Source organism: Enterobacter sp. SA187, from assembly GCF_001888805.2.
Taxonomy (GTDB): domain Bacteria; phylum Pseudomonadota; class Gammaproteobacteria; order Enterobacterales; family Enterobacteriaceae; genus Enterobacter_D.
Genome location: NZ_CP019113.1, coordinates 3673484 through 3786006, shown reverse-complemented (window position 1 = coordinate 3786006; position 112523 = coordinate 3673484). Strand labels below are relative to the sequence as shown.

General features: G+C 55.4%; 121 protein-coding genes and 4 tRNA genes (1 of these 125 cut by a window edge). 74 read left to right on the top strand and 51 right to left on the bottom strand.

What is annotated here, in order from left to right; all coding sequences use genetic code 11:
* A protein-coding gene (gene mtfA / locus BMF08_RS18245) for a DgsA anti-repressor MtfA (RefSeq protein ID WP_072568943.1) crosses the window boundary here: on the bottom strand, positions 1–285 show its beginning. It extends 513 nt beyond the left edge of the window; the window shows 285 of its 798 coding nt (coding positions 1–285); its start codon is at positions 283–285; its stop codon lies off the left edge, out of view.
* 93 nt (positions 286–378) lie between these two features.
* Between mtfA and BMF08_RS18240 the strand changes: the two genes are divergently transcribed.
* Positions 379–468: transfer RNA gene (locus BMF08_RS18240), tRNA-Ser, on the top strand.
* A gap of 174 nt (positions 469–642) precedes the next feature.
* Here the strand turns inward: BMF08_RS18240 and ompC are convergent.
* Positions 643–1806 (bottom strand): porin OmpC, encoded by a 1164-nt coding sequence (gene ompC / locus BMF08_RS18235; RefSeq protein WP_072568942.1) that lies wholly within the window; start codon positions 1804–1806, stop codon positions 643–645.
* Positions 1807–2326: 520 nt separating this feature from the next.
* Between ompC and BMF08_RS18230 the strand changes: the two genes are divergently transcribed.
* A complete protein-coding gene (locus BMF08_RS18230; RefSeq protein WP_072568941.1) occupies positions 2327–2797 on the top strand; it encodes a very short patch repair endonuclease in 471 nt (156 codons plus the stop codon).
* Here the strand turns inward: BMF08_RS18230 and yedA are convergent.
* The gene (yedA, locus tag BMF08_RS18225) at positions 2787–3698 is read right to left on the bottom strand and encodes a drug/metabolite exporter YedA (RefSeq protein ID WP_072568940.1); all 912 of its coding nucleotides are present in this window, start codon (positions 3696–3698) and stop codon (positions 2787–2789) included. The genes BMF08_RS18230 and yedA overlap by 11 nt on opposite strands.
* A gap of 179 nt (positions 3699–3877) precedes the next feature.
* Between yedA and BMF08_RS18220 the strand changes: the two genes are divergently transcribed.
* Together BMF08_RS18220 and dgcQ are read left to right on the top strand one after the other, a co-directional pair.
* Positions 3878–4789 (top strand): DUF808 family protein, encoded by a 912-nt coding sequence (locus tag BMF08_RS18220; RefSeq protein WP_072568939.1) that lies wholly within the window; start codon positions 3878–3880, stop codon positions 4787–4789.
* Between the two features lie 66 nt (positions 4790–4855).
* Positions 4856–6526, top strand: a complete 1671-nt coding sequence (gene dgcQ / locus BMF08_RS18215) for a cellulose biosynthesis regulator diguanylate cyclase DgcQ (protein ID WP_234007191.1) — start codon at positions 4856–4858, stop codon at positions 6524–6526.
* Here the strand turns inward: dgcQ and BMF08_RS18210 are convergent.
* Both BMF08_RS18210 and BMF08_RS18205 read right to left on the bottom strand, forming a co-directional pair.
* Positions 6505–7320 carry a mannosyl-3-phosphoglycerate phosphatase-related protein gene (locus tag BMF08_RS18210; protein ID WP_072568937.1) on the bottom strand — a complete coding sequence of 272 codons (816 nt, stop codon included), beginning with the start codon at positions 7318–7320 and terminating at the stop codon, positions 6505–6507. The two genes, dgcQ and BMF08_RS18210, sit on opposite strands and share 22 nt — an antisense overlap.
* A gap of 313 nt (positions 7321–7633) precedes the next feature.
* The gene (locus tag BMF08_RS18205) at positions 7634–7858 is read right to left on the bottom strand and encodes a YodD family protein (RefSeq protein WP_072568936.1); all 225 of its coding nucleotides are present in this window, start codon (positions 7856–7858) and stop codon (positions 7634–7636) included.
* Between the two features lie 128 nt (positions 7859–7986).
* On the opposite strand from BMF08_RS18205, the gene dsrB reads away from it, so the two are divergent.
* Positions 7987–8178 carry a protein DsrB gene (gene dsrB, locus BMF08_RS18200; protein ID WP_199775934.1) on the top strand — a complete coding sequence of 64 codons (192 nt, stop codon included), beginning with the start codon at positions 7987–7989 and terminating at the stop codon, positions 8176–8178.
* 37 nt (positions 8179–8215) lie between these two features.
* Here dsrB and rcsA read toward each other — a convergent pair whose 3' ends face one another.
* The 14 genes from rcsA to fliF all read right to left on the bottom strand — a co-directional run bounded on the left by rcsA (position 8216) and on the right by fliF (position 19790).
* Positions 8216–8839: a transcriptional regulator RcsA gene (gene rcsA, locus BMF08_RS18195; protein WP_072568934.1), complete on the bottom strand. Its 624-nt coding sequence runs from the start codon at positions 8837–8839 to the stop codon at positions 8216–8218.
* A gap of 284 nt (positions 8840–9123) precedes the next feature.
* A complete protein-coding gene (gene fliR, locus BMF08_RS18190; RefSeq protein ID WP_072568933.1) occupies positions 9124–9918 on the bottom strand; it encodes a flagellar biosynthetic protein FliR in 795 nt (264 codons plus the stop codon).
* Between the two features lie 8 nt (positions 9919–9926).
* Positions 9927–10196 (bottom strand): flagellar biosynthesis protein FliQ, encoded by a 270-nt coding sequence (fliQ, locus tag BMF08_RS18185; RefSeq protein WP_072568932.1) that lies wholly within the window; start codon positions 10194–10196, stop codon positions 9927–9929.
* 11 nt (positions 10197–10207) lie between these two features.
* On the bottom strand, positions 10208–10945 hold the full coding sequence (fliP, locus tag BMF08_RS18180; RefSeq protein ID WP_072568931.1) for a flagellar type III secretion system pore protein FliP: 738 nt from the start codon (positions 10943–10945) through the stop codon (positions 10208–10210).
* Positions 10945–11319 carry a flagellar biosynthetic protein FliO gene (fliO, locus tag BMF08_RS18175; RefSeq protein ID WP_072568930.1) on the bottom strand — a complete coding sequence of 125 codons (375 nt, stop codon included), beginning with the start codon at positions 11317–11319 and terminating at the stop codon, positions 10945–10947. The genes fliP and fliO overlap by 1 nt, the downstream gene beginning before the upstream one ends.
* Before the next feature lie 2 nt (positions 11320–11321).
* Entirely contained in the window at positions 11322–11738 is a 417-nt protein-coding gene (gene fliN, locus BMF08_RS18170; RefSeq protein WP_072568929.1) for a flagellar motor switch protein FliN, read from the bottom strand.
* A complete protein-coding gene (gene fliM, locus BMF08_RS18165) occupies positions 11735–12739 on the bottom strand; it encodes a flagellar motor switch protein FliM (RefSeq protein ID WP_072568928.1) in 1005 nt (334 codons plus the stop codon). Before fliM ends, fliN begins: the two co-directional genes overlap by 4 nt.
* A 4-nt stretch (positions 12740–12743) precedes the next feature.
* Positions 12744–13214 (bottom strand): flagellar basal body-associated protein FliL, encoded by a 471-nt coding sequence (fliL, locus tag BMF08_RS18160; protein WP_072568927.1) that lies wholly within the window; start codon positions 13212–13214, stop codon positions 12744–12746.
* Between the two features lie 105 nt (positions 13215–13319).
* Entirely contained in the window at positions 13320–14582 is a 1263-nt protein-coding gene (gene fliK / locus BMF08_RS18155; protein ID WP_072568926.1) for a flagellar hook length control protein FliK, read from the bottom strand.
* The gene (gene fliJ, locus BMF08_RS18150) at positions 14579–15022 is read right to left on the bottom strand and encodes a flagellar export protein FliJ (RefSeq protein ID WP_072568925.1); all 444 of its coding nucleotides are present in this window, start codon (positions 15020–15022) and stop codon (positions 14579–14581) included. Before fliJ ends, fliK begins: the two co-directional genes overlap by 4 nt.
* A gap of 18 nt (positions 15023–15040) precedes the next feature.
* Entirely contained in the window at positions 15041–16411 is a 1371-nt protein-coding gene (gene fliI / locus BMF08_RS18145; protein WP_072568924.1) for a flagellar protein export ATPase FliI, read from the bottom strand.
* Entirely contained in the window at positions 16411–17124 is a 714-nt protein-coding gene (gene fliH, locus BMF08_RS18140) for a flagellar assembly protein FliH (protein WP_072568923.1), read from the bottom strand. Before fliH ends, fliI begins: the two co-directional genes overlap by 1 nt.
* Positions 17117–18112, bottom strand: coding sequence for a flagellar motor switch protein FliG (gene fliG / locus BMF08_RS18135; RefSeq protein WP_072568922.1), 996 nt, complete (start codon positions 18110–18112; stop codon positions 17117–17119). The genes fliH and fliG overlap by 8 nt, the downstream gene beginning before the upstream one ends.
* Positions 18105–19790, bottom strand: coding sequence for a flagellar basal-body MS-ring/collar protein FliF (fliF, locus tag BMF08_RS18130; RefSeq protein ID WP_072568921.1), 1686 nt, complete (start codon positions 19788–19790; stop codon positions 18105–18107). Before fliF ends, fliG begins: the two co-directional genes overlap by 8 nt.
* A gap of 227 nt (positions 19791–20017) precedes the next feature.
* Between fliF and fliE the strand changes: the two genes are divergently transcribed.
* The 3 genes from fliE (at position 20018) to BMF08_RS18115 (ending at position 22048) form a co-directional block, all read left to right on the top strand.
* Positions 20018–20329 (top strand): flagellar hook-basal body complex protein FliE, encoded by a 312-nt coding sequence (fliE, locus tag BMF08_RS18125; RefSeq protein ID WP_072569474.1) that lies wholly within the window; start codon positions 20018–20020, stop codon positions 20327–20329.
* A gap of 149 nt (positions 20330–20478) precedes the next feature.
* Entirely contained in the window at positions 20479–20796 is a 318-nt protein-coding gene (locus tag BMF08_RS18120) for a helix-turn-helix domain-containing protein (RefSeq protein ID WP_072568920.1), read from the top strand.
* Positions 20789–22048 carry a type II toxin-antitoxin system HipA family toxin gene (locus tag BMF08_RS18115; RefSeq protein ID WP_072568919.1) on the top strand — a complete coding sequence of 420 codons (1260 nt, stop codon included), beginning with the start codon at positions 20789–20791 and terminating at the stop codon, positions 22046–22048. The genes BMF08_RS18120 and BMF08_RS18115 overlap by 8 nt, the downstream gene beginning before the upstream one ends.
* A gap of 39 nt (positions 22049–22087) precedes the next feature.
* On the opposite strand, the gene yedF is transcribed toward BMF08_RS18115, so the two are convergent.
* Both yedF and yedE read right to left on the bottom strand, forming a co-directional pair.
* A complete protein-coding gene (yedF, locus tag BMF08_RS18110) occupies positions 22088–22321 on the bottom strand; it encodes a sulfurtransferase-like selenium metabolism protein YedF (RefSeq protein ID WP_072568918.1) in 234 nt (77 codons plus the stop codon).
* Positions 22318–23523: a selenium metabolism membrane protein YedE/FdhT gene (gene yedE, locus BMF08_RS18105; protein WP_072568917.1), complete on the bottom strand. Its 1206-nt coding sequence runs from the start codon at positions 23521–23523 to the stop codon at positions 22318–22320. The genes yedF and yedE overlap by 4 nt, the downstream gene beginning before the upstream one ends.
* A gap of 187 nt (positions 23524–23710) precedes the next feature.
* Between yedE and yedD the strand changes: the two genes are divergently transcribed.
* A complete protein-coding gene (gene yedD, locus BMF08_RS18100) occupies positions 23711–24124 on the top strand; it encodes a lipoprotein YedD (protein WP_072568916.1) in 414 nt (137 codons plus the stop codon).
* A 41-nt stretch (positions 24125–24165) separates the two neighbouring features.
* Here the strand turns inward: yedD and amyA are convergent, their stop codons facing one another.
* From amyA to fliD, 4 genes are all read right to left on the bottom strand, one after another.
* On the bottom strand, positions 24166–25653 hold the full coding sequence (gene amyA / locus BMF08_RS18095; RefSeq protein WP_072568915.1) for an alpha-amylase: 1488 nt from the start codon (positions 25651–25653) through the stop codon (positions 24166–24168).
* Positions 25654–25755: 102 nt separating this feature from the next.
* Positions 25756–26115: a flagella biosynthesis regulatory protein FliT gene (fliT, locus tag BMF08_RS18090; protein WP_072568914.1), complete on the bottom strand. Its 360-nt coding sequence runs from the start codon at positions 26113–26115 to the stop codon at positions 25756–25758.
* On the bottom strand, positions 26115–26525 hold the full coding sequence (fliS, locus tag BMF08_RS18085; RefSeq protein ID WP_072568913.1) for a flagellar export chaperone FliS: 411 nt from the start codon (positions 26523–26525) through the stop codon (positions 26115–26117). Before fliS ends, fliT begins: the two co-directional genes overlap by 1 nt.
* A gap of 20 nt (positions 26526–26545) precedes the next feature.
* Entirely contained in the window at positions 26546–27958 is a 1413-nt protein-coding gene (gene fliD / locus BMF08_RS18080; protein ID WP_072568912.1) for a flagellar filament capping protein FliD, read from the bottom strand.
* Between the two features lie 242 nt (positions 27959–28200).
* On the opposite strand from fliD, the gene BMF08_RS18075 reads away from it, so the two are divergent.
* The 15 genes from BMF08_RS18075 (at position 28201) to sdiA (ending at position 45349) form a co-directional block, all read left to right on the top strand.
* Positions 28201–29136 (top strand): flagellin N-terminal helical domain-containing protein, encoded by a 936-nt coding sequence (locus BMF08_RS18075; RefSeq protein ID WP_072568911.1) that lies wholly within the window; start codon positions 28201–28203, stop codon positions 29134–29136.
* Between the two features lie 192 nt (positions 29137–29328).
* Positions 29329–30264 carry a flagellin N-terminal helical domain-containing protein gene (locus BMF08_RS18070; RefSeq protein WP_072568910.1) on the top strand — a complete coding sequence of 312 codons (936 nt, stop codon included), beginning with the start codon at positions 29329–29331 and terminating at the stop codon, positions 30262–30264.
* A 164-nt stretch (positions 30265–30428) separates the two neighbouring features.
* Complete coding sequence (locus BMF08_RS18065; RefSeq protein ID WP_072568909.1) at positions 30429–33950, top strand: glycosyltransferase; 3522 nt, start codon at positions 30429–30431, stop codon at positions 33948–33950.
* 157 nt (positions 33951–34107) lie between these two features.
* Positions 34108–35253: a DegT/DnrJ/EryC1/StrS family aminotransferase gene (locus BMF08_RS18060; protein WP_072568908.1), complete on the top strand. Its 1146-nt coding sequence runs from the start codon at positions 34108–34110 to the stop codon at positions 35251–35253.
* Positions 35254–35266: 13 nt separating this feature from the next.
* On the top strand, positions 35267–35959 hold the full coding sequence (locus tag BMF08_RS18055; protein WP_072568907.1) for a WbqC family protein: 693 nt from the start codon (positions 35267–35269) through the stop codon (positions 35957–35959).
* 8 nt (positions 35960–35967) lie between these two features.
* The gene (locus tag BMF08_RS18050; protein WP_072568906.1) at positions 35968–36954 is read left to right on the top strand and encodes a hypothetical protein; all 987 of its coding nucleotides are present in this window, start codon (positions 35968–35970) and stop codon (positions 36952–36954) included.
* Positions 36955–36960: 6 nt separating this feature from the next.
* On the top strand, positions 36961–38238 hold the full coding sequence (locus BMF08_RS18045) for an ATP-grasp domain-containing protein (protein ID WP_072568905.1): 1278 nt from the start codon (positions 36961–36963) through the stop codon (positions 38236–38238).
* Positions 38239–38255: 17 nt separating this feature from the next.
* A complete protein-coding gene (locus BMF08_RS18040; RefSeq protein ID WP_083580934.1) occupies positions 38256–39320 on the top strand; it encodes an FkbM family methyltransferase in 1065 nt (354 codons plus the stop codon).
* Positions 39321–39602: 282 nt separating this feature from the next.
* A complete protein-coding gene (locus BMF08_RS18035) occupies positions 39603–40322 on the top strand; it encodes an RNA polymerase sigma factor FliA (RefSeq protein ID WP_072568903.1) in 720 nt (239 codons plus the stop codon).
* 56 nt (positions 40323–40378) lie between these two features.
* Entirely contained in the window at positions 40379–40930 is a 552-nt protein-coding gene (gene fliZ / locus BMF08_RS18030; protein ID WP_072568902.1) for a flagella biosynthesis regulatory protein FliZ, read from the top strand.
* Positions 40931–41016: 86 nt separating this feature from the next.
* Complete coding sequence (gene tcyJ / locus BMF08_RS18025) at positions 41017–41817, top strand: cystine ABC transporter substrate-binding protein (protein WP_072569473.1); 801 nt, start codon at positions 41017–41019, stop codon at positions 41815–41817.
* A 106-nt stretch (positions 41818–41923) separates the two neighbouring features.
* Positions 41924–42910 (top strand): D-cysteine desulfhydrase, encoded by a 987-nt coding sequence (dcyD, locus tag BMF08_RS18020; RefSeq protein ID WP_072568901.1) that lies wholly within the window; start codon positions 41924–41926, stop codon positions 42908–42910.
* Positions 42911–42931: 21 nt separating this feature from the next.
* Positions 42932–43600, top strand: coding sequence for a cystine ABC transporter permease (gene tcyL / locus BMF08_RS18015; RefSeq protein ID WP_072568900.1), 669 nt, complete (start codon positions 42932–42934; stop codon positions 43598–43600).
* Positions 43597–44349 (top strand): L-cystine ABC transporter ATP-binding protein TcyN, encoded by a 753-nt coding sequence (gene tcyN / locus BMF08_RS18010; RefSeq protein ID WP_072568899.1) that lies wholly within the window; start codon positions 43597–43599, stop codon positions 44347–44349. The genes tcyL and tcyN overlap by 4 nt, the downstream gene beginning before the upstream one ends.
* Positions 44350–44626: 277 nt before the next feature.
* The gene (gene sdiA, locus BMF08_RS18005) at positions 44627–45349 is read left to right on the top strand and encodes a transcriptional regulator SdiA (protein WP_072568898.1); all 723 of its coding nucleotides are present in this window, start codon (positions 44627–44629) and stop codon (positions 45347–45349) included.
* A 70-nt stretch (positions 45350–45419) separates the two neighbouring features.
* On the opposite strand, the gene BMF08_RS18000 is transcribed toward sdiA, so the two are convergent.
* Both BMF08_RS18000 and BMF08_RS21500 read right to left on the bottom strand, forming a co-directional pair.
* Positions 45420–45644, bottom strand: coding sequence for a DUF2594 family protein (locus BMF08_RS18000; RefSeq protein ID WP_072568897.1), 225 nt, complete (start codon positions 45642–45644; stop codon positions 45420–45422).
* Positions 45604–45711, bottom strand: a complete 108-nt coding sequence (locus tag BMF08_RS21500) for a hypothetical protein (protein ID WP_442778367.1) — start codon at positions 45709–45711, stop codon at positions 45604–45606. Before BMF08_RS21500 ends, BMF08_RS18000 begins: the two co-directional genes overlap by 41 nt.
* 389 nt (positions 45712–46100) lie before the next feature.
* Between BMF08_RS21500 and uvrY the strand changes: the two genes are divergently transcribed.
* The 6 genes from uvrY to BMF08_RS17970 all read left to right on the top strand — a co-directional run bounded on the left by uvrY (position 46101) and on the right by BMF08_RS17970 (position 49642).
* On the top strand, positions 46101–46757 hold the full coding sequence (gene uvrY, locus BMF08_RS17995; protein WP_072568896.1) for a UvrY/SirA/GacA family response regulator transcription factor: 657 nt from the start codon (positions 46101–46103) through the stop codon (positions 46755–46757).
* Positions 46754–48586 (top strand): excinuclease ABC subunit UvrC, encoded by a 1833-nt coding sequence (uvrC, locus tag BMF08_RS17990; protein ID WP_072568895.1) that lies wholly within the window; start codon positions 46754–46756, stop codon positions 48584–48586. Before uvrY ends, uvrC begins: the two co-directional genes overlap by 4 nt.
* A gap of 57 nt (positions 48587–48643) precedes the next feature.
* Positions 48644–49192 (top strand): CDP-diacylglycerol--glycerol-3-phosphate 3-phosphatidyltransferase, encoded by a 549-nt coding sequence (gene pgsA, locus BMF08_RS17985; RefSeq protein ID WP_072568894.1) that lies wholly within the window; start codon positions 48644–48646, stop codon positions 49190–49192.
* A 150-nt stretch (positions 49193–49342) separates the two neighbouring features.
* Positions 49343–49418, top strand: a tRNA-Gly gene (locus BMF08_RS17980).
* A 52-nt stretch (positions 49419–49470) separates the two neighbouring features.
* Positions 49471–49544 (top strand) — tRNA-Cys (locus BMF08_RS17975).
* A gap of 12 nt (positions 49545–49556) precedes the next feature.
* A tRNA-Leu gene (locus BMF08_RS17970) sits at positions 49557–49642 on the top strand.
* Between the two features lie 113 nt (positions 49643–49755).
* On the opposite strand, the gene BMF08_RS17965 is transcribed toward BMF08_RS17970, so the two are convergent.
* From BMF08_RS17965 to BMF08_RS17960, 3 genes are all read right to left on the bottom strand, one after another.
* Entirely contained in the window at positions 49756–50412 is a 657-nt protein-coding gene (locus BMF08_RS17965) for a LysE family translocator (protein ID WP_234007190.1), read from the bottom strand.
* A gap of 76 nt (positions 50413–50488) precedes the next feature.
* Positions 50489–50707, bottom strand: a complete 219-nt coding sequence (locus BMF08_RS21495; protein WP_199775933.1) for a helix-turn-helix transcriptional regulator — start codon at positions 50705–50707, stop codon at positions 50489–50491.
* A gap of 22 nt (positions 50708–50729) precedes the next feature.
* Complete coding sequence (locus BMF08_RS17960; protein WP_199775932.1) at positions 50730–51320, bottom strand: AraC family ligand binding domain-containing protein; 591 nt, start codon at positions 51318–51320, stop codon at positions 50730–50732.
* Positions 51321–51474: 154 nt separating this feature from the next.
* Here BMF08_RS17960 and BMF08_RS17955 point away from each other — a divergent pair, with 154 nt between their 5' ends.
* Complete coding sequence (locus BMF08_RS17955) at positions 51475–52140, top strand: YecA/YgfB family protein (protein ID WP_072568892.1); 666 nt, start codon at positions 51475–51477, stop codon at positions 52138–52140.
* A gap of 61 nt (positions 52141–52201) precedes the next feature.
* Here the strand turns inward: BMF08_RS17955 and tyrP are convergent, their stop codons facing one another.
* From tyrP to yecR, 3 genes are all read right to left on the bottom strand, one after another.
* On the bottom strand, positions 52202–53413 hold the full coding sequence (tyrP, locus tag BMF08_RS17950; RefSeq protein ID WP_072569471.1) for a tyrosine transporter TyrP: 1212 nt from the start codon (positions 53411–53413) through the stop codon (positions 52202–52204).
* Positions 53414–53559: 146 nt separating this feature from the next.
* Entirely contained in the window at positions 53560–54057 is a 498-nt protein-coding gene (ftnA, locus tag BMF08_RS17945) for a non-heme ferritin (RefSeq protein WP_072568891.1), read from the bottom strand.
* Positions 54058–54256: 199 nt separating this feature from the next.
* On the bottom strand, positions 54257–54592 hold the full coding sequence (gene yecR / locus BMF08_RS17940) for a YecR family lipoprotein (RefSeq protein WP_072569470.1): 336 nt from the start codon (positions 54590–54592) through the stop codon (positions 54257–54259).
* Positions 54593–54840: 248 nt separating this feature from the next.
* Between yecR and BMF08_RS17935 the strand changes: the two genes are divergently transcribed.
* The gene (locus BMF08_RS17935) at positions 54841–55479 is read left to right on the top strand and encodes an RpiB/LacA/LacB family sugar-phosphate isomerase (protein WP_072568890.1); all 639 of its coding nucleotides are present in this window, start codon (positions 54841–54843) and stop codon (positions 55477–55479) included.
* A 33-nt stretch (positions 55480–55512) separates the two neighbouring features.
* On the opposite strand, the gene BMF08_RS17930 is transcribed toward BMF08_RS17935, so the two are convergent.
* Positions 55513–56934, bottom strand: coding sequence for an MFS transporter (locus tag BMF08_RS17930; protein ID WP_072568889.1), 1422 nt, complete (start codon positions 56932–56934; stop codon positions 55513–55515).
* Positions 56935–57148: 214 nt separating this feature from the next.
* Here BMF08_RS17930 and azuC point away from each other — a divergent pair, with 214 nt between their 5' ends.
* A complete protein-coding gene (azuC, locus tag BMF08_RS17925; protein ID WP_088218881.1) occupies positions 57149–57232 on the top strand; it encodes a stress response protein AzuC in 84 nt (27 codons plus the stop codon).
* A gap of 117 nt (positions 57233–57349) precedes the next feature.
* Positions 57350–57601 carry a DUF2766 family protein gene (locus BMF08_RS17920; protein WP_072568888.1) on the top strand — a complete coding sequence of 84 codons (252 nt, stop codon included), beginning with the start codon at positions 57350–57352 and terminating at the stop codon, positions 57599–57601.
* Between the two features lie 100 nt (positions 57602–57701).
* On the opposite strand, the gene BMF08_RS17915 is transcribed toward BMF08_RS17920, so the two are convergent.
* Both BMF08_RS17915 and BMF08_RS17910 read right to left on the bottom strand, forming a co-directional pair.
* A complete protein-coding gene (locus tag BMF08_RS17915; protein ID WP_072568887.1) occupies positions 57702–59045 on the bottom strand; it encodes an anaerobic C4-dicarboxylate transporter in 1344 nt (447 codons plus the stop codon).
* Positions 59046–59226: 181 nt separating this feature from the next.
* A complete protein-coding gene (locus BMF08_RS17910; protein WP_072568886.1) occupies positions 59227–59730 on the bottom strand; it encodes a non-heme ferritin-like protein in 504 nt (167 codons plus the stop codon).
* Between the two features lie 199 nt (positions 59731–59929).
* On the opposite strand from BMF08_RS17910, the gene BMF08_RS17905 reads away from it, so the two are divergent.
* The 28 genes from BMF08_RS17905 to bglB all read left to right on the top strand — a co-directional run bounded on the left by BMF08_RS17905 (position 59930) and on the right by bglB (position 91954).
* A complete protein-coding gene (locus BMF08_RS17905; RefSeq protein ID WP_072568885.1) occupies positions 59930–60487 on the top strand; it encodes a DJ-1/PfpI family protein in 558 nt (185 codons plus the stop codon).
* Positions 60488–60806: 319 nt separating this feature from the next.
* Positions 60807–61796: an arabinose ABC transporter substrate-binding protein gene (locus BMF08_RS17895; protein WP_072568883.1), complete on the top strand. Its 990-nt coding sequence runs from the start codon at positions 60807–60809 to the stop codon at positions 61794–61796.
* 74 nt (positions 61797–61870) lie between these two features.
* Positions 61871–63385, top strand: a complete 1515-nt coding sequence (araG, locus tag BMF08_RS17890) for an L-arabinose ABC transporter ATP-binding protein AraG (RefSeq protein ID WP_072568882.1) — start codon at positions 61871–61873, stop codon at positions 63383–63385.
* A 14-nt stretch (positions 63386–63399) separates the two neighbouring features.
* Positions 63400–64380, top strand: a complete 981-nt coding sequence (araH, locus tag BMF08_RS17885) for an L-arabinose ABC transporter permease AraH (protein WP_072568881.1) — start codon at positions 63400–63402, stop codon at positions 64378–64380.
* Positions 64381–64542: 162 nt separating this feature from the next.
* A complete protein-coding gene (gene otsB, locus BMF08_RS17880) occupies positions 64543–65352 on the top strand; it encodes a trehalose-phosphatase (RefSeq protein ID WP_072568880.1) in 810 nt (269 codons plus the stop codon).
* The gene (gene otsA / locus BMF08_RS17875; RefSeq protein WP_072568879.1) at positions 65327–66751 is read left to right on the top strand and encodes an alpha,alpha-trehalose-phosphate synthase; all 1425 of its coding nucleotides are present in this window, start codon (positions 65327–65329) and stop codon (positions 66749–66751) included. Before otsB ends, otsA begins: the two co-directional genes overlap by 26 nt.
* 832 nt (positions 66752–67583) lie before the next feature.
* On the top strand, positions 67584–67937 hold the full coding sequence (gene flhD, locus BMF08_RS17870; protein ID WP_199775931.1) for a flagellar transcriptional regulator FlhD: 354 nt from the start codon (positions 67584–67586) through the stop codon (positions 67935–67937).
* A gap of 3 nt (positions 67938–67940) precedes the next feature.
* Complete coding sequence (gene flhC, locus BMF08_RS17865) at positions 67941–68519, top strand: flagellar transcriptional regulator FlhC (protein WP_072568877.1); 579 nt, start codon at positions 67941–67943, stop codon at positions 68517–68519.
* Between the two features lie 122 nt (positions 68520–68641).
* Positions 68642–69529 carry a flagellar motor stator protein MotA gene (gene motA / locus BMF08_RS17860; RefSeq protein WP_072568876.1) on the top strand — a complete coding sequence of 296 codons (888 nt, stop codon included), beginning with the start codon at positions 68642–68644 and terminating at the stop codon, positions 69527–69529.
* Positions 69526–70455 (top strand): flagellar motor protein MotB, encoded by a 930-nt coding sequence (gene motB, locus BMF08_RS17855; RefSeq protein WP_072568875.1) that lies wholly within the window; start codon positions 69526–69528, stop codon positions 70453–70455. The genes motA and motB overlap by 4 nt, the downstream gene beginning before the upstream one ends.
* Positions 70456–70459: 4 nt before the next feature.
* Complete coding sequence (gene cheA / locus BMF08_RS17850) at positions 70460–72493, top strand: chemotaxis protein CheA (protein WP_072568874.1); 2034 nt, start codon at positions 70460–70462, stop codon at positions 72491–72493.
* Between the two features lie 21 nt (positions 72494–72514).
* The gene (cheW, locus tag BMF08_RS17845; RefSeq protein ID WP_072568873.1) at positions 72515–73018 is read left to right on the top strand and encodes a chemotaxis protein CheW; all 504 of its coding nucleotides are present in this window, start codon (positions 72515–72517) and stop codon (positions 73016–73018) included.
* Positions 73019–73495: 477 nt separating this feature from the next.
* Positions 73496–74065, top strand: a complete 570-nt coding sequence (locus BMF08_RS17840; protein ID WP_072568872.1) for a Csu type fimbrial protein — start codon at positions 73496–73498, stop codon at positions 74063–74065.
* A gap of 95 nt (positions 74066–74160) precedes the next feature.
* Positions 74161–74631, top strand: a complete 471-nt coding sequence (locus tag BMF08_RS17835; RefSeq protein ID WP_099458770.1) for a Csu type fimbrial protein — start codon at positions 74161–74163, stop codon at positions 74629–74631.
* A gap of 15 nt (positions 74632–74646) precedes the next feature.
* Positions 74647–75405 carry a fimbrial biogenesis chaperone gene (locus BMF08_RS17830; protein WP_072568870.1) on the top strand — a complete coding sequence of 253 codons (759 nt, stop codon included), beginning with the start codon at positions 74647–74649 and terminating at the stop codon, positions 75403–75405.
* Positions 75381–77774, top strand: a complete 2394-nt coding sequence (locus tag BMF08_RS17825; protein WP_072568869.1) for a fimbria/pilus outer membrane usher protein — start codon at positions 75381–75383, stop codon at positions 77772–77774. Before BMF08_RS17830 ends, BMF08_RS17825 begins: the two co-directional genes overlap by 25 nt.
* The gene (locus tag BMF08_RS17820) at positions 77774–78742 is read left to right on the top strand and encodes a Csu type fimbrial protein (RefSeq protein WP_072568868.1); all 969 of its coding nucleotides are present in this window, start codon (positions 77774–77776) and stop codon (positions 78740–78742) included. The genes BMF08_RS17825 and BMF08_RS17820 overlap by 1 nt, the downstream gene beginning before the upstream one ends.
* Positions 78743–78834: 92 nt before the next feature.
* The gene (tar, locus tag BMF08_RS17815; RefSeq protein WP_072568867.1) at positions 78835–80496 is read left to right on the top strand and encodes a methyl-accepting chemotaxis protein II; all 1662 of its coding nucleotides are present in this window, start codon (positions 78835–78837) and stop codon (positions 80494–80496) included.
* A 39-nt stretch (positions 80497–80535) separates the two neighbouring features.
* Positions 80536–82134: a methyl-accepting chemotaxis protein IV gene (tap, locus tag BMF08_RS17810; protein WP_072568866.1), complete on the top strand. Its 1599-nt coding sequence runs from the start codon at positions 80536–80538 to the stop codon at positions 82132–82134.
* 19 nt (positions 82135–82153) lie between these two features.
* Positions 82154–83020 carry a protein-glutamate O-methyltransferase CheR gene (cheR, locus tag BMF08_RS17805; RefSeq protein ID WP_072568865.1) on the top strand — a complete coding sequence of 289 codons (867 nt, stop codon included), beginning with the start codon at positions 82154–82156 and terminating at the stop codon, positions 83018–83020.
* The gene (gene cheB / locus BMF08_RS17800; protein WP_072568864.1) at positions 83017–84066 is read left to right on the top strand and encodes a protein-glutamate methylesterase/protein glutamine deamidase; all 1050 of its coding nucleotides are present in this window, start codon (positions 83017–83019) and stop codon (positions 84064–84066) included. The genes cheR and cheB overlap by 4 nt, the downstream gene beginning before the upstream one ends.
* Positions 84067–84082: 16 nt before the next feature.
* Positions 84083–84472 (top strand): chemotaxis response regulator CheY, encoded by a 390-nt coding sequence (gene cheY, locus BMF08_RS17795; RefSeq protein WP_072568863.1) that lies wholly within the window; start codon positions 84083–84085, stop codon positions 84470–84472.
* Between the two features lie 13 nt (positions 84473–84485).
* The gene (cheZ, locus tag BMF08_RS17790; RefSeq protein WP_072568862.1) at positions 84486–85130 is read left to right on the top strand and encodes a protein phosphatase CheZ; all 645 of its coding nucleotides are present in this window, start codon (positions 84486–84488) and stop codon (positions 85128–85130) included.
* Positions 85131–85342: 212 nt separating this feature from the next.
* Positions 85343–86491 (top strand): flagellar biosynthesis protein FlhB, encoded by a 1149-nt coding sequence (flhB, locus tag BMF08_RS17785; RefSeq protein ID WP_199775930.1) that lies wholly within the window; start codon positions 85343–85345, stop codon positions 86489–86491.
* Positions 86484–88562 (top strand): flagellar biosynthesis protein FlhA, encoded by a 2079-nt coding sequence (gene flhA / locus BMF08_RS17780; RefSeq protein ID WP_072568860.1) that lies wholly within the window; start codon positions 86484–86486, stop codon positions 88560–88562. The genes flhB and flhA overlap by 8 nt, the downstream gene beginning before the upstream one ends.
* Positions 88562–88954: a flagellar protein FlhE gene (flhE, locus tag BMF08_RS17775; RefSeq protein WP_072568859.1), complete on the top strand. Its 393-nt coding sequence runs from the start codon at positions 88562–88564 to the stop codon at positions 88952–88954. Before flhA ends, flhE begins: the two co-directional genes overlap by 1 nt.
* A gap of 273 nt (positions 88955–89227) precedes the next feature.
* Positions 89228–90814, top strand: a complete 1587-nt coding sequence (locus BMF08_RS17770; protein ID WP_072568858.1) for an MFS transporter — start codon at positions 89228–89230, stop codon at positions 90812–90814.
* On the top strand, positions 90815–91954 hold the full coding sequence (gene bglB, locus BMF08_RS17765) for a beta-galactosidase BglB (RefSeq protein WP_072568857.1): 1140 nt from the start codon (positions 90815–90817) through the stop codon (positions 91952–91954). It abuts the gene before it with no gap.
* A gap of 102 nt (positions 91955–92056) precedes the next feature.
* On the opposite strand, the gene argS is transcribed toward bglB, so the two are convergent.
* Positions 92057–93790: an arginine--tRNA ligase gene (gene argS / locus BMF08_RS17760; RefSeq protein WP_072568856.1), complete on the bottom strand. Its 1734-nt coding sequence runs from the start codon at positions 93788–93790 to the stop codon at positions 92057–92059.
* Positions 93791–94035: 245 nt separating this feature from the next.
* Between argS and BMF08_RS17755 the strand changes: the two genes are divergently transcribed.
* Together BMF08_RS17755 and cutC are read left to right on the top strand one after the other, a co-directional pair.
* Positions 94036–94596: a VOC family protein gene (locus BMF08_RS17755; RefSeq protein WP_072568855.1), complete on the top strand. Its 561-nt coding sequence runs from the start codon at positions 94036–94038 to the stop codon at positions 94594–94596.
* A gap of 23 nt (positions 94597–94619) precedes the next feature.
* On the top strand, positions 94620–95366 hold the full coding sequence (gene cutC, locus BMF08_RS17750; protein WP_072568854.1) for a copper homeostasis protein CutC: 747 nt from the start codon (positions 94620–94622) through the stop codon (positions 95364–95366).
* A gap of 273 nt (positions 95367–95639) precedes the next feature.
* Here cutC and cmoB read toward each other — a convergent pair whose 3' ends face one another.
* From cmoB to BMF08_RS17680, 14 genes are all read right to left on the bottom strand, one after another.
* Entirely contained in the window at positions 95640–96611 is a 972-nt protein-coding gene (gene cmoB, locus BMF08_RS17745) for a tRNA 5-methoxyuridine(34)/uridine 5-oxyacetic acid(34) synthase CmoB (RefSeq protein WP_072568853.1), read from the bottom strand.
* Positions 96608–97351, bottom strand: a complete 744-nt coding sequence (gene cmoA, locus BMF08_RS17740; protein WP_072568852.1) for a carboxy-S-adenosyl-L-methionine synthase CmoA — start codon at positions 97349–97351, stop codon at positions 96608–96610. The genes cmoB and cmoA overlap by 4 nt, the downstream gene beginning before the upstream one ends.
* A 40-nt stretch (positions 97352–97391) precedes the next feature.
* On the bottom strand, positions 97392–97787 hold the full coding sequence (locus BMF08_RS17735) for an MAPEG family protein (RefSeq protein WP_072568851.1): 396 nt from the start codon (positions 97785–97787) through the stop codon (positions 97392–97394).
* A 54-nt stretch (positions 97788–97841) separates the two neighbouring features.
* Complete coding sequence (locus BMF08_RS17730; protein WP_072568850.1) at positions 97842–98615, bottom strand: DUF72 domain-containing protein; 774 nt, start codon at positions 98613–98615, stop codon at positions 97842–97844.
* A complete protein-coding gene (locus BMF08_RS17725) occupies positions 98594–99907 on the bottom strand; it encodes a tyrosine-type recombinase/integrase (protein WP_072568849.1) in 1314 nt (437 codons plus the stop codon). The genes BMF08_RS17730 and BMF08_RS17725 overlap by 22 nt, the downstream gene beginning before the upstream one ends.
* Before the next feature lie 55 nt (positions 99908–99962).
* The gene (locus BMF08_RS17720) at positions 99963–100199 is read right to left on the bottom strand and encodes an excisionase family protein (RefSeq protein WP_072568848.1); all 237 of its coding nucleotides are present in this window, start codon (positions 100197–100199) and stop codon (positions 99963–99965) included.
* Positions 100200–100240: 41 nt separating this feature from the next.
* Entirely contained in the window at positions 100241–100804 is a 564-nt protein-coding gene (locus tag BMF08_RS17715) for a 3'-5' exonuclease (RefSeq protein WP_072568847.1), read from the bottom strand.
* Positions 100801–101646 carry a hypothetical protein gene (locus BMF08_RS17710; protein WP_072568846.1) on the bottom strand — a complete coding sequence of 282 codons (846 nt, stop codon included), beginning with the start codon at positions 101644–101646 and terminating at the stop codon, positions 100801–100803. The genes BMF08_RS17715 and BMF08_RS17710 overlap by 4 nt, the downstream gene beginning before the upstream one ends.
* A 3-nt stretch (positions 101647–101649) precedes the next feature.
* Positions 101650–101880 (bottom strand): hypothetical protein, encoded by a 231-nt coding sequence (locus BMF08_RS17705; protein ID WP_072568845.1) that lies wholly within the window; start codon positions 101878–101880, stop codon positions 101650–101652.
* 2 nt (positions 101881–101882) lie between these two features.
* Entirely contained in the window at positions 101883–102509 is a 627-nt protein-coding gene (locus tag BMF08_RS17700; protein WP_072568844.1) for a hypothetical protein, read from the bottom strand.
* A 156-nt stretch (positions 102510–102665) separates the two neighbouring features.
* Entirely contained in the window at positions 102666–103175 is a 510-nt protein-coding gene (locus tag BMF08_RS17695; protein ID WP_072568843.1) for a hypothetical protein, read from the bottom strand.
* The gene (locus BMF08_RS17690) at positions 103172–103702 is read right to left on the bottom strand and encodes a hypothetical protein (protein WP_072568842.1); all 531 of its coding nucleotides are present in this window, start codon (positions 103700–103702) and stop codon (positions 103172–103174) included. Before BMF08_RS17690 ends, BMF08_RS17695 begins: the two co-directional genes overlap by 4 nt.
* 93 nt (positions 103703–103795) lie before the next feature.
* Positions 103796–104725 (bottom strand): recombination-associated protein RdgC, encoded by a 930-nt coding sequence (gene rdgC / locus BMF08_RS17685; RefSeq protein WP_072568841.1) that lies wholly within the window; start codon positions 104723–104725, stop codon positions 103796–103798.
* Positions 104726–105352: 627 nt separating this feature from the next.
* Positions 105353–106027 (bottom strand): LexA family protein, encoded by a 675-nt coding sequence (locus tag BMF08_RS17680; RefSeq protein WP_072569468.1) that lies wholly within the window; start codon positions 106025–106027, stop codon positions 105353–105355.
* Positions 106028–106115: 88 nt separating this feature from the next.
* Here BMF08_RS17680 and BMF08_RS17675 point away from each other — a divergent pair, with 88 nt between their 5' ends.
* From BMF08_RS17675 to BMF08_RS17630, 10 genes are all read left to right on the top strand, one after another.
* Positions 106116–106316: a YdaS family helix-turn-helix protein gene (locus BMF08_RS17675; RefSeq protein WP_072568840.1), complete on the top strand. Its 201-nt coding sequence runs from the start codon at positions 106116–106118 to the stop codon at positions 106314–106316.
* Between the two features lie 44 nt (positions 106317–106360).
* A complete protein-coding gene (locus BMF08_RS17670) occupies positions 106361–106930 on the top strand; it encodes a YmfL family putative regulatory protein (protein ID WP_072569469.1) in 570 nt (189 codons plus the stop codon).
* Positions 106931–107074: 144 nt separating this feature from the next.
* Positions 107075–107284 (top strand): DUF4222 domain-containing protein, encoded by a 210-nt coding sequence (locus BMF08_RS17665; protein ID WP_072568839.1) that lies wholly within the window; start codon positions 107075–107077, stop codon positions 107282–107284.
* Positions 107247–108026 (top strand): helix-turn-helix domain-containing protein, encoded by a 780-nt coding sequence (locus BMF08_RS17660; RefSeq protein ID WP_072568838.1) that lies wholly within the window; start codon positions 107247–107249, stop codon positions 108024–108026. Before BMF08_RS17665 ends, BMF08_RS17660 begins: the two co-directional genes overlap by 38 nt.
* 2 nt (positions 108027–108028) lie before the next feature.
* On the top strand, positions 108029–109252 hold the full coding sequence (locus BMF08_RS17655; RefSeq protein ID WP_072569467.1) for a phage N-6-adenine-methyltransferase: 1224 nt from the start codon (positions 108029–108031) through the stop codon (positions 109250–109252).
* Entirely contained in the window at positions 109249–109569 is a 321-nt protein-coding gene (locus tag BMF08_RS17650; protein WP_072568837.1) for a LexA family transcriptional regulator, read from the top strand. Before BMF08_RS17655 ends, BMF08_RS17650 begins: the two co-directional genes overlap by 4 nt.
* Positions 109566–109958 carry a RusA family crossover junction endodeoxyribonuclease gene (locus tag BMF08_RS17645; protein ID WP_072568836.1) on the top strand — a complete coding sequence of 131 codons (393 nt, stop codon included), beginning with the start codon at positions 109566–109568 and terminating at the stop codon, positions 109956–109958. Before BMF08_RS17650 ends, BMF08_RS17645 begins: the two co-directional genes overlap by 4 nt.
* 12 nt (positions 109959–109970) lie before the next feature.
* Positions 109971–110660: a phage antirepressor KilAC domain-containing protein gene (locus BMF08_RS17640; protein ID WP_072568835.1), complete on the top strand. Its 690-nt coding sequence runs from the start codon at positions 109971–109973 to the stop codon at positions 110658–110660.
* Positions 110657–111646 (top strand): DUF968 domain-containing protein, encoded by a 990-nt coding sequence (locus BMF08_RS17635; protein ID WP_072568834.1) that lies wholly within the window; start codon positions 110657–110659, stop codon positions 111644–111646. Before BMF08_RS17640 ends, BMF08_RS17635 begins: the two co-directional genes overlap by 4 nt.
* Before the next feature lie 17 nt (positions 111647–111663).
* The gene (locus BMF08_RS17630) at positions 111664–112422 is read left to right on the top strand and encodes an antitermination protein (protein ID WP_072568833.1); all 759 of its coding nucleotides are present in this window, start codon (positions 111664–111666) and stop codon (positions 112420–112422) included.
* The last annotated feature ends 101 nt before the right edge of the window (positions 112423–112523 follow it).

Below are 112523 nucleotides of genomic sequence, written 5' to 3'. Positions count from 1 at the left end.
CGCAGGATAGATCAGCACTTCGTGAAAACCGTCGAGCCATTCGATGCCCAGTTCCAGCACCGGTAAGCAGAAGAGCAGGGCGATACGACAGCTTTTCAGCTCATCCAGCTCCAGCCCCTGCAGCGCGACCAGGCGTTTTTGCTGCAAAAAGCGATCGGCAAGCTGAACCAGCCGGTTTTGTTCCTCCGGGGTCAGAGTCGATAACATCGGGACGGCAAGCGCATTTTCCCAGGGGAGCGCCAGAGTCCGTGCCGTTTCATTTGCTTTCCAGGGCCATTTAATCATCGCTTTGCTCGCAAACTCGTCACTTGAACACAATTGCAGGGACAGGGTCTGTTAAAATGCCAAAGAACCTGGCATGATGGCAACCATCAGAACGGAGAGATGCCGGAGCGGCTGAACGGACCAGTCTCGAAAACTGGAGTAGGGGCAACTCTACCGGGGGTTCAAATCCCCCTCTCTCCGCCATTATTCAATCACTTATCCCGTTTCGTTTCAGTGACCGACGTCCCGTTGAGAAAATCCTTTATTCCTGCTGAACCCGGATAGTAGTCTCCCCGCACCTATCTTGCTACCGCTTTATTCTCAAATTGCGGCCATAAAAAAAGCCCGCACAGGGGCGGGCTTTAGCACAAGCGGTTATCAGAACTGGTAAGTCAGACCAACGCCGACTACGTCATCAGTGGCGATGCCGTTATCTTTGTAGAAGCTGTCATCTTCATCCAGCATGTTGATTTTGTAATCAACATAGGTGGACATGTTTTTGTTGAAGTAGTAGGTTGCGCCCACTTCGATGTAGTTCACCAGATCCTGGTCGACATAGTCAGTACCGTGTTTGGTGCTGTTACCGCCAAGGTCGTTACCTTTGGAGTAAACCCACGCCAGGGACGGACGCAGACCGAAGTCGAACTGGTACTGGGCCACCGCTTCAAAATTCTGCGTGTGGTTTGCGATACCCTCATCACCGTAAGGGGTCATGTTGTGGGTTTCAGCGTACATCATCGCCAGATATACATTATAAGCATCGTACTTCAGGCCAAAGGTCCAGGCGTCTGCTTTATCGCCGCCAGCAGCTTTGCTGTAACGATCGTTCACTCCACCCGCCGCAACCTGTTCGTTAGTACGGTCAGAAGTCGCATAGGCCGCGCCCAGGCTCAGGCCTTCCAGCGCGCCCTGGAAGTTATAGGATGAAGACAGACCAAAGCCGTCGCCGTTCTGGAAGCGCACGTCGTCATGACCGTTTTTAGTGCCTTCCTGATCTTCGTTCGTGTTACTACCTTCGTTATTACCCTGGTACTGCAGCGCAAAGTTCAGGCCTTCAACCGCACCGAAGAAATCAGTGTTGCGGTAGGTGGCTACGCCGTTCGCACGGCCAACCATAAAGTTGTCGGTCCAGGTGTAGGAATCACCACCGAATACCGGCAGCATATCGGTCCAGGCTTCAACGTCGTACACCACGCCGTAGTTACGGCCATAGTCGAAGGAGCCAAAATCGCTGGCGCGCAGACCGGCGAATGCCAGCTTAGCGAAGGTGTTGTCGCTGCCTTCAGTGTCGCTTGCCATGGTTTTCAGCAGCACCTGGCCATAACCGCTCAGGCCGCTGTTGATCTGGGTTTCGCCTTTGAAGCCCAGCTCCATGATGGTTTCATCGCCATCATCGCCCGGGTTATCAGAGAACGTATGACGGGCATCGACTTTACCGTACAGGTCCAGTTTATTACCGTCTTTGTTATAAATTTCAGCTGCGTTAGCCGCGCCAGCCATTAACAGGGCGGGCACAATAATTGCCAGTACTTTTCTTTTCATTATTTAATCCCTTCGCATCATATGAATAATAATCTATATGAATATATGTGATTTGAGGTTAAATCACAGTCCCGATACTATTCTATAAAGTTCATATTTTTTTAAAGGAAAGGTGTAAGTAAATCATATTATATATTGCAATTTGTTTCTTAATTTCCTGGTATTTATCGCATCAATATCAATGGGTTGCAATCATAATCGCCAATTATGTAATTGCGGTTTTATTAATTATTAGCGTATTTTATGTTGCTGGTATTCATGGATTTTATTGATTGGTGAGTTAGTATTTATATAATGTATGATTAACGCCTTGGGCAAAAAAAAAGCCAGCCCAAACAGGCTGGCGACATCAAGGCATTAGCATGATAACGAAATGAAGGAATATAAAAAGTCATGCAGGTTAATAACGGCGAAATAATGACATAAACAGGAGCCGGCCCGCAACGGCAATTTGCTTTTAAAGAGTTGCGCCGCTCTGACTGCTACACTGGCGTTATAGCCGACAATAAAGGAGAGGGCGATGGCGGATGTGCATGACAAAGCAACGCGCAGTAAAAATATGCGTGCCATCGGCACGCATGACACGGCCATTGAACAGCGGCTGGCCGCATTACTCACCGACCTCGGGCTGGCGTTTCACGTGCAGGACGCCACGCTGCCTGGCCGCCCGGATTTTGTGATTGATGATTACCACTGCGTCGTCTTCACCCACGGCTGTTTCTGGCATCACCATAACTGTTATCTGTTTAAAGTCCCGGCGACGCGTACCGATTTCTGGCTGGCGAAGATCGGCCAGAACGTTGCGCGCGACAGGCGCGATCTGACGCAGCTGCGCGCGGACGGCTGGCGGGTACTGGTGGTGTGGGAGTGCGCCCTGCGCGGGCGGCAGAAGCTGAGCGATGAAAGGTTAAGCGTGCGGCTGGAGGAGTGGATCTGCGGCGGCGGCGAGGCCGCGCAGATCGATACGCAGGGAATACAGACTATTTCCTGATCTCACAGGAGGCCACCACCGGCCGGGCAGGGAACAGGTATTTCCCGAGGGTGACCAGCACCACCGCAAGAATAATAATCCCCAGCGCCAGCCACTCTACCGGCGACAGCACTTCACCGGCAAAAGTGGTGCCGAGCAGCACCGCCACCACCGGATTCACATAGGCGTAGCTGGTGGCCACCGCCGGGGTGGTATTGCGGATAAGGTACATATAGGCGCTGATGGCGATAATCGAGCCAAAAATGGCCAGATAACCCACCGCGACAAAGCCTGACAGCGTCGGCAGAGCGGTCAGCGTCTCCCCGCTACAGAAAGACGCCGCCAGCAGCACAACACCCGCCGCCAGCATTTCAATCGCCCCCGCCATCATGCCGACCGGCAGTTCAATGCGCGACCCATAAACCGAGCCGAATGCCCAGCTCAGGGAGCCGATCAGGATCATGACCGCGCCCAGCGGATTCCCGCTCAGGTTGCCGCCGCTGTTTAGCAGCACAATGCCGCACAGGCCAATGGCAATGCCAAGCCACTCCAGTTTGCGGGTCCGGATACCAAAAAAATGGCTGAAGCAGAGCGTGAACAGCGGCACCGTCGCCACCACCACCGCGGCGATCCCCGACGGCACGTTCTGGTGCTCGGCCACCGTGACCATGCCATTGCCCACCGCCAGAAGTAACACGCCGATCAGCGCGGCGTTGAGCAACGGGCGCAGCGGCGGCAGTCGATGCCCGCGGATCAGCAGGAAGGTCATCAGCAGCACGCCCGCCGTCAGAAAGCGGACGCCCGCCATCATCAGCGGCGGCCAGCTTTCGACCCCGACGCGAATAACAAAGTAGGTGGAACCCCAGATAATATAAAGCGCGAAAAGAGAACCAATAAGCGGTAAAAGCTGCCTGAAACGCATACGCCCTCACGGCGGAACAGTAAGAAGGCTTACAGTAAACGACAAAAGTAGTTAGCTGGCGAGTCATTTACTCGTCGGGGGAATGTTAATTTTTTGTTGACTTTACGCCGGGCATTTCGCGCCGGGCGTTTATGCTCCATACTCATTGTTATATCAACAAAAAAGAGAAGGAATGTATTTTGGCGGGAAGTAGTTTATTAACCTTACTGGACGATATTGCCACCTTACTGGATGACATTTCGGTGATGGGCAAACTGGCGGCGAAAAAAACGGCGGGCGTGCTCGGGGATGATTTGTCGCTCAATGCCCAGCAGGTGTCCGGCGTGCGCGCTAACCGCGAGCTGCCGGTGGTGTGGAGCGTGGCGAAAGGATCGCTGCTCAATAAAGTGATCCTTGTGCCGCTGGCGTTGCTCATCAGCGCCTTTATTCCGTGGGCGATCACGCCGCTGCTGATGGTGGGCGGGGCATTTTTATGTTTTGAAGGTGTTGAAAAGGTACTGCATACTCTGCATGCCCGTAAGCACAAAGAGACGCCGGAAGCGCGACAGCAGCGTCTGGCGGCTATTGCCGCCCAGGATCCGAAAACCTTTGAGCGCGATAAAATTAAAGGGGCGGTGCGTACCGACTTTATTCTGTCGGCAGAAATCGTCGCCATCACGCTGGGCATTGTGGCCGATGCGCCGCTGCTGAATCAGGTTCTGGTGCTGTCGGGTATCGCGCTGGTGGTCACCATCGGCGTTTACGGCCTCGTCGGAGTGATCGTTAAACTGGATGATGTGGGTTACTGGCTGGCGGAGAAACCCGGTGCTGTGGCAAGATCTGTCGGCAAGGGCCTGCTGGTGGTTGCCCCCTGGCTGATGAAGGCGCTCTCCATCATCGGTACGCTGGCGATGTTTCTGGTGGGGGGCGGGATCGTGGTGCACGGTATCGCCCCGCTGCACCATGCCATTGAACACGCGGCTGCCGCGCACGGCGCGGTGGTGCAGGCAACCTTACCTATGCTGGCAAATCTAGTGCTGGGCTTTGTGATTGGCCTGGCCGTTGTGGCGGTGGTAAAAGCTGTCGCACGGTTACGCGGTGCGGCGCATTAATCTTCTCCTGCCCGGCGCTGCCGGGCAGATTTACCGGCACAACTTATGACATTCAGGAAACTCGTAGTGCTGTTAAAAAAGTTGCGCCACTCTTTTGATCCCGCGCGGATCGTTAACCTCTGTTTTGCTTTCGTGCTGATTAGCTCAACCTTGCTCACCTGGCGCGAGGCCGTGGTGCTGGAAGATGCCTATGCCGCCAGCCAGCAGACCACTCTGGATAAAGCCGCCTCTGCGCTGGATCGACAGTTGCAGACCGGCGTGAATCTGCTGCTGTTCTATCGCAACAGTATGCAGACCGCGATGCAAACCCCGCTCGCTTTTGATGTCCTCAACAATGTTCAACATGATTTTTCCACCGTCCGCCAGCAGCCGTTCTGGCAGATTGATGTAGACGCCCGGCGTACGCTGGCGCTGAACGGCGTGGGCGATGACTTTGTCCGCCGCCATCCGCTGCTGAGCCGCGATATTCCCGCCCTGAATTATGAAATGACTGCCGCGCTGGAAATGGGCTATATGATGCGCCTCTCTTCGGTTTATCCGGTGGCGCCGGAACGCGCGATGTACGTCTCCCGCGCGGGCTATTTTCTTTCAACCAGCGCTCCGCCAGGCACCGATGATATCGTTACCCGCTACCAGAGGATCATTAATTCGTCCTGGTTCAGCGGTCAGTCGCAACATAATAATCACGAACGCAATGTGCGCTGGTTTGCCCATACCGGCCATAAGGGCGCTTACGTCACCGCCAGCATTCCGCTCGACCATCAGGATTACTGGTACGGCACCATTGCGCTACAGTTCCCGGTGGTCCTGCTTAAGAAGCAACTGGAAGACTCCCTTACCGATGAAGACCAGGGCGAGTATCAGCTCTATGACAGCGAGTTCAGGTTAATCACCGCCTCGACGAATAACGATGCCGCGCCGGAAGCGTTCAGCGAGGCAGATCGGCATGAGCTGCTACAGGCAGTCGCCCATGAGACCACCGGTAATCTGCATCTCGGCAGCCAGTTTGTCAGCTGGCAAAACCTCCGCCATTTCGACGGTGTACTGATCCGTATTCACTCCCTGAGCGCCGGTCTGGATGGCGATTTTGGCACCATCAGCATTGTGATTGCGCTGCTCTGGCTGCTGTTCACCACCATGGTGCTGCTGTCATGGATGGTGATCCGCCGGATGGTTCGCAATATGTACCAGATGCAAAACTCCCTGCGATGGCAGGCCTGGCACGATCCCCTGACGCGCCTGAGCAACCGCGGTGGGCTGTTTGAGCAGGCGAAAAAACTCACCGCGCAAAGCCAGCAAACCGGCGAGCCGTTATCGGTGATCCAGATTGACCTCGACCATTTTAAACAGGTCAATGACCGTCACGGACACCAGGCGGGCGATCGGGTGCTGGCGCACGTGGCGCGGCTGATAGAAAACACGCTGGGATCCACTGATGCGGCGGGACGCGTGGGCGGAGAAGAGTTCTGCGTGATTTTGCCGGACAGCACGCTGGCGCAGGCGAAGGCCCTGGCTGAACGTATCCGGGCGCGCATCGCCGCGAAAGAGATCCTGCTGCCGAAAGGCCGTACCTTAAGGATGACCGCGTCGCTGGGTGTCAGCAGCGGCGTGGCCGATGAGATGACCAATTTTGAGATGTTGCAGTCCATCGCCGATAACCGGCTTTACCGTGCCAAGCGCAGCGGGCGCAATCAGGTATGCGCCAGCGATGAAGATCAGGAATCGCCAAGCCAGTGATCCAGCCCTTCACGCCAGCCTGCCGGGCCTTTTAACGTCGTGCGATACACGCGGTCTGGATCGTCATTAGCGAGCGTGACGCCGTCGCGGTTAAGGCCTTTCACCACTACCGCAAAATCGACGTTATCCAGTAAAGGAGCGTCGTTGGGGCCATCGCCAAGCCCGATAGTGGTGTGGGGATGACCAACGCGCTGGCGGTACTGACTGGTCAGCCAGTTTACGGCCTGGTCTTTACCGCCGCGCTGATCCAGCACATGCCAGTAGCGCGCCCCCTGCATAAAACGCAGCCCGAGGCCTTCCAGGGCGCTGCGGAAGGCGTTCATGCGTTCATCACTGTCGCGCCAGATTAACGTCTCAGAAGCCTCGTGCAGCCGCGCCAGGCCCGCCTGGGTAGGCGTCAGGCCGGTAACCTCCGCCAGTACCCGGTCTTCCAGTTCACTGAACAGGGTAAATTTGAAGCCATGCTGCTCGCGTAACCGAATCAGAACCTGTACCACCTCGTCATGGGACGCACCGTTAATCAGTCGCGGGTAATCGGCGTGATCCTGCCAGTGCGTATCCAGATGGATCACCGCGCCGTTCTCGGCAATAAAAGGTAGATCCTGTAAGCCAAGACTTTTCTGCAACGCCATCATTTCGGCGGCGGTTTTGCTGCTGCATAAAATGACCGGGATCTGCTGCTGTCCAAGGCGGCTCAGCCATTCGGCGGCGGGCTGCCAGTCCCAGGTATGGCTGTCCAGCAGAGTGCCATCGAGGTCGGTGAAAATCAGTAGCGGGTCGTGAAGGGCTGGCATAAAAGCGGCTCCTGTAGTCAGAATAAAATGGCGCAGAGCTAAGAAAATTCTTAAATACTGTGAAGGTTTGTAAGGCTTTTTGTCAGAGGTGCAACGCTGCAAGTCTTCTGCCGCGCGACCTTGCCAATTATAACCTTTATGAATTCTATGTTAGTGAATTATTACCATTGTAAATATATCCTTGTCAGCTATATCAATAGTAGATACAGTCTCTCCCGCATCAGATTTCCTGGTGTAACGAATTTTCAAGTGCTTCTTGCAATCGCAAGCTTTAACCCGGCCTCCCCAGGCCGGGTTTTTTTATATCCTGATGTCAGCGGTTCAGTTCTGATGCGCTAAAATCACGAATATCCAGCTCAAATGCCTCCGCCAGCTCCCGCCACGTATGATAATCGCGCCCGTCAACGCTCACCCGTTGTCCGTCATCGCTGTCTATACGATGAATATTGCTTTCGCTGATTTCATTGATGGCGGCCAGCAGAGCGTCAACGTTGATTTCACCTTCGCCAGAAGGTTTAGTGCCGTGATCGCCTTTCATTGCCGTTACCTCTTTCGCCCCGACAGCCTAAGTATAGACGGTGGAGAAAAGCAGCAATAAGGCAGATGAACACTGTCAGAACAGCGGATTTGATCTACACTGGCAAAAATGCATTCAGGAGGATGAAAATGAAGGTAAACGATAAGGTTACGGTGAAAACGGACGGGGGTCCTCGCCGTCCGGGAGTGGTTCTGGCCATCGAGCCGTTCAGTGAGGGCACCATGTATCTGGTATCCCTTGAGGACTACCCGTTAGGCATCTGGTTCTTTAATGAACTCGGGCATCCGGACGGGATATTTGTTGAGAAGCAGGAACAGTAAACCCTCCGGCGGGGGAGGGGAGCGCCCGCTTACCCTCTCACCGCATGTTAACGAAAATACCGTTGGTCACATTATCGGTGAGACGCACCACGTGATAGATCACTTGCTTATTATGCGTTTTTATTTTTCTTTTAATATTACCCTTATGTGATGATACCGTTTTCGCTTTAATATTCATTTGATCTGATATTTGAATGGTTCCCTGCCCGGACATCCACATTTTCAGCATACTGGATTCAGTACGGCTTAAAGAGAGTGTAGGGAGATTAATGGAACCCGTGCCCTTTGACTCCGTATTCAGACAACCACCGAGGATGTCGTCCAGAGATTCAGGCTTAATCGATTTTGAACTAATTAATAAGTTTTTGCGTACCAGCAGGTATTCATCAAAGTGGATATTAGCAATTGCCATAAACACGATAAACATTGTTTTCGGATACTGATTAATGATTTGCTTAATTTGCAGGCTCAGTTCCTGGTCATGAATAAAGCAGTCTTCATTAATAAATACCACTGCGGGTTTTAGCGCCTCGCAGGCAGATCCAAGCTCATCCACTGTCTGTACATCATTGATTTCTCGCTTTTTTACTCCCCGGCTTGTCAGGTATCCGGTTAATCCCAACCTGGTATAACTGCATAAATCCATAATAATCGTTGACATGGCATACCCTCACTCAATGCGTAACGATAATTCACCCCTGCCTGAATGCTGTACGATCAGCCAACCGGATGAAAATAATCTAAAAAGCGTTTGAGCAACACAAGACTTTCAGGCGAACTTACTATCCCGTAAAGTTACGTATAATTTGCCAGGAATCATCTTAAAGTAAAGTAAATGTTTAGTTATGTGAAGAGGGTAAAAACAAATAAGCCGCGCCAGTTATATCCTGGTAGATGTGCCTGCAATAAATTTTTAGGAATAACCTCAGGAAAACTGCACTAACGTTATGGATTAGTATTTTGCGGCAGCTCGCCAACAATATCCGCCAGCAGATTGAAGATTTCGCTGAATAAATGTTCGCAGAAGGGCGCGATAAGGGGCATCAGTAAAGCCATCAGCAGAATGCCGACGCTGAGCGTGATGGGAAAACCAATAGAGAAAACAGAAAGCTGCGGCGCCATACGGTTCAGCAGGCCAAGGGACATATTGAGCGTCAGCAGCATGGTGATAACCGGCAGCGCCAGCATCAGACCATTGATAAAAATGAGGCCGCCAGCCCGTGCCAGCGCAAGAAACGCGTTGGTATTAATGGGGTTGTTGCCCACCGGCAGCGTATGGAAGGTATCCACCAGCATCGAAATCAGCCACAGATGACCGTCAAAGGTCAGAAACAGCAGCAGCGCCAGCAGATCCATAAAGCGCGCCAGCACCGGCATATTCAGGTTGCTGGCGGGATCAAAGAAGGTGGCGAAGGACAGACCCATTTGCAGGCCGATAAGCTCCCCTGCGGTGCGGATAGCGGCAAACGCGAACTGCATGGTAAAACCGAGCGCAATGCCGATTAAAATCTGCTGTAGCGCCAGCCATAGGGCATTGGCGGAGAAGATGGTGACGTCGTTCGCGGGCAGCGAGGGGGCGATCACAAAGGTGATCACCAGCCCCAGGCCCAGCTTAACGCGCTTGGGCACAGTGCGTTCGCTCAGAATAGGGGCTGTTGAGATCAGCGCCAGCACGCGCAGCAGCGGCCAGAAATACATACTTAGCCAGTGCAGCCACTGGTCGCTGGTGACGTGCAGCATCTCAGGCGTTATCCGATGATGTACGGGATGTTATTAAACAGACCGCGCATATAGTCGAGCAGTAAATTCAGCATCCACGGCCCGGCCACCACGATAGCCACCACCACCGCGATGATTTTTGGAATGAACGACAGCGTCATTTCGTTAATCTGCGTTGCCGCCTGCAAAATGCTGATCACAAGACCGGTAACCAGCGAAACCAGCAGCAGCGGCGCAGCCAGGGCAAGGGCGATTTTCATCGCCTCGGTGCCCATCATCATGACCGATTCAGGCGTCATAGTGCCATTCCTTAACTGTAGAAGCTCTGGGCCAGCGATCCCACCAGCAGCTGCCAGCCGTCAACCAGCACGAACAGCATCAGCTTGAAGGGTAACGCAATGGTCGCCGGGGGCACCATCATCATGCCGAGCGCCATCAGGACGCTGGCAATAACCAGATCGATAATCAAAAACGGAATGAAAATGGTAAAGCCGATCTGGAAAGCGGTTTTCAGTTCACTGGTGACATAAGCCGGCAACAGAATACGCATCGGCACCGCTTCCGGGCCCTGTAACGGGCCGGTATTCCCCAGCCGGGCAAACAGGGCCAGATCCGCTTCGCGGGTCTGCCGCATCATAAATTCTTTTAACGGCTGCGCGCCTTTTTCCAGCGCCACGTCGACGGAGATTTTGCTCTCGGAAAACGGCTGGTACGCCTCGGTATAAATCTTGTCGATCACCGGGGACATAATGAAAAAGGTCAGAAACAGCGCCAGACCCAGCAACACCTGGTTTGGCGGCGCGGAGGGCGTACCCAGCGCGTTACGCAGCAGGCCGAACACAATGATGATGCGCGTAAAGCTGGTCATCATCAGCAGAATGGCAGGCAGGAAGGTGAGCGAGGTGATAAACACCAGCGTCTGCACCGGCAGCGACCAGCTCTGGCCGCCACCGGCAAGCGGCTGGCTGATCAGACCCGGCAGCTGGGCAAACGCAGAGGGCGCAATCAGCATTAAGCCAGCCAGCGCAAGGGATAACAAAGGGCGCATCAGGATCTCCCGGAACGCTTGAGCAAATTCTTCAACACGGCCTGGAAATCCGGGGTGTTCTCTTTCAGACCTTCCGGCTCCGGCTGGGCGGGCGGCAGGGTGTGCAACAGGGAAATGTTTGACGCGGTAATACCCAGCACCAGACGGGCGTCTTCCACGTCGACGATCACCACGCGCTCGCGCGGGCCGACCGTGGTGCTGGCGCTGACCTTCAGGCCGCGCGCGCTGGCGGTTTTACCGGCAAAGCCCACGCGTTTCGCCACCCATGCCGCCACCAGGATCAGGGCAATAATGCCCAGCAGTGCGCCGCTGACCTGTAGCAGCGGCGAACCGGGTACGGCAGAAGGATGGGCAACGGTTGCCTGGGTTTTCATACTCAGCGGCTCAGGCGACGCATACGCTCAGACGGGGTAATGATGTCGGTAATACGCACGCCGTATTTATCCGCCACCACCACAACTTCGCCCTGTGCGATCAGATAACCGTTGATCAGAATATCCAGCGGCTCACCGGCCAGACCTTCCAGCGCCACCACGGAACCCTGCGTCAGACGCAGCAGCTCTTTGATGGTCATGCGGGTACGGCCCAGCTCCACGGTCAGCTTGACCGGAATATCCATAATCAGATCGATGTCCTGCAGTGTGCCGCTGACATCGCCGCCGCCAAACTGCTGGAACACCGCATCAGCGGAGCTTTTGCTGCTGGTGGTGGTTTTCTGTTCGTTTAACGCATCAGCCCAGATATCGTCCATTGCTTCGTTGTTTTCATCGGACGGATTGTTCATGTCACTCATTTGGGCTGTTCCTCATTCAGCGAATTCAAGATCGGGTTGATCAAATGCTCTACACGCAGGGCGTACTGGCCGTTAATCGTGCCGTACTGGCTGGTGAGCACAGGCACACCGTCCACATGGGCAATGATGCGATCGGGTTTTTCGATCGGCAACACGTCACCGGGTTGCAGTTTCAGGATCTGCGACAGACGCAGGGGTACATCGCCGAAGTTTGCGATCAGCTCCAGCTCAGAGTGCTGAACCTGACGTACCAGGTTATCGCGCCAGTTCTGGTCCTCGTTGCGGGAGTTCTCCAGCGGCGGGTTAACCAGGGTTTCACGCAGCGGCTCAATCATGCTGAAGGGCAGACAGATATTAAACTCGCCCGTCAGGTTACCGATTTCCACGTGGAAAGGGGTATTGACGACAATATCGTTCGGCGACGTGGTGATGTTGGTAAATTTAACCTGCATCTCCGAACGCACATATTCCACGTCCAGCGGGTGGATCGCTTTCCATGCATCGCTGTAGCCTTCCAGCGCCAGCTTCAGCATGCGGTTGATCACGCGCTGCTCGGTATGGGTAAATTCACGGCCTTCCACTTTCGTCGGGAAGCGGCCATCGCCACCAAACAGGTTATCCACGGCGATAAACACCAGGCTTGGGGAAAACACAAACAGCCCGGTGCCGCGTAACGGTTTCAGGTGGATCAGGTTAAGGTTTGTCGGTACCGGCAGGTTACGCGCAAACTCGTGATACGGCTGAATACGGATCGCGCCGACGGTAATATCCGGGCTACGACGTAACAGGTTAAACAGCCCCATACGGAACTGACGCGCAAAACGTTCGTTAATGATCTCCAGCGCCTGTAAACGCTCTCGCACCACGCGACGCTGAGTGTTGGGATCATAAGGGCGAATTTCGCTCTCAAAACCCTCACCGGGTTTTGGAGCATCGTTACTATCGCTGTCGCCGTTGAGCAGCGCATCGATTTCAGCCTGAGAGAGAATACTGTCGCCCATGTCTTTACCGCAAAATGAAAGCTGTATAAAGAACGTCAGTCACTTCCTGCTTCGGTTGCCCGGCGACTAACGGCGAAGAGAGCGTATCTTTAATCGCGTCCACGAGTTTCTGCTTGCCTTCTGCGGTCGCCAGTTGTGACGCATCCTGGCGCGAGAAAAGTAACAGTAAGCGGCTACGCACTTCCGGAAGATATTCGCTCAAACGGGTACGGGTCGCGTCATCTTTCAGACGCAGGGTGATCCCCACGTACAACACCCGATCGGCGTCGCCCAGGTTCACGGTAAAGGTATCGAGAGCAAAGAAGACCGGTGCCGGAGGCGGCGGTAATTCTGCTTTTACGCTGGCGTCTGCCGGATGCTGTTGCATACGCCAGTAGCTGTATCCAGCGGTGGCGCACGCAGCGAGGGTGATTAACACCAACAGCGGGATCCAGATCCCACGCTTACTTTTTTTGGGAATGGCGGAGTCAGTCATCTGTTACAAGCTTCCTGTTTCGGTACTGCTGATAGAGTGATTATCCCGTGTCTGCCGTCCGTCAAAGGGTGGAAAAGACGGAGATAATCACGCTACCTTTTGCGTTTAGGCAAAGATGTCTACCGAACCCGTGCCGCGCGCGGCGGATTGCAGGCTGGCAGGCACCACCAGAGCGTCATCATCTTCAGCGCCGAAATCACCGCGATTGCTGCCGCGGGACGCCTGCTGTTGGGAAGACGATTGCTGCTGACCGGTAAAGCTTTCGCTGCTGATGCTGCTCTGACCCAGCTGAATGCCGCTTTCCGCAAGGCTGGTGCGCAGCGTCGGCAATGCAGCTTCCAGCGCCGCGCGCACATGGCTGTGCGGCGACATCATCTGAATCTGAGCCTGGTTATCATCCAGCTTCAGGTTGATCTGCACCTGGCCCAGATCTTCCGGATGCAGACGCAGTTCAGCGCTCTGTTTGCCCTGACGGGTAAAGAGCGTGATGTTCTGGCTGATGGTCTGCTGCCACTCGCTGCTGCCGAGCGGCGCGCTGATCACCGGAGCGGCAACCGGCAGGCTGGCCTGCGCTGGCGCGGCGGTGCTGACGGCCGGAGCAGCGCTGACCGTAGTATTCACGGCATGGATCGCCGCCTGCGCATCGGCTTTGGCGGCGTTAGCGGCTACCGGGGCGGCGGCTTGCTGCGCGCTGTCAGCGCCTGGCAATTGTGCGTTCAGCGCCGCGCCCGCGTCTTTATGGGAGGGTTGACCGGCTGCGGCATCCGCCGTGTCGGTTAACGCGTTGCCACGGGGATCGGCGGCGGCCAGGTTCAGCGTGCGGCTGCCGGCAGTGGTCGTCACGGCGGCGGAAGCGGCGGTGCCGGTTGTGGTAACAGGTGCGGCGGCCTGGGCATTTTGCTGATGAGGCAGCATCGCCAGCAGTGCGCTAAGGCTGGCGATCTCTTCTTCGCTAAGATCCGCCGTCTCTATGTCGTCGGCTTTCACGGTTTTATTGAGCAGCGCCAGGCTGTCGGATTTCAGGCCGCTGGTCAGCAGCGGCGTCACGCCCTGCGCCTGCGAGGCGTCTTCTGTCAGCGCCTCTTCCTGCACCGTCTGACGCGCCAGAATATCCGCAAGCTTAGCCGCCGGAGTGCGCAGATCCGCCTCGCCGGTGTCCTTACTCAGCAAACCTTTCTGAAGCGTCGCGCCCGCTGACTGTAAATCAGCCAGCGACAGTGACGCGCCTTCACCCTCAACCGGCGTGCCGGAAATTGCGCCGGTCAGCAGCGCCATAAAATCCTGCGCGCCAGTGTCCGCTTTCCCGGTCATCAGCCCGGAAGTCGGGGCTTCTGCATCGGTCATTACCAGTTTTGGCAAAGAGATCATTCAATTTTCCTCAATGATGCGCGCTGCGCAAACTCGTCCATTTTTTTCTGGTCAAGCCGGTTTTCCGCCAGCAATGCTGAAGCGGATTGCCGATCCTGTAAGGTTTGCCACGCCTGCAACCGCTGTTTTTTTTCACGCCAGCAGGTTAACGCCTGATCCACTTTATTGGCCCACTGCGTCAGCTGGAGACGGTGCTGTTCGATGGCTTTTTCTAATGTCGAAATAAACTGCTGGTAGTTCTGCCAGCGCTGACTGCCGATGCCCTGGGTCATGTCAACGTTGAGGTTATTACGGTACTCGTTCTGGTAATCCATCAGCATGTTGAGCTGCTCTTCCGCCTGCTGGCAGGCGCGACGCATATCCCCGAGGGTAATGGCGGCGTCCTCGACTTCTTTTTCTGCCAGATCCTTTAGCGTCGCTAATGCGCTATGTTGCGTCATAAAGGAACCTCACGTTGCTTATGCTGACGGGAAAATCAGATCCAGCGCCTGAATCGAATCTTCCCAGCCGGCACGTTCAAAAATGCCCTGTTGCAGGAAAGCTTCAAGCTGCGGCCACAGGGCGATGGCTTTATCCAGCATCGGATCGCTGCCGCGCGCATAGGCCCCCACGCTGACCAGATCGCGGTTACGCTGGAAGCTCGACAGTAACTGTTTAAAGGTGCGCACTTTGGCGTAATGCTGTTCAGAAATCAGCGCGGTCATGGCACGGCTGATGGAGGCTTCAATATCAATGGCCGGATAGTGGCCCGCTTCCGCCAGACGGCGCGACAGCACGATATGGCCGTCAAGGATGGCGCGCGCCGAGTCGGCGATCGGATCCTGCTGATCGTCGCCCTCGGTCAATACGGTATAAAAGGCCGTGACCGAGCCGCCGCCGTGGATGCCGTTACCCGCGCGTTCCACCAGCGCCGGAAGTTTGGCAAACACCGACGGCGGATAGCCTTTGGTGGCGGGCGGCTCGCCAATCGCCAGCGCGATCTCACGCTGCGCCATGGCGTAACGGGTCAGGGAATCCATAATCAGCAGCACATGCTGACCGCGATCGCGGAAATCTTCCGCAATGCGCGTGGCATAGGCTGCCCCCTGCATACGCAAAAGGGGAGAGACGTCAGCGGGGGCGGCGATCACTACCGAACGCGCACGACCGTCGGCACCGAGAATGTTCTCGATAAAATCTTTCACTTCGCGACCACGTTCGCCGATAAGCCCGACGACGATCACATCGGCCTGGGTATAACGGGCCATCATGCCGAGCAGCACGGATTTACCCACGCCGGAACCGGCAAACAGCCCCATACGCTGACCACGGCCCACGGTTAACAGGGCGTTGATCGGGCGCACGCCGGTATCCAGTACGTGTTCAATAGCGGTACGTTGCAGCGGGTTGAACGGCTGGGTGATCAGCGCGCCGGTTTCGGTGGTGTCCGGGGCGGGCAGACCGTCAAGCGGTTTACCGCTGCCGTCCAGCACGCGCCCGAGCAGCGCCGGGCCGAGGGGTAACTGTTTACCACTGTGCAGGCCATCGCCGCTGGCGTTACGCGCATACACGCGGGCGCCGGGCAGGATGCCTTCAACTTCTTCCAGCGGCATCAGGAACAGGCGCTGGCCGTTAAAACCGACCACTTCGCTTTCCACTTCGCGGGTTTCGTTCCCGTCCTGACGCTCAATAATGCAGGTCGCGCCCAGCGGCAGTTGCAGGCCGGTGGCTTCCAGCACCAGACCGGTGGCGCGGGTCAGACGACCATAACGGCGCACGCCAGGCAGTTGCGCCATTTTGCTTTCAAAATTATCCAGCGTGTTCAGCCAGCGGGTCAGGCGTGCGGTCATCAGACAACTCCCGGCGCCGCAAGGCGGCACAGTTCCTGCCAGCGCGTCGCCACGCTGGCATCCAGATCGCCCTCATCGGCAGAGACTTTGCAGCCGCCAGGGTGCAGGGTCGGATCGGCGCGCAAACGCCAGCCGTGCAGGTTGAGCGTGGCGCCCAGCATCTCTTCAACACGCTGTAAATCATCCGGGTGCACGCGCAGCTGTGGTTTACCGCTGAACAGCGGCTCCTGCTGCAACAGCGTCTGGATCTGTTTGATCAGCGCGTTGTTATCCACACAGGCGGTCTGGCCGATCACCTGACGCGCGGCTTCCAGCGCCATCTGCATCAGACGGGAGGCGATCACACTGTCGAGCGCATCAAGGGTGTACTGGAATTCGCTGACCAGTTGCTGCATGCGGGCATGCAGCGGGGCCTGTTGCTGATGGGCCTGCGCCAGTCCCTGCTCCTGGCCCTGGGCGAGGCCTTCTTTATAACCTTGTTCCTGACCGATCTTGCGGCCTTCTGCCAGACCGGCGTTATATCCCTGCTCATGGGCCTGCATCTGCATCTGCGCCAGCTGTTGCTGACGTTTCTGCTCCTCGGAGATCTCTTCTTCGACGACGTCCTCGTCATCCTCTTTCGCGTCAGCACGCACGGTGGCGGGCACGAATTCGGATAACGGCATCGCCAGATCTTCCGGCTTCCAGACTTTCCATGGCAGTTCGTTAGACATAGGTATCCTCGCCGCTGCCAATTACCATCTCGCCGGTTTCCGCCAGACGACGCACAATAAGCAGGATGGCTTTCTGTTCGTTTTCCACCTGAGACAGACGCACCGGACCACGGTTGGCGAGGTCGTCGCGCAGAATATCTGCCGCACGTTGCGACATGTTGCGCAGGAATTTCTCGCGCAGCGGCTGTTCGGCACCTTTCAGGGCGATCAGCAGCGACTCGGAATCCACTTCCTGCAACAGGCGCTGGATGCTGCGATCGTCCACTTCCGCCAGGTTTTCGAACAGGAACATCTCGTCGATAATTTTCTGCGCCAGCTCGCCGTCAAATTCGCGCACCGCGGTAATAACCGCTTCTTCCTGCTGCGTTTTCATCAGGTTGATAATTTCGGCCGCCGTTCTCACGCCGCCCATTTTGCTGCGCTTGAGGTTCTGGCCGTCGAGCAGGCTGTTGAGCACTTCCGTCAGTTCTGCCAGCGCGGCTGGCTGGACACCGCCGAAGGTGGCAATACGCAGCATCACATCGTGACGCATACGCTCGTCGAACAGCGCCAGAATATCCGCTGCCTGGCCGCGTTTGAGGTGCACCAGGATGGTGGCGATGATCTGCGGATGCTCGTCGCGGATAAGGTCGGCGGCGGTCTGCGGCTCCATAAAGTTGAGCGTTTCGATACCGCTGGAGGTGTCGCGGGTTTCGAGAATATCTTCCAGCAGGCTGGAAGCACGCTCTTCGCCCAGCGCCTTGATCAGCACGGAACGCAGATAATCGTTGGCGTTGATGTTGAGCGCCGCAAACTGCTCGGCTTCCTGCTCAAACTCCTGTAACACATCGGTCAGCTGTTTGTTGGAGATCTGACGCACACCCGCCATGGCGGTACTCAGATGTTGCACCTCACGGGTGGAGAGGTGCTTGAACACCTCCGCCGCGCGGTCTTCGCCAATCGTCATCAACAGAATGACGCTTTTCTCAGTTCCGGTAAGGTTACTCATGTTCTTCGTTACTCATCCACTGGCGAATGACCAGCGCCACGACGCGCGGATCGTTATCTGACATTTCGCGAATACGCTGACTGAGGACTTCCACGCCCATGCGCTGGTTAGCGCGGCGCTGCTGGATCTGCTCATCTTTGCTCAGGCGTACTTCAACTGATTCTTCGATTTCCTGACGATTCTGCGTCGCTTCCTGGGCTGCTTTCACTTCTTCTGCGCGGCGGGTCAGCTGCGGACGAATCGCTTTACGCCACAGGATCCACGCCACAATCAGCACCAGTAACCAGCGACCGGCAGACAGCATCTGGTCGATAAACCATGGCTGCTTCCAGAACGGCGGTTCCGCCAGGCCATCATCGGTGGCATTGAACTGGGAGTTGACCACGTTCAGGCTGTCGCCACGGGTTTCCGAGTAGCCCATGGCTTCGCGGGTCAGGTTCTCAATCTGTTTTAACTGATCGGCAGTCAGCGGCAGCGGTTTGCCGTCGGCCAGCTGGCGATAGTTCACGACAACAGCCACCGACAGACGCTGGACATCGCCGACGTTCATCTTGGTGTGGCGGATAGTACGATCCACTTCGTAGTTCGTGGTTTCATTACGCGAGCTGTTACGCGGGCCGCTGCTGGCTGCCGTGGAGGTCTGCTGCGCGTTCTGATTCTGCTGACCGTTCTGCTGATTATTCGCCGCAGGCGTGGTGATCGGTGCGGTATTGGCCGGGGCAGGCTGGTTTGAGAGCGCGCCCGGCACGCCACCGGCGCTGCCGCCGGACTGTTCGGTTTCATTGATCTGACGGGAACGCAGTACGGCCTGCGCCGCGTCGCCGTTCGGACGGTAGTTTTCTTCCGTCTGCTCTTTATTGGCAAAATCAATCTGCGCGGTAACCTGAGCATGGACGTTACCATTACCCACGATCGGCGAGAGGATAGCTTCGATGCGGCGCTGAATGCGGCCTTCGACATCACCGGCGTATTTCAGCTGGGCATCATTCAGATCACGACCGCTGGTGTTGGATTGCGTCAGCAGATGGCCGGCCTGATCCACCAGGGTGACGTTGCCCGGCGGCAGTCCGGCGACGGCGCTGGAGACCAGATGCACCACGGCGCTGATCTGACCTTCGTCCATCGCGCGGCCCGGTTCGAGATTCACGGTCACGGAAGCGGACGGGGATTTTTGCTCGCGCACGAACAGCGACGGTTTCGGCATCGCCAGATGCACACGGGCGACTTTGACCGGACCGAGGGTTTCGATAGTCCGCGCCAGCTCGCCTTCCAGCGCGCGCTGGTAGTTCACCTGCTCGCTGAACTGGCTGATGCCGAATTTTTCCTGATCGAGCAGTTCAAAACCGACCGCGCCGCCTTTCGGCAGGCCCTGCTGAGCCAGGCGCAGGCGCAGTTCATGCACTTTGTCCGCGGGGACTTCCAGCGCACCGCCGGTTTCAGAGAAGCGATAGGGGATGTTCATTTGCGTCAGTTGGGTGACGATCGCGCCCCCATCCTGATCGGATAAGTTGCTGTACAGCGTGCGGTAATCCGGCTGTTTCGCCCACAGCACCATGGCGACGATGATGGCCACAGCCGCAGCGCCCGCCACCATTAAAGGGATTTTGGGGTTCGCGCGCAGGCGGTTCATCCACTCGAGAGATTTATTTTGTGATGCAGTCGTTGCAGTCGCACTCATTGCGCACCTCTTAACTCTGGGCGGACGGCGTTATTCGTGTAATGAAGCAAAACAGACTCCCGGGTCGGCAAACACGACAAAAGTTCCATGTTGATGGCGGAGTCATTATTTGATGATTCGGAATTTTCTATGGGTCAAATAACCTGGTTTTTTATCGCTATTTGCCGCCTTTATCTTATTGACAAGCTGTTAGTCTTACCTGGTATCAAATCATGTGGGGTAAAACCATGTCAGTACAGGGTATTGAAGGGGTCATCAGCCAGTTGCAGGCAACGGCGGGGATCGCGAAGAATCAAAGTATGCAAAGCGAACCGACGGTGAGCTTCGCCGGACAGCTGCATGCGGCACTGGATCGCATCAGCGATACGCAAAACGCGGCGCGCACCCAGGCTGAGAAATTCACCCTCGGTGAACCCGGCGTGGCGCTGAACGACGTGATGACCGATCTGCAAAAATCGTCCGTGTCCCTGCAAATGGGCATTCAGGTGCGTAACAAACTGGTTGCCGCCTATCAGGACGTGATGTCGATGCAGGTGTAGTTCACCGCTTTTATAATTCTTATTTATTGGGGTTTACAGGCGTATTATGCCTGTAAATCTTTTTTATTGGGTATTATTTCCTACCTCTCCTCCCGCTCATTTCCTATAATGTTTTCAGTTAAGCGCAACCTCAGGCGGTAACCGATAACATGATTGACTTTACCTTCAGCAAACCCGACGAGATCGTTAAGTTGCTCTGCGAGCGCTTACGGCAAATGCGTATCGCGCAACAAATGACCCAGGCCGAACTGGCTGGCAGGGCAGGCGTGAGCGTCAACACGGTTTCTAATATGGAAGCAGGGCGTAATATCGCCTTTGAAAGCGTGGTGCGTATCGCGATGGTGCTTGGCCGGGGTAAAGAGCTGGAAGAACTTTTCAAACCGCAGCTTACCACGCTGGACGATTTACGCCGTTACGAAGAAAGCACCAGCCGCCAGCGCATCAAAAAGAGGAACGACCATGCCTGATCGTGTGGATGTTTACTATGAAGGCTGGGGTGAACGCTGGCTGTGGGGGACGCTGGCGACCACGACGGCGCTGAGCGCCCGTCCGGTGATCTTTTTCGAATACAGTCAGGCGGCGCTGACACGCGGCCTTGAGCTGTCGGCCTGGACCTTGCCTCTTAAGGGCGAACGGCTGCGGCAGGGCTTTCCTGCACATCAACTGGGATTACCCGGCCCGGTTTATGATTCACTGCCGGATGGCTGGGGCATGTTGCTGATGGATCGTCTGTTCAGGCAGCGCGGTTTGAATGCCGCGCGCATTGGGCCGCTGGAGCGGCTGACCTGGATTGGTGATAACGCCATGGGTGCAATGTCTTTTGTGCCTCATCAGGCGGAGGCCACATCGGCGGATGTGGATATTCCGCTGGCGCAGCTTGCCAGTGAAGTGCAGGACGTGCTGGACGGCGAAGGCGGGGAGTTTCTGGCCCGTCTGCTGCAAGTGGGCGGCTCGCCCCACGGCGCACGACCCAAAGCTCTGGTCTACCGTAATGCCGCCAGCGGCCTTTTCACCACGGCGCAACAGGACGGTCTGCAACCCTGGCTGATCAAATTCCCGGCCCGCAGTGAACATCCGGAAGTGTGCGCCATCGAAATGCTCTATGCCGAATGCCTGCGCGAATGCGGCATCGACACCCCTGATACCGAATATTTTTCCCTTCCGGGCGGGCAGGCGGCCTTTGGCAGCCGACGCTTTGATCGCCACAACGGTATGCGTGTGCCGATGCAAAGCCTGGCGGCTTTTACTGGCGCGAATTACCAGCTTGCCGGATCGATGGACTATGTGAACTTTCTGCGCGCCACGCAAGTTTGTACGAACGATGTGCGGGAAAAACAGCGGGCTTTTGAACGCGCCCTGTTCAATATCATCTTTCATAACCGTGACGATCATCCGAAGAACTTTGCTTATCTGATGTCAGCCTCCGGAAAATGGACGCTCGCTCCCGCTTATGACGTTACCTGGTGCGACGGCCCCGGCGGCTATCATCAGATGGATGTGCTGGGCGAGGCGCTGGCAATCCGTCGCGAGCAGATCGAACGTCTGGGTATGCAGGAGGCGGAATTAACGGCTGAGCAAATCAGCGCGCTCATTACCCGATTTGCTGACGTGGCCAGCGGTTTCACCGCCAGGGCGAAGGCCCGTTTCGCGCGGGAGATAACGCCTCAGACGCTCCGGGATATTCAGGCCAGCATTGATGACAATCTCAGCCGTCTGTAGTGGAAAAACGCCTCCCGTCAGGCGGAGGGAGACTTAACCCTATTTCTGGATCAGATAGCGAATGGTTGGCCCGTCCTGCTGAATGTCCAGCACGGTATAGCCGTGGTTTTGCGCATCCAGCGGAATGTTATTGATCGACTGCGGGCAGTCGCTGACCACTTCCAGAATTTCGCCTTTTTTCAGCTGCGGCATCGCCTCCAGCGTGGCGACAGCCGGGTAGGGGCAGGGTTCGCCCACCATATCGAGACGATAATCAGGCACGATAGCTTTCATGCTGGCTCCTTAATGGCGACGCGCGCCGCCCGTTTGAAGAACTGTTTTTCCCAGGCCACCATCAGCAGGAACGCCGCCAGCAGCATGGCGTAAGTGACCAGCAGCCCGCCCAGCGGACCAAAGGTGTTAAGCAGGTTGATCTTATCCCAGCTTGTCGCCAGCGGCGCGGACAGGTCGTCCCAGAAATACGCCAGTAGCGTGGAGCCGATCACGTTGCCAACCCCCACCCACCAGTAGTGCACCTGGCCTTCCACCGCGCGGTACATCCAGCCGGTTTCACAGCCGCCCGCCAGCACAATGCCAAAGCCGAACAGCAGACCGCCCAGTACCGCATTCGGACCAGCCCACATAATTTTCGGCTCGACGCCCAGTTGCGTGTAGCTGTAGATGCCGATGGCGCTGACCGCCATCCCCAGCACAATGGCTTTTGCCAGATGGGTGCGGCCGGTGATCCACATATCGCGGAACGCCGAGGTAAAGCAGATCTGCGCCCGCTCGATCAGTAAGCCAAAGCCGACGCCGAACAGCATGGCGAGACCCAGCTTTGGCTTATCCATCGCCGTCAGCAAGGCCCAGCCGATCATGCCGACAAACACCAGCATGCCAAGACGAAAACGACGCCGCGCCTGCTCGGGTTTCTGGGTTAACGGCGAGGCGCTGGAGACTTTCTGCATTTTTACCGGGATGCGGAAGACCGGCAGCAGGGTGACGCGCGCGCCAAACCAGGTGCCGACAGCGGTCGCCAGCGCGAAGAACCAGGCGTGCAGGGAGAACTGCGGAATGCCGGTGAAGAAAGCCGCCAGATTACAGCCCATCGCCAGCCGCGCGCCGAAACCGGCAATAATGCCGCCGACAATGGCCTGCGCGATACGGATGCGGTTACGCGGCATACGCAGCTTAACGTTGTTCGCCCACAGCGCGGCGGCAAAGCAGCCGCCGAACATGCCGATGATCATCATGCCGTCGATACGCGTCAGCGGTGTCCCTTCCAGATGGATCAATTTGTAGTAACCCCACTCTTCGGCATGTACGCCCATCAGCTGTAACAGCTGACCGCCCCAGCGGGTGAATTCGCCGGTGACCGCCCAGAAGGTGCCGGTAATGCCAAAATAGTAGGTGGAGAGGATCCCTGCGGCGATAACGGCAGGGGCGGGGGCCCAGAATTTGATTAACCAGGCCTGTTTGAACTGTTGCCACGACATTGTATTAATGACCTCTGAACTCAGAAGGTTTTAAAAGAAGAGGCGATACTACACGCGTGCGCGGGTTTGCAAAGCAGAAAGACCCTTTTATCTGGCAGAGATCAATTTTATGCCGTATCGGTGAAAGGCTGGCAGGGGCAACGCTTTAATGCCACACTGTTTTTTTTCTTCATGAGCAGGATAACAGATGAAAAAAGTAGCAATTCTTGGCGCATTGCTGGCGCTGGCTGGCTGTGCGCAAGTGGAAGATTATCAGGCGGTGGTAAAACATCCCGCACCGGCGGGGCTTGCCGGTTACTGGCAGTCAAACGGCCCACAGAGCGCGCTGGTCAGCCCGGAGGCGATGGCCAGCCTGATCGTCACCCAGGATGGCGATACGCTGGACTGCCGCCAGTGGCAGCGGGTGATTGCCGTACCGGGTAAACTGATGCTGAGCGGCGACGATCTGAAAAACGTCACCCGTAAGCTGGAAATTTATGGTGTGGAGCGGGAAGGCAACCAGCTGGAGTATGCGGGCATGACGCTTAAACGCGTCGAACGCCCGACCAGCGAATGCGCCGAGGCGCTGGCGAAAAATCCGCTGCCGTCGCCGTTACCCTGACTGACAGGGCAGTGCGGGCGTTCCCCGCGCTGCCCGTTGTTTTACGCAGCCTCTTCTATTACCCACACGCTGACGCTGCCGCCGTTACAGGTGAAGGTGCCTTCGCCCAGGGCGTTGGTGGTGACGCTTTCATCGCGGTTGCCGAGAAAATCCCGCCAGACTTTATTGCCGTAGTTATCCCCGAGACTCAGTGTTTTTTCGCCGTCATCACCATTCGAGAGCACCACCACGCAACCTGGCTCCTCCAGCGTACCGCTGCGGCTGAAGGCGATGCAGTTAGGATGATCGAACCAGAGCGTCTGCACACCGTGGGCGAAGCGCTGACGGGCGAGGATCAACTGATCCAGCTGGTGGATGATCGGCATATCCACGTGATGCACCTCGCCGTCACCGCCGGTATCGTCATAACTTGCGCCAAACAGATCCGGATAGAACACCGAGGGCACGCCGTTTTCCCGCAGCAGGATCAGCGCGTAGGCGAGGGGCTTAAACCAGGCTTCCACCGGGGCTTCCAGCGCCTGTAGCGGCTGCGTGTCGTGGTTGGCGACCAGCGTCACGGCATGGAAAGGATCGGCTTCCACCAGCGTGCCGGTGAAAATCTGGCTCATGTCGAAATGGCTGCCCTGGAGCGAGGCTTCGTGGAATTTCATGTGCAGTGGGGCATCGAACAGCATGGTTTTACCGTCCACCTGATCGATATACTGTTTCAGCTTATCGACGTCGTGCGACCAGTATTCTGCCACCATAAACAGCGGTTCAGGCGCGACATCCTGAACGTGCTCGATCCACTCTTTATAGAACCAGGCGGGAATATGCTTCACGGCATCGAGGCGGAAACCCTGGCAGCCGGTCTGCTCCATCACCCAGCGCGCCCAGTATTTGATCTCTTCCGCCACCGCGGTGTTGCGGAAATCGATGTTCGCGCCCATCAGGTAGTCGAAGTTCCCCAGTTCATCGTCCACCTGATGGTTCCAGCCATCGCCGGTATAGTCATTGACGATTTTAAACACGCCGTCTTCGTCAGGATTTTCAATATGGTCGATGCCGCTGAAGCATTTGTAGTCCCAGACAAAGCGCGAGTACTGGCCCTGACGCACCGGAAAGCTGTAGCGCGTCCAGGCTTCGCATTCAATCACCGCGTCATCAATCTGCGTGCGGTCGTGTTCGTTGACCCGGTTGACGCAAATGGACTCTTTTTCGTCAGCGCCCATTTTATGGTTCACCACCACGTCCAGCAGTACCGCGATATCGTTTTCCCGCAGCGCGGCAATGGCCGCCAGTAGCTGGGCTTTATCGCCGTATTTGGTGGCGACGCTGCCTTTCTGATCGAATTCGCCCAGATCGAACAGATCGTAAGTGTCATAACCTACGGAAAAGCCGCCCGATGCGCCTTTGGACGCCGGGGGAAGCCAGACCATATTGATACCGATGTCATTGAAACCTGAAGCGCGTTCGGCGATTTCCGGCCAGAGTTTTCCGCCGTCAGGGTAATACCAGTGAAAGCACTGCAATAAGGTGGGGTTTTTCATCTTCCATGCTCCGGTGTGGGGATCAACGAAGTATGGGTGAAAATCAAAAAATGACGCGGGCGCAGTTTATAAAAAACGTCACCCGCCGGTCAGAAGCGGAACTTACAGCTCGCTCGGGAACAGAATATTACCGGAAAGACGTCCATATGCTGAATTCAGGTTGTGCTGGCGGGAGGTTTGTCCCACCAGGGTGCGCAGCTCTTCCATGCGCTGATGTAATAACGTTTTCAACTCGACTTCATTATCAAGGATCTGCCGGAGCAGCGGACGGACCTGCGCCTGGACGGCAGGTGCCACCTCTCCGGCATCCTGAAACTGCGTCAATCTTTCCACTGCCGCAATGTAGTTAAGTTCATGTTCAATCAGATCGTCCCAGCGGCCTTCTCTGGCGAGAGTAAGCATACTGCAACTGGCGATTAGTAACTGCTGATAGTGGTGGAGCAACCCGACATGTGCTTCCATTAGAAGGACTCTCGCGCATTAGGATTATTGGGACCAATTTCTTTCCAGGCGTCCGCAATGTTGTTGAGCAAAATTGTGACTTCCTCAATGGCGCTGACGTCATTGTGCAGATTGGCGTGTAAAAGACGTCGTGTCATGTAGTCATACAGGCTGTCCAGGTTTGCGGAGAGCTCACCACCGACATCGTGGTTAAGTCCCGCGCGCAAACCATTAGTGATGATATTGATGGCTTTCGACAGCGCTTGTCCTTTACCGGGAATATCTCCCTGCTCAATCAGAATGGCCGCCTTTTTCATGGCGCTTAAGGCGCCGTCAAACAGCAGTACCACAAGTTGATGGGGGCTGGCGCTCAGGACGGCGCTTTCCACGCCGACCGTTGCATAAGCCTGAATTCCCGATTTTGTATACATAGCAAACCTCAATAAATAACTTATGAATTCATCGCGTTAAATTGCTGGGTCAAATAGTTGCCGGTGGAGGTCAGGGAGGAAACCATTTGACTCAGTGCAGTAAACTGCGTTTTGTAACGGGCCATGGTGGCGGTGATCTGCGCGGTAACACGCTCTTTTTGCTCATCCAGCTGTTTCAACGACTTGTTGATACCGTCGGTGGCATTTTTCAGTGAGCCATCAGTACCGAGAATGCTTTTCAGCAGGCTGCTGGTCTGGGTGGCAAAGCCGGTGGTTTTGCCATCGCCGGACAGGAAGCTGATCACGTCCGCCGGTTTTTCGTTCAGCGCTTTATCAAGCTTGGTGCTGTCGACCGTCAGTTTGCCGTTGATATCCTGGGTGATCCCCAGTTGCGACAGGGCAGAGAGGGTGCCGTCGTTAGTCTGGGACGTGGAGAGCATGGAGCGCAGACGCGTCTGGATATTGCGCAGCGTACCGTCGCCCAGCAGATCGCCGTTGCTGGAGTCCTGGCCGGTAGCGGTACCTTTATCAACCGCCGTGTATTTGGTCTGGCTGCCGATAGTGGTTTGCAGCGAGTTATAGGCATCAACGAAGGCGTTAATGGCTGCGGTCATCGGGGCGTTATCTTTAACGACCGTCAGGGTTTCCGGGGTGCCGGTAGTGAGCTTCGTCAGGTTCAGCGTCACGCCTTCCGGCGCATCGGTGATGCTGTTGCTGCTGCGGGTGATCTCAATGTTATTGATCTTCACTTTCGCGTCGGCAGCGGCAACCTGTTGCGTCATATTGCTTGGGTTAGCGCCGGTGGCGTCATAACCAATGTATTTTGCCAGCTCGCTGTCATTGGTGGTGACGGTCATGGCATTTTTCGTGCCGCTGTCACGGGAGGTCAGCGCCAGGTAATAGCTGTTGTCGTCCGCTTTAATGATGCTGGCGGTGACGCTGCCCTGTTTAGCGTTAATCGCATCACGCACATCCGCGAGGCTGGTTTTATCCGCCGCGAGCGTCACCGTCAGCGGATCTTTCTGGCCCGGCTGCGCGATGGTAATGGTGCGTGAGGCGAGGCTGGAATCGCCCAGATCGGTATCTTTACTGGCCACTTTCGGGCTGAGCAGCGACTGTGACGCCGCCAGCGCGGTCACTTCTACAGAGTACGTCCCCGCAGAGGCACTATTAGACAGCACGGCGCTGAACGCGGTATTAGTGCTGGACACTTTGGCCGAGGCGATAGCAGAGGTATTTTTCAGCGCATCGGAAGCGGTCTGTACTTTATTCAGCGCAGTTTGCACCACGTTCCATGCGGTCAGTTTGGCTTTAAAAGACGTTTGTTGAGAAGTAATAGGGCTTAACTTCGTCTGTTCGGCGGTTTCCAGGTTGCTATATAAAGTATCCAGGTTCAGGTTGGTACCCGCGCCGATTGAGCTTATCGATGCCATTGATTCATCCTTTCTTATTTAGACAATCACTGGATGGTCTATCGGCAGCGACAGCGAAAAGATTAGAGTCTTTTAGAAAAAACAATGGCGGAATAAAGCCCCTCATTAACCGGCAGTTTGCGCCTTTAAAAAAATGATCTTTTTTTCTAAAGGTTGTGGAGGAGCTGTCGATAATCAGGTTGACGGTGAGAAAACCGTAGGCGGAAGCCTGAATCTGATAACTTTTTCAAAGGAATACCATCATGGCTGTTATTAATACTAACACCCTGTCGCTGATGACTCAGAACAACCTGACTAAATCTCAGTCTTCTCTGGGCTCCGCGATCGAACGTCTGTCTTCTGGCCTGCGTATCAACAGCGCAAAAGATGATGCTGCTGGTCAGGCGATTGCAAACCGCTTCACCTCTAACATCAACGGCCTGACCGTTGCTGCCCGTAACGCGAACGACGGTATTTCTCTGTCGCAGACTGCTGAAGGCGCGCTGAGCGAAATCAACAACAACCTGCAGCGTATCCGTGACCTGACCGTTCAGGCGCAGAACAGCTCCAACTCCGCATCCGACGTTGACTCCATCCAGGCTGAAGTTAACGAACGTATGAAAGAAGTTGACCGCGTAACCAAGCAGACCGACTTCAACGGCATCAAAGTGCTGAACACCGGCGCAAGCTCCAGCACCTACAACTTCCAGGTTGGCGCGAAAGACGCTGAAACTATCGGCATCAAAATCAGCTCCAGCGACAGCTTCAACCTGGCAGCAGCCGGTTCTTCCGGTACTGTGCTGAACACCAAAGCAATGGCTTCCGGTACCGATACCGTTAACGGTAACGCACGTACCACCGAAGCTGTAGGCTTTGACGTACTGAAAGGTAAAGTGACTGGCGGCGCAACTGGCGCAGCAGCAGGCTCTACCCCGCTGGCAGACATCGACGCGGCAATCAAATCTGTTGACTCTCAGCGCAGCCTGCTGGGTGCGTCTCAGAACCGTTTCGAGTCCACCATCACTAACCTGAACAACACCGTGAGCAACCTGTCTTCTGCTCGCAGCCGTATTCAGGATTCCGATTACGCAACAGAAGTTTCCAACATGTCCCGCGCGCAGATCCTGCAGCAGGCTGGTTCTTCTGTACTGGCTCAGGCCAACCAGGTTCCGCAGACCATGCTGTCCCTGCTGCGTTAATTCGCAATTTAGCTTTATGCAAAAAGCGCCGTTTATCGGCGCTTTTTTTATTTTTACGCGCAGAAATAATCAAAATAAATCGACGTAAAGGCTAAAGCTTCTGCATCACGTGTCGATAACATTATTGAAGGCGATGAGGCCGTTGGGCACATGCCGAAATAGCATTAACACTATTAATTAAGGATAAATACCATGGCAGTGATCAACACCAATACCTTGTCGCTGATGACTCAGAACAACCTGACTAAATCTCAGTCTTCCCTGGGCTCCGCGATCGAACGTCTGTCTTCTGGCCTGCGTATCAACAGCGCAAAAGACGATGCTGCTGGTCAGGCGATTGCAAACCGCTTCACCTCTAACATCAACGGCCTGACCGTTGCTGCCCGTAACGCGAACGACGGTATTTCTCTGTCGCAGACTGCTGAAGGCGCGCTGAGCGAAATCAACAACAACCTGCAGCGTATCCGTGACCTGACCGTTCAGGCGCAGAACAGCTCCAACTCCGCATCCGACGTTGACTCCATCCAGGCTGAAGTTAACGAACGTATGAAAGAAGTTGACCGCGTAACCAAGCAGACCGACTTCAACGGCATCAAAGTGCTGAACACCGGTGCAAGCTCCAGCACCTACAACTTCCAGGTTGGTTCCAAAGACGCTGAAACTATCGGCATCAAAATCAGCTCCAGCGACAGCTTCAACCTGGCTTCTGCTGGTTCTTCCGGTACTGTGCTGAACACCAAATCCATGGTTTCCGGTACCGACGTTGTTAACGGTAACGCACGTACCACCGAAGCTGTAGGCTTTGACGTACTGAAAGGTAAAGTGACTGGCGGCGCATCTGGTGCAGCTTCTGGTACCACTCCGCTGGCAGACATCGACGCGGCAATCAAATCTGTTGACTCTCAGCGTAGCCTGCTGGGTGCGTCTCAGAACCGTTTCGAGTCCACCATCACTAACCTGAACAACACCGTGAGCAACCTGTCTTCTGCTCGTAGCCGTATTCAGGATTCCGATTACGCGACAGAAGTTTCCAACATGTCCCGTTCGCAGATCCTGCAGCAGGCTGGTTCTTCTGTACTGGCTCAGGCCAACCAGGTTCCGCAGACCATGCTGTCCCTGCTGCGTTAATTCTTACGCAGAAAAACAAAACCCGGCGCTGCCGGGTTTTTTTATGCCCGAATAAGCGTAAACCCGCAGAAATCCCCCCGGTTTGCCCTCTTTTTAGCGCTATTGAAAAAACGTAAATGCGCTAGGTTAACGGTTGGTATTGGAAGCACATCAGGAAATTATCCATGGCACAGCCCGCTCTCGTCAGTATTGTAATACCCGCGTATAAATCGGCCTGGTTTGAAGAGGCGCTTTGCAGCGCGCTGTCTCAGGATCACAGTAATTTCGAAGTGATCGTCAGCGACGATTGCGCGACTGACGAGATCAAGGACATTGTCGAAAAGTGGCAGAAAAAAACCGCTGTGCCGCTGCGTTATATCCGCAATAAACCGGCGCTCGGTGAACTGCTTAACTATGAGCAGTGCATCGAAATGGCGGAAGGGAAATACCTTAAATATCTGTTCGATGACGATGTGCTGGCGCCGGGCTGCGTGTCGGCGCTGGTGGCCGCCATTGAAAAATCGCCAGCTATTCGCATTGCCACCTCGCGCCGTCATCGTATTGATGTCAAGGGCGAGCGTATGGTGGACGACAGAGCCAATGCCGCGCCGGTAAAAGCCGATTCGGTACTGAACGGTAACGATGTGATCCGTTTTCAGCACAAGGGCATTGTCAACTTTATCGGTGAACCCAGTACGGTGCTGTTTTACCGGGAAGATCTGCTGGCGTTAATCGCCCATGAAGATCGTCTGTGTAACATTGACGGCGAGCTGATGTATTTTCTCGGCGACCTGGTGATGTACACCAAAATTCTGCGCAACAGCGATCTGGCCTATCTGGTGGAGCCGCTGTCGAGCTTCAGGGTTTCGCACCAACAGGTCAGCCAACTGGGACGTATGAAGGATAAAAGGGCGGCAGAATCCCATAAACGATTCCCGGAACTCCTGACCCTCAAAGGGTGGGGCGCGGACGACACCGTTGCGCCTGGGTTTGCCCGCGTAGCGCCGCTGGATGATGTGACCGCCGTACGCGTAGAAAATATTGAGCAACAGCTGGAAGATGGCCTGAAACAAAGCATGTTCGAGCACTGGATGTCGGTCAGAAAACTGACGGCAACCCAGGAACAGCTGATTGCCGATCATCTGGCAGGGCGTGAAGCGGCAGAGTTAACCCTGCTGATTGATGGCCGTCAGGCGACCGCCACGGCGATATACAGCACGCTGGCCTCGTTGAACAGCCGCTATTTTTCCTCGCTGATAATTACGCCTGTTGTCATCACCGACCTCGAACTGGAGGGTGTCACGACATTGCCCGCAGATTCAGGCATCGTAAATGTGATGAATGAACGGGCGGCAGCCGCGCCGCAGGCCTGGCATCTGGTGGTGCTGGCGGGCACCACTTTTACCCCTTCTGGCCTGATCTCTCTGTCAACCACGCTGGTTGAAGCCACAGGCTTGCTGGCGGTGTGCGGCGACGAAATCTTTTACGTTAACGATCAGCCCATCGGCGCGCGTTTCCGCCCGGACTTCAGCCTGGATATGTTTTTAAGCAACCCTGCGGTAATGGGGTACGGCTGGCTGCTGCGCGGCGAGATCGTAAACCAGGTGGGTAAATTTGATGTGCAGGCCGGAGCTGCCTTTGAATTCGATATTCTGGTGCGCCTGATTGAAAACAATGGTTTTTCGGCCATTGGTCACCTGGCCGAGCCACTGTTTATTACTCCGGATCGCACGCTTGCGGTAAAAGAAGAAAATCAGATCCTGCTGCGTCATCTGACGAACCGTGGCTATCCCCACGCGCGCCTGACCCGCGATATTTATGGTCATTGCCATATTGATTATGTCCACGCCACTGCGCCGCTGGTGTCGATCATCATCCCGGCAGGCAGGGTGCTGGCTAATTTGATCACCTGCGTAACCTCGCTTATCGAAAAAACAACCTGGTCGCCTTATGAGCTGATCGTGGTGGGCGATGGCGCCGCGCCGCTGGAGATGCAGCAGTGGATGGCGTCGCTGGCGGAAATCGATCCGCAGCGCATTAAGGTCGCGCTCACCGATGCGGTGCTTAGCCGCGCGGCGACCATCAATCAGGCTTCAACCCTGGCGCAGGGGGAATATCTCACCATCCTCCACCCGGATGTGATCATCAGCCAGCCAGACTGGCTGTCAAAACTGCTTAACCACGCGCTGCGCCCGGAGGTGGCGATCGTCGGCGGCAAGCAGTTGTACAGCGACGGCACCGTGCGCCATGCCGGTTACGTGCTGGGCTTAAACGGTGTGGCAGGGGAAGCCTTCTTCGGGGCGAATAATGACGATAAAGGTCATATGGGTCGCCTGCATTTCGATCAGAACTACAGCGCGGTGTCCGGCGATTTGCTGGTTATTAAACGCGACGTCTTTAACACGCTGTCCGGCGTGGATGAGACTATTCAGGACTTCTGGGACGTGGATTTATGTCTGCGCGCCCGCGCTCAGGGCTGGCTGACCGTCTGGACGCCGTCGGCAACTGTGATCCGCTCGGTGGCGAGTAAAGTGGCCCTGAGTGAAAAGGATGAAGCGGTACGCCAGGAGGCGATAGAGACGGCAGAAGATGAAATGTTCAGACGCTGGGAGCCGCAGATCGCCAGCGATCCGGCGTACAACACCAACCTGTCGCTCAGCAGCGAGCAGTTTATGGTCTGCCCTGACAGCCTGCTGAGCTGGCGTCCGTTGTCCTGGAAACCGCTGCCGGTGGTGATCCCTCATATGGCGGATTACGCCGGATGTGGTTATTACCGCGTCATCAAACCCTTTGAGGCGATGGAGCGCCTCGCCATTGCCGACGGAAAATTATCAGAAACCTTCCTCAGTATTCCGTATCTGAAACGTTTCCAGCCGGACAGTATTATCTTCCAGCGTCAGCTGACCCCGGAATTTCATGCCTGGGCGAAGCGGGTTTCCCGCATCGATAATACGTTTATGGTGTATGAGCTGGATGATTATCTGACTAACCTGCCCATAAAGAACGTGCACCGCGCGGAATTCAGCGTGGATGTCATTAAGATGCTGCGCAAAAGCCTGAGCTATATGGACCGCTTTGTGGTTTCTACCGCGCCGCTGGCGGAAGCGTTCTCCGACCTGCACCCGGATATTGTGGTGATGCATAACCGTCTGCCGGAAGACTGGTGGGGCGGGTTAACCAGCTTACGTCAGCAGGGTAAAAAACCGCGCGTCGGCTGGGCGGGCGGCTCCAGCCATACCGGCGATCTGGAAATGATCGCCGATGTGATCAAAGCCTTTGCGGATGAAGTGGAGTGGGTCTTCTTCGGCATGTGTCCGCCAAAACTGCTGCCGTGGATCCATGAATTCCACTCAGGTATTGATATTGAAATGTACCCCCAAAAGCTGGCGTCGCTGAATCTCGATCTGGCGCTGGCTCCGGTGGAAGACAACATCTTCAACGCCTGTAAAAGTAACCTGCGCCTGATGGAATACGGTGCCTGCGCCATTCCGGTTATTTGCAGCGACGTGGCCTGTTATCAGACCATTAATTCGGTCACGCGGGTGAAAAACCGTTATAAAGACTGGGTGGATGCGATTCGTTTCCATCTGGATAACGCAGGCGCCAGTGAACGTATGGGACGTGAACTGTATGATGAAATCAGACGCGACTGGACGCTGAACAGCGATAACGTTACCCAGTGGGCGAAAGCCTGGCTGCCTGGCTAAGGCCATCAGCAGGGTGGGCCGTTTCTGCGACTGTCCACCCTGCGCCTGTCTGAGCGTTCACCTCAAATAGGGCGTAAAATGCCTGTTGTTTTACCGATAAGCTCCATGCCCCCCTCGCTATTATGAGAACATTCCTCTTTACCTTGCAGGCTTGCTCATGGGCGATAACATTTTTGTCACCAGTCCGCTTTTGCCCCCTCTCGAAAAATTCATGCCGTATCTCGAGAAAATCTGGCAGAACAAGATCCTTACCAACGGTGGCGAATTCCATCAGGAGCTTGAAGAAGCCCTTGCCCGGTATCTTGGCGTTAATCACGTCTGCCTGTTTTCCAACGGTACGCTGGCGCTGTTAACTGCTCTGCAGGCGTTGCGCGTGACCGGGGAAGTGATCACCACGCCATACTCCTTCGTCGCCACCTCTCACACTCTGTTGTGGAACGGCCTGACGCCGGTATTCGCGGATATTGATCCGAAAACCTTTAATATCTGCCCCGAGCGCATCGAAGAGCTGATCACCCCGCAGACCACCGCCATTATGCCGGTGCACTGCTACGGTATCCCGTGTGATGTCGACAAGATCCAGCGCATTGCCGATATTTACGGCCTGAAAGTGATTTATGACGCCGCACATGCCTTTGGCGTTCGCCAGCAGGACAACAGCATCCTGAATCACGGCGATCTTTCCGTGCTGAGCTTCCACGCCACCAAAGTATTCAACACCATTGAGGGCGGGGCGATCGTCTGTCGTGACGCCAAAATGAAGCAGCGTATTGATTACCTTAAAAACTTTGGTTTTGCCGATGAGACCACCGTGGTGGCGGCGGGAATCAACGGCAAAATGAACGAACTGCAGGCGGCCTTTGGGCTAATGCAGTTGCAGCATATTGATGACGCGCTGGATAAGCGAGCGGCTATTGATGCGTACTACCGCGAACTGCTGGCCGACGTGCCGGGCATGACGCTGCTCTCGGTGCCGGAAAGCACCGACTGGAACCACGCCTATTTCCCGGTGCGCATCAGTAAAGATTACCCCCTGAAGCGTGACGAGCTTTATGCGCTGCTGAAACAAAACGGCATCATGTCGCGCCGCTATTTTTATCCGTTGATCAGTAGCTTCCCGATGTATCGCGGGCTGAACAGCGCCGCCAAATCGCTGCTGCCGGTAGCCAATCAGGTGGCGGAAGAGATCCTCTGTCTGCCCATTTATCCGGATCTGGCGCGTCACGATCAGATGCGCATCGCCGACATCATTAAATCCGCCGCGCTGGTGGGCGTGGAGCCTAAAATGGACGAAGCCGGTTGATGAGGGCAGGCAGATGATTGTGTCGATCATGCAGCCCTATCTTTTCCCGTGGATTGGCTATTTTCAACTGCTGGCGCAGGCGGACGTTTTCGTGCTTTATGACGATGCCTGCTACATCAAACAGGGCTACATCAACCGCAATACGTTGTTAGCGGCGGGGCAGGCGCAGCGCTTTACGCTGCCGGTGCCCGGCGCGTCATCCAATAAACGTATTGGCGAACTGGCATTTGATACTCAGGTTGAGAAGCTGCTTAAGACGCTGCGCCAGAGTTACCGGCACGCCCCGGCGTATTCTGACGTTATGCCGCTTATCGAGGACGTATTACTGCATCAGGATCGTGATATTACCGCCTGTTGCCAGCGGGGAATGGAAAATATCCTCGCTTATCTCGGCCTGACGCGGCGGCTGATCCGCTCATCCGAACTCGACTATGACCGTACGGAGAATGCCGAAAATAAAGTGATCGGCATGTGCAACGCGCTGAGCGGCGATATCTACGTTAACAGTACCGGTGGGCGACATCTCTATTCTGCCGCAGCTTTCGCGGCACAAGGGATCGCCCTGCGTTTTCTGCAGGCAAATAATGTTGCCTATGATCAGGGAACGCCTGAATTTGTGCCGAATTTGTCCATTATTGACGTGCTGATGTACTGCACTCCGGATGCCGTGCGCCAGGCGCTGGATCATTATCACTACACTGAGTAAAGCCGCCCATGACAACCAAAACTTTCGGCGGCTATTTCCCGTTAGAATTACCTGCCCCGCAATCACATTATTATCCGCACGCACGGCAATATCGCTCTGCCCGCAATGCACTTTATCACCTGCTGATGACCCGTTGTCCGCAGCGGCTCTGGATGCCGGTGTTAATTTGTCAGAGCGTAATCGATGCGGTGATGGCATCCGGCGTGGAAATCATCTGGTATCAGCTGGATGACGACTATTTTCCGCAGTTATCTGAAGCATTCGGCGTGGATGACTGTCTGTTATACGTCGATTATTTAGGCCACTGCGAGGCGCAGAGCGAAAGGTTATTACGCCTGTTACCGGCGCAAAGCGTTATTATCGATCGCTCCCAGGGATTTTATTCCCCGCCGCCAAAGGCGCTGGCCTGTCTCTGGTCGCCGCGTAAATTCTTTGGCGTTGCCGACGGGGGATTACTGCAAACGGCAATAACCCTGCCGCCTGCGGATGAGCCGACAGAAGAGACGCACAGTCATACCGCGCATTTATTGCTGCAGCATGAATACGATACCCGGTCAGGCTATGGCGCGTTTTTGCAGGCGGAAGCGGCGCTGAGCACCATTTCGGCCAGCGGCATGTCGGCACTGACCGACAGGTTATTGCGCGCGGTAAATTACCGCGAGATCCAGCAGATCCGCGAGCGAAATTATCGCCTGCTCCGCGCCCGTCTTGCGGATCTGAATGCGTTTCGCTTTCCTGCATTACCCGTCAGCGGCCCTTTTTGTTACCCGTTTTATTTTCCTGCCCGCTCATTGCATGCGGCATTAATTGCCCGGGGCGTCTTTGTGGCGACCTACTGGCGGGAAGTACTGGATCGCGTTACAGCGGACAGCATTGAAGCAAATTTTGTCAATTATATGGTTCCCTTGCCGTGCGACCAGCGTTACAGCGAAAGCGATATGCAGCAATTAAGCGACATTGTCAGGGCAGTGGTGGAAGATGGCGATAAGGACTGAATAATAATGAAAAAATTAAACGTACTGGTGTTTCCCTGCGGTTCAGAAAATGCCGGTGAGATAGCTCAGTCACTGCGTTATTCCCTGCACGTTAACCGTTTAATTGGCGCGTCCAGCGTTGAAGATCACGGTCGTTTTCATTTTTCTGACTATATCGGTGATGTGCCTTTTATTCACGATCCGGCATTCAACGGTTATTTTGGCGATCTGCTGAAAACACAACAGATTGATGTGATTTTCGCCACCCATGATACCGTCTGTGAAAAACTCGCGGGCATGGCGGAATTAGCGGGCTGTTATCTGGTGAACGGCGATCCGCATACCACCCAACTGGCGCGGCGAAAGAGTCTCACCTATCAGGCTTTTGCGGGTACGGACTGGGTACCTGAAATGTATCCGCCGGGCGCAGAACCACAACACTGGCCGGTGATTGTCAAACCCGACTGCGGGCAGGGTGGTAACGGCGTGGTGCTGGCCGCCGATGCGCAACAGCTTGCGCAGGCGATAACGACGATGGACATGCCGGTGATCGTGGAATATCTGCCGGGCCGGGAAGTCACCGTCGACTGTTTTACCGATCGCAACGGCAAGCTGGTGTGGGCCGGGCCGCGTACTCGTGAGCGTATCAGAGCGGGGATCGCCATGCGTTCCACTTTGCTTCCTGTGGATGATGAGATTGCCACCATCGCTGCAGAGATCAATGAACGCGTAACTCTGCGCGGCCCCTGGTTCTTCCAGCTTAAACAGGATCGCTTTGATCGCTGGAAGCTGCTGGAAATCTCCTGCCGTGTCGCGGGGACCATGGTGGCGCAACGCGCCCGCGGGGTGAATTTACCGCTGATGGCGCTGCATGATTATATGGGGCGCGACGTGTCGCCGCTGGTAACGCCGCACGTCACGCTGGTTGAGCGCGCCATCCGCACACGCGCTGATACCGCATTGCAGTATGAGCATGTGTATGTCGATTTTGACGATACGCTGATCATCAACGGCCAGCCGAATCCCACGGTGCTGGCGTTTTTATATCAGTGCCGGATAGACGGCAAGCGCCTTTATTTAATTACCCGCCATGTACATGAGCCGATTGAAACCCTGCATCGCGCGGCAATTTCACCGCTGCTGTTCGATGAGATTATTCACCTCAAAGAAGGTGAAAAGAAATCGGCGTATATCAGCGGTCCGGCCATTTTTATCGATAACTATTTCCCGGAGCGCCTTGATGTCGCGCAGCGGGAAGATGTGCTGGTGCTCGACGTCGACGCCGTCGATTTTTATATCAAGTGATTGTGAATGAGGTTTTCATGACGAATACATGCAGCGAGCACCTTCGCCCACTCTGCGACGCCTTTATGCGGGGAGAGGTTCCCCGTTATATTTTCGGGCGTACGCCTTATGCGGCCAGCATCGCTGAATATATAACGCCGGATGGCGTTATTGATGATTTTACCACTGAGCGCGAATTTGCCGGCCTGCCGGTGGTAAAAATGGCTGATGTTCCGCAGCACGCCATCGTGCTGTCTGCAATTGTCGATGGCCGTCCGGTGAGCGTGGATCGCCTGCTGAAAAGCAGCGGCAGACAGGTTATCGACTATTTTTCATTTAAAAACTACGTTGATTTCCCGCTAAAAGAAGGCGCGTTTGTTTCATCCGCAGCCTTTCAGGACGATTACCGGAACAATCGCGAGAAATACGATCGTATCGCGGCTTTGCTGGCGGATGACATTTCACGCGAAACCTTTTCCCGGCTGGTAAAATTCAGGCTGGAAGAGGATCTTAACCTGATGTCCTGGTTTACGTTCCGCCCCCAGGAAAGCTATTTCGAACCCTTTGTTAATCTGCATACGGAAAAACCGGTTTTTGTCGACGTCGGCAGTTTTGACGGTGAAACGGCGCGCGAGTTTATTCGCCGCTGTCCGGCGTATCATCGGGTCGATCTGTTTGAACCTGAGCCGCGGCAGATGGCGGTGATAAAGGAAAAATTAACAAACGAACGTGATATTTATTATCATCAGTGCGGTGCCTCAAATAAGAAAGAGACGCTGACATTCACCTCCTCCGGCAGCTGGTCACACCTTGATGATAACGGCGATATCGTTATTAACGTCGATACCATTGATTCGCTGGTAACCGAAGCGCCCACCTTTATCAAAATGGACGTAGAGGGCCACGAATATGCGGCGCTGGAAGGCGCGCGCCAGTCGATTATTACGCATCATCCGGCGCTGGCGATTTGCTGCTATCACCGGGTTGATGATTACTGGAAATTGCCTGAGCTGGTCTTCTCGTTCCGATCGGATTATAAGCTGTATCTGCGCCACTATACCGAAGGGGTGCTGGAAACCGTTTTTTACTTTATTCCGGTCTGACCAGTAAGCGCATAAAGATGAAACGGGGAAGCAAGGTAATGTTCCCCGTTCGCTATTTTTTTGTCGATGACACGCGCAATTTTATTATGGATTGTGAGCTAAAACAGGTTTTTAGCTGAGCTGTTGATTAACAGGTATTTTTTGTACATTTTATGCTTCCGCGCTTAGGATTTGGCTTAATGAAGGCAAATAACCGCCCATTTCACCCACTATTCATCCGATTAAAAGCCCTCCAGAATCGGATAATCATGCCGATAACTCATTAACGCAGGGCTGTTTATCGTGAATTCAATGTATACCGCTGAAGGTGTAATGGATAAACACTCGCTGTGGCAGCGTTATGTACCACTTGTGCGTCATGAAGCATTGCGCCTGCAGGTGCGTCTGCCGGCGAGTGTGGAACTGGACGATCTGCTACAAGCGGGCGGCATCGGTTTACTGAATGCAGTTGACCGGTACGACGCTCTGCAAGGAACGGCATTTACCACTTACGCAGTGCAGCGTATTCGTGGGGCGATGCTGGATGAACTGCGCAGCCGTGATTGGGTGCCGCGCAGCGTCCGGCGTAATGCCCGCGAAGTGGCACAGGCGATGGGACAGCTGGAGCAGGAACTGGGACGCAACGCGACGGAAACCGAGGTCGCGCAGCGGCTGAGTATTCCTGTCGAAGAATATCGTCAGATGTTGCTCGATACCAATAACAGCCAGCTCTTCTCTTATGACGAGTGGCGGGAAGAGCATGGCGATAGCATCGAGCTGGTGACCGACGATCACCAGCAGGAGAACCCGTTACACCAGTTGCTGGAGAGCAATTTGCGCCATCGCGTGATGGAGGCTATCGAAGCCTTGCCGGAACGTGAGCAACTGGTCCTGACGCTGTACTACCAGGAAGAGCTTAATCTCAAAGAGATTGGCGCGGTGCTGGAAGTCGGCGAGTCGCGGGTGAGCCAGCTCCATAGCCAGGCCATTAAGCGCTTACGTACCAAGCTGGGTAAGTTATAGGCACGTGTTTATCGCCTGAAGAATGCCGCACAACGTATTGACAACCAGGAGTTATCATGACGGTGCAGCACGCTAAAAGACGGCCCTTAAGCCGCTACCTGAAAGACTTTAAACACAGCCAGACGCATTGTGCGCATTGCCACAAACTGCTTGATCGCATCACGCTGGTGCGTCGCGGTGAGATCGTTAACAAAATCGCGATTTCGCGCCTCGACACCCTGCTGGACGAAGCCGCCTGGCAACAGGAACAGCAAGAGTGGGTCGCGCTATGTCGTTTCTGCGGCGATTTGCACTGCAAAGAGCAGAGCGATTTCTTCGATATTATCGGTTTTAAACAGTATCTGTTTGAGCAGACCGAAATGAGCCACGGCACGGTGCGTGAGTATGTTGTCCGCCTGCGCCGTCTTGGCAACCATCTTACGGAAAATAATGTTTCTCACGAACAGCTGGCTGATGGCTTCCTTGATGAAGTCCTGGAACCCTGGCTGCCGTTGACCAGCACCAATAACTACCGGATTGCGCTGCGCAAGTACGCCCAGTTCAGGTCACAATCCCACTTTATTGCCGCACAGAAAATCGCGCCTCAGGCAACTTCTGATATATATTAAAAATGAATAACATGTAGCGTAGTGGTGTTTGACCAACAGGCCATACACCATGCACTATCGTGAAAATTTTCTTATTCGGGGTGACTATGAAACTTGTTCAGTTAGGTCGTCAGGCGCTGATGGGCGTTATGGCTGTTGCGCTGGTAGCAGGTATGAGCGCGACGACGTTCGCTGCAGATAATGTGCTTAATAAAGTTAAAGAACGCGGAACCTTACTGGTTGGGCTGGAAGGCACTTATCCTCCCTTCAGCTTCCAGGGAGATGACGGCAAACTGACTGGCTTCGAAGTGGAGTTTGCGCAGGAGCTGGCAAAACATCTTGGCGTAAAAGCCGATCTTAAGCCTACCAAGTGGGACGGCATGCTGGCGTCGCTGGACTCCAAACGCATTGATGTGGTGATTAACCAGGTCACCATCTCCGATGAGCGTAAGAAAAAATATGACTTCTCCACGCCGTACACCATCTCTGGTATTCAGGCGCTGGTGAAAAAAGGTAACGAAAGCGGCATCAAAACCGCAGCCGATCTGAAAGGCAAAAAAGTCGGCGTGGGCCTCGGCACCAACTATGAAGAGTGGCTGCGCCAGAATGTACAGGGCGTGGACATTCGTACCTATGACGATGACCCGACCAAATACCAGGATCTGCGCGTAGGCCGTATCGACGCCATTCTGGTGGATCGCCTGGCGGCGCTGGACCTGGTGAAGAAAACCAAAGACACGCTGGCGGTAGCAGGCGATGCGTTCTCCCGTCAGGAAGCGGGCGTGGCCGTGCGTAAAGGCGATGACGATCTGCTGAAAGCTATCGATGCCGCCATTGCGGATATGCAGAAAGACGGCACCCTGAAGGCGCTGTCTGAGAAGTGGTTTGGCGCTGACGTGACGAAATAATCATCGGCAGTTAACGAAAAAGGCGCTGATTAGAGCGCCTTTTTTATTTATTGCGCCGTACCGTGCATAATCAATGAATGATTCGTTACACAGCACCGGAGATTTCATGTCCCTGCATAATTTAACCCGTTTTCCCCGCCTCGAATTTATCGGCGCGCCCACGCCGCTGGAGTACCTGCCGCGTTTTTCCGATTATCTGGGCCGCGAGATCTTCATCAAGCGCGATGATGTGACGCCGATTGCCATGGGCGGCAACAAGCTGCGTAAGCTGGAGTTCCTCGCCGCCGATGCGCTGCGCGAAGGGGCCGATACGCTGGTGACCGCAGGCGCCATCCAGTCCAACCACGTACGTCAGACGGCGGCGGTGGCGGCGAAGCTGGGTCTGAACTGCGTGGCGCTGCTGGAAAACCCCATTGGCACCCGCGCCGAAAACTACCTCACTAATGGCAACCGCCTGCTGCTGGATCTGTTCAGCGCGCAAATAGAGATGTGCGACGCGCTGACCGATCCGGTTCGCCAGCTGGATGAACTGGCGACGCGCGTCGAAGCCCAGGGCTTTCGTCCTTACGTGATCCCTGTGGGCGGATCCAACGCGCTGGGGGCGCTTGGCTATGTGGAAAGCGCGCTGGAAATCACCCGCCAGTGCGAAGATACGGTGGACATATCCTCGGTGGTGGTGGCCTCCGGCAGCGCCGGGACGCATGCCGGGCTGGCGGTGGGCCTCGGGCAGTTAATGCCGCAGGCGGAGCTGATTGGCGTCACGGTATCGCGCAGCGTGGCGGATCAGCAGCCGAAAGTGGCCACGCTGGTTAAGGAACTGGATACCCTGCTGGACGTGCAGACCCGCGCGGACATTGTGTTGTGGGACGACTATTTTGCGCCATCCTACGGCACGCCGAATCCGGAAGGGCTGGAAGCGGTTAAACTGCTGGCGCGTCTGGAAGGCATTTTGCTCGATCCGGTGTACACCGGCAAAGCCATGGCGGGCTTGATTGACGGTATCAGTCAGAATCGCTTTAAGGATCAGGGACCGGTTCTGTTTATACACACAGGTGGCGCACCGGCGCTTTTCGCCTACCACCCCCATGTCTGATTTGCGAACAGAAGAACGATAATGCAAGAAAGTATACAACTGGTGATCGACTCCGCGCCCTTCCTGCTTCGCGGGGCGGTATTTACGCTACAGCTCAGTATCGGCGGCATGTTTTTTGGCCTGCTGCTGGGCTTTATTCTGGCGCTGATGCGCATGTCGCCGCTGCTGCCGATCCGCTGGCTGGCGCGCTTTTATATCTCTGTCTTCCGTGGCACGCCGCTGATCGCGCAGCTATTTATGATTTACTACGGGCTACCGCAGTTCGGGATCGAACTGGATCCGCTTCCGGCGGCGATGATTGGCCTGTCGCTCAACACCGCGGCCTATACTTCAGAAACGCTGCGCGCGGCTATTTCCTCCATCGACAAAGGTCAGTGGGAAGCGGCGGCCAGTATCGGTATGACGCCGTGGCAGACGCTACGCCGGGCGATTTTGCCGCAGGCGGCGCGGGTGGCGCTACCGCCGCTGAGCAACAGTTTTATCAGTCTGGTGAAAGACACCTCGCTGGCGGCCACCATTCAGGTGCCGGAGTTGTTCCGTCAGGCCCAGCTGATCACCTCCCGTACGCTGGAAGTGTTCACTATGTATCTGGCCGCGTCCCTGATTTACTGGGTGATGGCGACGGTGCTGTCGGCGCTGCAAAATTATTTTGAAAATCAGCTTAACCGCCAGGAGCGTGATCCAAAATGAGTGCGATTGAAGTAAAAGACCTGGTGAAGAAGTTTCACGGCCAGACGGTGCTGCACGGTATTAACCTCGAAGTGGAAGAGGGCGAAGTGGTGGCGATTATCGGGCCAAGCGGATCCGGAAAAACCACGCTACTGCGCAGCATCAATCTGCTGGAACAGCCGGAAAGCGGCACCATTCGGGTAGGTAAGATTGCCATTGATGCCGGGCGGTCGCTCAGTTCGCAAAAAGCGGCTATCCGTGAACTGCGTCAGCGCGTGGGCTTTGTCTTTCAGAGTTTTAATCTGTTCCCACACCGCACGGTACTGGAGAACATTATTGAGGGGCCGGTCATCGTCAAAGGCGAAGAAAAAACCGAGGCGGCCACCCGCGCCAGGGAACTGCTGGCGAAAGTGGGACTGAGCGGCAAGGAAACCAGCTATCCGAAGCGCTTGTCCGGCGGGCAACAACAGCGTGTGGCCATTGCCCGTGCGCTGGCAATGCGTCCGGATGTGATTCTTTTTGATGAGCCGACCTCCGCGCTCGATCCCGAACTGGTGGGCGAGGTGCTGAGCACCATTCGTCAACTGGCGCAGGAAAAGCGCACCATGGTGATCGTTACCCATGAGATGAGCTTCGCCCGTGATGTCGCCGATCGTGCCATCTTTATGGATCAGGGGCGCATTGTCGAACAGGGCCCGGCAAAAGATCTGTTTGCTAATCCGCAACAGCCGCGAACCCGGCAGTTCCTCGAAAAATTCCTCATGCAATAAAAAAGGCGGATCGCCTCAGGCGATCCTGCTTTAATTTATCTTAAGTTAAGTTTTTTATCTGGCGGTTTCATTATTTCCTTTTGGTCTGAATTATTCTAAATATTTCTAAAGCGGTATTTGAAATACCGCTATTAATGCTGACCAGTACAATGAATCGACAATAAGATGCGGGTTATTCCACACCAGGACGTTATTTTGTATTTATAAATAAGTTTTATGTGTTAGTTTTATACATTCATAATAATGATGATAACAAGCAGGGGTTTTACCGGTATATATGCAGGAGACAGACTTTTTCACCTGGCGACGGGAGTTGCTGCATCTTTTTCAGGGGATGACATCAGCGGCAGAGGTTTATAACGAGCTACAGCGTCAGACGCAGCAGCTGGAATTTGATTATTTCTCACTTTGTGTGCGGCATCCTGTGCCTTTCACGCGGCCAAAATTATCCCTGGAGACCACCTACCCTGTCGCATGGACCTCGCATTATCAGGCGGAAAATTATTTCGCCATCGATCCGGTGCTGAGGCCTGAGAATTTTATTCAGGGACATCTGCCGTGGAGCGATCGTTTATTTAGCGAAGCCCAGCCTTTATGGGATGGCGCACGCGATCACGGTCTGCGCAAGGGTGTCACCCAGTGCCTGATGCTGCCCAACCGGGCGATGGGCTTTCTTTCTGTATCCCGCACCGATGTGCGCGGTAAAACGCGCTCTGATGATGAGATTGAGTTACGCCTGCAATTTCTGGTGCAGATGAGCCTGCTGACGCTGAGCAAGCTGAATGATGACACGGTGGCCGCGCCGGAGATGAAATTCAGCAAACGCGAGCGCGAGATCCTGAAGTGGACAGCGGAAGGGAAGACCTCGGCGGAGATTGCGATGATCCTGTCCATCTCGGAGAATACGGTGAACTTCCACCAGAAAAATATGCAGAAAAAATTCAATGCGCCTAATAAAACGCAGATAGCCTGCTATGCGGCGGCGACAGGGTTTATCTGAAAGACGATACGTTTCGCGTGTCGAACGTTACACCGGCTGACAGGGCAACACACTGTCAGCCGGTTTTTTATTACTGACGGTAAGCCTGTTTAATCTGCTTAACAGTGGCAGCAAAGACGTCAGCCTGCGCCGTATCTTCCATCTGGGCAATCTGCTTTTCCAGCTTCAGGATCACCCGGCCTGCGTCTGCCTGGCCCATCGCCTGTAACATCAGGGTTACCAGCGCTTTCATGCAGGAGACTTCCTGAGCCAGTTCAGGGCCATTTTCGGCAGTAGTGAAATCGGGTGTGTTCATGTAACGTCCTCGGTATGTAACAGCGCCTGAATGCGCCAGTGAATGTGAAGGCGGCGGAGTATACCACAAGGCCGGCAAAAAATAGCAGTGCTTGTTTTTTGATCGTTATTGATGCCGTTTAACAAATTAATCCCATAAATGATAAACAGTATAATTATCTGTTACACAATATATGTTTATAGCCGGTATCCCGCTGGTTAAATATTGTTAAATGACAGTCATTAATTACCGCTTCGTTTATCCGGTGATATTTAAATCTTTGAATAAACGCTGCTTAAATCGGCCACTTTAGACGTCATTTAGCACTTTTTCTTTCCGGAAATTGTACAGTCCTGTTTCCACCTGCCTGACCGAAAACGTACCCTGCGCATTTTTGGATTTTTATCTTGCGCTAAAAAACGGTAATATGTGCAGAATTAACTGAAAGTAGCGTTATCCCTATTCTGGAGATTTCCTTTGATCAACGTCCTTCTTGTTGATGACCACGAACTGGTGCGCGCAGGGATACGACGCATTCTGGAAGATATTAAGGGTATAAAAGTTTCCGGCGAGGTTTGCTGTGGCGAAGATGCTGTTAAATGGTGTCGCGCTAATCCTGTCGACGTCGTGTTGATGGATATGAACATGCCCGGTATTGGCGGCCTTGAAGCCACGCGTAAAATCGCGCGCTCAACCGCTGACACCAAAGTCATTATGCTTACCGTGCATACTGAAAACCCGCTGCCGGCGAAAGTGATGCAGGCTGGCGCGGCTGGCTATCTGAGTAAAGGCGCTGCGCCTAAAGAGATGGTTAACGCCATTCGCTCTGTGTATGCCGGTCAGCGCTATATTGCCTCGGACATTGCCCAGCAGATGGCGCTCAGTCAGATTGAGCCGGAAAAAACCGCATCGCCGTTCGCAAGTTTGTCGGAACGCGAGTTGCAGATTATGCTGATGATTACCAAAGGCCAGAAGGTGAATGAGATCTCAGAGCAACTGAATCTCAGCCCGAAGACGGTGAACAGCTATCGCTACCGGATGTTCAGTAAATTAAACATTCACGGCGATGTTGAGCTGACCCATCTGGCCATTCGACATGGTCTGTGTAATGCGGAGACGTTATCAAGTCAGTGAGTGAAGTTTTTGAACCCAAAGCCTTCCTGAGCACGGTGACCAGCAAACCCGGCGTCTACCGTATGTATGATGCCGGCGGTACCGTCATTTATGTCGGTAAAGCCAAAGATCTCAAGAAGCGGCTGTCCAGCTATTTTCGTACCAACGTCGGCTCACGGAAAACCGAGGCGCTGGTGTCGCAAATCCAGCAAATCGACGTCACGGTTACCCATACCGAGACTGAAGCCCTGTTGCTTGAACATAACTACATCAAACTGTATCAGCCACGTTACAACGTGCTGCTGCGGGATGATAAATCCTATCCTTTCATTTTCCTGAGCGCCGATACCCATCCGCGGCTGGCCACGCACCGTGGCGCAAAGCATGCGAAAGGCGAGTATTTTGGGCCTTTCCCGAACGGCTATGCGGTGCGCGAAACCCTGGCGCTGCTGCAGAAGATTTTCCCCATCCGCCAGTGCGAAAACAGCGTTTATCGCAACCGCTCGCGCCCGTGCCTGCAATATCAGATTGGCCGCTGTCTGGGCCCCTGTGTGGCAGGACTGGTCAGCGAGGAAGAGTATGCGCAGCAGGTGGATTACGTCCGGCTTTTCCTGGCGGGGAAAGACGATCAGGTGTTGAACCTGCTGATCGAACGTATGGAAAAGGCCAGCCTGGCGCTGGACTTTGAACAGGCGGCGCGGATACGCGATCAGATCCAGGCGGTCAGACGCGTCACGGAAAAACAGTTTGTTTCCAATACTGGCGACGATCTGGACGTGATTGGCGTCTCCTTTGATGCGGGCATGGCCTGTGTCCATGTGCTGTTTATTCGTCAGGGGAAAGTGCTCGGCAGCCGCAGCTATTTCCCGAAAGTTCCGGGCGGCACTGAGCTTGGCGAGGTGGTGGAAACCTTCGTCGGTCAGTTCTACCTGCAGGGTAGCCAGATGCGCACGCTGCCTTCCGAGATCCTGCTGGACTTTAATCTGACGGACAAAACGCTGCTGGCGGATTCCCTGTCGGCGGTTGCGGGGCGGCGCGTAAACGTGCAGACCAAACCGCGCGGCGATCGGGCGCGTTACCTGAAACTGGCGCGCACCAATGCTGCGACAGCGCTGAGCACTAAGCTTTCGCAGCAGTCGACCATTCATCAGCGTATGACGGCACTCGCCGCTATGCTCAAGCTGCCGGAAGTAAAGCGCATGGAGTGTTTTGACATCAGTCATACCATGGGCGAACAGACGGTGGCGTCCTGCGTGGTCTTTGATGCCAATGGCCCGGTGCGCGCCGAGTATCGCCGCTACAATATTACCGGCATTACCCCCGGCGATGATTACGCGGCGATGAACCAGGTGCTGCGCCGTCGTTACGGCAAGGCAATCGAGGAGAGTAAAGTTCCCGACGTGGTGCTGATCGACGGCGGGAAAGGGCAGTTGGGCCAGGCAAAAGCGGTGTTTGCCGAACTGGACGTTCCCTGGGATAAGCATCATCCCTTATTACTGGGGGTAGCAAAAGGCACCGATCGTAAAGCCGGGCTGGAAACGCTGTTCTTCGAACCGGAAGGCGAGGGCTTTAACCTGCCGCCGGACTCCCCGGCGCTGCATGTGATCCAGCACATTCGCGACGAGTCACACGATCACGCCATCAGCGGACATCGAAAAAAACGGGCAAAAGTTAAAAATACCAGTACGCTTGAAACTATCGAGGGCGTAGGGCCAAAACGTCGGCAAATGTTGTTGAAATACATGGGCGGATTGCAAGGTTTACTCAATGCCACCATTGAGGAAATTGCAAAAGTGCCGGGTATTTCGCAAGGCCTGGCAGAAAAGATCTACTACTCGTTGAAACATTAAGGGCTATGTAGCAACATAGAGCTAATTTTTACTGACAACAGACAGTTACCCGTCACTATGCGATTTAATATCCCGACGTTACTAACGCTTTTTCGAGTCATTTTGATCCCGTTCTTCGTGGTGGCATTTTATCTGCCGTTCGTCTGGGCTCCTTTTGCATGTGCGCTGATTTTCTGCTTTGCGGCGATCACTGACTGGTTTGACGGGTTTCTGGCACGGCGCTGGAATCAGAGCACGCGTTTTGGCGCGTTTCTCGATCCGGTCGCCGATAAAGTGCTGGTGGCTATTGCGATGGTGCTGGTTGTCCAGCACTATCACGTATGGTGGGTAACCTTACCGGCGGCAACTATGATTGCGCGCGAGATCATCATCTCTGCGCTGCGTGAGTGGATGGCGGAAATGGGCAAACGTAGCAGCGTGGCCGTGTCCTGGATCGGTAAAGTGAAAACCACGGCGCAGATGGTGGCGCTGGTGGGGCTGCTGTGGCGTCCTAACCAGCTTACGGAATACGCGGCCGTAGGCCTGCTGTTTGTGGCTGCGGTGCTGACGCTGTGGTCTATGCTGCAATATTTAAACGCCGCGCGCGGCGATTTGCTTGAACCGTGATCGTTTCGCCGTAAATTTCAGCAAACGATCCTGAGTTTGAAAAAATATCGTTGACTCAGTGCGTCAGGTAAGTAGAATGCATCGCATCAGACGGCGGCACTGCTTGCCAGAAGATAGTAAAATCAAGTGATTAGCTAATCACAAGATATTGCGGGAATAGCTCAGTTGGTAGAGCACGACCTTGCCAAGGTCGGGGTCGCGAGTTCGAGTCTCGTTTCCCGCTCCAGTTAATAGCATCGGCATATTGCGGATGCTGGTCGCAAGACCTGAAGATTTTCGGCGCGTTAGCAAAGCGGTTATGTAGCGGATTGCAAATCCGTCTAGTCCGGTTCGACTCCGGAACGCGCCTCCAATTTCTTCCCGAGCCCGGATGGTGAAATCGGTAGACACAAGGGATTTAAAATCCCTCGGCTTATGGCTGTGCGGGTTCAAGTCCCGCTCCGGGTACCATGGGAAACATCGAATAAAATCAATGATAAGCAGTGTCGTGTAAGCCACCTTCGGGTGGTTTTTTTATGCCTGAAATTTGCCGTTTCTGACCTGATTGCTCTCATCCCACTAACTTATCGTGACAGTTGCAGCACGTTGATCACAATAACGCTCAGTGCCAGACAAATCAGGATCACCCCCGAAATCCGCTCCACAGCGGGTAACACTTTCGAAAAAGTGCGCAGCACTGCATCATTCCCGATAAAGATCGCCACCAGCAAATCCCACAACAGCACAACGCTGAACATCCACACGCCATAGACAACTTTCAGTCCGGGCGCAGTACCGGCACCGCCGATTAACGTCGCCAGGCTGACATAAAAGAGCGCATTTTTAGGATTGAGAATGCCCGACATAAAGCCCATACCGAATTCACGCCAGCGATCTGTGAGATCAGTCTTCTCTGTCAAAGCGGCTTCCGGAGTCATCTTGTGTCCGGTGAGGGAGCTTGCGCCAGCAAAACGAATAAAAAGCTGGCCGACATACAGCAAATAGCCACAGCCAGCGAGCTGAATGGCGATAAACCCTGCGCTGCCCGAGCGGAAAAGCGTGATCCCGCTGAAGGCCGCGAGAATAAACACCCCGTTTGCGACGGCTATTCCCAGACAGACAAAGGCGGCATGACGCCAGCCCGCTTTAATTGAGGTACGCGCAACCAGAAAGAAGTCCGGGCCGGGGGAAAGTAGCGCCAGAAAATGTGCGGTTGCCACCAGAAGAAATTGTTGCATCATGCCATCACCCTCTAAGAAATTTTTCCTACAGGGTGCAGGCTGACAGGATGATTGTATTGAATAAAATTGCAGGGACTCAGGCCCGATAACAGCCTGGCGTGACGCCGGTATGCGCCTTAAATACGCGCTGAAAATGGCTTTGATCCGCAAAACCCAGTCGGTATGCTATATCGGTAATTTCACTGCCTGACTGCAGCCACTGGCGCGCCTGATTCACGCGCCTGTTGAGCTGATAAGCGTGCGGCGTCATACCGGTGACGGCACGAAAAGCTCTGATAAGCTGATACCGACTCATATCGGCGATTTTCGCCAAATCTTCAAGCGGCAGGGGCGGGCGTTTCGATTTCCTGCAACTGGCTGATCACCCGCGCCAGTGCCCCGTTGCCCTGGGGTAGCTGTGCGGCGAAAGTTTCCACCCGATCATTCTCACAGGCGCAGTCACCGATAAATTCTATTAGCGCGGCATTTTTGTCTTCCGTAGTGGCTGCTGAAAAGAGGGTGTCATTAAGCTGGCAAAACCGGGCATAGACCGTCTGGTTATCCGTGAGGCGAATTTCATTTTCGCGAATAAGGCCTGCTGAGGAAGGACCAGTTTCTGCCAGTAACTGGCGTAGCCAGGCGGCATCAAGATGCAGCATCTGATAGCTCCAGCAATCATTAGGCAGGGGATTACAGGCGTGAACACAGCCCGCCGGAATGAACACCATCATGCCGGGATGCAATGCAGAAGGGCCACCTGACACGCCGGTAAAATGACTTCCGCCCGCATCCACTGCGCCAATAGAAAAGGTGGGATGACTGTGCGACTTATAACACGCCCGGCTATGACAGGCGCGACGGGTCTCTACATGCTCCATCGCCGGATCGCGCCAGAATTCCGCGGAATGGTGGCTGTGTCTGTTGAACATAGTGTGAGATCCTTAAACCGATCGGCATAACCGTGTGTGCAGGGTAGAAAGGAGAACACAGTTACCTCTGCATCGCCAATAATTTTGCTACTCACCTGTGGTAAAATTTCTTTTTTATGGTGCGTATTTCGCACCTCACCGAGGAATATGCACAATGAAAACCGGACCCCTGAACGAGAAAGAGCTGGAATGGCTGGAAGACGTACTGATGAAGTACGGTACGGAGGCGTCCATTATGGATGTCTCAGAGCTGGATGGCTTACTCACTGCGGTACTAAGCTCGCCGGTGCCGGTTGAGCCGAGCCAGTGGCTGGTGGCGCTGTGGGGCGGTGCTGACAAGGTGCCGAACTGGTCGTCGGAAAAGGAGATGGAGCGTTTCATGATGCTCGCTTTCCAGCATATGGACGATATCGGCGATCGTCTGGCCGAGTATCCGGAACAGTTTGAACCGCTGTTTGGAACGCGCGACGTGGAAGATCAGGAGCTGACCATTGTGGAAGAGTGGTGCTTCGGTTATCTGCGCGGCGTCAGCCTGAGCGACTGGTCATCCTTACCGGATCCGTTAAAGCCAGCGCTGGCGGCCATTGAACTGCACGGTAAAGAAGAGAACTTCGAACGTGTGGAGCAGATGACGCCGGAAGCCTTTGAAGAAAGCATCGAGGCGATTAAACCTGCGGCGCTGGCGCTGTATGACTACTGGGCCGACAATCAGCAGGAAATTGAAGTGGCGAAGCCGTTCACCGCCGGTGAAAAAGTGGGCCGTAACGACCCTTGCCCATGCGGCAGCGGTAAAAAATTCAAGCAGTGCTGCCTGCACTGATAGTCACTTGCACCAGCTTGCCGGGTAAGCGCTGCGCCACCCGGCAATAAAAGAAGCGCTATTAACCCACCTCGGGCAGCAAACCGGCTGCAATACAGAACTGCACGGCAATCACCGCGATCCCACACAAAAACACCAGCGCTAATGCAGGCTTGCCGCCGCTGACGCGATAGCTCGTCTGCGGATTATGCTTACGACTTTGCCACGCCAGCAGCGACGGGATCAGCAGCGCCAGCACGGCAAGCGCCACACCGGCATAACCCAGCGCCATCACAAACCCACGCGGATAAAAAAGGGCAAAAGCCAGCGGCGGCAGGAAGGTGATCGCCCCGGTCTGTAAACGTCCGGCAACGTTATTGCGACGATTAAACAGATCCGCCAGGTAATCAAACAGGCCCAGCGCCACACCCAGGAAGGAGGTGGCCAGCGCCAGGTCGGCGAACAGATGCACCGCCAGTTCAACGTGCGGTGAGGCGACCACTTCCCGCAGCGCCTGTAATAACCCGTTCAGCCCGGCCTGATCCGCCAGTAAACCCATAAAGGTGGAGGAGTTGATGCTGCCCAGCGTCGCCAGTTGCCAGAAAATATAGGCCACAAGCGGAATGGCGCTGCCGGTAATAAATACCGTGCGCAGCTTACGGATGTTGCCATTCATATAGCTGACGATGCTCGGCACGCTGCCGTGAAAACCGAAGGAGGTGAAAATTACTGGGATTGCCGACAGCGCCAGCGCTTTCTCCAGCGGCAGGGTCAGCAGATTGATTTTGTGTACGTGCGGCATTAACAGCGCCAGCATGATCAACAGAAAGAGGATCTTGGCGCTGAACAGAAAGCGGTTAAACAGATCAACCAGCGACGTGCCCGCGCAGACGACGCCGCCCGCAATCAGGGTAAACAACAGCACACCGGCGACCGGTGAAACGGTGATGTCGAGCCAGGAGCCGAGGCTTGCCGCCAGCAGTTCGCCCGCGCCTGTCATATAGGCAGCGGTAAGGGCATACATCAGAAACATCATACTGAAACCGGTGAGCCACTGACCGTAGCGGCCCAGGTAGCGACGCGCCAGGGAGCCCAGCCCGGTATCGGCAGGGACGTGCTGATACACTTCAAGCAACAGCAGGGCGGTATAACACATCAGCGCCCACAGGCCGAACAGCAGCACTAAGGTCACGCCAAATCCCACCCCAGCCGCCGCCAGCGGCATCGCCAGCATACCGGCCCCGATTGTCGTTCCCGCGACGATAAAAACACTACCCAGCGTCCGATTCTTCACGCTTTCCTCTGCCCATAAACCATTGCACATTCGAATATGCGGCGCAGAGTAAGGGAAAATGACAGTCTCGTCAAACAGGCGTTACAGATGGTGTAATTTAATATTTACAGAGGTTTAAGGCGGTGACAGTGTCACCGCCGGAAGTATTACTTTTGGGCGTCGAGGGTCGATAGTTCTTTATCAATGAAATACAAGCCTTCGCCGCTTTTACCCGCCAGCGATAATTTATCGATAACGGATTTAAATAATTTTTCTTCTTCGTGCTGTTCGGCCACATACCATTGCAGGAAATTAAAGGTCGGATAATCCTGCGTGGTCATTGCCACGTGCGCCAGTTCATTAATTTTTTGCGTGATCAGCTGTTCGTGTTCATAAGTGGAACGGAACAGATCGTCTAAAGACGCATATTCCGCAACCGGCGATGGAATAGTATTAATACACGGCAGGCTGCCGGTATCGGCCAGATAATCAAACAGGCGTTGCATGTGGGTCATCTCTTCCTGCGCGTGGCGGCGCAGGAAGGCTGCCGCGCCTTCGAAGCTGTGGTAGCTGCACCAGGCGCTCATCTGCTGATAAAGCAGAGAGGAGTAAAGCTCCAGATTCATTTGCTCATTTAATTTTTCGATCATTTCTGCTTTAAGCATGATACGGCTCCAGGGAGTGCGCAATGAATAATGGCGCCACTATAATTTGTTATTTAATTATTTGCAAAAGGTAAAATAGAATAATTAATTTGAATGGTAATGTGAATAATACGCATTAGATGTGAAGGTTAAATTACCTGAGAATAATTCTTTTTATTATAAATAAGCGCCACCTGCGTAATAACGCAGGTGGTAAAGATTAATAATAGCCGGTGGCGGCAGGCGACAGCGCCAGCCCCTGACACTGGTATTGCAGGGTGATTTTTTCATTAAGGCACAGTGAACCGCTGAATACACTACAGGTACGGATCGGCTGACCGTACGCGGCGGCGGTGGCATAGCCCATTTGCTGGCACTGACGCGTGGCGGTGCCGTGGGTGGTATACTCATCAAAGCGCGCATTTTGCAGCATGGCTTCGTTAAAATTCAGTCGTACCACACCGGTGGTCTGAATGACCTCGCTAACCTGCGGCTCTTTAGTGATGGTGCATCCTGCCAGCAGCAGGACTGCGGCGGCTAAAAGCATACTCTTCATGGTATCGCTCTGATTCAGTTTCGATGTTCTCATCCTACAACCTCTCTTTCCCGCCAATAGCCTGAATAGCCGGATTTTCTGGCCTTACTAATTGTAACGGCCAGCGAAGCGGGAAAAACTGTGAGCACCTCGCAACTTTTTAAAACGATTTTTCACTAAATTTGAAAGTATGTTTGCTTAGTAGTAAGGTTTCTAAAACGTTCGCTATTCACGGCGGGACATCCCGCAACGCTTCAGGAGAAGACACAATGAAAATTGCACTGATGATGGAAAACAGCCAGGCTGCCAAAAACGCCATTATCCTTAAAGAGCTGAAAACCGTCGCGGATGAGAAGAACTTCCCGGTTTTCAACGTCGGCATGAGCGACGAGAATGACCATCACCTGACCTACATCCACTTAGGCATCATGGCCAGCATCCTGCTGAACTCTAAAGCCGTTGATTTCGTGATTGCCGGGTGCGGCACCGGTCAGGGCGCGCTGATGTCGCTGAATATCCATCCGGGCGTGAACTGCGGCTACTGCATCGATCCGGCAGATGCTTTCCTGTTCGCGCAGATCAACAACGGTAACGCGCTGGCGTTGCCGTTCGCTAAAGGTTTTGGCTGGGGCGCAGAGCTGAACGTGCGCTTTATCTTCGAAAAAGCCTTCACCGGCCGCAAAGGCGAAGGGTATCCGCCGGAGCGTAAAGAGCCGCAGGTGCGTAACGCCGGGATCCTTAATCAGGTGAAAGCGGCAGTGGTGAAAGACAACTATCTGGACACCCTGCGCGCCATCGATCCGGAGCTGGTGAAAACTGCCGTTTCCGGTCAGCGTTTCCAGGAGTGTTTCTTCGAAAACTGCCAGGATAAAGAGATCGAAGCCTTCGTACGTGAAATGCTCGCATAACATCCCGAAAGGCCAGCGTTCGCTGGCCTTTTTTTATCCCTTTTTATTCGACACCGCACTGCCGGCATCTTTCGTCAGCCGCAGCGTATCCGCCATGCCCACCAGACAAATCAGCGCGATCGCCACGAATGCCAGGCGAAAACTGATCCCCGGCACCTCTCCCAGCGAGAGCCAGTCGCCAACCCGTTCGCCGATACGAATACCAATCGCCCCCAGCGTAATGCCCAGCCCCACCGCCAGCTGTGTCGCGGTGCTGAACAGCGTATTGGCGTAACTCATCTGCGCTGAAGGTACATCCGCAAAGGCCAGGGTACTGACGCCGGTAAACTGTACCGAGCGAAAGACGCCGCCGAGATAAAGCACCAGCAGGATCACCCACACCGGCGTCGTGGGCGTCAGGAAGGCGCAGGCCAGCAGCGCCAGCACATTGAGCGCGCCGTTGATCAGCAGCAGTTTTTTGAATCCCAGCCAGCGAATAAGCGGGGTGGTGACGGGTTTTATCGTCAGATTGCCGACAAACACCGCCAGCACCAGCAGCCCGGCATGAAAGGCATCCATACCAAAGCCCACCTGAAACATCAGCGGTAACAGAAAAGGCACGGCGCTGATGGAGGCGCGAAACAGCGAACCGCCGTACATGGTCACGCGGAAGGTCGGCACCTGCATGGCATCGAGACGTATCATCGGCCAGCGGGCGCGCTGAAAATGGCGCAGCGCATAAAACAGCGTGCCCGCGCCCAGCAGCAACATCGCCGCCGTCAGCCACCCCTGCGGCTGCTGCGCGCCCAGCAATTCCATGGCATACACCAGGCTGACCATCGCAATAGCCGTGGAGAGGAAACCGGGCATATCGAAAGGCCGCCGCTCCTCCTCGCGAATATCCGGAATGATGCGCAGCGCCAGCGCAATGGCGATCAGCCCCAGCGGTACGTTAATAAAGAAGATCCACCGCCAGCTGGCGAAACTGGTAATAAAGCCACCCAGCGGCGGGCCAATGATAGGCGCGACCAGGGCGGGCCAGGTAAGGGTGGCGATGGCGGTGATCAGCAGATGCTTGGGGGTGGTGCGCAATACTGCCAGCCGTCCGACCGGCACCATCAGCGCGCCGCCGATGCCCTGTAAAATACGCATGGCGACAAACCACTCCACGCTGACCGCGAGGCCACAGAACACCGAGGCGAGGGTGAAGATCGCCAGCGCCGAGGCGAAGACTTTACGCGCGCCGAAGCGGTCGGCGATCCAGCCGCTGGCCGGGATCAACACGGCCAGGGTGATCAGATAGGCGCTGATACCGATATTCAGATCGACGGCATCGACGCCGAAACTTTCCGCCATGTCCGGCAGGGCGGTAGCGATCACCGTACCGTCGAGAAACTCCATAAAAAACGCCCCGGCGACCAGCAGCGCGGCGGGAGAAACGCCGCGTCTGGCCTCCGGTTGGGTGCTGTCACTCATTTTTGGTCTGCCATTTTAAAAAAAATTTTAAATTTTTACAGAAATGAAATGTCCGTAACTTACGGATTTATCATGCATTTTTTAACAAAACTAAAATATCAATGCGTTTTTTAATGTGATGGGCTTCACAAACTGGTTGATTTTTGTGATGCAGGTCATATTATGTGCACACAGAAACATAACACCTGCATAACAAATTTCTCCGGAGCAAAAGATGAAACTGCGTAAGATCCTGAAAAGCATTTTTGAAACCTACTGCAAAACTTTCAAAGACGTCCCGCCTGGCGCGATGTTCTGATAAAAAAACCTGCTGCGGCAGGTTTTTTTATATCTGATGTACGCTGTGCAGGCCGGGCAAACTACCTTTTCGCAGCGCTTCCCGCTACTATGGCGTCCTTACTGAAAGGAGCCTTCCATGTCTGAATCCCTGAGTGCCGATCAAGAACTGGTATCTGACGTTGTCGCCTGCCAGCTGGTGATCAAACAAATCCTCGACATCATTGACGTTATCGCGCCGGTTGAAGTGCGTGAGAAAATGTCGCAGCAGCTGAAAACCATCGATTTCACCACCCATCCGGCTGCCGCCGATCCGGTGACCCGCCGCGCCATTCAGAAAGCCATTGCGCTGATTGAGCTGAAGTTCACGCCGCAGGGCGAGGCGCACTAGCTAAAGTAAACCTTCGTTTTGAATTATTCAAACGGATGTTTTCGAAGATCGGGCGCGGAAGCCGCGCTGAAAAAAGGCGGGGGCGACCCCGCCGGCAGGATCAGAACAGCGCCATCACCAGCGCATAGCTCGCCGCACAGGCACAGCTGACGCCAATCAGCCCCGGAATTATAAAGCTGTGGTTGATGATGAATTTCCCGATGCGGGTGGTGCCTGAACGGTCAAAGCCGATACAGGCCAGATCGCTCGGATAGGTCGGCAGTACAAAATAGCCGTATGACGCCGGGAAAAACGCCAGCAGCATTTTTGGCTCGACGCCCAGCATCAGCGCCATGGGCGCAACGGCAGTCAGTGCCGCCGCCTGGCTGTTGACCAGCTTGGACACCAGGAATAACACAATCGCGTAGGTCCAGGGATGATTCTGCACCACGCCCTCCAGCGCCACTTTTAACTCCTCCAGATGCGCCTGAAAGAAGGTGTCACTCATCCACGCCACGCCAAACACCGAAAAAATCGCCACCATCCCGGCCTTGAACACCGCGCCGCTGGAAATGGTCGACGCATTCACCTTACAGACGATCAGCATCACCGCCCCGGCAATCAGCATCATCATCTGGATCACCAGGTTCATCGACAGCGGCGTCATTTTGCCCTTCACCTCAAATGAGGGTCGCAGTTCCGGCAACGCGCCCAGTAATACCACCACAAGAATACCGGCGAAGAAGATCCAGGTTGACCAGTACGCCTGCTTCGGGAAGCGCTGATTCATTAAGGTGTCGCTGCTGCCGTAGATAAATTCCCGCTGTTTCGGATCGGTTAATTTCTGCTGGAACTCCGCGTCATCCGCCAGATCCTTACCGCGGCGCAGGCTCCACAGCGCGGCGACGGCCACGCCAAACAGCGAGGCCGGCACGGAGACGGCGAGGATCTCCAGGATGCTCCAGGCCTGCCCGATGCCGTGCTGCGCCGCCAGAATAGAGACCAGCGACACCACCGCCACCGAAACGGGCGAGGCGGTAATGGCCATTTGTGAAGCCACCGACGCCACCGCCATCGGTCGCTCCGGGCGGATACCTTTTTTCAGCGCGATATCGGCGATAATGGGAAACATGGTGTAGACCACATGTCCGGTGCCGCACAAAAACGTCAGCGTCCAGGTGGTGAAGGGCGCGAGCAATGTAATGTGCTGCGGGTGACGTCGCAGCAGTCGCTCTGCAAACTGCATCATTACGTTCAGCCCGCCGGCGGTTTGCAGCGTGGCGGCGCAGCCGATCACCGCCAGGATAGTCAGCATCACGTCAACCGGCGGTTTACCCGGTTGCAGGCCAAACACAAAGGTCAGTATGAACAGGCCGATACCGCTGATCAGGCCGAGGCCCATGCCGCCGAAGCGGGTACCCACCAGCAGACAGAGGATAATGACAATAAATTCAAGAGTGATCATGAAGCACCTGTGTAATTAAACATTGATGCTCTAAATCATTACATTTTGTAAGGTTGATCTTTGCGAGCCAGATCGACTTTGTTAAAACGCGGGTAATCAAGGGCTTATATACAATTTTGCAACATTGAGCTGCAAAAAATAACAACCCCGACGCGGGCCGGGGCTGGGTCTCAGTGGCGGATTAATGCTGCCGGAAATTAACGATATTAAGTAAATGCTGATCGGTTTGCGGTAAACCCATACCCGACAGCTGCGCGTTATGCACTTCCTCCATAATGGTCTGCAACAACAGGCCGTCCTGCTGCTGCTCTTTGTCCAGCTGCCGCAAAAATTCGAGCGTACAGGCATCGTTCATGGCCGCCGCTTCCGCCGTTAAGTGGGCGAGGGTGGCGCAGCGCTGCGAATACTCCTCAAGCATTTTTTTGAACAGATCTTCAAGGGTGGAATAGTCGTCATGGTAGGGTTCGGCGGCTTTTACGATGGGATTCGCCCCTTCGCGTTTCATGTATTCAAACACGCGCATCATTTGCGTGATATTGCCCTGCGCCTGGGTACGCAGGAAAGTGGCGGTTCCGTTCAGGCTGTGTCCGGCGCACCATTCGCTGAGCGACAAATAAAGACTGGATGCCTGAAACTCAAGATTCATTTGCGTGTTGAGTTTTTGAACCATTCCGACAATAGCCATAGCAAATATCCTTGTTATGAGTAACTGACTACAGCATAGAAAGATCGCGCTGATAATTACTGTGACCTGGAAGGCACTTAGGCGAAACGGCAGAAATTTACCGGGGATAAGTTTTACGTGCGATGGCTTTGAACTGGCAGTTTAATTTTACTGAAATTAAGTTTATGGTGAAGTTAACTCTTACCTGAAGGAATAAAAAATGAAAAAAGTGGCGTTATTACTCGCACCGGGATTTGAAGAAGCCGAAGCCATTGTCACCATCGATATTCTGCGTCGTCTGCATATTGAGGTGGAAACCCTGGCCTGCGCTGACACCCGCGCGGTGGAAAGCTATCATGCTATCCCGATGGTGGCAGACAGCACCCTCACCGAGCGGCTGGAGACGCTGTATGACGCGGTAGTGCTGCCGGGCGGGCCGCAGGGCAGCGTCAATCTGGCCGCCAGCGCGGAGGTGATCCAGTTTGTGAAGGCGCACGATGCCGCGGGTAAGCTGATTTGCCCGATCTGTTCGGCGGCGGCACGCGTACTGGGGGGTAACGATCTGCTGAACGGGCGGCGCTACGTCTGCTCCGGCGATCTGTGGCAGGGAGTGAAAAACGGCGAATATGTGGATGCGCCGGTAGTGGAAGACGGCAATCTGATCAGTGGCAAAGGTCTGGGGCACGTATTTGATTTTGCGCTCACGGTATCGGCACGCTTACTGGGTGACGACGCGCCTGTGCGCGAACACGCTGAACATATCTATTATCCCTGGTAGTGAACAGGCCCGGATGTGCAACGCATCCGGGCGACAAGGATAAGCTGGCTGACGTTATGGATAATTTTGCTGGCACCCGTCGCAATTGTCCGACAAATGCGCCTTTTTTTATGTCATTTTCCGCTGAATTTATGTACGCAATTACTGTAATTCTGCGGTGTGATGGCGCTCTCCTATGGATGATTAATTTCCCGCTAAAACTACTCTCCAGCAGAAGCATATCCTGAACAGTATCGGCTAATGCTTTGTTTTCTGTCTGATTAAAGAACAGAAAAACCGTTTTTCCCTACATAAAAGAACGCTAAAGCTGGAGTTAACCATGCACAAATTCACTAAAGCGCTGGCAGCCATCGGTCTGGCTGCCGTTATGTCACAATCCGCTATCGCAGAAACCATGAAACTCGGTTTTCTGGTGAAACAGCCGGAAGAGCCGTGGTTCCAGACAGAATGGAAGTTTGCCGATAAAGCCGGGAAAGATCTGGGTTTTGAAGTAATTAAAATTGCCGTGCCGGACGGGGAGAAAACCCTGAACGCCATCGACAGCCTGGCGGCCAGCGGCGCGAAAGGTTTTGTGATCTGCACGCCGGACCCGAAACTGGGTTCTGCCATTGTGGCGAAAGCCAAAGGCTATGACATGAAGGTCATCGCCGTTGATGATCAGTTCGTGACCGCGAAAGGCAAACCGATGGAATCCGTGCCGCTGGTGATGATGGCAGCAAGTGAAATCGGCGCGCGCCAGGGGCAGGAACTCTATAAAGAGATGCAAAAACGTGGCTGGGACGTGAAAGATACCGCGGTGATGGCCATTACCGCCGACGAACTGGATACCGCCCGCCGTCGTACCACCGGTTCCATGGACGCGCTGAAAGCCGCGGGCTTCCCGGAAAAACAGATCTACCAGGTGCCGACCAAAGCGAACGATATTCCGGGCGCGTTTGATGCCGGTAACTCTCTGCTGGTGCAGCATCCGGAAGTGAAACACTGGCTGGTGGTCGGTATGAACGATAACACCGTGCTGGGCGGTGTGCGCGCCACTGAAGGTCAGGGCTTTAAAGCGGCTGATGTCATCGGTATCGGCATTAACGGCGTGGATGCGGTGAGCGAACTGTCGAAAGCGCAGGGCACCGGCTTCTATGGTTCGCTGCTGCCAAGCCCGGACGTGCACGGCTATAAAACCAGCGAAATGCTTTACAACTGGGTGGAGAAGGGCGTTGAGCCGCCGAAATTCACCGCCGTTACCGACGTGGTGCTGATCACCCGCGATAACTTCAAAGAAGAGCTGGCGAAAAAAGGACTCGGCGTTAAGTAATACGCGTGGCAAGTGTGCCCTTCACCCGCCGGGTGGAGGGCCAGTCGTACACTGAAAAGCGTTTCGGAGATGTTATGCAACAGTCAACTCCATACCTGTCTTTCCGGGGGATTGGCAAAACCTTCCCTGGCGTAAAAGCGCTCAGCGACATCAGCTTTGATTGCTATGCAGGCCAGGTTCACGCCCTGATGGGGGAGAACGGCGCGGGAAAATCCACGCTGCTGAAGATCCTCAGCGGCAACTATGCCCCCACCACCGGCACCCTGGCCCTGCGCGGCGAAGACGTCACCTTTGCGGATACGCCCGCTGCCCTGAATGCCGGCGTCGCCATTATCTATCAGGAACTGCATCTGGTGCCTGAAATGACCGTGGCGGAGAATATTTATCTCGGACAACTGCCCCATAAAGGCGGCTTCGTTAACCGTTCGCTGCTGAACTACGAAGCCCGGCTACAGCTGGAGCATCTCGGCCTCGATATCGATCCGCAAACGCCGCTGAAATACTTGTCGATTGGGCAGTGGCAGATGGTGGAAATAGCCAAAGCGCTGGCGCGTAACGCCAAAGTGATCGCCTTTGATGAACCAACCAGTTCGCTCTCGGCCCGTGAAATCGACAACCTGTTCCGCGTCATCCGCGAACTGCGCGACGAAGGGCGGGTGATTATTTATGTTTCGCACCGCATGGAGGAGATTTTCGCCTTAAGCGATGCCATTACCGTATTTAAAGATGGTCGCTATGTCTGCACCTTCGACGACATGGAGAAGGTCAACCATGATTCACTGGTGAAAGCGATGGTAGGCCGCGATCTGGGCGATATCTATGGCTGGCAGCCGCGTGAGACCGGTGAAGAGATGCTGCGCCTTGATGAGGTCAAAGCGCCGGGCGTGCGTAAGCCGGTGAGCCTGTCGGTGAAGCGCGGGGAGATCGTCGGCCTGTTCGGGCTGGTGGGCGCCGGACGCAGCGAACTGATGAAAGGGCTGTTTGGCGGTACGCGCATCACCGCAGGCCAGGTGTGGATCGATGGCAAGGCCATCAACATCCAGAAACCCGGCCACGCCATTGCCGCGGGCATGATGTTGTGCCCGGAAGACCGCAAAGCCGAAGGCATTATTCCGGTGCATTCGGTGCGCGATAACATCAACATCAGCGCCCGTCGCAAATACATCCGCGCAGGCTGCCTGATCAACGACGGCTGGGAAGTACAGAACGCCGACCACCATATTCGTTCACTGAATATCAAAACCCCCGGCGCTGAGCAGCTGATCATGAATCTCTCCGGCGGTAATCAGCAGAAGGCCATTCTCGGGCGCTGGTTATCCGAAGAGATGAAGGTCATTTTGCTCGATGAGCCGACGCGCGGCATTGATGTCGGCGCGAAACATGAAATCTATAACGTGATTTATGCGCTGGCGGCACGCGGCGTGGCGGTGCTGTTCGCCTCCAGCGACCTGCCCGAAGTGCTCGGCCTCGCCGACCGCATCCTGGTGATGCGCGAAGGGGAGATCGCCGGTGAATTACTACACGGTCAGGCGGATGAACAGCAGGCGTTAAGCCTTGCCATGCCTAAAGTTAGCCAGGCTGTCGCCTGAGCAAGGAGAATATGATGTCGTCTTTAACCACTTCCGGCGCGCCTAAGTCGCCATTCAACCTGGGTCGTATCTGGGACCAGTACGGCATGCTGGTGGTGTTTGCCGTGCTGTTTATCGGCTGCGCCATTTTTGTGCCCAATTTTGCCAGCTTTGTGAACATGAAAGGGCTGGGGCTGGCGATCTCCATGTCCGGCATGGTGGCCTGCGGCATGCTGTTCTGCCTCGCCTCCGGGGATTTCGACCTGTCCGTCGCCTCGGTCATTGCCTGTGCGGGCGTCACCACCGCGGTGGTGATCAACATGACCGAAAGCCTGTGGATCGGTATCTTCGCCGGGCTGATGCTCGGCGTGCTCAGCGGTCTGGTAAACGGCTTTGTCATCGCCCGGCTGAAAATCAACGCGCTGATCACCACGCTGGCGACCATGCAGATTGTGCGCGGGCTGGCCTATATCATTTCCGATGGCAAGGCGGTCGGCATTGAAGATGAGCGTTTTTTCGCCCTCGGTTACACTAACTGGCTCGGTTTACCGGCGCCTATCTGGCTCACCGTTATCTGTCTGGCCATTTTCGGATTTTTACTAAATCGTACAACTTTTGGTCGAAATACGCTGGCGATCGGTGGCAATGAAGAGGCGGCTCGCCTGGCCGGTGTCCCTGTGGTGCGCACCAAAATCATCATCTTTATTCTGTCGGGTCTGGTGTCGGCGATTGCGGGCATTATTCTGGCGTCGCGCATGACCAGCGGACAGCCAATGACCTCCATCGGCTATGAGCTGATCGTCATCTCAGCCTGCGTGCTGGGCGGCGTGTCGCTGAAAGGGGGCATTGGCAAAATCTCCTATGTGGTGGCCGGGATCCTGATTCTGGGCACGGTGGAGAACGCCATGAATTTGCTTAATATTTCGCCATTCTCCCAGTATGTGGTGCGCGGTTTGATCCTGCTGGCGGCGGTGATTTTCGACCGCTACAAGCAAAAAGCGAAGCGTACTGTTTAAGCTTAACCTTTAAGTTTATCTCCCCCGTTGCCAGCCGTCCCGATGGCTGGCAACGCCTTCTTAAAATGGCGAGCCCCGTCACACTGTCTATACTTACAGAGCTAATGATAATGCGATGCGTCTGCCGGAGCAGACCATCTGAACTGTAAGGAGGAGACCAGAGTGGCCGACCAGTTAACTGTACCGCCGATTTTTTCTGGTAATTTTGCGTTCTTTTTTGACCTCGACGGAACCCTCGCTGACATCAAACCCCATCCCGATCAGGTAGCCATCCCCGCCAGGGTGCGGGACCAGTTGCATCAACTTGCTGAGCTTTACCAGGGCGCAGTGGCTCTGGTGTCCGGCCGTTCGATGCGTGAGCTGGATGCGCTTGCCAGTCCATATCGCTTTCCCCTTGCGGGCGTCCACGGCGCAGAACGCCGTGACAGCAATGGCGAACACCACGTGGTGACGCTGCCGCCTGAGCTGGTAAAGCAGATTGAACTGGAGCTGATTGCCGGGCTGGATGGTCTTGAGGGCACCGAACTCGAAGCAAAAGGAATGGCATTTGCACTCCATTACCGTCAGGCCATGCACCACGAAGACGCTATCTACGCGCTGGCACAGGCGCTGGAAGCAAAACACGATGAACTGGCCTTACAGCCAGGCAAATGCGTTGTTGAACTGAAACCGCGCGGCATCAGTAAAGGCGCCGCCATCGACGCATTTATGCAGGAAACCCCGTTTGCGGGCAGAACACCAGTATTCCTGGGCGATGACCTCACCGATGAACAAGGATTTAAGGTCGTGAACCGCGTGGGCGGCGTCTCGATCAAAGTCGGCTTAGGGGACACCCAGGCACAATGGCGACTGGACGGCGTTTCTGCTGTACACCAGTGGCTCGAACAGATGATTGATCATCACTTACAACAAGAAAAATTAGCGCTAACAAACAGGAGAGATGGCTATGAGTCGCTTAGTCGTAGTATCTAATCGCATTGCACCGCCGGATGATAAAAAAGCAAGCGCAGGTGGTCTGGCTGTCGGGATTTTAGGGGCGCTGAAAGCCACCGGGGGACTCTGGTTTGGCTGGAGCGGTGAGACAGGCAATGAAGATCAACCCTTAAAGAAAGAGACGCGCGGTAATATCACCTGGGCCTCTTTCAACCTCAGCGAACAGGATTACGAAGAGTATTACAACCAGTTCTCTAACGCGGTGCTCTGGCCTGCGTTCCACTACCGTCTGGACCTGGTACAGTTCCAGCGTGAATCCTGGGAAGGTTATCAGCGCGTAAACGCCCTGCTGGCGGACAAACTGCTGCCGCTGCTGGAAGAAGACGATGTGTTGTGGATCCACGATTACCATCTGCTGCCGTTCGCCCATGAGCTGCGTGAGCGCGGCGTGAAAAACCAGATCGGCTTCTTCCTGCATATTCCTTTCCCGACGCCGGAAATTTTCAACGCCTTACCGCCCCATGCCGAGCTGTTAGAACAGCTGTGCGATTACGATCTGCTGGGCTTCCAGACGGAAAGCGACCGTGTGTCTTTCCTCGACAGCATTGCCAGCCAGACGCGTCTGATCGCCAAAGACAAGAAAACGCATACCGCCTGGGGCAAAACCTTCGCCACTGAAGTCTATCCGATTGGTATTGAGCCAAAAGAGATCGCCCAGGCTGCCGCCGGGCCGCTGCCGCCAAAAATGGCCCAGCTGAAAGAAGAGCTGAAAGGCGTTAAAAATATCTTCTCCGTTGAGCGTCTGGACTACTCCAAAGGCTTGCCGGAGCGTTTTGCGGCCTTTGAAACGCTGCTGGAGAAATTCCCCGAGCATCACGGCAAAATTCGTTATACGCAGATTGCGCCGACTTCCCGTGGTGATGTGCAGGCGTATCAGGATATTCGTCATCAACTGGAAACCGAAGCAGGGCGCATCAACGGTAAATACGGCCAGCTGGGCTGGACGCCGCTGTACTATCTCAACCAGCACTTTGATCGCAAGCTTTTGATGAAAGTCTTCCGCTACTCTGACGTCGGTCTGGTCACGCCGCTGCGTGACGGCATGAACCTGGTGGCGAAAGAGTACGTGGCCGCGCAGGATCCGGCGAACCCGGGCGTGCTGATCCTTTCCCGTTTCGCCGGTGCCGCCAACGAACTGACGTCCGCGCTGCTGGTCAACCCGTACGATCGCGATGATGTGGCGGCGGCGATGGACCGCGCGCTGACGATGCCGCTGGCTGAACGTATTTCCCGCCACGCCGAGATGCTGGACATTATCCAGAAAAATGACATCGACGCCTGGCAGAAGAGGTTTATCGCCGACCTAAAGCGCATAACGCCACGTAGTGCAGAAAGTTTGCTGCAAAATAACGTGGCGACCTTTCCGAAATTAGCCTGATAACACGTGCTCCCGCGCAGGCGGGAGCACGTGTTTCTCTTGCCCGACACGCCTCCCGCTTCCTCGTTTTTGCCACTCCCATACTCTTTTTTATGTTTCAGCGCAACTACAAAAGATGTTAGTTTTATGACAGAGTTAATAAATATTCATTAATTATTCTTACTACTGGAATAGTTCACAACGTAACCATTTTGCAAAAATACCGCTTCTTAACCCAAATCTTCGCGATAAAAAACCCTGGCTGCTGTTTTACTAATCCTGAGGATTAGTAATTTTGTAATCGTTAACAAAAGCGACCGGGCTTTTTATCTTCCTGCATAATGTGTTGTTTTATAAGATTATTATTAATTTGTCTCTACAATAGAGATCGATCATTTACGCTAAGCCGTTGCTTTGAAAAGCAGTGCATTCTTTTCACGCACAGGTCAGAGGTGTTTGCATGTCTATTCGTGCGAAAGGAATAGAAAACAGATTCAATAGAACAAAAAAGACGCAAAGCAATAGTCTTATTGATGGATTTATTCGGAATATTCGCTTAAATTATGTGACGTCGATCACATTATTTTCAAAATACTACTTGCTCACATTGTATGTCTGAGTGTCCGCGAGTACAGTTGCCTCGATTTAGGAAAAATCTTAGTTTAGCGTAAGAAATGATGGCAGCGTGCGAAGGACCAGGTCGCCCAAAGAGGCGAAGGCCTCCGCGTCACATCCCTGAATCGTAGTATTGCATTTTGCCTTTTCTTTTTATTCTACCGGGTTTTTTCCCGGCGACATCACGGGGTGCGGTCTGACCGCTTAAGATTTTCGTTGGTTATTCTGGATGGGAAAAATGCATACATCCGAGTTGCTGAAACACGTTTATGACATCAATTTGTCATATCTCCTTCTTGCACAGCGTCTGATTAGTCAGGACAAAGCCTCAGCCATGTTCCGTCTGGGGATGAGTGAAGAAATGGCATCCACAATGGTCGAGCTGACATTGCCGCAAATGGTAAAACTGGCTGAAACCAATCAGCTGATTTGCCAGTTCCGCTTTGACAGCCACCAGACGATCACCCGTCTGACGCAGGAATCCCGTGTAGACGATTTGCAGCAGGTGCATACCGGTATTTTGCTGTCGACACGTTTACTCAGCGATGCTGGTCAGACTGTTGATACGCCTGCCCGGAAGAAAAGGGCCTGATTTATGACCGGTAAAAGCATTGTTCAGGAAGCGCGCGATATTCAGCTGGCCATGGAACTGATTACGCTTGGCGCGCGGTTGCAAATGCTGGAAAGCGAAACGCAGCTCAGCCGTGGTCGACTCATCAAACTCTATAAAGAACTGCGCGGCAGCCCGCCGCCGAAAGGCATGCTGCCGTTTTCGACCGACTGGTTTATGACGTGGGAGCAGAATATCCACGCCTCCATGTTCTGTAACGCCTGGCAGTTTTTACTGAAAACGGGCCTTTGCAGCGGCGTTGACGCCGTGATCAAAGCTTACCGTCTCTATTTAGAACAGTGTCCGCAGCAGGAAGAGGGGCCGTTGCTGGCCCTGACCCGCGCCTGGACGCTGGTCCGTTTCGTCGAAAGCGGAATGCTGCAGCTTTCACGCTGTAACTGCTGCGACGGCAATTTTATTACCCATGCGCACCAGCCCGTGGGAAGCTTCGCCTGTAGTTTGTGTCAGCCGCCTTCCAGGGCAGTAAAAAGACGTAAACTTTCCCCGGAAGTTGCCGATAGTAATTCACAACTGCTGGATGAACAGATTAATCAGGCTGTTTGACCGAACGGTGTGAGCAACACTCCAGCAGCGGTAAGCAATTACCGCTGCTTTTTTTTGCCCCGCCGCCGCGCCAAACGCAAATCTGTTTCTCCTCGCCTTAGTCAACAGTGAAGGATGATGTCGTGCTGATCTTATTAGGTTACCTGGTTGTTCTCGGTACAGTCTTCGGCGGTTATATGATGACCGGCGGACACCTTGGGGCACTTTATCAACCTGCCGAACTTATTATCATCGGTGGTGCGGGCGTAGGTGCGTTTATTGTGGGCAACAACGGCAAAGCCATCAAAGGAACGCTGAAAGCGCTTCCTCTGCTGTTTCGCCGTTCAAAATACACCAAAAGCATGTACATGGACTTGCTGGCGCTGCTTTATCGCCTGATGGCGAAATCGCGTCAACAGGGCATGTTCTCGCTGGAGCGTGATATTGAAAGTCCGAAAGAGAGCGAAATTTTCGCCAGCTACCCGCGTATCCTTGCCGATCCGGTGATGCTCGAATTTATCGTGGATTATCTGCGTCTTATCATTAGCGGCAACATGAACACCTTCGAAATCGAAGCGCTGATGGACGAAGAGATCGAAACCCATGAAGCCGAAGCGGAAGTGCCCGCCAACAGCCTGGCGATGGTCGGTGATTCACTGCCCGCGTTCGGGATCGTGGCGGCGGTTATGGGCGTCGTTCACGCCCTGGCCTCGGCGGATCGCCCGGCGGCTGAATTGGGCGCGCTGATTGCCCATGCGATGGTGGGGACGTTCCTCGGCATCCTGCTGGCCTACGGCTTCATCTCGCCGCTGGCGACGGTGCTGCGCCAGAAGAGCGCCGAAACCACCAAGATGATGCAGTGCGTCAAGATCACGCTGCTCTCTAATCTGAACGGCTATGCACCGCCGATTGCCGTTGAGTTTGGTCGTAAAACCCTGTACTCCAGCGAACGTCCTTCCTTCGTGGAACTGGAAGAGCACGTGCGCGCGGTCAGAAACCCAAACCAGCAGACCACGACTGAGGACGCATGAAAAACCAGGCCCATCCCATTGTCATCGTCAAACGACGTAAACATAAAGGACACGGAGGCGGCTCGCACGGATCGTGGAAGATTGCCTACGCCGATTTTATGACGGCAATGATGGCGTTCTTTCTGGTCATGTGGCTGATTTCCATCTCCAGTCCTAAAGAGCTTATTCAGATCGCAGAATATTTCCGCACACCGCTGGCGACGGCGGTGACCGGCGGACCGCGTATTTCGAACAGCGACAGCCCAATCCCTGGTGGCGGTGATGATTTCACCCAGCAGAAGGGGGAAGTGCAGCGTCAGCCGAACGTGGAAGATTTGCGTAAACGCATGGAACAGAACCGCCTGAGCAAGCTGCGCGGCGATCTCGACCAGCTGATTGAAGCCGATCCGAAACTGCGCGCCCTGCGTCCGCATCTGAAGATCGACCTCGTGCAGGAAGGGCTGCGTATTCAGATCATCGACAGCCAGAATCGCCCGATGTTCAAGACCGGCAGCGCCGAAGTAGAGCCGTATATGCGCGATATTTTACGCGCCATTGCGCCGGTGCTGAACGGCATTCCTAACAGAGTCAGTCTGTCAGGCCATACCGATGATTACCCTTATGCTAATGGCGAACGCGGCTATAGCAACTGGGAACTCTCCGCGGATCGCGCAAACGCATCGCGTCGCGAGCTGGTCATCGGCGGCCTGGACGACGGTAAAGTCCTGCGTGTCGTGGGCATGGCGGCGACCATGCGCCTTAGCGACAAAGGCGCTGATGATGCGATTAACCGCCGCATCAGTCTCCTGGTTCTCAACCGGCAGGCGGAACAGGCAATTTTGCACGAAAATGCCGAGAGCCAGAACGAGCCAGTAAGTTTATTAAAACAGCCAGAGGCGTTGCCCCAGGCGACAGTTCCCACATCGCCACAACCCGATCCGAGGTGATAGCGTGAGCATGGATATTAGCGATTTTTATCAGACGTTTTTTGATGAAGCTGACGAGTTGTTGGCCGACATGGAGCAGCATTTGTTGGATCTGGTGCCTGAAGCCCCGGATTCCGAACAACTGAATGCCATCTTTCGTGCAGCGCACTCCATAAAAGGCGGCGCAGGCACGTTTGGCTTCACCATTTTGCAGGAAACCACGCACCTCATGGAAAACCTGCTTGATGAAGCCCGGCGCGGAGAGATGCAGCTCAATACCGATATAATCAATCTGTTTTTGGAAACTAAAGATATTATGCAGGAACAGCTCGACGCCTATAAAAGCTCTCAGGAGCCCGATGCCGCCAGCTTTGAATATATCTGCAATGCCCTGCGTCAGCTGGCGCTGGAAGCGAAAGGCGAAGTGGTGCCTGCAACCAGCGGCGCAAAACTGACGGTGGTCGAGGCGCAGGACGAACAGGCTGACGTTGCTGCCGCCCCGGCAAACAACGATAAGCTGCGCATCGTGATTTCGCGTCTGAAAGAGAACGAAGTCGGCCTGCTGGAAGATGAACTCAAAAACCTCGCCACCTTAAGTGACGTGGTCAAAGGCAGCGACTCCCTCAGCGCCACCCTCGATGGCGGCGTGAGCCAGGATGATCTAATTGCCGTACTCTGCTTCGTGGTTGAACCGGATCAGATTGCTTTCGAAACCGCGCCCGCCGCGGCAAAAGCCGAACCGGCCGCAGAAGTGGTAGCCCAGGCCGCACCGCAGCCGCCGGCAGTAGCCGCCGCCCCGGTACTGAAAGCCGTACCGAAAGAGCAGGCCGCCGCAGGCCGTCAGGAACGTGAAAAACCGGCGCGCGCCAGCGAATCCACCAGCATCCGTGTGGCGGTGGAAAAAGTAGACCAGATCATTAACCTGGTGGGCGAACTGGTGATCACCCAGTCGATGCTGGCCCAGCGTTCCAACGAACTGGATCCGGTCACCCATGGCGATCTGATCACCAGCATGGGCCAGTTGCAGCGCAACGCCCGTGACCTGCAGGAATCGGTGATGTCCATCCGTATGATGCCGATGGAATATGTCTTCAGCCGCTTCCCGCGTCTGGTGCGCGATCTCGCCACTAAACTGAACAAGCAGATCGAACTGACGCTGGTCGGCAGCTCGACCGAGCTGGACAAGAGCCTGATCGAACGCATTATCGATCCGTTAACGCACCTGGTGCGTAACAGCCTCGACCACGGTATCGAACTGCCGGACGTGCGCGTCGCCGCCGGTAAATCCGCCGTGGGTAATCTGGTGCTGTCCGCCGAACACCAGGGCGGCAATATCTGTATTGAAGTGACCGACGATGGCGCGGGTCTGAACCGCGAACGCATCCTCGCCAAAGCCGTATCGCAGGGCATGGCGGTAAGCGAAAATATGTCTGACGAAGAAGTCGGCATGTTGATCTTCGCGCCGGGCTTCTCCACCGCCGAGCAGGTGACCGATGTGTCGGGCCGCGGCGTGGGTATGGACGTGGTAAAACGTAACATTCAGGAGATGGGCGGCCACGTCGAAATCAAATCCAAACAGGGCGCGGGCACGACCATTCGTATCCTGCTGCCGCTGACGCTGGCGATCCTCGACGGCATGTCCGTGAAGGTCAGCGAAGAAGTCTTTATCCTGCCGCTGAATGCCGTGATGGAATCGCTGCAACCGCGTGAAGAAGATCTGCACCCGCTGGCCGGCGGCGAGCGCGTTCTGGAAGTGCGTGGCGAGTACCTGCCGCTGGTAGAACTGTGGAAAGTCTTTGACGTCAAGGGCGCGAAAACCGAAGCCACCGCCGGTATCGTGGTGATCGTGCAGAGCGCGGGACGTCGTTACGCCCTGTTGGTTGACCAGCTGATCGGTCAGCATCAGGTGGTAGTGAAAAACCTCGAAAGCAACTATCGCAAAGTGCCGGGCATATCCGCTGCGACCATCCTCGGCGATGGCAGTGTCGCGCTGATCGTGGATGTTTCGGCGTTACAGGGATTAAACCGTGAACAACGTATGGCGCATACAGCCGCCTGATTTAGGTAAGAAGGTATAAACATGACCGGTATGAGTAATGTAACGAAACTGGCTGGCGAGCCATCAGGTCAGGAATTCCTGGTTTTCACCCTCGGTGGTGAAGAATACGGGATCGATATTCTGAAAGTGCAGGAAATCCGTGGTTACGATCAGGTCACCCGCATCGCTAACACCCCGGAGTTCATCAAAGGGGTGACGAACCTGCGCGGCGTCATTGTGCCTATCGTCGATCTGCGCGTGAAGTTCAGCCAGATGGACGTGGAGTACAACGAAAACACCGTGGTGATCGTGCTGAATCTCGGTCAGCGTGTGGTGGGGATCGTGGTTGACGGCGTTTCTGACGTACTGTCGCTGGCAGCGGATCAGATCCGCCCGGCGCCGGAATTCGCGGTCACGCTGTCCACTGAATACCTGACCGGCCTCGGCGCGCTCGGCGACCGTATGCTGATCCTGGTGAATATCGAAAAACTGCTGAACAGCGAAGAAATGGCGCTGCTCGACGTGGCGGCCACGCACGTCGCCTGATGCTTCACCTTGCCGGGTAAGCGTCAGCGCCACCCGGCAAACAAAAAACGCTCTCCCTCGCGAGGGCGTTTTATTTTCCCCGCCCGCTTTTAAATAAATTTCTGCCCAAAAAATAAAATAGCTCAAATATATTATTATCCCCGACCGTAATAATTAAGGTGCGGTTAACTCCGGTTAACGGCAAATAAATGAAACAACAGCAACGCTAATGATTTATTGTGATGCAGATCACGCGCAACATAATATATCCTTCGTTGATACGTTTATTTACATCTTGATTTATTTTTTAATGCATTGAAAATTAATGATAATTTATGTCAATCAGGCACCCTGATGACCCGCGCCTCGCCTGGTAGTTCTTTCCCTTTCCCTGAGCTAAATTTCTGTTAATCCTGTTATTTCATCAGCAGGAGAATGTTTACGGCGGCTAAACCATTATCGCAATAAGCGGAATGCTTATTTACTGGAGGCGATAACATGAACAGAAAATTACGTATTATCCTCGCGGGTAGCGCGTTGTTATTCGCCGGGCAGCATGCTCAGGCGGTAACCAGTAACGGTACTATCGGCGCAACCCTCACGTTAACCAACGGCTGCCTGATTAACGGATCTCCCAACCAGAACGGTATCAATTTCGGTACGCTGAATTTTGGTGAACACCCGGCAACCTTTTCTACGCTGACCACCCAGCTTACCGGCGTGGGCGGCGGTAACAGCTTCGGCATTCAGTGCACCACCGACAGCTATACCGTGCAAATCACCGGCAATACCAACTCCACCCCACCGGCAACAGTGGTCGGGACCACAGGGACGCCCGCGCGCTTTCTGGTGAATACCACCAATACCGCGCAGGGCGTGGCCTACAGCCTCTACAGCGACAGCGGCTTCAGTAACGTGGTGGCCAACAACGCGCCGCTGCCTATCGCCTCAACTACGGGCGGCGTCAATAACTATACCCTCTATGGTCGTATTCAGGGGGGCGGTAACAGCGTGACGGTCGTGCCGGGTACCTATACCGATACGATAAACGTGAGCGTTATTTACTAACGCCCTTCACGATGAAATCTGAAGGAACGCCAGCTTCCCAGCGGGGAAGCCGGGGAGCCCTGCGCCCAATTTTCTGGCTGGCGCTGGCAGGGCTCATGATGCAGGGAACTGCCCTGGCTGTCACCAGCCAGTCATTCAGGGTGGGAGCGACGATAACGCCGGGCTGTTCAGTCACCAGCGGCACCGGCGGCGTACTCGGGACGCTGAATTTCGGCACCCGTACCGGTGTGGAGAGCGGGCGCGTATCCACCAGTTTTGTGCCCAACTCTTCATTCCTGCTGCCCTGTACCCCCGGCGTGGCGCTGACCATGAGCATCAATGGCGGGCTGAATTATACCAGCGTGCGTAATATGCGCCGCAGCGGTGGCACCGAGGTCGTGCCGTATCGCCTGTACAGCAGCAGCACGCTGGCTGCCAATACGGAGATCGCCCAGAACCAGTCAGTTTCGGTCACCTACAGCAACAGTAATAACATTGCGCTTTCGCTGTTTGGCGCGGCGCAGCTGACGGGATTCAGTCCCGCAGGCACTTATAGCGATCAACTCACCGTGACCCTTACCTGGTGAGACAGGGAGAAGTATATGAGCGTAAATTCTCGTCTGGCGGCGCTGCTGTTCGCCTCCGCGCTGACCATCAGCGCGCCGCAGGCACAGGCGGCGGCCTCCATTTTATTATGGCCTATCGATCCCTGGCTGGCGGCGGATACCCCGGCCACTGAACTGTGGATCCAGAATCAGGGCGACACCCCGACCACCATGCAGGTGCGTATTGTGCGCTGGCGTCAGGATGGCGGTAATGAGCGCTACCAGGCCCAACAGGATGTGGTCGCCAGTCCGCCCATCGTGCGCATTGAGAAGGGCAGTAAACAGCTGATCCGTTTGATCAAACAGACCACGGTACCTGCGGGTGTCGAGCAGGCCTACCGCATTATCGTCGATGAGATCCCCCAGCCGCAGGGTGATAACACTCCGCAAATCGGCCTGAAGATCCAGATGCGTTATTCCATCCCACTCTTTGCGTACGGGCAGGGGGTTGCCACTTACCGCGAAGGGGCGAATCATGCCCTGGTTGAAACCCGCGATCTGAGCTGGCGCACCACCCGCGACGGCGGCAAACCGGCCATTGAAGTCACTAACCGCAGCGATGTACATGTGCGTTTAAGCGATGTGAAAGTGCAGCAGGGCGGGCAAAGGCGCACCCTCGCGGAGGGGCTGCTGGGTTATGTTCTGCCCGGTAGCACCCGCAGCTGGCCCTTGCCGGCGGGCGTGACGTCCCCTTCAGCCATGACGGCAACCATTAACGCCAGGGATACGACATGGCAGTCGGCCCCCGCGCGCTGATCGCCATGGCGATGTTGAGCCTCGGCAGTACAGGCAGCGTGCAGGCTGCCGACGGGGACGACGCCCTGCCGCCGCCTCCTGATGCCCGGGCGCTGAACGACGAGGCGACCTTCCACCTGGCGCTGGTGGTGAACTACCGTGACACGAATCAGGTGGTGCCGGTGATCCGCCGCCAGAACGCGTTTTTTATCGACAGCGAAAACCTTAAGCGCGCCGGACTGCCTGCGGATAAATTACCGCCAGGAGACGTTAACCTGTCGACCCTGCCGGAGGTGCGCGTTGACTATGACAGCAGCGGCCAGCGGCTGTTGCTGTTTGTGCCGCGCGAATGGGTAGGGGATAGCAGCACCTCCTTTACCGGCGACAGCGAGCGCAGCGAGCCGATGTACGGGCGCGGTGCGCTACTGAACTATGACATCTATACCAGCCAGACGGAAAATATCGGCAGCCAGATCGCCCTCTGGCATGAGCTGCGCTTCTTTGAACAAAACGCTGTACTCAGCTCCACCGGCACCCAGCGGCAGAATCTCTCCGGCGATTTACAGCAAAAAGAAGGCTATATCCGCTACGACACCACCTTAACCCTGGTCAATGAAGATGACGCCACCGTGTGGAACGTCGGGGATGTGATTTCCGATTCCCTGAGCTGGAGCAACAGCGTGCGCCTCGGCGGGATCCGCTACGGGCGCGATTTCTCCGTGCGCCCGGATCTGGTCACCTGGCCGCTGCCGCAGTTTTCCGGCGAGGCGGCGGTACCCACTTCAGTGGACGTCTTTATCAACGGCTATCGCGCCGGAAACACCCGTCTGCAACCCGGCCCCTTCACCCTGACCAATCTGCCTTACGTCAATGGCGCGGGGGACGCGGTGCTGGTCACCACCGATGCGCTCGGCCGCCAGGTCAGCACTACGCTGCCGTTTTATGTCGCCAGCGAAGTGCTGAAAAGCGGTCTCAGCGATGGCGCGTTCTCCGTCGGCAGCCTGCGACGTGATTACGGTATCGACAATTTTGATTACGGCCCGGCGGCGGGAAGCGGCACGCTGCGCTACGGCCTGACCGATTACCTGACGCTGGAAGGCCATACGGAAGCCGCCCAGGAGCTGGCGCTCGGCGGGGCGGGGACGGTGTTAAAACTGGGGCAGTTCGGCGTGGTCAATTCCGCCTGGACGCAGAGCCGGATGCGCGGCAACAGCGGCAGCCAGTTTAACTGGGGCTATCAGTACAGCACCAGCCAGTTCAGCATCGCCACTCAGCACAGCCGTCGCGAGCGCGGTTTTGGCAACCTGGCGCTTTACGACCAGACGGCGCTCTATAAGTATGATGATAACAATCGCCAGCCGGTCGCCTCGCTCAGTCGTAACACCGATCAGTATTCGCTGACCTTTAACCTCGGGGATTTCGGCAACGTCGGCGCGGCGTGGATCGGCGTGCGCAGTTTCGACAATGAGAAAACCGAACTGTTAAACCTGTCCTGGAGCCGCAACCTCTGGGGCAGCAGCAGCGTTAACCTCGCCGCCAGCCGGGATAATCAGCAGGGTGACTGGACCTTCGGCCTGTCGCTGCAAATTCCGCTGGGCGAACGCGACAGCGCCGCCGTCAGCATTGAAAACCGGCCCTATTCCGGCAACTCGCAGCGGGTGAACTACAGCCATGCGATGCCGACCGACGGCGGCTTCAGCTGGAACATGGCGTATGCCCGTCAGTCGCAGGCGGACAGCTATCAACAGGCCACACTCGGCTGGCGTAATAATCATGTGGAACTTCAGGGCGGCGGCTATGGCGAAACCGATATGTTCACCTGGTGGGGCGAGGCGATGGGGTCGCTGGTGCTGATGGACAACCAGGTGTTTGCCGCCAACAAAATCAACGATGCCTTTGTGGTGATCAGCACCAGCGGCAATGGCGGCGTGCCGGTCAACTATGAAAACCAGCCTGTGGGCACCACGGATGAAAACGGCTATCTGCTGATCAGCGGCGTGTCCGCGTATTATCCGGCCAGTTACAGCATCAATACGCTGAATTTACCCGCAGATACGCGGCTGAAAGAGACGGAGCGGCGGGTGGCCCTGCGCCGTCAAAGCGGTTATCTGGTGGAGTTCCCGATGGTGCAGGAGCGGGTGGCCAGCGTCATTCTGCACGATGAACAAGGCCAGGCGCTGCCGCTGGCAAGCCAGGTGTGGCGCGACGGCAAACCGACCGCCATCGTCGGCTACGACGGGATCGCCTGGCTGGAAAACCTCGACGGCGTCAACCCGTTGCGCGTCACCACCCCGGACAACAAAACCTGTTATACGACTTTGCAGGTAGGGGACAACCCCGGCCATAAACTGCAAACCTTTGGGCCTCTCACCTGTCAGGAGAAACGCTGATGCTACGCGCTGGTCTGTTACTGATCTTATTTATGGCCTTCAGTCCACAGGCGCTGGCGGCCTGTTCCGCCAGCACTGTGGCGGCCTCCTTCGGCCCGGTGACGTCCTTTGCGCTCAACAGTACCGAGCAGGCCACCACCGGACAACTGATCGTTCAGTGCGATCGCGTGCTGGGTTTGCTTACTAACGACTCCATCACCGTGAGCATGCCCACCGCCTCGTCCTCCGCCAGTAACCGCGCGGCCATGAGGCGCACCGATAACCTGACGGTGACCGATCTCATCCCCATTCGCGTGTGCGGGCAGTCCGGCTGCAATAACAACAGCGAAGTGACCATCAACGCCACGCCCTATACCTGGAACGCCTCGGCGCTGCTGGGATTACTGGGCTCACAGCGCTATACGCTGCCGATCTATTTGCGTACCGTCGCCGGGCAAAACGTCTCCGCGGGGCCGTATCAGGTCACGCTGAACTTAAGCATCAACTACAACATCTGTGCGCTGGGGGCGCTCGGGCTGTGCGGAACGCCGCAAACCGGTACTCTGACCACCACCCTGCAGGTCAACGGCACCGTCACCAATGACTGTTCAACCATCACCGCCCCGGCGGTCAATTTTGGCAGCTCGCCGCTGGTGCAGAACTTCCCGACCATCTCCCAGGCCGTGACGCTCACCTGCACTAAAGGCAGTACCTACACCGTCGGGCTGAACAACGGGCTGTACGCGAACGGCACGGTGCGCAACATGGCGAGCGGCAATAACCGCCTGAGCTATGAGATCTATAAAGGCAACACCACCAGCCGCTGGGGTAGCACCGGCACCGAGCGCTGGGCAAGCAGCGCCTCATCACTGATCAGCGCCGATGCCCTGACGCGCACCTTCAATTACACCGCCAAAGTGCTCACCACCCAGGCAACGCCCCCTGGCGGGACTTATGAAGATACGGTGATCGTTGACGTCGCTTTTTAGGACTGCGCTGATTTTTTACTTTTCGCAAATGTAAAGTTCCCTTAAGGCGTGCCGATAACACCGTTAATAAGTCATCAATAAGGTGTTGTTGCATGTTGAACCGTATCCGTGTTGTCACCATGCTGATGATGGTGCTGGTGGTCTTCGCACTTTTGCAGCTGGTTTCCGGTGGTCTGCTGTTTTCTTCCTTAAAAGAGAACCAGCAGAGCTTCGCCGTTTCCAACGATCTCCGCTCGCAACAGACCGAGCTGACCAGCGCCTGGGAGCTGATGCTGCAAACGCGCATCAACTTAAGCCGCTCGGCGGCGCGCATGATGATGGATCCGAATAATCAACAAAGCAGCGCCAAAACGGATCTGCTGAAAAACGCCCATGCCTCGCTGGCAGACGCGGCGAAACACTACGACGCCTACAAAGCCCTGCCGACGCTGCCGTCCATGGAACAGGCCAGCCTGACGCTGGATGAGAAATACCGCGCCTACGCGGCCGCGCTTAATGAGCTGATCCAATTCCTGGAGAGCGGCAACATGGATGCCTATTTCGCGCAGCCGACCCAGGGCATGCAGAACGGCATGGGCGATGCCATGAAAGCGTACGCGGCGCTCAGCGCGTCGCTGTATCAGGATGCCTTTACCCAAAGCGTCAGCGACTACCAGTTTGCCAAATGGCAGATGGCGACCCTCGCGCTGGCGTTAGTGCTGGTGCTGGCGGTGGTGTGGTTCGGCATTCGTAAAATCCTGCTCGATCCGCTCAATCGCGTGATCCGCCATATCCGCGAGATCGCCCAGGGCGATCTGACGCAAAGCCTGGCAGTAGAAGGCCGCAACGAAATGACTGACCTTGCCGACAGCGTCAATCATATGCAGCAGTCGCTGACCGATACCGTGACCCGTGTGCGTCAGGGCTCGGATGCCATCTACAGCGGCACCAGCGAAATCGCTCTCGGTAACCATGATCTCTCCTCCCGTACTGAACAGCAGGCGTCGGCGCTCGAAGAAACCGCCGCCAGCATGGAACAGTTGACCGCCACCGTGAAGCAGAACGCCGACAATGCCCGTCAGGCGTCGCAGCTGGCGCACAGCGCCTCGGATACCGCCGGGCGGGGCGGCCAGGTGGTGGATCGTGTGGTGAAAACCATGTCGGACATCGCCGGCAGCTCGAAGAAAATTGCTGACATCACCAGCGTGATCGACGGCATCGCCTTCCAGACCAATATTCTCGCCCTGAACGCAGCGGTTGAAGCGGCCCGCGCCGGTGAGCAGGGGCGGGGCTTTGCCGTGGTGGCAGGTGAAGTGCGTAATCTCGCCAGCCGCAGCGCCCAGGCGGCAAAAGAGATCAAAGCGCTGATTGAAGACTCCGTGGCGCGCGTGGATACCGGCTCGGTGCTGGTGGAAAGCGCCGGGGAAACCATGAACGAGATCGTCAATGCGGTAACGCGCGTGACCGACATCATGGGTGAAATTGCTTCCGCGTCTGATGAACAGAGCCGCGGGATCGATCAGGTTGCGCTGGCGATTTCCGAGATGGATCGCGTCACGCAGCAGAATGCGTCACTGGTACAGGAGTCTGCGGCAGCTGCCGCGGCATTAGAAGAACAAGCCAGTCGACTGAATATGGCCGTATCCGCTTTCCGTCTTGCCACTGTACCCGGCATACCGGCAAAGCCAGGCGTTGCGCCGTCGCCGGCGATCCCGCAGGCGGCAGTTCCGCGTCAGACCCACACCGGACAAGATGCTAACTGGGAAACTTTTTAAGTGACAGCAATGTGGCAATGCCACCTGATGGGAGCGTGAATGTTTAATCGTATTCGTATCTCGACCACACTTTTTCTGATTTTGATTGTTTGCGGCATTTTGCAGGTCGGTAGTAACGGGTTGTCGTTCTGGGCGTTTCGCGATGGCTATCAGCATCTGGAACAGCTTGAAAAGAGTAATTTGCAACGTAACACCCTGGCGCAAATGCGCACCACGATGTTACAGGCGGGTATCGCGCTGAACAAAGCGGGCACGCTGACCGCGCTGGCCTATCCGCCGGAAGATATTAAAGGGCTGATGGTTACGGCGCATAACAGTCTGCAACAGGCGCAGGACCAGCTGAAAACCTTCCTGGCGATTGACACGCTGTCAGCTGATGGCAGGGCGCTGAAAGAGCAGACCAAAACTGCGTTTGCGGCATGGCATGACGATTTAAGCCATCAGGCCACCTGGCTTGAAAATAACCAGCTGTCGGATTTTATGACCGCGCCGGTTGAGACCTCTCAGGCGGCTTTTGATAACAACTTTATGGCCTGGCAGAAGCATATCGACAGCTTCGTGGAGACCGCGAGCGTCGCCGGGCAGAAAAATTACCATATGTCGGCGGCGATCTTTATCGCCGTGGTGATCATCGCCGCGATGCTGACCACCAGCGCGCTGTTCTGGTCACGCAAAATGATCGTGCAACCGCTGGCGATCATCAGCAGTCATTTCGACAGCATCGCCGCAGGGGATCTGGCGCGACCGGTCATGGTGTATGGCCGTAACGAAATCTCGGCAATTTTTGCCAGCCTGAAAAACATGCAGACCGCGCTGCGCGGCACCGTGACCGAAGTGCGTCACGGCAGCAACGCCATGCACACCGGCATCGCGGAGATCGCCGCCGGTAATAACGATCTCTCGGCGCGTACGGAACAGCAGGCCGCGTCGCTGGCGGAAACCGCCGCCAGTATGGAACAGCTGACCGCCACCGTCGGGCAGAACGCCGACAACGCCCGTCAGGCGTCAGGGCTGGCGTCCAGCGCGGCAGAAACCGCGCGTAAAGGCGGCGAGCAAACGTCCCGTGTGGCGCAAACCATGCAGGATATTGCCGCCAGCTCGCAGAAAATCGGCGACATCATCAGCGTGATCGATGGTATTGCCTTCCAGACCAATATCCTTGCGCTGAACGCCGCCGTCGAAGCCGCGAGAGCAGGGGAACAGGGCCGCGGCTTTGCCGTGGTGGCGGGAGAAGTCCGTAATCTGGCAAGCCGCAGCGCGCAGGCGGCAAAAGAGATCAAAGGCCTGATTGAAGAATCAGTCTCCCGCGTCCAGCAAGGCTCCGGGCTGGTGGGTACCGCCGCGCAGACCATGACGGACATTGTCCGATCCGTTACCCAGGTAAACGACATCATGGGCGAAATCGCGTCCGCGTCGGATGAACAACGCCGCGGGATCGAGCAGGTCGCCCTTGCTGTCAGCCAGATGGATCAGGTGACACAACAGAACGCCGCGCTGGTAGAAGAAGCGGCCGCCGCCACCGAACAACTGGCTAACCAGGCTGACCATCTGACATCGCTGGTCGCCGTATTTAAGCTCGATGAACACCATTCAACACCTGCTGGTGCACTGGCTGAAGCCGTGCCCGTTGTAACCTGAGAGTAATTAAGAAGGCGCTATGACCTCATCCACGCCCACCGGGCAAACATCGCTGCTGTTACAGATGACACAACGTCTGGCGTTGTCCGACACGCATTTTCGTCGGATATGTGAACTGATTTACCAGCGTGCAGGGATTGTACTGGCTGATCATAAGCGTGACATGGTTTACAACCGTCTCGTCCGTCGCCTCCGCGCGCTGGGCCTGGATGATTTTGGTCGCTATCTCAGCATGCTGGAGGCGAATCAGAGTAATGCTGAGTGGCAGGCGTTTATTAACTCCCTGACCACCAACCTGACGGCTTTTTTCCGGGAAGCTCACCACTTCCCGGTGCTGGCTGACCACGCCCGCAAACGCAGTGGCGAGTACCGCGTATGGTGCGCGGCGGCCTCCACCGGGGAAGAGCCGTACTCCATCGCCATCACCCTGGCGGATTCGCTCGGTATGGCGCCGGGGCGCTTTAAAGTGATCGCCAGCGACATCGATACCGAAGTGCTGGAGAAAGCCAAAAGCGGCATCTACCGCGTGGACGAACTGAAAACGCTGTCGCCGCAGCAACTACAGCGTTATTTCATGCGCGGCACCGGACCGCATGAAGGGCTGGTGCGCGTCCGTCAGGAGCTGGCGAATTACATTGAATTCACCCCGCTTAACCTGCTCGCCAAACAGTACAACGTGCAGGGGCCGTTCGACTCGATTTTTTGTCGTAACGTAATGATTTATTTTGATAAAACGACTCAGCAGGACATTCTGCGTCGGTTTGCACCCTTGCTTAAGCCCGACGGATTACTCTTTGCCGGGCACTCGGAGAATTTTAGCAACCTCGCGCGTGAGTTCACCCTCCGTGGGCAGACTGTTTATGCGCTGAGTAAGGAAAAAGCATGAGTAAAATCAGGGTATTGTCCGTTGATGATTCCGCACTGATGCGCCAGATAATGACGGAAATCATCAATAGTCACAGCGATATGGAGATGGTGGCAACCGCGCCGGATCCGCTGGTGGCGAGGGATTTAATCAAAAAATTTAACCCCGATGTCCTGACGCTGGATGTTGAAATGCCGCGCATGGATGGGCTGGATTTTCTTGAAAAGCTGATGCGTCTGCGTCCGATGCCGGTGGTGATGGTTTCCTCACTAACCGGTAAGGGTTCAGAAGTGACGCTGCGCGCGCTGGAGCTGGGGGCGATTGATTTCGTCACCAAACCGCAGTTAGGGATCCGCGAAGGCATGCTGGCCTACAGCGAAATGATCGCTGAAAAAGTGCGTACCGCTTCCCGGGCGAAACTGGCGGCGCATAAGCCGACGGCAGCGCCTGCCACTTTAAAAGCCGGGCCGCTGCTCAGTTCGGAAAAACTGCTGGTGATCGGCGCATCCACCGGCGGCACCGAGGCGATCCGTCATGTGCTGCAACCGCTGCCGCTTTCCAGCCCGGCGGTACTCATTACCCAGCATATGCCGCCGGGTTTTACCCGTTCTTTTGCCGAGCGTCTGAACAAGCTGTGCCAGATCACCGTGAAAGAAGCAGAGGACGGCGAGCGTGTATTGCCAGGGCACGCCTATATTGCGCCCGGTGATCGGCACATGGAGCTGTCGCGCAGTGGGGCAAACTATCAAATCAAGATCCACGACGGCCCGGCGGTTAACCGCCATCGCCCGTCGGTGGACGTACTCTTTCATTCGGCGGCGAAGTTCGCGGGTCGTAATGCCGTGGGGGTGATCCTCACCGGTATGGGCAACGACGGCGCGGCCGGTATGTTAGCGATGCACCAGGCGGGCGCCTGGACCATTGCACAAAACGAAGCAAGTTGTGTGGTGTTCGGCATGCCGCGCGAGGCTATCAATATGGGTGGCGTTAGCGAAGTGGTCGATCTTAGCCAGGTAAGCCAGCAGATGCTGGCAAAAATCAGTGCCGGACAGGCAATACGTATTTAAAGAGGAGTGTAGTTTTATGGCGGACAAAGAGCTCAAGTTTCTGGTTGTGGATGACTTTTCCACCATGCGTCGCATCGTGCGCAACCTGCTGAAAGAGCTGGGTTTCAACAACGTCGAAGAAGCAGAAGATGGCGTTGACGCGCTGAATAAACTGCAGGCGGGTGGTTTCGGTTTTGTCATTTCTGACTGGAACATGCCGAACATGGACGGTCTGGAACTGTTAAAAACCATTCGTGCCAGCGGTAACATGGCGTCGCTTCCGGTGCTGATGGTCACGGCGGAAGCGAAAAAAGAGAACATCATTGCGGCCGCGCAGGCAGGCGCCAGCGGCTACGTGGTGAAACCGTTCACCGCTGCAACACTCGAAGAGAAACTTGGCAAGATCTTCGAGAAACTTGGCATGTGAGGGCAGGATAATGATGCATCAATCGCAGATTAAACCGGCAGACGAAAACGCTGCCGGAGACATTATCGCCCGCATCGGCAGCCTGACGCGTATGCTGCGTGACAGCCTGCGTGAGCTGGGTCTGGATCAGGCGATTGCCGAAGCGGCAGAAGCCATTCCGGATGCGCGTGACCGTCTCGACTATGTTGTGCAGATGACGGCGCAGGCCGCCGAACGTGCACTGAACAGCGTTGAAGCCTCGCAGCCGCACCAGGACGCGATGGAATCCGGCGCGAAATCCCTGACCAAACGCTGGGATGAGTGGTTCGAGAATCCTATCGAGCTGACGGATGCCAAAGAACTGGTGAAAGATACACGTCAGTATCTGGGCGACGTGCCGGGTCATACCAGCTTCACCAACGCCCAGCTGCTCGACATCATGATGGCGCAGGATTTCCAGGATCTGACCGGTCAGGTGATCAAGCGCATGATGGACGTGATCCAGGAAATCGAGCGTCAGCTGCTGATGGTGCTGCTCGATAACATGCCGGAACCGGCAGCACGCGCCAAACGTGAAAACGACAGCCTGCTGAACGGTCCGCAACTGGACACCACCAAAGCAGGCGTCGTGGCCAGCCAGGATCAGGTCGACGACCTGCTGGACAGCCTCGGTTTCTGATCGACAATCCCGCTTTCCGCCTGCGCACTCCGGCAGGCGGGGAGTGGGGTTAATGGATTTACCCTCCACTCTCTGCATTATCCCGATGCTGCGTGACACGCCGCAGGGTTCTTATCGCCTGAAAAAACCGCCTTTTAGTCGCGTTTATCTGCCCATTGCGGCGGCCTCTCTCTGGCATCATGCTACAAACCTATATCTCCGGAACTTCGGCTGTGTCAGAAGATAGCGACGACAAAACAGAAGCCCCCACACCCCAACGACTGGACAAAGCGCGTGAGGAAGGGCAGATCCCCCGATCCAAAGAACTGACGTCACTGCTGATTTTAGTGGTGGGCGTAAGTATCGTGTGGATTGGCGGTGAGTCGATCGCCCGACGGCTGGCGGGGCTACTGGCGTCAGGCTTGCGGTTTGACCACGGCATCATTAACGACCAGAAGCTGATCCTGGGTCAGGTGATTTTGCTGGTGAAAGAGGCGATTTATGCGCTGCTGCCGCTGATCACCGGGGTGGTGATCATTGCGCTGGTGTCGCCGGTGCTGCTCGGCGGGCTGATTTTCAGCACCAAATCCCTGGCGTTTAAATTTTCCAAACTCAATCCTATTACCGGTATCGGACGCCTGTTTTCCGCGCAGGTCGGGGCCGAGCTGCTGAAAGCCGTCCTTAAATCAGTGCTGATGGGCGGGGTCGCCGGACTCTATTTGTGGAATAAGTGGCCAGAAATTATGCGTCTGGTCAGCGAAGCGCCGACCACGGCGATGAACAATGCCCTCGATCTGGTGGGCATGTGCGTGCTGCTGGTGGTGCTGAGCATTATTCCGATGGTCGGCTTTGACGTGGGCTTCCAGCTCTACAGCCACTTTAAGAAACTGCGCATGTCCCGTCAGGATATTCGCGATGAGTACAAACAGACCGAAGGCGACCCGCATGTGAAAGGGCGCATCCGGCAGATGCAGCGTGCCGCCGCGCGTCGTCGCATGATGGCCGATGTGCCGACGGCTGACGTCATCGTCACCAACCCGACGCACTACTCCGTGGCGCTGAAGTATGACGAAAACAAAATGAGCGCGCCAAAAGTGATCGCCAAAGGGGCAGGGCTGGTGGCCCTGCGCATCCGTGAAATTGGCAACGAAAACCGAATTCCCACCCTTGAAGCCCCTCCGCTGGCCCGTGCGCTCTATCGCCATGCGGAAATTGGTCAGCAGATTCCGGGGCAGCTTTATGCCGCCGTGGCGGAAGTGCTGGCCTGGGTATGGCAGCTGAAACGCTGGCGTCTGGCGGGGGGTACTGCACCTGTTAAACCTGCAAATCTTCCGGTGCCTGAAGCGCTGGATTTTATGAACGAGAAGGACACTGATGAATAATCTGGTGGCAAAATTGCGTTTGCCTGGCAACATGAAGTCGATTCAATGGCAGATCCTTGCCGGACCGATCCTCATCATGCTTATTTTGTCGATGATGGTGCTGCCGCTTCCGGCGTTCATTCTTGACCTGTTATTTACGTTCAACATTGCGCTGTCGATCATGGTGCTGCTGGTGGCGATGTTCACCCAGCGTACGCTGGAGTTCGCTGCTTTCCCGACCATCCTGCTGTTCACCACCTTGCTGCGCCTGGCGCTGAACGTCGCCTCCACCCGTATCATCCTGATGGACGGACATACCGGCGGCGCGGCGGCGGGTAAAGTGGTTGAAGCCTTCGGTCACTTCCTCGTGGGCGGTAACTTCGCCATCGGTATCGTGGTGTTTATCATCCTTGTGATCATCAACTTTATGGTTATCACTAAAGGTGCCGGGCGTATTGCAGAAGTGGGCGCGCGCTTTGTACTGGACGGGATGCCGGGCAAACAGATGGCTATCGACGCCGATCTTAATGCCGGGTTGATTGGCGAAGAAGAGGCGAAAAAACGCCGCTCTGAAGTTACCCAGGAAGCAGATTTTTACGGCTCGATGGACGGTGCGAGTAAATTCGTGCGCGGCGATGCCATCGCGGGCATCCTGATCATGGTGATTAACGTCATCGGCGGCCTGCTGGTGGGCGTGCTGCAACACGGTATGGATGTCGGTCATGCGGCGGAAGCCTATACGCTGCTGACCATCGGTGATGGCCTGGTGGCGCAGATCCCGGCGCTGGTGATCTCCACCGCGGCGGGCGTCATCGTGACCCGCGTGGCTACGGATGAAGATGTGGGCCAGCAGATGGTGGGCCAGCTGTTCACCAATCCGAGCGTGATGGTGTTAAGCGCCGCGGTGCTGGGTCTGCTGGGCCTGGTGCCGGGGATGCCGAACTTTGTCTTCCTGCTGTTTACCGGCGCGTTACTGGGTCTCGCCTGGTGGCTGCGCGGCCGCCAGCAGCAGGCACCGGTGGAAGCCGCGCCTGTGAAGCTGCCGGAAAATACTCAGGCGGTGGAAGCCACCTGGGGCGATGTGCAGCTGGAAGATCCATTGGGCATGGAGGTGGGCTACCGTCTGATCCCGATGGTGGATATGCAGCAGGATGGCGAGCTGTTAGGCCGTATCCGCAGTATCCGTAAGAAATTTGCGCAGGATATGGGCTTCCTGCCGCCGGTGGTGCATATCCGAGACAACATGGATCTGCCGCCCGCGCGTTACCGTATTCTGATGAAAGGGGTGGAGATCGGCAGCGGCGACGCCTATCCGGGCCGCTGGCTGGCGATTAACCCTGGCACTGCGGCGGGCACATTGCCGGGCGAGCAGACCGTCGATCCGGCCTTTGGCCTGGCGGCGATCTGGATCGAAAGCGCCCTGAAAGAGCAGGCGCAGATCCAGGGTTATACCGTGGTGGAAGCCAGCACCGTGGTGGCAACTCACCTTAACCATCTGATCGGACAATATTCATCTGAACTGTTTGGCCGTCAGGAAGCGCAGCAACTGCTGGATCGTGTTACCCAGGAGATGCCTAAGCTGACGGAAGATCTGGTGCCGGGCGTGGTCACGCTCACCACGCTGCATAAAGTGCTGCAAAATCTGCTGGAAGAAAAAGTGCCGATCCGCGATATGCGCACCATTCTGGAAACCCTGGCGGAACATGCGCCGGTACAGAACGATCCTCATGAGCTGACGACGGTCGTGCGCGTGGCGCTGGGTCGCGCCATAACCCAGCAGTGGTTCCCTGGCAGCGGGGAAGTGCAGGTCATTGGTCTGGATACGCCGCTTGAGCGTCTGCTGTTGCAGGCCCTGCAGGGCGGTGGCGGTCTGGAGCCGGGTCTGGCGGATCGCCTGCTGGCGCAAACCCAGGAAGCCCTGCAGCGCCAGGAGATGCTTGGCGCGCCGCCGGTATTGCTGGTCAACCATGCCCTGCGTCCGTTGCTGTCGCGCTTCCTGCGCCGCAGTCTGCCGCAGCTGGTGGTGCTGTCCAACATGGAGCTGTCGGATAACCGCAGCATCCGCATGACCGCCACCATCGGAGGCAAATAATGCGTCATCTTGCCTGGTTAATCGCCCTGCCGCTGTTCGCCCAGGCGGCGGGTGAGGGGGCGTGGCAGGCCAGCAGTATCGGCATCACGCTCAGTCACCGTGGGCAGGCGGCGTCATCGCAGCCGCTGTCCGCCCCGCAGCCAGCCAGCGGTCTGATGACGCTGGTGGCCTGGCGCTACGAACTTAACGGCCCGACCCCGGCGGGCCTGCTGGTGCGCCTGTGTTCGCAATCGCGCTGCGTGGAGCTGGACGGCGAAAGCGGTACGACCATGGGCTTCGCCAATGTTCCGGCGGCCGAGCCGTTACGCTTTATCTGGGAAGTGCCCGGCGGCGGCAGGCTGATCCCGGCGCTGAAAGTCAGCCGCAATGAAGTGATTGTTAACTACCGCTAAATGCCCGTCTTTTAACCCGCCACTGGTGATTTCTTCCGCAATCCGGTGGCTGGCTCTCATATTTCGGCCCCGCCTTTTGAACCGCGAGAAACACTGTTTTATAAATCAGTGACACGCATGATGAGACTCTTTGCATTTTTGCCAGTTGCGTCAGTACCCTGGCAGAAACAGAAAGGTTTCTCTCATAACATAATTCTACTTTAGCCGTGTAATGTTCCTTTCAGGCTACGCCAATTGCCTGAGAGCTCCCAATAACAAAAAGGGTTTGCGGCAATGAAGACACGTAAAATTGGACTGGCAAACTACCTGGCCTACGGCTCGGGTGACTTTCTTGGAGCGGGCACCACAGCGCTGACTGCGGCCTGGCTTCTGTACTTCTACACCACCTTCTGCGGCTTAACGCCTATCGAAGCCACCTTTATCTTTGCCACCGCAAGGGTACTGGACGCGGTGATCAGTCCGCTGATGGGCTTTTTAACCGATAACTTTGGTTCGACCTGGCTGGGTAAACGCTTCGGTCGTCGCAAGTTCTTTATCCTGCTCGGTATACCCGCCGTGTTTAGCTACTCCATTATGTGGGTCGGCGACATGGGATTCTGGTACTACCTGCTGACCTACCTGATTTTCGACATCGTCTACACCATGATCCTCGTGCCTTATGAAACCCTGGTGCCGGAGATGACCGATGATTTCAAACAGAAAACCAAATTCTCCGGCGCGCGTATCGGTATGGCGCAGATGTCCGCTATTCTGGCGTCCTTCCTGCCGGGCATTCTGTTAACCCATTTCGGTAAAGACAATCCGGTTTCTTTCTTTTATGCCAGCCTGGTGTTCTCGGTGCTGTGCGCGCTGATGCTTACCTTTGTCTGGTTCTTCACCTGGGAACGGCCGCGTGAAGACTGGACCGAAGCGGCGCTGCGTGCAGAAGAGGAGAAAAAACACCTTACTTTCGGCCAGAGCATGAGCCGTCTGTTTACGGAGTTAAGCTCCACCCTGCGCATCAAGATTTTCCGTCAGCACCTGGGCATGTACCTGGGCGGCTATATCGCGCAGGACGTCTTCAACGCCGTCTTTACTTACTATGTGGTGTTCGTGCTGATGCAGGATGCGTCAATGGCGTCGAACCTGCTGGGCACCATGGCGATCTTCCAGTTCATCGCGGTCATCATGATGATCCCGCTGTGTATCCGTTTCGGACCAGCGCCGTCCTACCGCATGGTGGTGGTGCTGTTCGGTCTCAGCTCTGTTTCATACGCCGTGCTTTATTACGCCGGGATGAGCGACATTTATTCGCTGCTGCTGCTGATTTCTGCGATTGCTGGTCTGGGACGTGGCGGCATCAACTACGTGCCGTGGAACACCTATACCTACATCGCTGACGTGGATGAAGTGATCACCGGGCAGCGTCGTGAAGGTATCTTCGCGGGCATCATGACCCTGACACGTAAAGCCTCCCAGGCGGGTGCGATTATGCTGGTGGGGATCATCATGCAGGCGTCCGGCTTTGTTTCTGGTCAGAAGACCCAGGTGGAATCTGTCAGCCATACCATTCTGATGATCCTCTGCTTCGGTACGGTGGCGGTGCTGCTGTGCGGCTTCCTGGTCTCACTGCGCTTCAAACTAAATCTGAAAACCCATAGCGTGCTGCGGGAAGAAACCGAAAAAATGCGCCAGACAGGCCGCGTGATGCCGGAAACCGTCACCCCGCAGGCGCGTGCAACCGTGGAAATGCTGGCGGGTATGCCGTTCGAATCCCTGTGGGGCAATAACAACATTGGCTATCTGAATCGCAATAAGCCAGCCCCGGGCTCTCTTAAAGCCCGCGCAGCGACTGAATACAATACTCAGGAGGTGAAGTAAATGATTGTTTATCCTGTCAAATATAGCCCTTTACTGCGTCAGCCGGAGCGTTTTATCGCCCGGGATGAGCTGAAGGCACTGATCCAGAAAGTGACCCATAACCTGGTCAACATTCGGGATGAATCCGGTGAGTTCTTACTGCGATTAGATGACGGGCGCGTCATTGATACCAAAGGCTGGGCGGGCTGGGAGTGGACGCACGGTGTCGGCCTTTACGGCATCTGGCAGTACTACCAGCAGACCGGCGATCTGGCGATGCGCGATATTATCGATGCCTGGTTTGCCGACCGCTTTGCGGAAGGGGCGACCACCAAAAACGTCAACACCATGGCGCCGTTCCTGACGCTGGCGTACCGCTATGAGGAAAACCGCAACCCGGCGTATCTGCCGTGGCTGGAAAGCTGGGCGGAGTGGGCGATGCACGAGATGCCGCGTACGGAACATGGCGGCATGCAGCACATCACCCTGGCAGAGGAAAATCATCAGCAGATGTGGGATGACACGCTGATGATGACCGTGCTGCCGCTGGCGAAAATCGGCAAGCTGCTGGATCGCCCGGCCTATGTGGAAGAGGCGGTGTATCAGTTCCTGCTGCACGTGCAGAACCTGATGGACAGGGAAACCGGGCTGTGGTTCCACGGCTGGAATTACGAAGGCAACCATAACTTTGCGAAAGCGCGCTGGGCGCGGGGCAACAGCTGGCTGACCATCGTCATCCCGGATTTCCTGGAGCTGGTGGATCTGCCGGAAAACAACGCCGTGCGCCGTTATCTGGTGCAGGTGCTGAACGCGCAGGTGGCGGCGCTGGCGAAATGTCAGGATGACAGCGGCCTGTGGCATACACTGCTCGACGATCCGCACTCTTATCTGGAGGCGTCAGCGACGGCAGGTTTTGCCTATGGCATTCTGAAGGCGGTGCGTAAGCGTTATATCAGCCAGGAATATGCAGAGGTGGCGGAGAAGGCCATTAAAGGTATCGTGAATAACATTTCGCCGGAAGGGGAGCTGTTGCAGACGTCGTTTGGTACCGGAATGGGATCGGATCTGGATTTCTACCGCAATATTCCGCGCACGTCCATGCCGTACGGCCAGGCGATGGCGATGTTATGTCTGACGGAGTATTTGCGCAAATACTTCTGAGGTTGTAGCCCCGGTAAGCCACGCGCCACCAGGGAAAACGCCTGATGACGCTTCGCTTATCAGACCTGCAAAAATTAAACCCCGGCGAACCGGGGTTTTTTATTACATCCGCTCTACGGTTTCGATACCCAGGGTATCAAGACCCAGCTTCAGGGTTTTGGCCGTCAGCAGCGCCAGCTTCAGGCGGCTCTGGCGCGTGGTTTCGTTTTCCGCGCTCAGGATCGGGCAGTGCTCATAGAAGCCGGAGAACAGACCCGCCAGATCGTACAGGTAAGTACACATCACGTGCGGCGTACCTTCGCGGGCGACCACGGTCAGCGTCTCTTCAAACTGCATCAGACGGGCGGCCAGTTGCACTTCGCGGTCTTCAGTGAGGATCACCGGCGCGTCGCTCAGCGTGCTTTCATCCAGACCGGCCTTACGGAATACCGACAGCACGCGGGTGTAGGCATACTGCATGTAGGGCGCGGTGTTGCCCTCAAACGCCAGCATATTGTCCCAGTCGAAGATATAGTCGGTGGTACGGCTCTTGGAGAGATCCGCGTATTTCACCGCGCCGATACCCACGGCGTTAGCCAGTTTTTCCAGCTCGTCCGCTGGCATGTCCGGGTTTTTCTCCGCGACCAGACGACGCGCGCGCTCCAGTGCTTCATCCAGCAGATCCGCCAGCTTCACCGTGCCGCCCGCGCGGGTTTTAAACGGCTTGCCGTCTTTGCCGAGCATCATGCCGAACATATGGTGTTCCAGCGGCACGCTGTCCGGCACGTAACCGGCTTTACGCACGATGGTCCACGCCTGCATCAGGTGCTGGTGCTGACGGGAGTCGATGTAATAGAGCACGCGATCCGCATGCAGGGTTTCATAGCGGTATTTCGCGCAGGCGATATCCGTGGTGGTGTAGAGGTAGCCGCCATCCTTTTTCTGGATGATGACGCCCATCGGCTCGCCTTCTTTATTTTTATACTCGTCAAGGAAGACCACGGTTGCGCCTTCGCTTTCCACCGCCAGACCTTTCTCTTTCAGATCGGCCACGATACCCGGCAGCATCGGGTTGTACAGGCTTTCGCCCATCACGTCTTTGCGGGTCAGGGTCACGTTCAGACGCTCGTAGGTGATCTGATTCTGCGTCATGGTGATGTCCACCAGCTTGCGCCACATCTCACGGCAATATTCGTCGCCGCTTTGCAGTTTCACCACGTAGTTACGGGCGCGTTCGGCAAAGGCTTCGTCAGCGTCATAATGGGTTTTGGCTGCGCGGTAGAACTCTTCCAGATCCGCCAGCGCCATTTCACCGGCGTTTTCCTGCTGCTTCAGCTCCAGGAAGGCGATCAGCATGCCGAACTGGGTGCCCCAGTCGCCGACGTGGTTCGCGCGAATGACGTTATGGCCGAGGAATTCCAGCGTGCGCACCGAGGCATCGCCGATAATGGTTGAACGCAGGTGACCGACGTGCATCTCTTTGGCGACGTTAGGCGCGGAGTAATCGACCACCACGGTTTGCGGCTCAGGGCGGGAAACGCCGAGGCGATCGGAGGCCAGCGCCTGATCCACCTGGGCCGCCAGAAACGCAGGCTCAAGGAAAATGTTGATAAAGCCAGGTCCGGCGATTTCCACTTTGCCGGCAATGCCGCTGAGATCGAGATGAGTCAGCACCTGCTCTGCAACTTGTCGTGGGGGCATACCCAGTTTTTTAGCAACTGCCATCACGCCGTTAGCCTGATAGTCGCCAAACTGTACTTTTGCTGACTGACGAACCTGGGGTTCGCAATCCGCAGGCGCGCCTGCGGCAATCAGTGCCTGACTGACTTTTTCTGAGAGAAGAGCCTGAATATTCACCGTGATACCTTTGGTTAATGGCGCAGCGCGTAAGGGCTGGCTGCACCCGGATGTTGATCATCAAAGGCGGGAGTATACTGCAATTGGCCCCTGCCGTCAGCCCTGCGACCGGGTGCAGAATGCGCAAATAAATCGCGGCAGATCCATGAATAATCATTCAGTTGCGCCTGCTGTAAATCAGCGGTTGGTAAGCCACCGGCAACAGGGTAAATTAGCGGTTTTGCGACCCGTGAAAGGCACTGACGATGGCACACTGGCAGACAATTGATGAACTGCATGATATTTCCGCGGATTTACCGCGCTTCACCCTGGCGTTAACAGAACTTGCCACCCGGCTCGGTCTGGATATCGCACCCCTTGATGCCGATCACATTTCCCTGCGCTGTCATCAGAACGCCACTGCCGAACGCTGGCGGACGGGCCTTGAGCAGTGCGGCGAGTTACTCAGCGAAACGCTGATCAACGGACGCCCCATCTGCCTGTTTAAGCTGCACGAGCCGGTGACGGTAGCGCACTGGCAGTTTAAAGTGGTGGAGCTGCCGTGGCCCGGCGAAAAACGCTATCCCCATGAGGGCTGGGAGCATATCGAAATCGTCCTGCCCGGCGATCCGCAAAGCCTTAACGCCCGTGCGCTGGCGCTACTGGCGGACGAGGGCCTGAGCCAGCCGGGCATTGTTGTGAAAACCAGTTCGCCAAAAGGGGAGCGCGAGCGTCTGCCGAATCCGACGCTGGCGGTCAGCGACGGCAAGGTGACGATCAAATTCCATCCCTGGTCGATTGAGGAGATCGTCGCCAGCGAGCATTAATCACAGCGTTTAAGGAGAAAACCGTGGCATTACTGGAAATCTGTTGTTACAGCGAGGCGTGCGCGATCGTTGCCGAACGGCACGGCGCGGATCGTATTGAACTGTGCGCTGCGCCGAAAGAGGGCGGGCTGACCGTCTCGTACGGCGTGTTAAAACGCGTGCGGGAAAGCGTGACTATTCCGGTGCATCCGATTGTGCGTCCGCGCGGCGGGGATTTTTGCTACAGCGAGGCGGAATTCAGCGCCATGCTGGAAGACATCCGTTTTATCAAATCGCTGGGCTATCCGGGCGTGGTCACCGGGGTGCTGGATGAGGACGGCAACGTCGATTTGCCGCGGATGCGGCAAATAATGGCTGCTGCCGGAGAGATGGCGGTAACTTTTCATCGTGCATTTGATATGTGCCAGAACCCCATCGAAGCTTTTGAAAAGCTGGCGGATTCAGGCGTGGCGCGCGTCCTTACGTCGGGTCAGCAGGCGTCGGCGGAGCAAGGACTTTCATTTATTACGGAACTAAAAGCACACTCCCGTGTTCCAATCATTATGGCCGGTGCTGGTGTTCGCCCTTCCAACCTTGAACTGTTTCTCGACGCGGGTATCGCGGAGGTTCACAGTTCAGCGGGAAGATGGACGCCGTCACCAATGCGTTATCGTCATTCAGGATTGTCGATGTCTTCGGATGCCAGCGCGGATGAGTATTCCCGTTATGGCGTTGATGGCGACGCGGTTTCTGAGATGAAAGCGATGATCGCCCGTCATCGCCTTCGTTAACCCTTTTTACCGCGCATCATGTCGCCCAATGTGATGCTTGCTTGTACCAGGCCCCTGCAATTTCAACAGGGGCCTTTTTTTGTCTTTTTCCAGCCTGTTTCGGCCTGCCACTGCGTTGGCTTTCCTCGTGCACCCCGGTCACTTACTTATGTAAGCTCCCGGGGATTTGCTGCGTCGCCGCCTTGTTGCAAACCGAACCCGTTTGGAAAAAGATGTAAAGTTAACGTGTAGGCCCGGCAAGCCTGCGCCGCCGGGCGGGCGTCCGCCGCAAGATCACGGTTTGCGGGCAATCAACACCGCACGCTGCGGGGCAGGGTAACCTTCCACCGTTTTGCTGACATCAAGCGGATCGAGGAATTCCGCCAGGGATTCGGTGATCATCCAGTCGGTGCGGCGCTGCTCCTCAATGGAGGTCACGCTGACGTCGGCGATACGCACATCCACAAAGCCGCATTTTTCCAGCCAGTTTTTCAGCGCCAGCGCCGACGGGATAAAGTAAACATTACGCATCTGCGCATAACGATCCCCCGGCACCAGCACGGCATTTTCATCCCCTTCGATGACCAGGGTTTCCAGTACCAGCTCGCCCTCTTTCACCAACTGATCTTTCAGCTGCCACAGATGCTCCAGCGGCGAGCGGCGGTGATAGAGCACGCCCATCGAGAATACGGTGTCAAAGGCGTTCAGCGCCGGTAGCTGCTCAATGCCCAGCGGCAGCAAATGCGCGCGCTGATCGTTGCCCAGCAGTTTACGCACCGCTTCGAACTGGCATAAAAAGAGCTGCATCGGATCGATACCCACCGCCAGGTGCGCCCCCGCGCCGATCATGCGCCACAGGTGATAACCGCTGCCGCAACCGACGTCCAGAATGGTGCGTCCGGTCAGATCCGACAGATGGGGCAGTACGCGATCCCATTTCCAGTCGGAGCGCCATTCGGTATTGATATCCACGCCGTAGAGAGAAAACGGCCCTTTGCGCCACGGCATCAGATTGCGCAGCAGCGTTTCGATGCGTCTGATTTGCCCGTCGCTTAACGGCGTCTCGCTTTCGGCGGTGACGCTGTGCAGCAGATCCAGCCGGTAAGGAGTCATCTCCGGCAGAAACTCAACGGCGTTATTCCACTGCTTGAACTGGCCGTGCAGGGCGTCGCGCTGCCAGCTGGCGATCTGCGCGGGCAGGGTTTCCAGCCAGTGGGAGAGGTGATTTTTGGCGATAAGCTGATAAAAATTGCCGAAGTCGATCATTGCGCATCCCCGGCTTTCAGCGCCACCAGTGAACCAAAGTTAAAGCACTGGAACCAGAGCTCGCTGTGTTCAAAACCGGCTTTGCGCAGGCGGGCTTTGTGCGTCTCCACCGAGTCCGTCAGCATGACGTTTTCCAGCATGCTGCGCTTCTGGCTGATTTCCAGCTCGCTGTAGCCATTAGCACGCTTGAAGTCGTGATGCATATTGAACAGCAGCTCGCCGACCTGGGCATCTTCAAAGCTGAACTTTTCCGACAGCACAAGCGCGCCGCCCGGGACGAGGCCCTGATAAATGTTGTCCAGCAAAGCCTGGCGCTCAGCAGGTTCAAGGAATTGCAGGGTGAAATTCAGCACCACCATTGAGGCGTTTTCGATACGCACCGCGCGGATGTCGCCTTCCACAACCTCTACCGGCGTTGGCGCTTTGAAGGCTTCGATATGGCGGCGGCAGCGTTCGATCATCGCCGGTGAATTATCCACGGCAATGATTTTGCAGCCCTCATGGGCGATATTACGGCGGACAGACAAGGTGGCCGCGCCCAGAGAACAGCCCAGATCGTAGACCTGGGTATCCGGCGTGACGAAACGCCCGGCCAGCATGCCGATCATGGAGATGATATTCGAGTAGCCCGGAACGGAGCGCTGGATCATATCCGGGAAGACTTCGGCTACCCGTTCATCAAATGTCCAGTCGCCCAGGCTGGCGATTGGCGCAGAAAAAAGCGTGTCGCGGTGAGGCATAACGTAAAAATCCGAGAAAACAAAAGTGGCGTATTGTGCGCTAATGCAGGGAGAAAACCAACTCCCAGGGCATATACCACAGGTTAGCCAGCACCAGCAGGATCAGCGCGCACCAGGTGGCGCTCATGGCAGAACGACGCCAGAAAAGCAGATGGTGGTGCAACCCGTAGTAATGCATCAGCCGCCCGATAACCAGCAGCAGGCCGCAAAAATGTACCATCCAGGTTTCTGCGCCGTTCATTTCCATAAACAGCAGCAGGATCAGGGCGGCGGGGAGGTACTCCACCGCATTGCCATGAATACGGATCGCCGTTTGCAGTTCGCTAAAACCGCCGTCACCCAAAGAGACGCGGTACTGCATGCGTAACCGTACAACATCCATGGAAAACTTCATCAACAGCAAAACGCTCAGCACGGCATACAGCGCGCTAACCATAACAACTCCGTTAAAGGTACAAAGATGGCACACCTCTATGATAGCGCGACTGCTTCAGAAAAGAGAGGATTGTTGTGGAATTGAGGGCGCGGCGCCGACGGACGGTATGGCCGTGCGCAGAGACGACCAGAGGGTATCCACCAGTTCCGGGGCCTGGGCAATATCCGGCGTGTGTAAAAACAGCCAGGGCGTGCTGCTTTGCTCCCACAGCGGCAGCTTTTGCAGCCAGACGTCGAACAGCGCGCGGTTTTGCGCCATGTCGTCGCTGCCGATAAAGCGCACCATGGGATCCTGCGCGGTGACTACCGCGTGCACCGGCAGCTTTGGCTTTTTACGCTGGGCGTCAATAATCGCCTGGTTACTCGGGATCGCGCTGTGCACCGGTCGGCTGTCTAAAATCACCCGGTTAACGCCACGCATATGCAGGCCACGGTTAAGCTGCGTTTCTGCTTCGCCTTTGACGAAAAATTCCCCATGCCGCACTTCCACGCCATAGGTAAAGGTTTTCGGCAGGCCATCCAGAAATTCCCACAGGGCAGGTAATGCCTGCGGGCCAAAAGTCGCCGGAAGCTGCAGCCAGAACTGCCCCATACGATCGGCAAGAGGGGACAGGCGGGTGAAGAATTCCTGGGTTAAATCGTCGCAGTTGCGCAGCGCCGCCTGGTGGGAAATGGTGGCCGGAAATTTAAAGCAGAAGCGAAAATCATCATGAGTCTGCTCGCGCCAGCGGGTGACGATCTCCGCTTTCGGCAGGGCGTAGAGGGTGGTGTTACCCTCCACGCAGTTGACATGGCGGGCAACACTAACTAACTTACTGATTTTAAAAATGCTCCACTACTGCCTTGTGGGCGATGGGGCATTGATGGGGCAAAGTCGCCAAGCTTTTGGTTGAGCATCGCTATCTGCTCTGTGCTGCTGTCAGCCATCCAGGCCCCGTACACATTGAACACCATCTGGGCGCTTGCATGACCCATCTGACTGGCAATGAAGCTGGGGTTTGCGCCAGCCGATAATGACCAGCACGCGTAAGTGTGGCGTGACTGATAAGCCTTCCTGTGCCTTATTCCTGCTCGCTTAACCGCCGCGTCCCAGGAGTCACCTATCGAATCGACCTTATACACAAAACCTACCTGATCGCTGCGCCTGACCAACTGCGGATTAAAGACAAACGTACAGTCGTGCTTCTCCGCACGGCCATATTCGCGCAACTGAACATCAATCTGATGCTGCTTGCCCAGCCTTGTCATTTCAGCCTGGTTTTTCAGTACGCTAACAGCTGGCTCTATCAGGTGGATCACTCTGTTCGTACTGGCATCAGTTTTCGGTAGAGTGAATTCACCCAGTTTCGTATAATTACGGCGGATTGTTATTGTCCCAGCTTTAAGATCGATGTCTTCCCAGGCCAGGGAGAGCAGTTCCCCGTGACGCACCCCTGTGTACACTGCTAATGACCACAGGTTTTTCGTCTGCTGATGCCGGCATGCTTCAATCAGGCGGATAAATTCGTCACGAGTTAGCGGATCGGGTTCTACCCTGGCTTTTTTCAGCGGCTTAATACCTTCAAACGGATTCGACTTTATGTAGCCATGATCTGCAGCAAACTGGAACATTCCCGCGATTGTTGTCATGTAATAATTTACGGTAACAACACTTCTGCCTTTGGTCAGTGAATCGCTTTTCAGTCCTGCCAGATGGCCGGTAAGCAAATCCTTCCTGATGTACAGTAGATCCTCTTTGGTCACCGCGGCTACCAGTCTGCCCCCTCCGATCCGTGGCACCATATTTCTTACGACCGACTCATAGCGATTGAGGGCGTTCGCAGAAATCTCCATCTTTTTCAGATCCAGCCACTTTTCTGCGAGTTCTTTCACTGTAATTTCTTTCCTGCCTACCCCAAAAGTCTTGAGGTGAGGTGATTCGGGAAACTGTGCCGCATAGTCGAACGTCCCTGTGCGGATTGCGAAACATACCGATGTCCTCAGTTCCCCGGCGATCTTCCTGTTCTTTATGGTGTCAGGGACACCGAGGTTTTCCCTGACACGCTTACCTTTATAAGTAAACCAGATGCGCAAAGAGCCACCGTGGTTTTCGACGCCTGTCGGATATATGGCTTTAACCATCGTTCCCTCCCGACGCCCAAGAGCGATGTGAGCTTACCTTTTTCATGGTATCAAATCACCCAGGTTGTTTATTTCTGAGCGAGGCAACCCACGCATCTACTGCCTTGCGGTTATACATACACTCACTGGATGGTTTCGGATTGCCATCCGGGGAAACGTGAATATATTCCCGTCCAACCATCCAGCATTCTTTTCTGGCCCGGAGGATGGTCCCCGGCTTCAGCCCGGTCACCGTGATAAGAACACTTTCGCAAACCCACTCGTTAGGCGCTAACTGAATCACTTCTTGCATAGTTACCTCCACTTTGCCCGGCTGCACCCGGGTGTTTAACCTTATTCGCTGGTGGCAGGAATTAACCGCTGCCATATTGCCGAAACATACTTCGCCTGGTGCCGGGCATCCGCCAGCGCGTTATGCATATCACCCTCAAAGGGGATCTCGTAGCGTGGGTTAAAGCCGACAGCGCGACCCAGCTCGACAATCGTCCTCACGTCGCGGTCGTTCCAAAACTGCCAGGGGCAGTGGAAACCATGACGTTCGAATGAGGCCCGGGTGATCACGTTGTCGAATGTCGCCCCGTTACCCCAGACCTGTAGGTCTCTAAGAATGCAGTTTTCATCAATCAGCCTTCTCAGACCGCCCAGCGCATTAGTGATATGCATGCGGTTATCGCTGGTGATCGCCGCCCGCGCTTCCGCGCTTTGCTTCATCCACCATAGAATGGTGCTGGGGTCGGCCACTGCATCGCCCACCAGAGAGCTCTCCAGATCCACGACGGCATAAAATTCCGGCCCCAGCTCGCCGGTAGAGGGTTCAAACAGCACGGCGCCGATCGAGATGATAGGAGCGGTGGGCTTGTTGCCCATGGTTTCGAGGTCAATCATTAAGTGGTTCATTTGGTTGGCTCCTGTGGGGCGGCGGCGAGCATGGCAACATAAGCGCACTCCATTGGCCCCGGCGCCGGCCTGTCGTGGATTTGAATTTGGCTGCGTTCGTAGTGGGCCGCTATACCGGAAGAAATCATTTCCGCTGTCGGCTCAACAGGCACAAGCTTCCAACCTTCAGGCAACTTGTAAGGCTGGCTTACAGGTTCGGCTTTGAGCATGGCGGCGCGCCAGTCTCCAAGCGCCCGATTGTACCACTCAGCACAGCCGCCACCGACTCGACGCCCTTTGTACATCCACCATCCGTCCGCATCGTTACGTTTAATAGGCTCAGGCACCTGCACTGGCTGCGCTACTGGTGGCACATAGCCACTGTGCAGATGCTCGTCATAAGCCAGAATGTCTGGTTCTTCTGGCAATTCACCAATCATCCAGCGCATTCTATCTGCTTCATAGCGCACGCGGTCAGGGTATTCCGAGCAGTCAATTGTGAACACTCTGCACCCACCATCTTTACGACGCAGAATTGCCGTCCAGTTGGTTTTGCCGTTGCTCTCCGGCATAGCGCCATACCACACTGTCAATTCCGGCTGCGCTACTGGTGCTGGCTGCGGGGAGGCGTAGAGCTTAGTTTCCGTAATTTCGTACTCGTTGATGTCTTCTGGTGACCAGTTACCAAATCTTGGCTCCAGGCTAAATCTCGCATCAGCGTGAAGCTTATCGCGGTACAAATACGCCACCGGCTCCTGACCTTCGACCGCAAGCAGGCGGCGGGCCATTTCTGCTGACTCCTCCAGCGTTACGCAAGTGTCGTAATCGCGGATTTCTTCCAGTCTTTCTCTGGTCAGTGTCATGGGTTAGTCCTCAATTGCACGAAACAGCGTTGACTGCTGAAATCCGGTCAGGAACCATAATCCGTCAGCGCGTAAGCTCATTTCGTACCAGTCTTCAGGATTAAGGTCAGAAACAAGATTGTCACCGCATAAGCAGGTATCCGGGCCGCGCTTTTCAGAGTCGTAAATTTCTCCAGGAGTAAACCACTCGGTCTTTTCGGAGTACACGCACTCCATTTTGATAACACTGGACATACTCACTCCCCCTCTATCTTCAGGCTGATGCCCGCGGCGGCGCAATTTTCTTCAAATATTCGGATCATCGAAGAAACCGTGACGTTGTGGATTGCCGCTAAATCCGCATTGCTGAACCTGGCATCCGCATAGTCTTCATATGTGCGACGGCGTGGCAGCTTCACGGTGAGCGTTCTGGCCTCAAGCTCGGAGATTCTGGCTTCCGCTGCATCAGCGCGAGCACGATGATTCTCAATGGCCGCGCATGCCTGGCCGTAAGCCCACTCTGTCGGCGTGCGGTTTTCGTAGCGCTTCTCTGCGGCTTCCGCACGTGCCTTAAACTCAGCTATGCGAGATTGTGCGGCTTCCAGCGCCTCTGTCAGCGCCAGGATGTTGGTGGGGTTGGCTTCACGTAAGTATTCTTCTGCCAGGCCGTGATGCGGGCCTATTCCGTAGAATTGGACGCCAAGTGCCACGCCGTCGATGTTGCAGAAGTCATTTTCTTCTTCGACGTAGCCAGCGCCTTCGCAGCATGGGCATTCTAAATACCCACCGTTGCCCCTCTTAACTTGTGCAGTGTCAAGATTGAGCGCCGTTGCTTTCAGCGCCGCCGCTTTCAGCTTCGCCGTCAGTTCGGTGATGTCAGTCATGCTTCACCTCGACGTAATAATCGTCATCAAAGGGGTTGCCGTCGCCGCATGCAGCATCCTCCAGGTCTTCTTCGCTCTGGCATATCCGGCAAAGCTTTTGACCTACCCACATGTCTTCTTTACAGCGTGGACAACGGTCTAAATCTTCATCTGGCCTCATACCTTCACCTCGTTGCGCAGCTGGGCGGCGAAGTCGTCACCATTACGAACAGTAATCGCAAAGCTGATGAGTGATTGATTAACCCAGTTGCTGAACAAGCCACTGTCCGCCGCTTTCTGAATGCCGATTGACTGCTGCTCGGCCAGGAAGCGATCCGTGGCGGGAGTTTCTTTGAGCACATAGCAAATGTCATCTGTGCTGCAAGGGTCGTCTTTTCCGCATAACTCGCAGAAGTGGACGGATTCACTGTGCGACTGAATTGCAGCCTTCAGCTCCGCATTCTCAGCCACCACATCCGCAAGCTGTGCTGACAGCTGATCGCGCTCTGATTGCATTCCATTACTTTTTTTCGTTAATCCGATATACGCCAAATTAAGCGCTTCAAGCCGGGAAGCTATTTCACCCACTAAATCGGAATAAACACCAGTCTGCTTAATGCTGGTGGCGTAGTTATGCGCCGTTCTGACCAGCTCAATGATGGTCATTTTTGCCATTTGCTCTTTCATTGGCGCGCCTCGCTCAGTTCATTGAAGCGGTTCAGGAACAGGCCATAAGCCTGACCCGGGCGGAGTGGATTGATCTGGATGAGGTCGGATGCCGGTATGCCTTCGAGAATCGGCCAGTGCGTACCGTTGTCGATTTCCAGATCGCGACGCTCGGTTGCCAGCATGACCAAATCGGCATATTTCACCATGTCGGACTGATGCAGGGGCAACCCGAACTTAGAGCGGATCAGGTCATCAACGAGCGTTTCGATCCGGCGGTAATCCGGCAGCAGCCTTTTCAGCGGCGCGGGGATGTCCTGGCAGTAGGCTTCAGCGGCGTCATGCATCAGCGCTTCAAAGGCGTATTCCTGCGGCACGATCTGGCTGCACAGAACGGAGTGCTGCGCCACGCTGTAAAACTCCGGCAGGTGACCGGCGAAGCGGCAAATATTGGACAGGGCAGTGGCGATGTCCTCAATATCAACATCGTCTGTTTGCGCGTTCAGGTAATCAAAATGCTTACCGCTCAGGGTTTGAATAAAGGACATCGTTAGTTCTCCGTGTTATTTCGCGCTGCACCGCGCCGAATTTTGGTTGCAGCAACCCAACCCATTGCGATGGGGTAGGTCACTGCTTAGGGGTTATCGTTTGGCTTCGCCGCCGAGCGCCGTAGTCAGGTTATTGAGAAGGGAAGCCAGCTCGCCGGTCATCAGGACAAAGTCAGCGTCAAAGCGCGCAGCGGCATCTTCCCGATCAATATCGTCGTTCTGGTCGCGCAGCTCATCGGCGAACCTGAGCCGCTTAATTGCCGCGTCATCGCTCAGCACAAAATCGACGCGCTGCTGCCAGTCCAGCGCCAGTCTGGTGACCAGCTTGCCAGCGTCCAAGTGGGAGGTGATCTCGTCACTGGAAAGCTCCTGCTTTTTGAAGCGGCCGATGCCGCCATCTTCCAGGATCGCTTTGAGCTCGGCTTCATCTCCCAGAGCAAATCCCTGAGGCGCTGATCCTGAGCGCACCCATTCGGTCATAGTCAGCTCTATCGGTGTCTCCATCGTCAGCGGCACCACCGGCAAAGAGCCGAGAGTTTTACGCAGCAGCGCCAGCGCGTCTTCTGCACGTCGAGCACTGGCAGAGTCGATCAGCACCAGGGAGTCGTTGAGGTTTATCCAGATGCGGATCATGCTGCTGCGAGTAAAGGCGCGCGGTAGCAAGGAGTGGAGCACTTCATCGCGCAGCGAGTCTTTTTCGGTCTTCTTCAGCTTGCGGTTCTGCTGGCCTTCCAGCTTCGCTACCTTTTTGTCCAGCTCCTCGGTGATCACTGGCTTCGGCAATATTTTTTCTTCGCGACGGATTACCAACAGAAGTTGGCCGCCAGTGAGGTGGAACAGCTGATCCGACAGCGCGCCCATCGGCGACACCCAGCCAGCCTTAGCGAAGTCCTGGCTACCGCAGGGAGTGAAGCGGAACGCCTCAAGCTGCTGCGCCAGCTTCGCCGTGCCGTTGTTGTCGACGATGATCACATCGCGGCTGAGGCGATAAGCCAGCAGGTTTTTGAAGAACGGGTTATTCATTAGGTTGTCCTCTGAGCGCCACTGCACAGGCGCTACGGCTTAGTTTCTCCACACAACACAGAAGAGCACCTGCGGTTGGGGGATCCGCCCGGGTGGATTGGGTTATGAGCCCGTCGCCCGGTGATGCTCTTGTGTGTTGGGTAAAAAAGTGCGGCGCCCTCACGGGAAAATAAGATCAGACGCCGCCAACAGACTACACACGTTCGTTTTATTGGAATTTTGGTTGTGACACCGGGGCGCTACACCCGCTTACTTCCCGCCGCTCTGTTTTGGTATTGGTCACCAGTGCCTGTGACTCAGCCGATTACGGGTCTTTGCGTCGGCCGGCGCTGCAGTTCGCTTGAACACGTCACAACGGAAAGAGCATTGCGTAACCTGGCACCGATCTGGCCGCCGGTCGGTTTGTACTGGATTCTTCCCCAGCCACTGGCCCGGACAACGAAGCTTCTATGTGCGTTCCAACCAATGCTCTTTCCTGTTGTGTGCGAATCATCCGGTCATTCATACGCCACCGGCAGCTACTTCGTGGGTGTCCTGCCTATCGCTGTTGCTTGTAGGTACATTATGTACCGCATGGGTACATTGTCAAGCATAAAAAAACCCGCTTAACGCGGGCACAAGTTAAAATTAATTTTTATGGAGGTATCGTCGTGGCTTGCCTGAGAAGATCACCGTTCCGATTATGGAGCAGTTGCCATCTATCTTTATGTAAGGCTCTGGCCAGCTTTGATTCAATGCCTTCAGGTATTTACTGCAACCATCTTCAATCAATCTCTTGAAGGTAGTTTCTCCGGAATCGTGCATAAGCGCTATGACATCATCGCCATGACTTGCCGGGATCTCTGGGTCAACAAAAATCATGTCTCCAGGTCGATACTCATCGATCATGGAGTCGCCAATCACACGCAAGATATATGTCATGGGGCCGCACGGCACAGGGCACGGATAAGTTTCAACGCTACTCAAGTCCACCTCAGCAAAGCCAGCTTCCGTCCATGCTCCTGCCTGCACCCAGGAAATAACCGGAACTAATGTAATATTTCTATTAGTGTCTGATACGTCAGGACTTTTTGCAACGTTAGTAGTTTGGTGTTCCTGATCCAACCATCCTAAAGGCAAATTGAAACATTTTTCAATATGGCGCGCCATCGCATCGCCGATATTTTTAGACGCTCCATCCCCCATAAACCTGCTGGTCTGGGTAGGTTCTCTGTCGATCATGGTGGCGAAGTAAGTGTTCCCGCCGACACCGTCACGCAGTTTTCTGGCGTTTAACCGCCTAATTTCCTGAATCGTTTTCATCCCAGAATTAAACATTGTGTACCTTAAGGGTACAAGTACCTTGTGGGTTCATATTATTCGTGTAATATGTACACAGGAGGTACATATTATGAAAGAGTATTGGGACTCTTTATCCAAAGAGCAGCAGTGCGAATTAGCTGTAAGCGTTAAATCGACTCGCGGTTACCTGCGCTTGGTTTTCAACGGCTACAAAAAGGCAGGCTTCTCCCTCGCCAAAAAGCTCGAAGAAATCACGTCCGGCGCAATAACCAAATCAGATTTGCGGCCTGACATCTACCCGAAACAGTAACTGTGAACGTGGAAAAAAGACACCACAGCATCAAGGAGTTAACCGTGGATAAACAACACTGGCAAGTCGAAAAGCAGCCCGCGTGGTTGGTGACCGCAATTAAAAAGACCATTTCCAGTTTGCCGGGTGGTTACGCCGAAGCGGCTGAATGGCTTGGCGTTACCGAAGATGCGCTGTTTAACCGCCTGCGCACCGGGGGCGATCAGATCTTTCCAATGGGCTGGGCGATGGTACTGCAGCAGGCCAGCGGCACCAAGCACATTGCCGATGCGGTATCACGCCAGTCCAACAGCGTTAATGTTCCGCTGGTGGACATCGAAGACGTGGATAACGCCGACATCAATCAGCGTCTCATGGAAACCTTTGAATGGATCAGTGAGCACTCGCGCTTCGTTCGACAGGCTACAGCCGACGGAGTTATTGACCAGGCAGAACGCGCTCAAATCGAAGAGAACAGCTATCAGGTAATGGCTAAGTGGCAGGAGCATTTAACGCTGCTTTATCGCGTTTTTTGTGCGCCAGAAAAGAGTGACGCCAGCGAGTGTGCAGCCCCTGGCGTCGTGGCGTGTCGTAACGTGGAGAAACTAACGCATGAACAGTTTAACGGTAAATAACCGCTTACCGCAACTGCGGATGATCCCGGTGCCGGGACAGCCGCTGTTTCGGTATGAACGCAGAATATCAAACCGCTGGGTGGCGTGTAACCACAGCCGCGCGCAGGCAATCGTGGGTGTGTATTACCGGAGGGCGAAAGCGTTATGCGCGAACTCGAAAGGTGGTTTAAAGACCGCCGGGGCATACCCGTCCGTGTCATCCGCTGGGAACCAGAGTCGCACCGGGTTATCTATCTGCGTTCTGGCTACCCACACGAATGCTTCAGCCCGCTCCAAATCTTTATGCGTGATTTCAGGGAAATTAAGGTAGGTCCAGATGAGCATGGAATTAATGGTCAGAGCCATGAAAGCTAAAGTGGGAAATCCACTGCGCAAGCTTGTGCTGATCAAACTTGCCGATAATGCCAGCGACCAGGGCGAATGCTGGCCTTCCGTTCCTTATATCGCCGAGCAGTGTGAGATTTCAGAGCGGTCTGTGCAAAACCATATCAAGCAGCTGGTCGAGGATGGTCTGGTTTCGGTTGAAGAACGTAAGTCCTCAAACGGGCTTAACCGCACAAACGTTTACAAACTCAATCTGCGTACTGGTGCAAATGCTGCACCCTCTGGTGCACAGGCTGCGCCAGGTGGTGAATCTCCTGCACCAGGTGGTGAACCTGCTGCACCAGGTGGTGAACCTGCTGCACCGGTTAGTGGTGCAGGAGCTGCACCCGGAATCAGTCACTTATCTGAACCAGTCAATGAACCAGTCAATGAAAACTTATTTGATCAGGCCTGGGCGTTATATCCGAAGCGGGCAGGTGGTAACTCGAAAAGTGCTGCGCTGAAAGCCTGGGATGCCCGCGTTCGGGAAGGGGTAGCACCTCTCGTCATGCTGGAAGGCGTTAAACGCTATGCCAAATTTGTCAGCCAAACAGGCAAGATCGGTACCGAGTTTGTCAAACAGGCTAAAACATTTTTCGGCCCTGACGGCCACTATGATGACGACTGGTTAATCCCTCCTTCCGCCGCGGCAAAAGAAGATCCGATGTTTAAGTCGAGCTATTCCGGTACCGATTACTCACAACGGCCTCAGGGCTTTCAGGTGGTGAACTGATGATGCATAACAAATATTGCCAGGCGCTTGCCGAACTGCGCAGCCAGCCCACGCATGAACTCAAATATGTTGGCGATCAGTGGTGCACACCAGACAACATCTTCTGGGGTATCAACGCCATGTTCGGCCCGCTGGTGCTCGATCTGTTTACCGACGGTGAAAACTCAAAGTGCCCTGATTTCTATACTGCCGAAGACAATGCTCTGGCGCAGGACTGGTCAGCCCGGCTCGAAGAACTCCATGGCGCGGCCTATGGCAACCCGCCTTACAGTCGTGCATCTCAGCATGACGGCGAATACATCACCGGGATGCGGTACATCATGCAGCACGCCAGCGCGATGCGCGATAAAGGCGGTCGGTATGTATTTCTCATCAAGGCAGCCACCAGCGAAGTGTGGTGGCCGGAAGATGCCGATCACATATCGTTTATCCGCGGGCGAATCGGTTTTGATCTGCCGAAGTGGTTCATTCCGAAAGATGAAAAACAGGTTCCGTCAGGAGCGTTTTTCGCCGGGGCGATTGCTGTATTCGACAAAAACTGGCGCGGCCCGGCGATCAGCTACATCGACCGCAAGGATCTGGAAGCCCGCGGTGATGCATTTATTGCGCAGATCCGCCGCGAAGCGCTGCGCCTGTTAGCCCAGATGCAGCAACAAAATATTCCGGAAGTGATTCCTGTCGCAAGCGATGAGGCTGCCGAAAGCGTATCAGCGCTGGATGAGGCCGATGAAGTTGCGCTGCCATCACCGGTAACCAGTTCTGAAGAAATCCTGCCGCTGAGTTATGCAGATATTCTTGCGAAGAGCGGTATCAAAGCATGGGCCTGTGTCCGGGCGGTGTTCGGCGACAAGGAAGAGTACACCTTCAAAGAGTCAAAATTTGCTCACGTATGGGCTTCCGACAATGTTTCCGAGCCGACCGTTGTCATGGTAAGCGCAGGTGACATTGCTGTGGCGGAAGTTCTGATCGCTGAGAAAAGTTTGCAGCTGGCTGTCAGCGAATGGCTGGATCTAAATTACCCCGAGAATGACCAGGGAAAAGTCGATATGCAGGAACGGCTGAATATCGCAGGTATGGAAGCGATGAAAGAATATGGCATGGCGATCCCGACATTTCTGGATGTCATCAAAGAAATGGATCCCGCGGCGCGCTGCAATATTCGCACTATTCGGGTCACGCTGAAGGATTTCAGCAGCAAAGCCTCCCTGAAGGAGGATGCAGCATGAAAAATCTGACCGCCCGCCAACAAGAAGTTTTATCCCTGATCGTGGCTTTCCAGAAAGAGCACGGTATCCCACCAACGCAAAAAGAAGTTGCCGACCTGATGGGCGCGGCGTCTCCGAACGCGGCGACCGAACTGCTACGTGCGCTTCAGCGCAAAGGTGCGATCACCCTGGTGCCGGGCGTAAGCCGGGGCATCTCAATAAACAGCCAAAGCACAGAGGATGAGGCTATATCACTGCTGCGCTCGCTTGTGGCTGGCGATCAGCATGCACGGGAAGAAGCGATCACCTTTCTCGAAATGCGCGGGGTGTCCATATGAAACTGACGCTGCCATTTCCTCCAAGCGTAAACACCTACTGGCGCGCCCCGAATAAGGGGCCGCTGGCCGGGCGCCATCTCATCAGCGCCGCCGGGCGCAAATATCAGAGCGATGCCTGTGCAGCGATCATCGAGCAGTTGCGCCGCTTACCTAAGCCGTCGGTGGAAGCCGCTGCGGTTGAAATCATTCTGTACCCGCCTGACGCCCGACGCCGGGACATCGACAACTACAACAAAGCGCTGTTCGACGCGCTGACGCACGCTGGTGTCTGGGAGGACGATAGCCAGGTAAAACGTATGCTGGTGGAGTGGGGGCCAGTGATAAAGAAGGGAAGGGTAGAAATCACGATCAGCAAATTTGAAACCGTGGCGAGTGCAGTCGCCGAATAAGTGGAGAAGAGCATGAACGAGTTAATCAACGTAACTAGCGCGCTGACAATGTCCAGCCGCGAAATTGCCGATCTGGTGGAGTCACGCCATGACGATGTGAAGCGCTCAATCGAACGCCTGGCTGAGCGAAGCATTATTCAACTTCCGCCACTGGCGGATGTTAAAAATCACCTCAATCAGACGGTCTCCGTCTACCTGGTGAACAAGCGTGACAGCTACGTCGTTGTGGCGCAGCTGTCTCCAGAATTTACCGCGCGGCTGGTTGACCGCTGGCAGGAGCTCGAACAGACGCAGCAAATCCATGTGCCACAATCTCTGCCTGATGCGCTTCGCCTCGCTGCTGATCTGGCAGAGCAAAAGCAGAAGCTGACGGCGGAGCTGGCCTCTGCGGCGCCGAAGGTGGAGTTCGTCGACCGGTACTGTACCGCACGCGGATCCATGTCGTTTCGTCAGGTGGCCAAACTGCTTGGCGCCAAAGAGCCAGAGTTCCGCCTGTTCCTCATCGATAAAAACATCATGTACCGGCTGGCGGGCACGCTGACACCTCATCATCAGCATATCGATCTCGGTCGGTTCGAAGTTAAGACCGGCACTTCGTCAACTACCAACCACGCATTCAGCCAGGCGCGCTTTACCGCCAAAGGCATCAAGTGGATCGGCGGCCTGTGGGCGGAACATCTGGCGAAAGGAAAAGCGGCATGAGGGCACTTCTCAAACCGGTCGTTGTCCGGGATCTGGGTGTGGTGATGTTCCGTCCTGGAGCAGACTTGCTGGCGCATTTCAGTCGCGGGCGCATGTTGCTGGAGAACGAACCGGAACGTCTGGCCGGGTTACCGTCCGGGCAAATCCCGCCCGCCGCGCAGCCGCTGGCAGAAGATCCGTTGCTGGTACCGGTGTTTGAAAACGAGAAGGTGATCGCGCGCGCTGGCGGCATGTCAGGCCTGGAAAACTGGCTGATGCGCGGCGGTGAATGTCAGTATCCGCACGGTACCTATCACATGGAAAACGTGACGGCATTTCATCATGCGCCCGGCGTGATCCGCGTCTGCTGGCACTGCGATAACACACTGCGCGGCCAGTCCACCGAGCGCCTGGCGGGCATCGCCCGGACGAACCTGGCGCAGTGGCTCATTGAGTTCGTACGAATGGCGCTGGGCTTTGATGATACTCACCAGCTGACGATCCCGGAGCTGTGCTGGTGGCTGGTGCGTAACGATCTGGCTGACGTTATTCCCGAAGAGCTGGCGCGCCACGCGTTGCGCCTGCCGGTGGCAACCATTCCGTCGGTATATCGCGAAAGCGAGCTGATACCGGCGCCGGCGGCCACCAGCATCATTGAGGAAAAGGCGAAGCAGGTGCTGGCGCTGCGCATCGATCCGGAATCGCCGGAGTCCTTTATGCGACGCCCGAAACGTAAGCGCTGGGAGAACGAGAAATACACCAGGTGGATAAAGGCGCAGCCGTGCGTCTGCTGTAGCAGTCCTGCTGACGATCCGCATCACATCATTGGCTACGGCCAGGGCGGAATGGGCACCAAAGCGCATGACCTGTTCGTGATCCCGCTGTGCAGAGCGCATCACGACGAGTTGCACGCTGACATGAAGGCGTTTGAAGAAAAATATGGCACGCAGCCCGAGCTGCTGCTGAAGACATTAGACCGCGCGCTGGCGATCGGCGTACTGGCGTAAACGGAGTGGAGACCGCGATGAACCTCGAATCATTACCTAAATTTTATTCCCCGAAATCACCGAAGCTGAACGACGTGACGCCAGCCACCGGCGGGGATGCGCTGACGATCACCGATGTAATGGCAGCCCAGGGCTTTGTTCAGGCTCAGGCTTCACTCGGATTTAATCTCTTTTTAGCCAAAATGGGGATCCAGGATCCACAGCCTGCTATAGAAGGGCTGTTTAATTACGCGCTGGCGCTGAGAAACCCTGTGCTGAATAAGCTTAGCGATAAAGCACGGCATGAAATTGTCGGCTGTCTGGTCCGGTTCGCGTACGCTGATTATTCCCGATCTGCTGCCAGCAAAGCTGTGTGTGAACACTGTGGCGGGGAGGGTGTTCGCCGCTCCCTTCAGGACGTCGTAAAGCATCCCGGTGTGAGAGGCGTTGAAGCGAAGGTAAAACAAGAAGTGGTAGAGGAACTGTGCGAACACTGTAACGGGAAAGGAGAGGTCAGCACTGCCTGCAGGGGCTGTAAAGGTAAAGGCACCGTGCTCGATGAGAAGCGCACCAGACTTCATGGCGTGCCAGTGCAGAAGATCTGCGGTCGCTGTAATGGTCACCGCTTCAGTCGTGTTCCCACCAGCCTGGCCCGTGTGGTTGTGGAACGGCTGGTACCGGATCTGACGAAGCACCAGTGGTACTGCGGTTATGCTGAGGTCATCGATAAGCTGGTAACAAAGTGCTGGCAGGAAGAAGCTTTCGCCGAGAAACTTTTGCGCAAAGTCACACGATAGAAGCATTTTAAGTAATTTTCGCAACACAATGCTTGCAAAATTCGGAAAAGTTGGTTAGGGTTTTTACAACGATGGGCATTTAGTATCTACCGTTATCCGAA

Coding starts and splice junctions, on each gene's coding strand:
- fliQ (WP_072568932.1), bottom strand. CDS start 10,196: ATGACGCCTGAATCGGTCATGATGATGGGCACCGAGGCGATGAAAATC.
- BMF08_RS18065 (WP_072568909.1), top strand. CDS start 30,429: ATGGCACAGCCCGCTCTCGTCAGTATTGTAATACCCGCGTATAAATCG.
- BMF08_RS17830 (WP_072568870.1), top strand. CDS start 74,647: ATGAGCGTAAATTCTCGTCTGGCGGCGCTGCTGTTCGCCTCCGCGCTG.
- rcsA (WP_072568934.1), bottom strand. CDS start 8,839: ATGTCAACGATTATTATGGATTTATGCAGTTATACCAGGTTGGGATTA.
- yedD (WP_072568916.1), top strand. CDS start 23,711: ATGAAAAAAGTAGCAATTCTTGGCGCATTGCTGGCGCTGGCTGGCTGT.
- BMF08_RS17710 (WP_072568846.1), bottom strand. CDS start 101,646: ATGACACTGACCAGAGAAAGACTGGAAGAAATCCGCGATTACGACACT.
- motB (WP_072568875.1), top strand. CDS start 69,526: ATGAAAAACCAGGCCCATCCCATTGTCATCGTCAAACGACGTAAACAT.
- dsrB (WP_199775934.1), top strand. CDS start 7,987: ATGAAGGTAAACGATAAGGTTACGGTGAAAACGGACGGGGGTCCTCGC.
- fliK (WP_072568926.1), bottom strand. CDS start 14,582: ATGATCTCTTTGCCAAAACTGGTAATGACCGATGCAGAAGCCCCGACT.
- fliO (WP_072568930.1), bottom strand. CDS start 11,319: ATGAAAACCCAGGCAACCGTTGCCCATCCTTCTGCCGTACCCGGTTCG.
- BMF08_RS18075 (WP_072568911.1), top strand. CDS start 28,201: ATGGCTGTTATTAATACTAACACCCTGTCGCTGATGACTCAGAACAAC.
- fliR (WP_072568933.1), bottom strand. CDS start 9,918: ATGCTGCACGTCACCAGCGACCAGTGGCTGCACTGGCTAAGTATGTAT.
- BMF08_RS17955 (WP_072568892.1), top strand. CDS start 51,475: ATGAAAACCGGACCCCTGAACGAGAAAGAGCTGGAATGGCTGGAAGAC.
- BMF08_RS17935 (WP_072568890.1), top strand. CDS start 54,841: ATGAAAATTGCACTGATGATGGAAAACAGCCAGGCTGCCAAAAACGCC.
- BMF08_RS17695 (WP_072568843.1), bottom strand. CDS start 103,175: ATGAAAGAGCAAATGGCAAAAATGACCATCATTGAGCTGGTCAGAACG.
- fliZ (WP_072568902.1), top strand. CDS start 40,379: ATGACGGTGCAGCACGCTAAAAGACGGCCCTTAAGCCGCTACCTGAAA.
- araH (WP_072568881.1), top strand. CDS start 63,400: ATGTCGTCTTTAACCACTTCCGGCGCGCCTAAGTCGCCATTCAACCTG.
- bglB (WP_072568857.1), top strand. CDS start 90,815: ATGATTGTTTATCCTGTCAAATATAGCCCTTTACTGCGTCAGCCGGAG.
- yedA (WP_072568940.1), bottom strand. CDS start 3,698: ATGCGTTTCAGGCAGCTTTTACCGCTTATTGGTTCTCTTTTCGCGCTT.
- BMF08_RS17910 (WP_072568886.1), bottom strand. CDS start 59,730: ATGGCTATTGTCGGAATGGTTCAAAAACTCAACACGCAAATGAATCTT.
- fliS (WP_072568913.1), bottom strand. CDS start 26,525: ATGTATACAAAATCGGGAATTCAGGCTTATGCAACGGTCGGCGTGGAA.
- fliJ (WP_072568925.1), bottom strand. CDS start 15,022: ATGACGCAACATAGCGCATTAGCGACGCTAAAGGATCTGGCAGAAAAA.
- BMF08_RS17725 (WP_072568849.1), bottom strand. CDS start 99,907: ATGGTTAAAGCCATATATCCGACAGGCGTCGAAAACCACGGTGGCTCT.
- fliL (WP_072568927.1), bottom strand. CDS start 13,214: ATGACTGACTCCGCCATTCCCAAAAAAAGTAAGCGTGGGATCTGGATC.
- BMF08_RS17630 (WP_072568833.1), top strand. CDS start 111,664: ATGAACCTCGAATCATTACCTAAATTTTATTCCCCGAAATCACCGAAG.
- BMF08_RS18060 (WP_072568908.1), top strand. CDS start 34,108: ATGGGCGATAACATTTTTGTCACCAGTCCGCTTTTGCCCCCTCTCGAA.
- fliP (WP_072568931.1), bottom strand. CDS start 10,945: ATGCGCCCTTTGTTATCCCTTGCGCTGGCTGGCTTAATGCTGATTGCG.
- BMF08_RS17840 (WP_072568872.1), top strand. CDS start 73,496: ATGAACAGAAAATTACGTATTATCCTCGCGGGTAGCGCGTTGTTATTC.
- flhC (WP_072568877.1), top strand. CDS start 67,941: ATGACCGGTAAAAGCATTGTTCAGGAAGCGCGCGATATTCAGCTGGCC.
- fliG (WP_072568922.1), bottom strand. CDS start 18,112: ATGAGTAACCTTACCGGAACTGAGAAAAGCGTCATTCTGTTGATGACG.
- BMF08_RS18050 (WP_072568906.1), top strand. CDS start 35,968: ATGACAACCAAAACTTTCGGCGGCTATTTCCCGTTAGAATTACCTGCC.
- BMF08_RS18040 (WP_083580934.1), top strand. CDS start 38,256: ATGACGAATACATGCAGCGAGCACCTTCGCCCACTCTGCGACGCCTTT.
- BMF08_RS17835 (WP_099458770.1), top strand. CDS start 74,161: ATGATGCAGGGAACTGCCCTGGCTGTCACCAGCCAGTCATTCAGGGTG.
- BMF08_RS17660 (WP_072568838.1), top strand. CDS start 107,247: ATGAGCATGGAATTAATGGTCAGAGCCATGAAAGCTAAAGTGGGAAAT.
- BMF08_RS18045 (WP_072568905.1), top strand. CDS start 36,961: ATGAAAAAATTAAACGTACTGGTGTTTCCCTGCGGTTCAGAAAATGCC.
- cheZ (WP_072568862.1), top strand. CDS start 84,486: ATGCATCAATCGCAGATTAAACCGGCAGACGAAAACGCTGCCGGAGAC.
- BMF08_RS17665 (WP_072568839.1), top strand. CDS start 107,075: ATGCGCGAACTCGAAAGGTGGTTTAAAGACCGCCGGGGCATACCCGTC.
- BMF08_RS17705 (WP_072568845.1), bottom strand. CDS start 101,880: ATGTCCAGTGTTATCAAAATGGAGTGCGTGTACTCCGAAAAGACCGAG.
- cmoA (WP_072568852.1), bottom strand. CDS start 97,351: ATGCCTCACCGCGACACGCTTTTTTCTGCGCCAATCGCCAGCCTGGGC.
- dcyD (WP_072568901.1), top strand. CDS start 41,924: ATGTCCCTGCATAATTTAACCCGTTTTCCCCGCCTCGAATTTATCGGC.
- yedF (WP_072568918.1), bottom strand. CDS start 22,321: ATGAAAGCTATCGTGCCTGATTATCGTCTCGATATGGTGGGCGAACCC.
- BMF08_RS17755 (WP_072568855.1), top strand. CDS start 94,036: ATGGCACACTGGCAGACAATTGATGAACTGCATGATATTTCCGCGGAT.
- BMF08_RS17905 (WP_072568885.1), top strand. CDS start 59,930: ATGAAAAAAGTGGCGTTATTACTCGCACCGGGATTTGAAGAAGCCGAA.
- BMF08_RS17735 (WP_072568851.1), bottom strand. CDS start 97,787: ATGGTTAGCGCGCTGTATGCCGTGCTGAGCGTTTTGCTGTTGATGAAG.
- fliD (WP_072568912.1), bottom strand. CDS start 27,958: ATGGCATCGATAAGCTCAATCGGCGCGGGTACCAACCTGAACCTGGAT.
- BMF08_RS21495 (WP_199775933.1), bottom strand. CDS start 50,707: ATGAGTCGGTATCAGCTTATCAGAGCTTTTCGTGCCGTCACCGGTATG.
- flhE (WP_072568859.1), top strand. CDS start 88,562: ATGCGTCATCTTGCCTGGTTAATCGCCCTGCCGCTGTTCGCCCAGGCG.
- BMF08_RS18055 (WP_072568907.1), top strand. CDS start 35,267: ATGATTGTGTCGATCATGCAGCCCTATCTTTTCCCGTGGATTGGCTAT.
- BMF08_RS18210 (WP_072568937.1), bottom strand. CDS start 7,320: ATGCCAGCCCTTCACGACCCGCTACTGATTTTCACCGACCTCGATGGC.
- BMF08_RS17700 (WP_072568844.1), bottom strand. CDS start 102,509: ATGACTGACATCACCGAACTGACGGCGAAGCTGAAAGCGGCGGCGCTG.
- tcyJ (WP_072569473.1), top strand. CDS start 41,017: ATGAAACTTGTTCAGTTAGGTCGTCAGGCGCTGATGGGCGTTATGGCT.
- BMF08_RS17640 (WP_072568835.1), top strand. CDS start 109,971: ATGAACGAGTTAATCAACGTAACTAGCGCGCTGACAATGTCCAGCCGC.
- flhA (WP_072568860.1), top strand. CDS start 86,484: ATGAATAATCTGGTGGCAAAATTGCGTTTGCCTGGCAACATGAAGTCG.
- BMF08_RS17825 (WP_072568869.1), top strand. CDS start 75,381: ATGGCAGTCGGCCCCCGCGCGCTGATCGCCATGGCGATGTTGAGCCTC.
- amyA (WP_072568915.1), bottom strand. CDS start 25,653: ATGAAAAACCCCACCTTATTGCAGTGCTTTCACTGGTATTACCCTGAC.
- cheB (WP_072568864.1), top strand. CDS start 83,017: ATGAGTAAAATCAGGGTATTGTCCGTTGATGATTCCGCACTGATGCGC.
- BMF08_RS17930 (WP_072568889.1), bottom strand. CDS start 56,934: ATGAGTGACAGCACCCAACCGGAGGCCAGACGCGGCGTTTCTCCCGCC.
- BMF08_RS17690 (WP_072568842.1), bottom strand. CDS start 103,702: ATGTCCTTTATTCAAACCCTGAGCGGTAAGCATTTTGATTACCTGAAC.
- BMF08_RS17915 (WP_072568887.1), bottom strand. CDS start 59,045: ATGATCACTCTTGAATTTATTGTCATTATCCTCTGTCTGCTGGTGGGT.
- BMF08_RS18205 (WP_072568936.1), bottom strand. CDS start 7,858: ATGAAAGGCGATCACGGCACTAAACCTTCTGGCGAAGGTGAAATCAAC.
- ompC (WP_072568942.1), bottom strand. CDS start 1,806: ATGAAAAGAAAAGTACTGGCAATTATTGTGCCCGCCCTGTTAATGGCT.
- BMF08_RS17965 (WP_234007190.1), bottom strand. CDS start 50,412: ATGATGCAACAATTTCTTCTGGTGGCAACCGCACATTTTCTGGCGCTA.
- rdgC (WP_072568841.1), bottom strand. CDS start 104,725: ATGAATAACCCGTTCTTCAAAAACCTGCTGGCTTATCGCCTCAGCCGC.
- fliM (WP_072568928.1), bottom strand. CDS start 12,739: ATGGGCGACAGTATTCTCTCTCAGGCTGAAATCGATGCGCTGCTCAAC.
- BMF08_RS18120 (WP_072568920.1), top strand. CDS start 20,479: ATGATTGACTTTACCTTCAGCAAACCCGACGAGATCGTTAAGTTGCTC.
- cmoB (WP_072568853.1), bottom strand. CDS start 96,611: ATGATCGACTTCGGCAATTTTTATCAGCTTATCGCCAAAAATCACCTC.
- fliH (WP_072568923.1), bottom strand. CDS start 17,124: ATGTCTAACGAACTGCCATGGAAAGTCTGGAAGCCGGAAGATCTGGCG.
- pgsA (WP_072568894.1), top strand. CDS start 48,644: ATGCGATTTAATATCCCGACGTTACTAACGCTTTTTCGAGTCATTTTG.
- BMF08_RS17645 (WP_072568836.1), top strand. CDS start 109,566: ATGAAACTGACGCTGCCATTTCCTCCAAGCGTAAACACCTACTGGCGC.
- BMF08_RS17920 (WP_072568888.1), top strand. CDS start 57,350: ATGTCTGAATCCCTGAGTGCCGATCAAGAACTGGTATCTGACGTTGTC.
- BMF08_RS17715 (WP_072568847.1), bottom strand. CDS start 100,804: ATGAACCACTTAATGATTGACCTCGAAACCATGGGCAACAAGCCCACC.
- BMF08_RS18070 (WP_072568910.1), top strand. CDS start 29,329: ATGGCAGTGATCAACACCAATACCTTGTCGCTGATGACTCAGAACAAC.
- BMF08_RS17655 (WP_072569467.1), top strand. CDS start 108,029: ATGCATAACAAATATTGCCAGGCGCTTGCCGAACTGCGCAGCCAGCCC.
- fliT (WP_072568914.1), bottom strand. CDS start 26,115: ATGGAAGCACATGTCGGGTTGCTCCACCACTATCAGCAGTTACTAATC.
- BMF08_RS18230 (WP_072568941.1), top strand. CDS start 2,327: ATGGCGGATGTGCATGACAAAGCAACGCGCAGTAAAAATATGCGTGCC.
- azuC (WP_088218881.1), top strand. CDS start 57,149: ATGAAACTGCGTAAGATCCTGAAAAGCATTTTTGAAACCTACTGCAAA.
- yedE (WP_072568917.1), bottom strand. CDS start 23,523: ATGTCGTGGCAACAGTTCAAACAGGCCTGGTTAATCAAATTCTGGGCC.
- flhD (WP_199775931.1), top strand. CDS start 67,584: ATGCATACATCCGAGTTGCTGAAACACGTTTATGACATCAATTTGTCA.
- BMF08_RS17770 (WP_072568858.1), top strand. CDS start 89,228: ATGAAGACACGTAAAATTGGACTGGCAAACTACCTGGCCTACGGCTCG.
- fliE (WP_072569474.1), top strand. CDS start 20,018: ATGTCAGTACAGGGTATTGAAGGGGTCATCAGCCAGTTGCAGGCAACG.
- cheR (WP_072568865.1), top strand. CDS start 82,154: ATGACCTCATCCACGCCCACCGGGCAAACATCGCTGCTGTTACAGATG.
- fliF (WP_072568921.1), bottom strand. CDS start 19,790: ATGAGTGCGACTGCAACGACTGCATCACAAAATAAATCTCTCGAGTGG.
- BMF08_RS17675 (WP_072568840.1), top strand. CDS start 106,116: ATGAAAGAGTATTGGGACTCTTTATCCAAAGAGCAGCAGTGCGAATTA.
- cheW (WP_072568873.1), top strand. CDS start 72,515: ATGACCGGTATGAGTAATGTAACGAAACTGGCTGGCGAGCCATCAGGT.
- tcyN (WP_072568899.1), top strand. CDS start 43,597: ATGAGTGCGATTGAAGTAAAAGACCTGGTGAAGAAGTTTCACGGCCAG.
- BMF08_RS17680 (WP_072569468.1), bottom strand. CDS start 106,027: ATGAAAACGATTCAGGAAATTAGGCGGTTAAACGCCAGAAAACTGCGT.
- BMF08_RS17820 (WP_072568868.1), top strand. CDS start 77,774: ATGCTACGCGCTGGTCTGTTACTGATCTTATTTATGGCCTTCAGTCCA.
- sdiA (WP_072568898.1), top strand. CDS start 44,627: ATGCAGGAGACAGACTTTTTCACCTGGCGACGGGAGTTGCTGCATCTT.
- fliI (WP_072568924.1), bottom strand. CDS start 16,411: ATGACCGCACGCCTGACCCGCTGGCTGAACACGCTGGATAATTTTGAA.
- ftnA (WP_072568891.1), bottom strand. CDS start 54,057: ATGCTTAAAGCAGAAATGATCGAAAAATTAAATGAGCAAATGAATCTG.
- BMF08_RS18115 (WP_072568919.1), top strand. CDS start 20,789: ATGCCTGATCGTGTGGATGTTTACTATGAAGGCTGGGGTGAACGCTGG.
- BMF08_RS17720 (WP_072568848.1), bottom strand. CDS start 100,199: ATGCAAGAAGTGATTCAGTTAGCGCCTAACGAGTGGGTTTGCGAAAGT.
- tar (WP_072568867.1), top strand. CDS start 78,835: ATGTTGAACCGTATCCGTGTTGTCACCATGCTGATGATGGTGCTGGTG.
- cheY (WP_072568863.1), top strand. CDS start 84,083: ATGGCGGACAAAGAGCTCAAGTTTCTGGTTGTGGATGACTTTTCCACC.
- BMF08_RS17635 (WP_072568834.1), top strand. CDS start 110,657: ATGAGGGCACTTCTCAAACCGGTCGTTGTCCGGGATCTGGGTGTGGTG.
- BMF08_RS17895 (WP_072568883.1), top strand. CDS start 60,807: ATGCACAAATTCACTAAAGCGCTGGCAGCCATCGGTCTGGCTGCCGTT.
- araG (WP_072568882.1), top strand. CDS start 61,871: ATGCAACAGTCAACTCCATACCTGTCTTTCCGGGGGATTGGCAAAACC.
- yecR (WP_072569470.1), bottom strand. CDS start 54,592: ATGAAGAGTATGCTTTTAGCCGCCGCAGTCCTGCTGCTGGCAGGATGC.
- BMF08_RS17650 (WP_072568837.1), top strand. CDS start 109,249: ATGAAAAATCTGACCGCCCGCCAACAAGAAGTTTTATCCCTGATCGTG.
- BMF08_RS18000 (WP_072568897.1), bottom strand. CDS start 45,644: ATGAACACACCCGATTTCACTACTGCCGAAAATGGCCCTGAACTGGCT.
- otsA (WP_072568879.1), top strand. CDS start 65,327: ATGAGTCGCTTAGTCGTAGTATCTAATCGCATTGCACCGCCGGATGAT.
- fliN (WP_072568929.1), bottom strand. CDS start 11,738: ATGAGTGACATGAACAATCCGTCCGATGAAAACAACGAAGCAATGGAC.
- tcyL (WP_072568900.1), top strand. CDS start 42,932: ATGCAAGAAAGTATACAACTGGTGATCGACTCCGCGCCCTTCCTGCTT.
- tap (WP_072568866.1), top strand. CDS start 80,536: ATGTTTAATCGTATTCGTATCTCGACCACACTTTTTCTGATTTTGATT.
- BMF08_RS17960 (WP_199775932.1), bottom strand. CDS start 51,320: ATGTTCAACAGACACAGCCACCATTCCGCGGAATTCTGGCGCGATCCG.